A 115,343-nucleotide genomic window follows, 5' to 3' on the forward strand; every position below is an offset into this window, starting at 1 on the left:
TATCTTTAGCTGCTTGAGATAAGGCCTTTTCTTCATCATATCCAGTCCAGATCGAGATAGAGTAATCCGTTGTGTATCCATTGAACCATGAATCCGGGGCAAAGTCTCCTCGGTTTGTTGTCCCGGTTTTTCCTGCATCCGGGACACCAGGCACATTGGCAGCTGTTCCTGTTCCTTCACTCATCGTCGTTTGAAGCATATCGGAAATCATGAAAGCTGTATAGCTGTTCATTGCAGAAGAAGATTCAGGAGTAAGATCAATTGTTCCTTCTCCGGGTACTTCGACCTTTGTGACAGTGTAAGGTTCCGTATAGACACCTTCATTACCGAAAGCGGCGTATGAGCCGGCCAGTTGGACGGGATTGACACCTGTGCCACCACCGATGGCGTCCATTTGATGAATTTTATCGTCATTGAATTTAATGCCTAAACCTTCAGCAAACTCTTTCGCACGATCAAGCCCCACTTCTTCGATGGTCTTCAATGCCGGTATATTCAAAGATCGACTTAGAGCATACCTAGCGGAAACCCATCCACGGAATCGATTATCAAAATTATTTACTTCTTTTCCATTCACTTCTAATGGTTCATCTTTGATTTGGTGATAAGTAGATATTTTGTCGTACTGAATAGCAGGTCCATAAGCCGTTATCGGTTTGAAAGTGGAGCCTGGCTGCCGCTTGATGTCAGTAGCAAAGTTGAGATTTCCCTTTTCATAGTCACGGCCGCCACCGATTGCTTTGATAGCACCTGTCTTCGTATTTGTTACAGCAACACCTGTACGCAATTCTTCATCCGGCCAAGAAATAGGGCCGTCACTGCTCAACAATTGTTCGACCTGATCTTGTGCTTTCGGATCTAAAGTAGTGTAAATTTTCAAGCCATCCTTATAGATATCTGCACCATCCATCTTTTTCTCTACTTCTTTTGCTACTCGATCGATGAAGGCTTGATAAGGATTTGTTTTCTGTTGTTGTTCTTCTACGAGAATATCCTTCAGATTGACTTGACGAGCTTCTTCAGCTTCAGCTTCTGTAATCTTACCGTGTTGTACCATCAAACTTAAAACGGTACTCATGCGGTCTTTAGCTAAATCCGGGTTATCAAAAGGCATATAACCACTTGGACGTTGAGGCAGGCCAGCTAATAAAGCTGCTTCTGGCAACGTCAACTTACTGATATCATTTTTTCCGAAGTACGTTTCAGCGGCTTCTGCTACGCCATAGGCACCAGCACCGTAATAGTTCTTATTCAAGTACATCTCTAAGATTTTTTCTTTGGAATAATCCTGATCTAATTTTATGGCTAAGTACTGTTCTTGAACTTTTCGTTTCAACGTTTTGTCCGAGGTCAAGAAAGATTGTTTAACAACTTGTTGGGTGATTGTACTTGCACCCTCAGCCCCGAAACCTTCAGTGATGTTTGCCAGCACGGCACCGCCAATCCGGCGGAAGTCTATACCGAAATGGCTATAAAACCGAGCATCCTCGGTAGCGATGACAGCATCCTTCAGGACAGTCGGAATCTCATCATAGGTTACTTTCGTTCTCCGTTCATCACCAGCCAGGTCAGCCACGAGTTCTCCATTTTCGTCATAGACTTTAGATGAGAAAGGAACAGATAATTTCGATTCGTCTAACTCTGGTGCAGCTGCTACATAATATGCGAATAATCCACCGACACCGAGCATTAAAACAATTCCTATAGTAAGAAGTATCATAAAGATTTTTTTGAACTTAGGAGACTTTTTACTTTTTTTAGATGTTTTCATTTGTTTTCTTCTTGCTGTTCGAGACTGGCTATCATTTGCCATTTATCTTTCCTCCATTTCAGAAATAAAGCTTATCGAGAGCAGTAGCATAATCCACCCTTGCTTGGAAATGGAATGGTATTTGAATTCCTTCCTTTTCTACAAAAGCATATGGAATCGATTTTCTGCCACCATTCCATTGATCATCCCAATACAGGAAAAGTCCTGAAGAAGGGAGGAGGTAAACCTCTTCAAGCGGAGAGAAACAGAGAATCAGGAAGCTGATGCCTCCATGCTTTTCAATCGCCTTCATATGATCAATCTGGTGTTGGTGCACATTACTGAGGGGAAAAGAAGTTTTATTTTTTGTTTCTTTCGCCTCGAAATCAATGTACTTACCGCGATAAACTCCATTGAAGTCAGTCGTAGATGCTTGTTTGAAATAAGCTTCTTTAATGACGGCAGCACTCCGTTTAGGGTAATCGACATTCACAATTTGTACAGGCGTCGGTTTTTTATGAACGACAGCAATTCCTGCTTCCAAATAATATTGATTAGTTACATTGATATCCTCTTCTAATGACATCCCACGATTACTAAAATCAGGTTTTATCTTTCCTTTTGGGGCGTGACTTTGTTTAGTACTCCGCTTCCCATTGGGATAATTCAAACTTCATCCCTCCCTATAGCCATGAGAGTATCATATCAAAAATTCACGTCCAAGGATATATACAAAAGGTTCAATTACTTTAGACGTCTGTACAAGTAAAAGGTTTCATATTTCTATAAATTCGACAAAAAATAAATAGTACGCGTGAATAGTTCCCTGATTGGATCGTCGTTAAACCCCAATTAATTCATTCGAATACCCAATACATTTTGAGGGGGAGATTACGAACAAATGTGCAAGCGACTTGTTCACCCCCGCCAAGCATAAGCAAACCTTTGAAGTGGCGGTTTTTGCCACAGCAAAGGGCTTGCTTATGACCTCGAGGGGGTAGGCGCTGGAACTGGATGAAACAAATGTGCAAGCGACTTGTTCACCCCCGCCAAGCATAAGCAAACCTTTGAAGTGGCGGTTTATCCCACATGAGATATAAATAATATAAGATGAAAAAAGCTGTTGCTAAAACGTTAGCAACAGCTGGAATGATACTTAAGTGGAAGGACGGTTTTCACCAGCTAATTTCGGGTTATCTGTCTTTGCTGGTGTCGGTTTTTTCTTTTTCTTTTCTGGCTTTTTAGCCATATGAAATCCTCCTTTTCTGTCGAAGGGTCAGGTCATATTTGACTTGTTTTGTTGCTTTAGTTCTAGTCTTGTCATTCACAAAGGAGTTATGCACCCTTTAGAGAATTTATTAAAGACCATAATAGAGGAGGAGATATGGATGATGAAAAGCAGGGTTGTCACACCGGAAGAATTTGAAGAACAATTGTCTCAACTGCGCGAAAAATTCTCCTTGCTTGAACGACGTTTATCCTTGAAAGCAGATGAAATTGTATTCACGATGACGGTATCCCACCGGAAAGAAGTGGACGATTTGAAAGATGAAGTGTTTTCTCTGAGGGATGAATTGAAGAAAATGAAAAAAGAACGGCAACATGCCTATTTAGGAAAGGTTGCGCAACAAGCTAAACGTAGATCTGTAGGTTAAAATATTGCTGACTCTCTCACCCTCATGATACAGTGAAGAAAAAAGGTGAGGGAAACATGTCTCTTAAAACAAATACAGAAAAAATCAAACAACTCATTGACCGCCTCCATGGGCGATTTCTCAATACAGAAGGTCCAGTGGACAAAAAAAGTCATGAATTTTTCAATAAAGTAAAAGAAGATACAGCTCCTATGTTCGAATTGACACAGACTTGGATGGAAGAAGCAGAGGAATTCGTCAAAAGCAGGAAAGCGAATGTCCATCCCAATCAAGTGAAATCGACACATGAAAATCTTGAAATGATTATCCTCCATAGTTATTATCTGGACATTCCCATGAAAAGGTACAAAGAATTATACCAATCCTCTCATTATGTCCTGGATATGATTTTAGACGATTTGGAGAACGCCTGAATAAACACCTGTTTAACGAATAAGAGGAATGGTGTAGACAGCACAAAATATCCCCTTACTGATATTTTATAAAACCCAGACGAAAAAACTCCTTATAGTTGGAGTCCACTGCAATTTTTTGAATTATGCATCAAATGAAGAAGCCGAGTTTTGACGATTTTATCGTTCAACTCGGCTTCTTTTATAATTTTGATGAAGCTCTTTTCAGATAGGCCTCGTTGATGCCACGATGAGCGTGCCCGCGCAAGTATCCACCGGCAAGCAATTCGTGCGAAGAAACAATAAACTTTAACAGCTCCTCTAGATTGAAAAGGTTTTTTCAGTTGCCTTCTATTGATGGGGAGCTTTTTTTCTTCATATTAAGACCTGGTTGCTTTCCTATTTGTGATTTTAGCAATGATCAGGTAGAAAGCAGGGACCAGTATTAAGGTGAGTACGGTAGAGAAGAGAAGGCCTGAGACGATGGATACGGCCAACGGCTTAAACAGGACATCACCAGAATAAATGATCGGTGTCAATGCAGCGATCGATGTGAGTGAAGTCAAAACGATCGGTCTGATTCTTGCTCTTCCTGCTTCAATGACAGCTTCGACAATGCTGCTATAATCCTGTCTATTTTGTTCGATGAATTCAACCAATATGACAGAGTTTCTGACTACGATTCCTGATAAGGACACAATCCCGAGGGTTGCCAAGAAACTCAATGGCTGTCCTGATACGAATAAACCGATTATAGCTCCTGTAATAGCGAGGAAGACAGTACCTGTAATCAGCATAGGCATCAACAAAGAATTGAATTGAATCGCGATCGTCAAATAAATAAGGAATAGGACGATTACGAATAACTTCGAGACTTCGATAAAGAATTCAGTTGTTGCATCAGATTCCCCACTTTCAACAAGTGAGTACCCTTCCGGTAGATTTTCTTTTATTTGCTCGACTGTCTCCGAAGCCTTCGCTGAGAAACTTTCTTCCATTCCTTCTTCTGGATATGCTTCTATAGTTATCGTTCGTTTACCATTCAAGTGAGGAAGCACACCAATGCGTTGAGTTTGATCCACAGAAATGATCTCATCCAAAGACAATGTCTGTGGTGGTTGAGAACTTGGGGAATCACTTCCACCCCCAGCAATCTTCAAATCACTTAGAGCTACCCCCTCACTGTTGCCGTCATCTAGAATCACTTCCATCTGGAGACGGTTTCCGCTGTTGTCATACGTACCGAGAGGAATTCCGGTATTTGCTAATTGAAGTTGTGAAGTGAGTTGATCGATGGATATATTGTTCTCAGTCAGTAACTCCCGATCCGGGTTATATTCTATAAAAGGCTGTTTTTCTCCCGCATTGATCGTAGCAATTTCAGCCCCTTCTACATCTGCAAGTTGATCTCGTGCTTTTTTCGCTTCTTCAATCAAGGGTCCAGTTTCGTTCCCTTGTATTTGCACCTGGATCGGCGGTGATGGAGGAGGGCCGGAAACGATGGTTTCTAAAAATATTTCAGCGTCAGGATAGGCCTCTCTCAATGGTTTTTCCCATTCCTCAATGAAATTGGAAGCACTAGTTTGCTCCCGGTCAACCCTTATGAGCAATTGCCCTGTGTTTTCACCGCTCCTTTGTAAACCAGAGCTGAACAAATTAGGAAGACCGGATCCAGTATAAATGGCGGTTTCTGTAATATTTTCTTCACGGTCTTCTAAAAATTGAACCATATCCTGCAATTGTGTCTGTGTTTCATCTATAGGTGTCCCTTGTGGATTTTCAATGGAAACAGTAACTTCAGGTCTATCTGCCGCTGGAAAGAATTCGAATGGTATCCGAATGACTAAAAGAGCAAGGGCTGCACATAATGCTAAGCCAGTCACCGCTGTCACCCATGGCTTTTTGGTCGTCTTAGGCAAAATTTTATCTGCGTAGATATTTTCCATCCCATCGAATGCTCTTCCTAACACCCCTTTCTTTGTTTCTGTATTTTGTTTTTGTCTGCGTTCCCTTACGTATTGTACGGTGGGGATAAAGGTTAAAGCAATGATCGTAGAAGCCACGACTGTGAAAATCAGTACAGAAGGTAAAGCACGGATGAAGTCCCCGTTCGTACCTGATAAGAACATAAGTGGAAGGAAGCTGAAAATTATCATTAGTGTAGAAGTAATGATTGATTTTCCTACTTCCTTCACTCCACGAATGGTACCTTCCAGAGGGCCATCTCCAAGTTGAAACCTTCGTTGGATATTGTCGTTAACCACAATTGCATCATCCACAAGGATCCCGATGGCGATGATCATGCCTATGATAGAGATTTGGTTCAAGTCCACACCCAAATAAGGAAGAGGAATCAGTCCGATTAAAATAGATATAGGAATAGCTAAACCAACAAGGATTGCAGATGATATCGGAAGACCAAGAGCCATAATGATGAAGACGGCAATTAAAGAAATAGAAAATGATGTGACAAGGTTTGTGAAAACTTCATTAATGATAGTACTTTGTGTATAAAAACGGTCGACTTGGATAGAGGGAGGGAGTTCGTTAGATAACGAATCGACTCTATTTGTAATTTGTTCTTGCAGCGCAGATATGTTGACCCCATCTTCAGCCAGAATAGTTACAGATAGAGCGGATTTGCCTTCATGAATTATCAAATCTTCAGCGTCTTTATTTGTAATTTCGATGGAGCCGATGTCAGAAAGTGAGAGTACTTCTCCGTCATTATTCTTACCTATAGAAAGGCTTGAAAGCTCCTCAATATCTGAATACTTATTGACTATCAATTGTTTGACCTCATTACCATCTTCTTCAGTCCCAATTGCGGCCGGCCCGATTTCTTCCCTTAGCAAATTGATGATAGAGAAGGGCGAAAGTCGGTTTTCATTAAGCAGTTCATTATCGAGTGAAATAGAAACTTGCTGCTCCGGCAGACCTTTAATCGAAATGGATTCGACACCTGAAATCTCAGTTAATTGATCTTCCCATTCATCCAGCTTGCTCCGGAGTTCATAAAGGGCGTTGGTGTCCTCCGCTAATAAGTGATAAGAGGCAACAGCTGAAGTGGATAAGTCAGTGTTAATATCAGGGTCCTGTACTTCATCTGGAAAACTCCTGGCTGCATCGGAAACAGTCTGTCTGATTTTTGAGTTGACTGTATTACGGTCAGCTTCTCCACTAAGAGTAGCAGTGATGGATCCAAATCCTGTTGTAGAGGCAGAAGTTACTTCCTCAATCCCCTGGATATTTAATAGTTCATCCTCTATCGGATTCGTAATGGTTCTTTCGACTTCTATAGGAGTCGCACCTGGATACACGGTTGAGATAGACGCTGCATTAACGTCAATTTCCGGTATTTCTCTTTTGGGCAATTGTAAATAGGTGAATACCCCGGTGAAGATTAGTAATGCGATAAAAACCCAGACAATCTTATTGTATTTAAGTATCGACTTCATGAAGTCATTCCCTCCCCTTAAATTATGGTGGCGCTGCTTCTTAGTATAAACGTTTATTTGACACTTGTGTCAAATAAACACTTTTTCAATGTGCTCTGTTCATAGTTGTGAAACCGCTTTACATTTTTGAGTTATTCATATATAATTGCTTTCCCATCATGAGGGAGGGATAACAATGGAATTAGGACAATTGATCGAAAAAGCTAAATATGTACGAGAGAAAGCTTACACACCCTACTCAAAGTTTCAAGTAGGCGCTGCCTTGCTAACTGTGGACGGTTCATTATACACCGGGTGCAACATTGAAAATGCTGCCTATCCTGTTACATGTTGTGCAGAAAGGGTAGCTATTTTTAAAGCTATTTCTGAAGGCCGATTTCACTTCAAAGAAATAGCAGTAGTAGCGGACACGAAAAGACCAGTACCGCCTTGTGGTTCTTGTCGCCAGGTGATGAGCGAATTCTTTTCGTCCGATGTAAAGATCCACACCACTAATCTTCAGGGAGAAACGAAAACTTTTACAATGGAAGAGATTCTTCCCTTTTCATTTGCGTCATCTGATCTTCCCGAAGATCAGTCTTAATATTCATTTATACTTAAGATATAGGAAGGGATGAGAACTCATCCCTTTTTTTTATTTGGAGTTCAAAGATACCATTCAAACACTTGAACATCTTAATTATTCCGTAGATATGAGAATATCGCCCAGTACATTCGATGGTTTTGTGACATACGCTGATAAGGAATAACAGAACAAGGAGTGAAAGCATAATGCATAATCATTCAATGCAAGGTTCTTGTGGCTGTGGACCGTCTGGACCTGCAAGCAATCGTCGCCCGATCGTTTGTCCAATGCAACATTGCGTGCTGGATAATTACTTTTTAGAAAATCAAGACTATATCCACCCGACACACATCCTCGTGCAGAACCACCACATGCTGAATAACAACCATTACTTCCCTTATATGGTGTCTGAACAGAATAGCTTCCAAACACAGGATTTCGCTTTTCCTCAAGGGTCTTCCCCAGATTACAATTGGATGGATTATATGAACCCTCAGGAGATGGGTCAAATGCCAATGGGTCAAGGCCAAGGCCAAGGCCAAGGGCAAATGCCTATGATGGACCAGGAAGACATGGGAGAAATGGGTCAAATGCCTATGATGAATCAAGAGGGTATGGACGGTATGGGCCAAATGCCTATGATGCCCGGACAAATGATGGGACAGGGACAAATGCCGATGGGTCAAGGGCAAATACCTATGATGGGTCAAGGTCAAGGTCAAGGGCAAATACCTATGATGGGTCAAGGTCAAGGTCAAGGGCAAATGCCAATGGGTCAAGGCCAAGGCCAAGGTCAAGGACAAATGCCTATGATGGGCCAGGGCCAAATGCCTATGATGGGCGGATCCGGATCGAACAGTTAACTCTAAATAAGCCACGTTTTAGTGGCTTATTTTCTTTTTTTTGATAGAAGTATTAGAATAGTAAGTGAGCGGATCACTTAACGTTGTTGTTGTTTAAGGAGGAATACACCATGAAAACCATAGTTGTAACCGGGTATAAACCGATGGAAATGGGAATCTTCAAGCCGAACGATCCGAAAATTGCTTTTATTAAAGAATCGATCAGGAAAAGATTGAGCGCCTTCATTGAAGAAGGTCTTGAATGGGTGCTTGTATCCGGGCAAATGGGTGTTGAATTATGGACATCAGAGGTGGTGTTAGATTTGAAAGAAGAATACGAGATCAAACTTGGTATCCTTCCTCCATTTGAGAATCAACAAGAGCGGTGGCCGGAAGATCTACAAATGATTTATGAAGAAGTGACGATGACTGCTGATTTTTTTAAGCCAATCTACAAAAAAGGATACGACGGGCCTTATCAATTTAAAGCGAAAGATCAATTTTTAGTGGCGCATTCAGATGGGTGCCTCGTATTGTTTGATGAGGATACGAAAGGGAGCCCCGAATTCTTCTTAAGGGCAGCTGAAAAAGCAGCTGAAAAAGAGGATTATCCAATTTTATACATAACACCTTTAGACCTGGAAGAAACCGTCGAGGAGCTGCGAATGGCGAATCCTGACTATTGGAGTCAATAAAATTTTTACACTTAAAATTGACATTTGCTCCACCTTTTGAAAAAATAAGTGTAATGTGTTAAACAGAGGTGAGGTTAATATGAATTTAGAAGAGTATCAATTGAGCGGTAAGGATATACTTGAGAAAGATTTCAAAACATCCATGCGTGGGTACAATCAGGAAGAAGTCGATGAGTATCTAGATTTGATTATTCAGGATTACGATCGTTTTCAACAGGAAATTGAACGTTTGCAGCAGGAAAATGATAGACTGAAAAAGATGTCTTCACGTGAAACGACCCAAAGGCAGAGACAGCCGCAACCGTCTACGAATAATCATCAAGTCAATTATGATATTCTCAAACGTGTATCCAATTTAGAAAAAGCTGTTTTCGGTAACAAGTACGCAGATTGATCCCTGGTATTTCCATATGACAAAGCAATACGAATTTGTTATAATGGTTGAGCGTGTCTGTGATGGCACCTTGAATGCACAATCAAAACAGATTTTGAATACTCGGGTAATCGCTGTATGGTTCACCATGCAGAGGAAAGTCCATGCTCGCACAAGCTGAGATGCTTGTAGTGTTCGTGCTTGACGAAACCATAAGTCAAGGGAGTTCTTAGAACTAACGGCAAGGAAAATTCCTACGTCTTTAGATATGGAATGACTACTTTGAAAGTGCCACAGTGACGGAGCCGTAGTAGAAATACTGCGGGTGGAACGAGGTAAACCCCACGAGCGAGCAACCCAAATATAGGTAGGGGCACTCTCTGAAAGGAAATGAACAGAAGGAGAGGTCGTTTTACGGCAGATAGATGATTGCCACCGGAGTACGAGGTTGACCACCGTTTGTAGTACAATGGAACAGAACATGGCTTACAGAGTATTCAAAAGGTCTTCATTTAAGTACAATACACCCTTCTGGAAAGCCACAAGCTTTTTGGAGGGTTTTTTTATTGCTATACATATTTAAGGAGGTAAGAGTGAATGTCACAAAAAGTAACATTAATCGCTACTGCAGCCATGGGGTTAGAAGCGATTGTCGGAAAAGAAGTAAAAGCACTAGGGTACGAGAATCTTCAAGTGGAAAACGGACGTGTTTCTTTTGAAGCAGATGTCTCCGCCATCCCACGTGCTAACTTGTGGCTGCGTACAGCGGACCGAGTCAAATTACAAGTCGGAAGGTTCAAGGCGACGTCTTTTGATCAGCTCTTTGAACAAACGAAGGCTCTACCATGGGAAGATTTCATTGCAGAAGAAGGCGAGTTTCCTGTAATCGGAAAGTCAGTGAAGTCGAAACTTTACAGTGTTCCTGATTGTCAGTCAATCGTGAAAAAAGCCATTGTTGAACGCTTGAAAGTCAAACATGGAGTCACATCCTGGTTGAAAGAAACAGGAGCCTTGCACCGGGTCGAGGTTGCTATCCATAAAGACGAAGCCTTGCTGACATTAGATACTTCCGGGAGCGGCCTGCATAAGCGCGGATACCGTGTCGGCCAAGGGGAAGCACCATTAAAAGAAACACTTGCCGCAGCACTGGTCCAAATTACGAATTGGCACCCGGATCATCCTTTCGTCGACCCCTTTTGTGGGTCTGGCACAATTGCTATCGAAGCGGCTCTGATCGGCCAAAATATCGCTCCAGGTTTCAATAGGGAGTTTGCTTCAGAAGACTGGCACTTCATTCCACAACAAGCATGGGAGGATGCCTTTCAGGAGGCTGAAGAAGCAGCAAACTATGACCAGCCATTGAACATTGTTGGATCTGATATCGACCCGGAATTAATTGATATCGCTAAGAAGAATGCGATGGAAGCAGGTCTTGGGGATTTGATTTCGTGGAAGCAAATGCAGATCAGTGATTTCAATCCGAAGCAGGATAATGGCTATGTTGTGTCTAATCCACCTTATGGAGAGCGGATGGGTGACCGTGAAGAAGTCGAGCAGATGTATCGTGATCTTGGGACAATCATGCGCGATCATCCTTCCTGGAGTGTTTACGTGTTGACTTCCCATGAAGGTTTCGAAAAGCTTTACGGGAAACCTGCTACGAAACGCAGAAAGCTCTTCAACGGATTCATCAAAACCGATTATTATCAGTATTTTGGAAAACACGTTCGATAAAGGGGAGATGAGATTTTGAGTCAGTCGACAGAACGAAAATTCATGGATTTATTGAAAGAACAATCCTCCTATGGAGAAGCAATCGGTTTAATGGCATGGGATATGCGGACAAAAGCTCCGAAAAAGGGGATAGAAAACCGTTCAGAAGTACTGGGCGTCTTATCGCAAAAAGTTCATGAAATTCAAACTTCTGCGGAAATTCGTAGTTATATTGACGAGCTAAAAGGAAAAGTGGCTGATCCCATTGTGCAGAAGTCATTAGAAGAAGCGGAAGAAACCTATGATAAAACAGCAAAAATTCCTACCAAGGAGTACCGTGAATACGTCACTTTACAATCTAAAGCTGAATCCATGTGGGCAGAGGCTAAAGAAAATGATGATTTCGAAAGTTTCCGCCCTTACTTAGAAAAGCTTGTTGAATACAATAGGAAGTTCGCTGAATACTGGGGCTATGAAAACCATCGCTATGATGCTCTTTTACACAATTATGAACCAGGGGTTACAGTGGAAGTTCTGGATGAGGTGTTTCCTAAAGTGAGGAAAGCGTTGACGGATTTATTGCAACAGATCCAGTCAGCTCCTGAGCAGCCTGATCCCTCGGTATTAGAAGGACAGTTTCCGAAGATGGAGCAAGCTCAGTTCAGTGAAGAAATATTAAAAAAGATGGGATATGATTTTGACGCAGGCCGATTGGATGAGACCGTGCATCCCTTTGCGATCGGTTTGAATTCCAATGATGTCCGGGTCACGACGAAATATGATGAAAGTGACTTCCGCACTGCGATATTCGGCACGATTCATGAAGGCGGCCACGCCCTTTATGAACAGAACATTGATGACAAATTGGCATTTACGCCGCTGGCAACAGGTACATCCATGGGGATACATGAATCCCAATCACTTTTCTGGGAGAATTTCATTGCCCGTAGTGAAGGGTTTTGGAAGAACCATTATGAGCTATTTCAAGAATATGCTCCTGTACAATTCAAAACACTTCCATTAAGTGAATTCTATCCAGCCGTCAATGAAGTAAAACCTTCTTTGATTAGAATAGAGGCCGACGAATTGACGTATTGTTTGCATATTATGGTGCGGTATGAGCTTGAAAAAGCTTTGATCGCAGGTGAAATTGAAGTGAAGGACCTACCAGAAATGTGGAATCAGAAAATGGAGGACTATGTGGGCATCAGACCTGAAAGCGACGCAGAAGGCGTCCTTCAGGATATCCACTGGTCTGGCGGAGATTTCGGTTATTTTCCTTCTTATGCGTTAGGCTATATGTACGCTGCTCAATTGGAAGCGCAAATGAGAAAAGAATTGGACATCGATCCCTGTATAGAAAAAGGTGATTTCCAACGAATCAAAGCTTGGTTGACAAAGAATGTCCACCAATACGGTAAAATGAAAAAACCGTTGGAAATCCTTCATGATGTAACTGGCGAAGGCCTTAATCCGGAATATCTAGTTGAATACTTGACGAATAAATACAAAAATATTTACAAGTTTTAATGCATAAAAGATGGTAGCAGTTCACGAGGCCACTGAAAAACCCTTCTTAATCTCGAGGAGCTGTTAAAGTTTGTTGTTGCTTCTCACAAATCGCTTGTAGGTGGATGCTTGACGCGGGTACGGACTAGCTAACTTGGTCAAGAAGATCACTTGACCAAGTGGATCTTCGGCTCGCGCTTTTCCCGCAGGCGTCACCATCGAACGCTCATTGTGGAATCAACGAGATCCACCTAATAAGAGTGATTTTCTTTGATTTAAAAACAAAGAAAATCACTCTTTTTTCCTTGTACATTGAAAGAAGCTGATTTGAAGGATAAAATCGGCTTCTTTATGCATAACTCAAAAAGTTATCGTTCTTCATTTGCCACCCAGCTCACTCCTGTCTTTTTCACTTTACTCAAATTAATCAGATGGAGTATGAAAGTTGTGATTTTCGATTTTGAATGATTATATCGGATAACTTGGAGTTCTTCAGAAATAATAGTAAATGCATAATCCTGAATAGAAATAATTAATGCTTTATAACGGATGAAAGTTGTTGGGGAGTCTCAAATTCATGAGGTGTAAAACGATTGACAACTTAGCGGTTCTGCTTTAACATCATAAAAGCGATAATACGCATAAACTTACTTGGTTTTAGGAGGAGTAGTAATGAAGAAATCTGTATTAATCTTAACTTTTATAGCTATGGCATTGGTATTAATCGCCTGTGGTGGAAATCAAGAAGAACAATCGTCATCAGGTGATTCGAATGATAAAGAGTCCGGGGACCAAACTCTCCTTGAGCAAGTTAAGGATAGTGGAGAACTTGTCATAGGAACAGAAGGCACCTATCGTCCGTATACTTACCATAATGAAGAAGATAAATTGACTGGCTTTGATGTTGAAATTGCAAGAGAAGTTGCTGATCGACTTGGAGTCAAAGCTGTTTTTAATGAAACGAAGTGGGATTCGATGTTTGCAGGGTTGAATGCTGAGCGTTTTGATATGGTAGCTAACCAGGTTGGGATTACTGAAGAGCGCCAGGAAAAATATGCTTTCTCCGATCCTTATATTCAATCATCTGCTGTCATTGTCACTCACGAAGAAAATGACTCCATTACAAGCTTTGAAGATTTGGAAGGTGTAAATACAGCTCAATCGATGACAAGTAATTTTGCTGATATTGCTAGAGAGAATGGAGCTAAGATCACAAGTGTGGAAGGGTTCAATGAATCCATGCAAATGCTTGCCACAAAACGGATTGAAGCTACTGTGAATGACCGGTTGTCTGTATTGGATTATAAGAAGCAGCGACCAGACACCCCTGTTAAAATTGCAGCTCGACAAGATGAAGCTTCTAAAAGCGGGCTTTTATTCAGGCAGGGCAATGATGAGCTTGTGCAAGCTGTAAACAAAGCTTTACAGGAAATGAAAGATGATGGGACGTATTTGGAAATATCTAAGAAATGGTTTGGCGAAGATGTATCTAAGTAATATATTCACGAACCCAGCAATGCAAGAAAGGTATATGGATATTTTAGTCAGCTCTTTTCTCCCTTTGGTGAAAGGGGCTTTCTATTATACGATTCCATTGACCTTGATAACGTTTGCCATTGGACTTATTTTGGCAGTAATTACAGCTTTAATGAGGCTTTCCAGTGTGAAAGTTCTCCAAGTTATTGCACGGATTTATGTTTCCATCATCCGTGGAACTCCGTTATTGGTACAATTGTTCATCATATTTTTCGGTTTGCCCTCCGTGGGAGTAACCATCAATCCACTTTTTTCTGCAATTATCGGATTTTCTCTGAATATGGGCGCTTATAATTCTGAAATCATCCGAGCTGCCATTCTGTCTATACCGAAAGGGCAATGGGAAGCAGCTCACTCCATAGGTATGACGAATTTACAAGCTTTAAGAAAGGTGATTTTACCTCAAGCGACAAGAGTTTCTATACCACCTTTATCCAATTCATTTATCGGCTTGATCAAGGATACCTCTTTAGCTTCTACGATCACCTATACAGAAATGTTCAGGAAAGCACAGGAAATCGCTGCGCAAAATTATGAATTTTTACTCGTTTATACCGAAGCTGCTATGATCTACTGGGTTATTTGCGTAGGACTATCCTTTGTCCAGGACAGCGTGGAAACTAGATTAGAAAGATATGTTGCAAAATAGGAGGATTCGATGATTACAGTCAAAAGCTTAAACAAATATTTCGGGGACTTGCATGTGTTAAAAGACATCAATATGGAAGTAGACCGGGGAGAAGTGGTTGTCGTCATCGGGCCATCGGGGTCCGGCAAAACGACGCTGCTTAGGACATTGAATATTTTAGAAACACCTGAAGAAGGGGAAATTACGATAGGTTCTCGATTCATGAATTTCGCCCGACCTATACAGAAAAAACAAATAGTTGAATTCAGAAAGCAAACCGGGATGGTCTTTCAAAACCATAATCTTTTTCCACACCTGACTGCACTGGAAAACGTGATGGAAGGGCCGGTAACTGTGCAGAAAGTAGCCAAAAGTAAAGCAAAAAAAAGAGCTTCTGATATTCTGACGAAAGTCGGTTTGGGGGAAAAACTGAATGTTTATCCGCATCAATTATCTGGCGGGCAGCAACAGCGTGTAGGAATTGCCCGCGCCCTTGCTACGGGTGTTGAAGTGATTCTATTTGATGAGCCGACTTCTGCTCTGGATCCTGAACTTGTCGGCGATGTTCTTGATGTAATGAAGGAATTAGCAGAAGAAGGGATGACTATGGTAGTCGTCACCCACGAAATGTCATTTGCTGAGGAAGTCGCTGATCGTGTGCTGTTTATGGATCAAGGAGAAATTGTTGAAGAGGGTTCTCCTGAACAAATCTTCCATAATACTCAGCGCCAAAGAACCCAGCAGTTCCTGAAGAGAATTCGTAAGTGATTCGGAAATCTACCTCTGTAAAAAATCATGAAAATTTGGTAATATAAACAGCAAAGCAAAAACCCCGACGGTAGTAGCCGTTGGGGTTTTTGCTTGAGCAATCGTATTTTATTAAGATAACTCTTTCATCATGTCAGGTGCCAGCAGCCCTGCATCTTCATAGAGTTGTCCGAGTTGATCATTGAATTTTTTGAACTTTTCTTCTGCTTTTGAAAGGTCAGCTTCTTCAGCATTTTCCTCCAAGGCACTTGCAACTTCTTCGTAATACGATTGAAGGGAAGTCAAGGAATCTTCGAACTGTGTTTTCATTTCCTCAGGCAGTTCCGTTTCAACTGTATAACCCTTAGCAGTTTCTGCAGCTTCTTTTGCTGCTGATTGAGCCTCTTCACCTGCAGATTTGATTGCTTCAGCATCTGGTTCCTCAGCAGAAACTTCTGCTTGATAGCCAGCTATTTTCGATTGATATTCTTTGAAAGTGTTTTTTAGTTCCATTTGAGCATTAAGTAGGTCTTTTTTAACGTTTTGCTCGTTGTTGTCTTTACTTTCATCAGTCTCTTCTGTGTTATTGTCTGTGTCCCCGTTTGTGTTCTCTTCAGAAGAGTCCCCATTACATCCTGCTACTACAAGCACACTAGTAAGACCTAGCGCTAGCAACCATTTTTTCATATAAATGCCCCCTTTGAATACTTGACGTCCTAATTTTATTGTAATCTTGTTGTAATGTAAAGAATTAGCAAAAATGTTATAATATACAGAAAATTCCTTCGTTTGTGAAAATGGAAGGATCGTTCATCATTAATAGTTAAAGAAAACTCCATCAAATAAAATAGGGGGCTCTTATGTACTTACCAAGTTTTAGGTTAGATGAGAAATTATCAGTGATCACCGGAGGGACGAAAGGGATCGGAAAGGCAATTACTTTAGCTTTTGCAGAGGCTGGTTCCGACGTCATCATATTAGCCAGGAATGAGAAGGACCTTTCCAAGGTTAAGGAAGAAGTGGAAGGGCTGGGACAAGAAGCCTACACGATTTGTAAAAATATTAATCAGTATGAAGAGATCAAGGAGGAAGTCGAGTCGATCAGAAGAGGTAGATCCCTCGACATTTGGGTGAATAATGCCGGCATGAATATCCGTAGTGAAGCTGAGAATGTAACAGAAGAAGAGTGGGATACTATTGTGTCCACGAATATGAAAAGTTCTTTCTTTTTATCCCAATATGCAGGCTCGGTTATGAAAGATGAAAAACAAGGAAAAATCATCAACATTTCATCTGTTGGGGGCCACACAGCGCTTAGAACGGGCGTGGTTTACGCCATGACCAAAAGCGCTCTCATTCAAATGACAAAAAATTTGGCGGTTGAATGGGGCAAGTATAATATAAATGTAAATGCCATCGGACCGTGGTATTTCCCGACGTCATTAACAGAACAGTTGTTGCAAGATAAAGACTATGTTCAGTTGATCCTCGATCGGACACCGCTCAATCGGATTGGAAAATTGGAGGAATTGAGTGGTGCTGCTGTTTTCCTGGCATCAGAGGCGGGGAATTATATGACGGGACAGACGTTGTTCGTAGACGGTGGGATGACGATTTATGGATTTTGATTGAAGTAAGCGAGTTATTCATGCTCTTTTGTATCACAGATCTAGACCATATGAAAGAAGGCCATTCAATACTGGATGGCCTTCTTTCATATGGCTTTGTTAAAGGTGGCTGTTGCTTCTCACGAATCGCTTGTCGGTGGATGCTTGCCGCGGGCACGGCCTCAGCTAACTTGGTCAAGAAGAGCACTTGACCAAGTGGATCTTCGGCTCGAGCTGTTCCCGCAGGCGTCACCACCGACCGCTCATCGTGGAATCAACAATGGCCCATCTAAAAAGAGTGATTTTCTTTAATTTATAAAAGAAAATCGCTATCATCCGTCTTTTCCAGAAGGAGTGCTGCGCAAGCATCCCCCGCGCCCCTTGCTATTCGTTTTCTCTAAATTCGTCCGAAAAATGCTGGCATATTTGAGTGAGAATCAAACATCTTAAGCTTAATTACAGGGTTTCCTCCATGAATGCTCTCCTTGAAATGTAGTTTTGAGAGTCTTCCTAAACGTATGGTTGGCTGGGAAACAGCGCATAGCCGTCAAGCTAAGCTCAACGATTTTCTCTTCCCTCCTATAAACGTTATAAGACCCCACAGAGCTTGAGGAGGCTTGCCGTCATCCCCGCTAGGAAAGCGAGCCGTTTCCCAGCCAACCATAACCTCATACAAGACCTCGAAACTGGTTTTACACAATAGGGAGATCATATCAAAAAATCAACACTGAAATTTAATAGAACCTTTCTTTTAAGCTTTCATTTGTTTTTCTTCAATCATGAGTACGAGATGAAGAGTATGATTTTCCTGGAGATTCACAGGAACTTGAAAACCTCGTTTGAACCCGTGAATTTCAGCATTCCCTTCAATGACCGTCGGGGGAGTAATATCAAGTGAAAGACTTTGTTCAGATACACTCGTGGCTAAGTGGCCGGCGATCATGTTAGCGAGCTCTCCCGTAAATGAAAAAAGCATTTCGCCTTCAAGTGGCATGCCATACATTTTCTCACCAACATAACCGAAGCTTGAGTTTGATCCTTCAATCATCAGTTTGCCTGTCACATCACCTGTCATCCCTATTAAAACAGCGAGTTCGCTATTATTTTGAGGTTCGTGAAGAATAGAAGGTTTTTCTATTGTTAATTCAAAGGGCATGATGCTATGTACAGAATCTACACTTCCATTCAATACAGCTGTTATTGATTCACATAATGACACACGGATCCCCTCCATAAAAAGACATCAATAGACTTAGGACAATCATACCACATTATCCTACGATAACAGTCATATTTCCTCCGGTTTCTGCGCATATTAACAAAAAGGAGGAAAACAATGCCATACATACTATCGACTGGAATTAAAGTTGCAGATTTCAACTACCCCAAGCAGCAATCCAGCAATTCGTTTATGACCTTTTTCCATTGAAACGAAATGAAAAAAAACGGCTGCTACCGATTTTTGAACATGCTGAAATCGATAAGAGACAGTTTGCTGCTCCTCTAAAGTGGTTTCATAAACCACACGGATTAAAGGAGAGAAATGATCTGTACCATGAAAAAGCATTACAATATAGTATTGGTGCGATCCGTTCCTGTCTATCTAATGAGGAGTTGTTGGAGCAGCACATTTCTCCTGCATCGATTGATCATATACTCTTCGTTTCATCCACCGGCATCTCCACACCTACTTTAGATGCATACATCATGAATGAACTGGGTTTTCGTGAATCTACCACCCGTACACCACTTTTCGGACTCGGGTGTGCTGGGGGGACGAGTGGTGTGGCACGCGCTTATGAGTGGCTGTTGGGAAACCCAGAAAAAAACGTCTTGGTAGTTTGTGTTGAATTATGCAGCCTCACCTTCCAACCGGATGACTCCAGTGTAAGTAATTTTGTGGGAACAGCTTTGTTCGGTGATGGCGCTTCAGCTGTTCTTATTACAGGAGATAATTCGCAATTATTAAAACAGCGTACGGGTGCCGTGCCTGCCATTCTGAACTCGAATTCACGAACAAAGCGTCATAGCGTTGATGTAATGGGATGGAAGGTAGTGGACTCGGGATTTGAAGTAATCTTTAATAAAAGCATTCCAAGACTTGTCAAAGAGTTCTGGAGTCTCCATGCAGAAGAAGTGGTTCATCAAAACGGATGGACGATAGACGAATTTCCTCTGCTCATCGCGCACCCTGGAGGTAGGAAAGTATTAGAGGGATATGAAGAAGTTTTCAAACTAAAAGAAGGGGTGTTAGAGATTCCTAAGCAGATATTGGCGAATCATGGAAATATGTCTTCACCTACCGTCCATTTTGTATTACATGAGGCTATGAATAAACATTTGGAAAAAGGAACAAGAACAATTATGACTTCTCTTGGTCCTGGGTTCAGTTCAGAAATTGTAAGCTTGGAGTGGATGTGAATTGGATATCTTGTTATGGATGATTTTCGCCTTTCTCATTTTCCAAAGGTTAGGGGAGCTGGCATTAGCCGATCGGAACAGGAAATGGATGCTTGAACGAGGGGCTATCGAATCAGGGCAGGGCCACTATTTTCTTTTCGTTCTTCTCCATACACTTTTTTTCCTATGTCTCATGGGTGAATTTTTATGGACAACATATGTCTTTACGGCTTTTTTTTACTTAGCGTTTAGTGCATTTATTATCCTGCAAGCACTTAGGGTCTGGTGTATTCAGTCTTTAGGAAAAAGGTGGAATACAAGAATTTTAGTATTGCCAGATGAAGCCCCGATAAGGAAAGGCATATACCGCTATATAAAACACCCCAATTATGTGATTGTGTTTTTTGAACTGCTTATCATCCCTCTCTTGTTCCATGCTTATATGACTGCGGTGGTTTTTCCATTTTTTCATTTACTCATTCTGGCTGTAAGAATCCCAGCCGAAGAGCAGGCGCTCGAAAAGAGAGTATGAATATTCTAATAATTGTTGCGTGGACTCCATGGCTTTGCTATAATCTAATCAGTAATGAAAATCATTTTCAATTAGAAAGGTGAGAACGACATGCTATTGATCATTTTAATGGTAGTCGCTGTGTATAGTGGTTTGATGGTTTACCTTTTGGCTAAAATAGGGTGTACACCTGCGAAGTCTGTTATTGATGTCATCAAAGAAAGTGCTGGACGTTCTCAAGTGGAAAAGAAAAAAGCATATGAACGGACTTTTTCAGCCAGGTGAATCCACCTGGCTTTTATTTTTTGATATGATGAGATAAATGATGAGAAATGTCGAAAAAATAGAAGGACAGCTTATATGCCATTGTTGTAAAAGCGACGAACGTGATAGGATATTAGGAGTTGAAAGGGGAAAACGCAGTTACTCATGAATTCGGTAAGGAGCGACTTATGGATAAGAAGCATGCATTAGCCTATTTTCTTGAAGATTTGTGGACGAAAGGGTTTAAGTTAAGTGATGAAGATGTCCGGTTCATCTATTTTGGTAAAAATTCAACGAATGCTACAGAATGGAAAACGATCATCGCTGTCCGTACAACGTTGAAAGTCCAACAAAAATTCGACCCCAGCTTTTTCATCAGTGTCTTGGAACATATCGCAAAGCCACATATCAACAGTAAACGCCAAGCTTATCAATCCATAGAAAAGCGTTTATACTCCGCATCAAGTGGATAACAAAACCCAGCTCATCTTTGGTCTGGGTTTTGTGTTTTTTGCAGACACTTCCTTGCAAGGCGGTCAGCATTTTTATTTTGCTTATCAGGAATCCATTTATAGAATACATACGGAAAAGCTTGTTGTAATAATTGAATACGTTCAAATAAAGGAGAGAATTTCACATTCTTCGTAAAGTTATTTTCCATTGTATCCACCGCTACTTTAGAATCGGAACGGATGGAGAGGATTTCACCGGGGAACTGTTCTTGACAGATTTCCAACGCCCGGATAATCGCCAAAAATTCTGCCTCGTGATTTGTCCAGGTTCCTAAGAAGTATTGATATTCATGGATGGTTTGCTGGTGCTTGATGACGATTCCGGCTGCACTTAATCCCGGTTCTCCGCTGCACGCTGCATCTGTATAGACTTCAATCACGACAATGCCCCCTTATTCTGAATGCTGTATTTTTTTGGCTGCATAAAAGAACGGTGTGTCCAATGCAGCAACGATAAACTTAATGATATAAGTGGTAACAAAAATTTCAATCCACACGTTCATTGGGTAAAGGCCGTAAAAAGCAATTAAACAAAAAATACTTGTATCCAGCAGTTGACTTATCATTGTACTTCCATTATTTCTGATCCATAAGGAACCATCACCCGGGAAGAGTTGCTTCAATCGGGAATAAAGCCATACATCAAAATATTGACTGATGATGTAAGCGATCATACTTCCAAGCGCAATACGGGGTACAATTCCGAATAAAGTTTCTAAGGCAGGCTGGGCGATATCGCTCTCTCCAGGCGTAAACTGCAATGCCATTTGCATGATGACAGTCAGGATAATCAATGTGGTAAAACCCATCCAAACAGCTTTTCGAGCATCCTTCTTGCCATATTTCTCATTCAATATATCTGTAGCTAAAAATGCTGTACCATAAACAATATTGCCAAGTGTAGCATTCAGACCGAATATTTCCACAGTTTTTACGACTTGAATGTTCGCAATAACCGTAGACATCCCAATCCAGACGAACAGACCCTGTTTACCGAATATTTTGTAAACACCTAATAATAATCCGAAATTGATAATAGCGAATAATATCCATAACCATTCATTGGCCATTTTTAAATTTCCTCCTTAGTTTTGATGTCGCGGGAGGTTTCGAACCGCGGGTAATTCAAACCAACAGCCCTAAATTATACGATGGAATGAAGCAGTTTGCAAGGTAGACCTGATTTTCAAAGAAAAAAGCAACCTCCTTCGAGGTTGCTTCAGGATTTTATTTATTCTTTCACAACGTTGGCAGCTTGAGGGCCGCGGTCGCCTTCTATAATTTCGAAAGTTACGGTTTGACCTTCTTCCAGTGATTTAAAACCTTCTTCTTCGATGGCAGAGAAGTGAACGAATACGTCGTTTCCACCTTCGACCTGGATGAAACCGTATCCTTTTTCTGCGTTAAACCATTTTACTGTACCATTTTGCATAATAAGATCCTCCTAAAGCTTTCACGTAAAACGTGGAAAATTACAAATAACTGATGGAATTAAAAATTCCCATAGCCATGCGGCGGAAAAATAAATTCCGGAGCACTTCTATGGGAAAAACACCTGTCATTTATGATTCCGATCACGTTATTTGCTTAGTAATAATATACCGTAATCAAAAAAGAGCGTCAACATTCTGACTATATTTTTTAGTAAGGCTCTGGTAAATTTCAGTGTTGATTTTTTGTTATAAGCTCATTATTGTGTATGACTCAGTTTCGAGACTTCAGTGAGAGTTTAGGGGCTGCGGGAAAAGGTTCGCGTTCCATGGGGCGGGCGCGCTGAGCCTCCTCGCACTTTACTTCGTCGAGGCCACTGAAAAACCCTCCTCAATCCAGAGGGAGTTTTTAAAGCTTGTTGTTGCTTCTCACGAATCGCTTGTCGGTGGATGCTTGCCGCGGGCACGGCCTCAGCTAACTTGGTCAAGAAGATCACTTGACCAAGTGGATCTTCGGCTCGCGCTGTTCCCGCAGGCGTCACCCCCGAACGCTCCTCGTGGAAGCAACGAGGCCTATCTGAAAAGAGTGATTTACTTTGATGCATAACTCAGAAAGTTGCAGTTCTTCAGTGGTCTTACATCGCCCTGTGGGGTCTCAGCTGACCCGCACATCCCACTCCATTTGAAAGTCCAGTCCATACGCCGCTGATCAAGGCACTTCCGCTTTCAAGTTAGGAGTCTCACCGTTTCCCTCCGCCCCTTTACCATATGAGGTACTCGAAACGACTTCCGGAATAAGCATCTATGAGCTTAAGGGAAGTAGAGGAAGATATTCTGATCATGAGATCTTGATATGAAGCATTTCACGACTATAACACAAGGATGGGGAAGACAATCCTCCTGAGTAAGGGGATTCGTTTCTCACATATATCAGAATGGGTTGCTTCCCTACCAAACCCTGATGGTCCACATGGCAACGAGCCCTGATTATCTCGAAATTGATTCTTCAAGAATCCTGCCATATAACTGAATAACTCTCATAAAAAATCAACAACAGCCTTTAACAAAGCCTTTAGTAAAGTTTATGGACGGAAATTTTGTTACAGGCGTGGCTATTTCTCTTCTCTCGAGTGGGGTACAATATAAGTAGTTGATTAGGAAAGGGTGCATTGAAATGAAATCCGATATTGAAATTGCAAGCCAGGCTCAAATGAAACCTATCCGATACATAGCAGAAAAACTCTCATTGACCGAAGATGACTGGGAACCATACGGCCATTATAAAGCAAAGCTTTCTGTTGACTTATTGGAAAAACTCTCCGATAGACCTTCGGGGAAAGTAATTTTGACGACCTCCATCAACCCGACACCTGCAGGGGAAGGGAAATCAACGGTGACAGTCGGTTTAGGGCAAGCATTGAACCACTTGAATAAAAAAGCGATTATAGCATTAAGGGAGCCCTCCCTCGGGCCAACGATGGGGATCAAAGGTGGAGCTGCTGGAGGAGGGTATGCGCAGGTCATACCTATGGATGAAATCAATCTTCATTTCACTGGAGACATCCATGCAATCACATCTGCAAACAATGCTCTTGCGGCTTTTATTGATAATCATATCCAACATGGCAATGAAATGCACATTGATCCCCGTCGAATAGGGTGGAAACGCGTCATGGACATAAACGATCGTGCATTGAGAGAAGTCGTCGTCGGTCTAGGCGGTCCAGGCAAAGGAATTCCGAGGCAGGATGGCTTCAATATTACGGTCGCCTCGGAACTGATGGCTATCCTTTGCCTTGCTGCAAATTTACAAGACATGAAAAGGCGTATCGGTAAAATCGTCATTGGTTATACATATGAAAAACAACCAGTTAATGTTGAGCAGTTAGGTTTTGAAGGAGCCTTGACTCTTTTGTTAAAAGACGCCATCAAGCCGAATTTAGTTCAAACCTTAGAGAACACCCCGGCGCTTATCCATGGAGGTCCTTTTGCTAATATCGCTCATGGCTGTAATAGTGTTATGGCTACTAAACTTGCTTCGAAATTAGGAGATTACGTTGTTACTGAAGCAGGGTTCGGTGCAGATTTAGGTGCAGAAAAATTTTTAAATATCAAAACAAGAGCAGCAGGCCTGGAACCGGATGCCGTGGTGATCGTTGCTACCATCCGCGCATTGAAAATGCATGGAGGATTAAAGAAAGACCAACTTAACTCACAAGACCTTGAGGCACTGAATAAAGGAATGGAAAACTTAAAGAAACATATCGAAACAATAGAGCAATTCCAGCTGCCATTTATTGTAGCAGTCAATAAGTTCCCTGCAGATACCCAGGAAGAAATAGACTTCCTGACAAAGTGGTGTGAAAAACATAGCGTGGAGGTATCGGTAGTCGATGTTTTTGCTGAAGGAGGCCAGGGGGGACTTGATTTAGCGGGGAAAGTCGTTCGTCTCTGTGAAGCAAAAACTACATCCCTTCACTATTCTTATGAATTGGATGATCCAATCGAATTGAAAATCAACAAAATCGCAAAGAAAATATACGGTGCTGGGGGTGTCGAATTCTCCAGTAAAGCAAGTAAGCAAATGGTTCAAATGGAACAATTGGGTTATGGAAACTTGCCTGTTTGTATGGCGAAAACACAATACTCACTTTCTGATAGACCTGAAAAACTGGGGCGCCCAAAAGACTTCACGATTACAGTCAAGGAGTTCCACCCTTCAGTAGGAGCAGGATTTATCGTCGCTCTCACAGGTGATGTGATGACAATGCCCGGTTTACCAAAGTACCCAGCAGCTCTCAACATGGATATCACAGAAGAAGGGGTCATCAAAGGGCTTTTCTAATATTCTTGTTGGTCATGGGTGGATGGCTTTTGCTACAATGTTTATGGTATGGATACATATGAAGAAGGAGGAAATAGTGTGACTGTTCAGATTGGTTTGACTGGATGGGGGGACCATCCTTCCCTATATGCGGATAAAGTAAAACAGCAGAATAAGCTTTCAGAATATGCTTCACACTTTCCTGTTGTAGAAGTGGATACTGCTTTTTATGCAATTCAGCCTGTGACTCACTATCAGAATTGGTTGAAGCAGACACCCGCGTCTTTCTCCTTTGTCATCAAAGCGTTTCAGCAGCTGACTGGCCATGACCGCGAATCACGATCCGTCCAGGAAGCCCGTGATTTAATAAAACGATACGAAGAATCGATTCAACCCGTCTGGGAAGCTGGGCAAGTGAATGCACTGCTTTTCCAGTTTCCTCCATGGTTTGATGTTAAAAAGGAAAACATCCGGAAACTCCGCTATATTCGTGAATGGATGGAAGATTACCCGATCGCTTTAGAGTTCCGGAATCGAACATGGTTTCAGCCTTCCTATAGGGAACAGACAATAACATTCATGAAAGATCAAAAATGGATTCATAGTATTTGCGATGAACCTCAGGCTGGTGAGGGATCCGTCCCTCGAGTACTTATCCCTACTCATCCTGAGAAAACCTTAGTGCGTTTTCATGGCAGGAATATTCACGGATGGAATAAGAATGGACGAAAAGACTGGCGTGAGGTGAGGTTTTTGTATCGTTATAATGAAGAAGAGCTTACAGAATGGGCTGGTAAAATCAAAGAATTGAAAAAAGATACGCCGGAAATCACCATGCTTTTCAATAATAATTCCGGAGGTGACGCAGCGGATAATGCCAAACAAATGCAAGAAATACTGAATGTTCATTATGAAGATTTAAACCCCAGACAAATGGATTTGTTTAATTTTCAGGAGGGAACATGAACAAAAATATTATAAGAGATGAAATCCGCAAATTCGTAAAAGCTAAGTTCGGGAAAGATTCCACAGGGCATGACTTTGAACATATGGCACGTGTAGCCCGCTGGGCAGATAAAATAGCTGAAGATGAAGGGGCTGATCGTTTCTTGTGTGAAGTCGCCGGCTGGCTTCATGACGTCGGTGATCCAAAGCTGTTTGTAAACCCTGAAACGGCCCTGGCAGAAAGAACCCAACTATTACAAGGGCTGCTTTTCACTGATGAAAACATCGACCACATTAACGGGGCTATTGAGACGGTGTCATTTAGTAAAGGTAAAAAGCCGATGACGCTGATGGGGGAAATCGTCCAGGATGCAGATCGTTTGGATGCGATCGGGGCTGTCGGAATCGCCAGAACGTTTGCCTATGGTGGCGCCCGAAATCAGCCTGTTTATAATCCAGATGATAAAAAAGGACATTCGATTGGCCACTTCGAAGAAAAACTACTAAAGCTTTGTGAGTTGATGAATACAGATAGTGGAAAACTGGAGGCAGAGCATCGACATGCTTTCATGGTTGAATTTTTAAAGGAGTTTAATCGCGAACAGAATAAAAAATACAGCATAGAGGAGAATGGCTATGACTAAAAATGAACAAGCCTATTTGGACTTGTGCAAGCATGTCATGCAAACAGGGGCTGAAAAACATGACCGGACCGGGACAGGGACCTATTCAGTATTCGGTCACCAAATGCGATTCAATTTAGAAGAGGGGTTTCCTTTGATGACAACAAAGCGCGTGCCCTTCAAACTGATCGCAAGCGAGCTGCTTTGGTTTCTCAAAGGAGATACGAATATCCGCTATCTCCTTCAGCACAACAACAACATTTGGAACGAATGGGCATTCCAGAGATGGGTGGAAAGTGAGGAATACGTGGGGCCGGATATGACAGATTTTGGCCGGCGCAGTCAGCAGGATCAGGAATTTAAAGCCGTTTATGATGAACAGATGATGATTTTCAAACAGAAGATTTTGGAGGATGACCGCTTTGCTGATGAATTTGGTGATTTGGGAGCGGTTTATGGAAAACAATGGCGCCATTGGCAGACAAGCCGGGGAGATACGATCGATCAATTGAAAAATGTGATTGAAAGTATTAAACATAATCCTGATTCAAGAAGGCATATCGTGACGGCTTGGAACCCTGAAGATGTACCATCAAATATGGCTCTGCCTCCGTGTCACGCTCTTTTTCAATTTTACGTGGCTGATGGGAAGCTCTCTTGTCAACTGTATCAGAGAAGTGGAGACATCTTCCTTGGAGTACCCTTTAATATAGCGAGTTATGCCTTACTTACCCACTTGATTGCCCATGAGTGTGGCCTTGGTGTGGGAGAATTCATTCATACACTTGGTGATGCTCACATTTACAGCAACCATACGAAGCAAATTAAAGAACAACTCTCACGTGAACCCGGTTCACTCCCGGAATTATTATTGAATCAAGAAAAAAAGAGTGTTTTTGATTTCGATTTAGAGGATATTAAAGTGGAAGGCTACGATCCTCATCCGAGCATCAAAGCGCCTGTTGCTGTATAAAAAGTGAAGGGGAAGGAGATGAAAAGATGATTTCTTTTATTTTTGCAATGGACCGAAACCGTTTGATCGGGAAGGATAACGATCTCCCATGGCATATCCCGAATGATTTTAAGTTCTTCAAGGATATGACTTGGGGCAAGACAATCATCATGGGAAGAAAAACATTTGAATCTTTCGGAAAGCCGCTGCCAGAGCGTGAACATATTGTCATTACTCATAATGATGATTATGACCGTGAAGGCTGCACAGTGATTCATTCTATTGATGAAATTGTGCAGTTGGAAAGGGACGAGCCGGAAAGAGAATGGTTCGTCATCGGAGGCAGCGTACTTTTTGAGAAAATGCTTCCTTATGCCGACCGGATGTATTTAACTTTGATCGATGATGAGTTTGAAGGGGATACGTACTTCCCGGGGTACAATGAAGCAGAGTGGGAACTCATCTCAGAAACAAAAGGGAAGAAAGACGAGAAGAACCCATACGATTACTATTTCAGAACCTATGACAGGAAGACTTCTTGATGCCTGCCAAAATTTGCGGGGTTGTCCTAAACGGAGGCGGCTCGACACGGATGGGAAGAGATAAAGCGGATTTACTTTTAGGTGAACAACGAGTTCTTGATCGGATTGCATCAATACTTTCGAGCCTGACTCCTCGAATTGTCATCAATCAGAATGAGCAGGAGTCCCGTTTGTCATATCCTATTGTTGAAGATCGCTTCAAAGACGCAGGGCCTCTTGGGGGGATTCATGCTGTCATGAAGGACCGGGAGGAAGAGTGGTTCCTTGTGACTGCTTCAGATACCCCTTTTATCAGTGCTGAGGTTTATCATTCTCTTCTAAGTCTGGAAAGGTCAGATAGAGATGCAATTATTCCGGTTTTTGAAGGACGGATACATCCACTATCAGGACTCTATAACCGCCGTATTTTACCAGAATTGACGAAATACCTCGAACGCGGTGACCGTAAAGTTGCAGGGTTCCTGGACCAGATCAACACCTATTTTCTGGAGGAGATACAAGATATACCTGAATGTACCCTTTCCTCCCATTTCTTTAATATGAATACGCCCGAAGAATATAAGCGTGCTGAAGAATTATTGGAAAATGGGGGCAAATAGAGACATGGCTTGGGCGGACGTGGTATGATAGGAAAGAAACAGGCATTTCCAGAACAACAGGGGCCATGTTTTAATTTGCATGCTACTCTTGTATAATAGTCAATAGAACCATTAAAAGGCGGTGAATTCACATGCTGTCAAGTATCGGAATACCAGGACTGATTTTGATTTTGACCATTGCTCTAGTCATTTTCGGACCGAAAAAATTACCGGAAATCGGTAAAGCAGCGGGAGATACGTTGAAAGAGTTTAAAAACTCAACACGCGATCTTACAGATGAAAGCAAGGAAGAAAAGACGGAGAAATAACATAGTGAAGTTTTTGAACACATAACAGATGGAGTGATCAACCATGTTATCAAGCATCGGTGTCCCAGGTCTTATTTTAATTCTGATCATCGCACTTGTCGTCTTCGGCCCTTCAAAACTGCCTGAAATCGGAAAAGCTTTCGGCAGCTCTTTGAAAGAATTCAAAAAAGCCACAGGAGACATAATGTCTGATGATGAAAGCAATAAGACTGAGAAGAAAAACAAAGAATAAATGAATAAAGAAGGTGTAAGGGACGCCCCTTACATCTTCTTTTTGTCAGGCTCATCAAGGCCTGGAGGTGAATGCATGTCGGAAGAAAGAATAACAGAAGATATTGAGATGAACGTAACGGACCATTTAAGTGAATTAAGGAAAAGGGTCATTTGGACACTTGCATTCTTCATTCTATTTTTCATTGCAGGTTTCCTTTATGTCGAACAAATCCAAACCTTCTTCATTAAAGATCTTCCTTTTGAATTGAATATGACAAGTCCTGGGGAAATCATTTGGATCATCTTTACGATTGCAAGTATTGTGGCCATCATAGGTACATTACCAATTCTAGCCCTGCAGTTATGGTTATTTATCAAACCAGCTTTGACACCTAAGGAGAGGCGGGTTTCCCTATCCTATATTCCTGCCATTTTCCTGTTGTTTTTAGGTGGATTAACATTCGGATATGTCATATTCGTCCAGTTGATCCTGCCGTTTCTTTTGTCCTTGAACGATGGAATGTTCAATGAAATTTACACGGTCGAACGTTATTTCCGTTTCCTGTTCAGAGTGACGATTCCTTTTGCAGTACTTTTTGAGATTCCTATTTTAACGATGTTTTTGACCAGTCTTGGTATCGTTAATCCTGTCTTTTTAGTGAAAGTCAGAAAATATGCCTATTTCGTACTAATTATCATTGGTACCATCATCTCCCCGCCAGATTTCATTCTTCAGCTGGTGGTTGCTGGACCATTGATCATTTTATATGAAATCAGTATCGTTTTATCGAGGATCGTTTACCGGAAAAAAATTAAAAATCACCGTGAATTCATGGAATCAGATTAATAGAAGAATCCTCTTATATAGAGGGTTCTTTTTCTTTAGAAATGGATTCTTACCTTTTGATGATACGAGTTTATCGTGATAAAACTAAGATAGATATAACCGAGGGGGAAAATTACGATGAGATCTTTTTATCATTATATGATGCGTTACCGTGGAAATCGCACAGATGATGAAGAAAAGCAATTAGCCGAGTGGATGTTCGGAGATCACAGCTTTCCGAAACAAGCCAAAACTTACGATGAGATCAGTCGCTATTTAGAGTGGAATGCTCCCTTTCCAAGTGCGCTTTCTGCTTTCGACCGGCTCTATGAAATGTATAAAATGGAAGAGGACTGAATGAGGAGAGGTGTAAAAATGAAACTATTGCATACAGCAGATTGGCATTTGGGGAAAATTGTCAATTATGTACATATGACAGAAGATCAAAGGTCTATTCTGCAACAGTTTATCCAAATCGTAAAAGAAGAAAAGCCTGATGCTATTCTTATTGCAGGGGATTTATATGACCGATCCATTCCACCGAAACAAGCGGTAGAATTACTGAATGATACATTGATCACATTGATCAATGATTTTCAAATTCCGGTCCTGGCTATTTCCGGTAATCATGATAGCCCGGATCGACTCCAATTCGGCAGTGAGCTCTTTCGTAAGCAAGGTTTATTCTTAGATACAAAATTAAAGAAAGAACGTCAACCAGTAACTCTTTACGATGAACACGGGCCGGTACATTTCCACCTGATTCCTTACATAGAACCTGCTGAAGTGGCCTATGTTTTTGAGGACAATGAAATTAAATCCCATCACCAGGCAGCGAATAAGCTGGTACAGGACATCCAAAACCGCTTTGATATGAAAGAGAGGCATGTATGGATCGGCCATGCTTTTCTGGCTGGGGGCATGGAATCAGAGTCAGAAGAGCGTCTTTCTATGATCGGGGGGAGTCCATATGTAGATGCGAATTTATATAAAGACTTCCACTACGTCGCTCTTGGACACCTTCATCAACCCCAGCGTGTCACTCGCGAGTGGGTGCGGTACAGCGGTTCTATTTTAAAATATTCTTTTTCTGAAGTGAACCATCAAAAATCAGTGACCATTGTAGAAATGGATGAGGCAGGAAATAATGAGATTCAACAAATACCTCTGACTCCACAACGCGACTTCGAAGTGATTGAAGGTTATTTCGAGGAATTATTAGCAGGGGGCGCAGCTGAAAACCCTGAAAATTACCTTCATATCCGTCTATTGGACGATGGACAATTGGTCGATCCAATGGGCAAACTCCGTCAAATATATCCAAACATCCTTCACTTGGAGAGACGTAAATCAATGACGAATCCTCATTTGGATGAATTGAATCAAATGAAAGAAAGACAAAAATTATCTCATGATCAATTATTTGCTTCTTTTTATGAAGATATCAAAGGGTCTCAACTGCCCGATGCACGTAGAGAGCTGATTGAAAAAGCTGTACATCACATAAAAGAAAAAGAAAGGGGGCAATAAGGTGAAAGCTCTATCTATAACCATGGGCGCATTCGGCCCATACCGGGATAAACAGACCGTAGATTTCACCTTATTAGGCGAGGAAACGATTTTTCTGATTACAGGTCCGACTGGAGCAGGTAAAACTACGATCTTCGACGCGATGTGTTTCGCGTTATATGGTCGTGCAAGCGGAAGTGATCGTGATCAGGATACTATGCGAAGTCATTTTGCCCATCCAGACGAACCTACATATGTAGATTTTCAATTCGAATTACGCGGCAAAATGTATCGTGTAGTCCGTATGCCTAAACAACAGAAGAAGAAAGAACGGGGAGAGGGCTGGAAAGAAGAACCGGCACGTGCAGAATTATATATGGCACATGAGAATTCAGAAAAGCTGATTGCTTCTAAAATAAAAGAAGTGAATGAGCATATTGAAGAGATCATGGGACTTGATTACGAACAGTTTAGAAAAATGATCATGATCCCACAAGGGGAATTCCGGAAACTCATCTCTGAAAATAGTAAAGAGCGGGAAGAAATACTACAAAGAATATTTAAAACGGAGTTTTTCTCTCAACTCACGGACTATTTCAAAAAACATTCTAAAGAATTGGAAAAAGAAATTCAGCAATTCGAATGGAAAATTGAGCAGGAGATCAACAAAATTCAGTGGGGAATGGACAGTGACCATGCAGTAGAAAATGAAGACCTCTCTAAAATAAGGGAACGCCTTAAACAACGGATTGACTCTCAAGAAAAGCTGGTTTCAGAAGAAAAGGAACACTTAGATCATATAAGACGAAAATCAGACAAGTTACAAAAACAGCTTTATGAAATGAAGCAAACCGCTGAACTTTTTGAGGAAAGGGATGCATTACTTAAAGAGAAATCTGAGCTCGATGAAAACAGGAAGCATATCGATCGATTAAAGCATGATGTTTCCTTAGCGAACAACGCTGCAGAAGTTTTCCCTTATGAAAAACAATACGAAGAGCGTAAACAGGAGTTCAATCAGTGGAAAAAGAAACAGAAAGAAAAAGAGGAAAGATTAGTTCAAGTAAAAGCTGATTTCGAAGAGCTTGAAAACAAATATAGAGCAGAAATGGAAAAAGAGGAAGAGCGGCAGCAGTTAAAAGTAGAATGGGATAAAAAAGTTGAAGAAAAAAACAAGCTGGATGAATTTCTTCAATTGGCAAATAAGCTTAACCATGCTGAAAAAGTTACGGAAGAGAAGAAAAAGCATTCAGAATCACTTCAGGCGGAGCAGGCACAGCTCGTAAAGAGGAAAAAAGAACTGAGATCAAAGACTGCGGAAGAGCGAACGGTTGCTCAAGCTCAATTTGAGAAAAAAGAAGAACGTCAAAGACTTCAAACCAGAATGCAGAGCCTTGGTCAATTAGATGAAGAGTGGGGAAAGTTGAAAAAATTGCGCGTGAATTATCAAACATTCATGAAGCACTTCCAACAGATTAAAAAGAAACAGGAAGATTCAAAAAAAGCTTACGAAGTTGCCTTAGAAGAAATCAGAAAACATCACGCATACACATTATCCTTGCAGTTGGAGCCAGGTGATCACTGCCCTGTCTGTGGATCAAAAGAACACCCTTTTCATGCGGAAAGGCCTTCTAATATCATTGATGAGGAGGCGCTGGAGAACTTAAAGCATACGTTCGAAAAGGCGGATCGTGAGTATCAAAAGGCTCAGGACAATGCGGTGAAAGTGAAGTCTGATGGAGAGAGCCAAAGGCAAATTACCGAGAAAGTGTATAGAGATTTGGCAGAGCATGTTGAAGACTTGAATGATGAAGCAATCTCAACAGCCATGAAGCAATGTCAAAAAGAGTTGAATGAGTTGGAAAAAGTCAGTCAGGAGCTTGAGAAAAAAGCGAATGATATTTCCTCTGCAGTTAAGCAATTGGATGATCTGGAGGAGAAGGAACAACAACTCCAAGTTAACATTGAAAAGGTCCGTAACGAATTTCATGAGAAACAGCAGGAATTGACTACATTGGAATCCGATCATAAAACGATGAAGGAAAAATATCCATTCTCCTCCACGGATGTACAGGTCCTCACTGACGAAGTGAAAAATAAAGAGAAGGCATATCGAAAGGCATTGAAAGATTGGGAAGAAATACAAAAATCATATACAAACAAACGCGATGAATTTCATCAAATGCAGACAATGGTGAATGAGGGAGACAAGTATTTGCAAGAAGCTGAAACGGCACTGGCTCAAAGAGAAGAGGAATTTGATCAAACGCTTGTTCAATTTTCCTTTACGTCCGTAGAATCATATCGTAAAGCACTTAAATCCACAGAAGAAGTAGAGGATTTAACTAGTAAAATAGAAGTTTACCAAAAGCGGATTGACCTTGTTGCTGCACGATTGAGCGAACTTGACAGGAAACTGGAGCATCAATCAAAACCTGATATTAAAGAGATTGAACAAGAATGGAAGGACATTTATGAGACCTTGACCACCCAACAGGAAAAATTGAATGAAATGAATATTTCCTTGCGACAAAACCACACCATCCAAGATAACGTAGCTACTCTTGTGGAAGACCAGGGTGAATTGGCAGCACAGTATTATGATATTGCAGAATTATCACAGCTCGCCAGTGGGGATAATCATCTTCGTCTATCATTGGAACGCTATGTCCTAGCTTCATTTCTGGATGAAATATTGGTACAGGCTAATCTGCGTTTAGATCAAATGACTGACCACCGCTACCAGCTTATACGGAGTGATGCTGTTGCAAAAAGAGGAGCACAAAGCGGACTCGATCTGGAAGTGATTGATCACCATACAGGTCAACAGCGCTCGGTAAGAACACTCTCAGGCGGGGAGGGATTCAAAGCTTCTCTAAGTCTTGCTTTAGGTATGGCTGATGTTGTTCAATCCCATGCTGGCGGGGTCCAGCTTGATACATTATTCATCGATGAAGGATTTGGAACGTTGGATGAACTATCGCTGGAGCAAGCCATCGGTTGCCTCCGCAGTTTGCAGGATGGAAACAGGATGCTGGGCATCATTTCTCATGTGCCTCAATTGAAAGAAGAAATACCGGCGAAATTGCAGATTGATTCCGGCCCGAAAGGTTCAACGGTCGCATTTGTATTTCAGTGAATTTCCGGTTAAAAGTCAGGGGGTTTTGAAGCAATATTCCCCAGTTATATTCGGAAATCAATATTAAGCGCCTATCATCCGCAAAAAGCTAAGCGATTTTTCACAACTATCGAGGACTCTCGCTATTATCTGTCATTTACTGACGTCGCTTTGGATGGAGGCCTGTCATATCTTGCGCTTGCCCGGGAAATATCAACACGAATAAATAGGAAATATAATCAGTCTTTTCAGAAGGAAGGTGTGCATGATTAAGATATTAAATAATGACTGGGATTTCCACGTGAAAGAAGAATTTGAAAAGCCTTATTACCTTCGGTTACGAGAAAAACTTAAAGAAGAATATCAGAATGAAACCGTCTATCCGAATATGTATGAAATTTTCTCTGCGCTTCAGGCTACCTCTTTCAGTGAGACGAAGGTGGTCATTATCGGGCAGGACCCGTACCATGGAAAGGGACAGGCGCACGGCTTCAGTTTCTCGGTACAGCCCGGGGTGAAGATACCACCTTCTCTTAGGAATATTTATAAAGAACTGGAAGATGATCTGGACCTTCCGACTCCTGAGCATGGCCATCTGCTTCATTGGGCCAAAGAGGGAGTATTGTTACTTAATAATGTGTTGACGGTAAGAGCACACCAGGCGCATTCTCATAAAGGACTCGGGTGGGAGAAATTCACGGATGCTGTCATAGAAACTTTGAACCGAAGGGAGCGACCGCTTGTTTTCCTCCTATGGGGAAAACAAGCGCAAAAAAAAGGGGCTTCGATAGACACAAGTAAACATTTGGTCCTTACTTCCTCACATCCGAGTCCTTTTGCTGCTCATAAAGGGTTCTTCGGGAGCCGTCCTTTTTCAAAAGCCAATCAATTTTTAATGGACATCGGTGAAAAGCCAGTGGATTGGCGGTTGCCCACAAAACCTGATGAGGGAAGCGCCCATACCAGTTGAAAAATCAGGCATATGCTACAGTATTCTAATGTTTCGGAGGGGTTTTTATGTTTCCGACAGGTCAACCACCATTCCCTCCCATGGGTCAATTTCCTGGTTTTCAACAAGCAGCAGCTCCTCAAAATATGATGAGGTCCATCGCTCCATTCATGAATGCAGGAGGAGGGGGACTCAGCGGTTTTGGGGCTCCAGGGATGTGGGGGAACGCTGGTCTTGGAACTCCGGGTTTCTTCGGAGGGGGTTCAGGTTTAGGCACGAATGTTTTGGGCGCAGCAGGTAATGCAGCTAAAGCTGGAGGTGCCGGATGGCTTGGTCATATGCAAACTGCATTGAAAGCAATGCAGTCAGCTGCACCAATGATGCAGCAATATGGTCCAATGCTTAAGAATATTCCAGCAATGATCAATATGATGAAAATCATGAATGAACCGGATGAAGAGGAGACTTCAGCCGATGAAGAGCTAGAGTCTATTTCTGGGGATAGGGAATCAAGCAGTATAGCCAGTTCCCGACAATCGAAAAATAGAAGTCAAGGTGCATCACAGCCCAGGTTATACATTTAGGCTGTGCATGTAGCTTGATTTTTTTTTGCGAATTAGCAAGAATAGGAACATGAACTATAATAAAAGGAAGAACCTACGTTTGAGGAGGTTTTAATATGAATCAACAACAATTAGAAACGGCAACATTCGCAGGCGGGTGTTTTTGGTGTATGGTCGAGCCCTTCGATGAAAGGCCCGGCATTGAGTCGATTGTATCTGGTTATACCGGTGGACATACAGAGAACCCGACTTATAGACAAGTCATTACTGAAACCACTGGACACCGGGAAGCGGTTCAGATCACATACGCCCCTTCAATCTTTCCATATGAACGACTTGTGGACCTCTTTTGGAAGCAAATCGATCCTACGGATGCCGGTGGACAGTTTGCTGATCGAGGGAAGTCCTATACAACAGCAATCTATTACCATAGCGAACAACAGAGAGAGATAGCTGAAGAAAGCAAAAAACAAGTAGAGAATTCCGGAATCTTTAAAAAACCGATTGTCACTGAAGTCTTACCAGCAGAAACTTTTTACCCAGCAGAGGACAAACATCAAGACTATTATAAAAAGAACGCTTTTCATTATAAGCGGTATAAGAAAGGATCCGGACGAGCAGATTTCATCAAAGATCGCTGGAGCTATCCAAAAAACCAGGAAGAGCTTAAAAAACGTCTGACTGATGTACAATATAAAGTGACTCAGGAGAATGCGACAGAACGTCCTTTTCAAAACGACTATCATGACTATGAGGAAGAAGGTATTTACGTAGATATTGTTTCCAAAGAGCCGCTATTCAGTTCTAAAGACAAATATGATGCGGGATGTGGCTGGCCGAGCTTCACAAAACCGATTGAAAAACAACAGGTGAAAGAAGAAGTTGATACCTCTCATGGTATGTTCCGGACAGAGGTAAGGAGTGACAGTGCGGATTCTCATTTAGGTCATTTATTCGATGATGGGCCTAGGGAGCAAGGTGGTCTTCGATACTGTATCAACTCGGCCGCTCTCGAATTTATTCCAAAAGGTGAAATGGAGCAGAAAGGGTATGGTTATCTGACCTATATGTTTGAATGAAACACAGATTTAGAAAATAGATAGGCAGCTCCTCTCATGCTATAATAGAAGAGGGATGAGGAGGAACAGCTTTGGGTAGAAAACGGATATTGTCGAAAGAAGAAATCATGACGGTCACAGGTGAAGTTTTACGTGAGGAAGGGATCAAAGGCGTTCACTTCAAGAAGCTGGCCGTGATGTTAGAAGTAAGTCGAAGTACTCTCTATGAATATTATGACAATAAAGATGAGCTCATCCTTGCATATATGAAGGCTATGATGGACGAAATGGGTCGAAAAATAAAGGACATCCCTTTGGATGATCCACCGAATGACAAGTTATATCAACTCCTCCTTGTTTTATTGGAACATGCACAAATTCATCATATCGATCAAATGATACGTGAACTGCAATCCAGTGATAAAAATTTAGCGATGTTTTACAAAAAAGAACTGCATGAGGATCTGATGATTACTTATGAAGAGATGATGGTATGGATCCGGGAAGCGAAAGAGCAGAAGATATGGGAAACAGAAGCGGATGAAGGACTGATTGGTGACTTGATTTTCCATTCGATTCTATTTCCAAATCGTCAAAAAATGGGTGTCCAGGTTATGGCCACTCAATTGTTTAATATGATTGAACATGGAATTTTGAATAGGAAAGATTAAGCCGCTATCCTTATAAAAGGAAGCGGCTTTTCTCCAATTGCAAGGGGTTGTGCAATTCGGTCAGTAATCCATAAGGGAAAGGATTCTTCATCTTCCAGATAGATTGGTCTGAGTGGAGATCTTCCCGATTTTAGTCGTTCCGCTTGCGATCATCACCGCACCTGTATATGAATATATTTCTTCTATATCGCGTCGTCTCCCTAAAACCACTAGTCCATAATGACATTTCATTATAGTAATAGGCACTGATTTTTTGAAAGGAGGGAAGTTGTTGAAGAGTCGCTCCATGTATCTCACCTATTCGATTGCTTGGTTGGGCGGTTGGCTTTTTTCCTTATTACACGTGCCTATTCCCTGGATTTTAGGGCCTGTCACTACCATTATTTTTATGAAATTTTTTGGAAAAGCTGAATCGAAGGTGCTGCCAGGGGCCAGGGACCTTGCATTTACACTGCTTGGTATCCAAATCGGGCTTACTTTTTCTTCTCACACCTTTACATACATTGTTCCCTATCTGGTACCTTATACGATACTCTCGCTTTTTATGATTTTTGTAAGTTTGATGATCGGGTTGTACATATCAAAAATGACGTCAATAGACAAAACAACGAGTCTTGTGGGCAGTTCCCCAGGGGGTCTATCTGCAATGATCGCCGTAAGTGAATCATTAAATGGAAATAGTGCGCTTGTCACGATTTTTCATACATTGAGACTTTTGAGCGTGCTATTCATTTTACCTTTCTTTGTCACGCATATGTTAAGTGAATCTTCTAGTGCAGCTGTTGAACCGCATACCCTGACGGTGAATGACGGTTCCATGTGGACGATTCTCATCTATTTATTCGCTTTTGCCCTGGGCTGGAAATGGCAGCATCGTATTCCTGCTTCTTTAGTCATCGTCCCAATGCTGCTGATCGGTTTCTTACAGACGGTGGGCCTGACTTTTTTTCAGTTACCAGATTTCCTATTCGTTTTGGCTCAGTTACTGATTGGAACTTTTCTAGGGCACACGATATCTTTAGGTGACATAATAAAAGCAGGGAAAACATGTCTTTATTTTTTAACTTTGGCGATCTTTATGATTGTCCTCGGCATCGGTTTATCTTTTTTACTGGCAGCCTGGACCGGGATGGACATCATTACAGCGGTGTTGTCGTTAGCCCCGGGGGGTTTAGTAGAGATGGCAATCACAGCAGAACAAACAGGAGGCCAGCCAGCGATTGTCAGTTCATTACAAACGATACGGTTACTGACCATCATTCTTGTTCTGCCAATAATATTTCAAAAATACAAGACTTATCTAAATGGCTGACCTTTGACACTATCTCGAATTAAAGATAAAATAAGGCTGAACAATCCAGTAAAGTTACTTGAATATTATTATGTAAACAAGTCTGTAGGAGGTTCATTTATTATGCTTATGAAACACATTTTTCAAAAGGGCAGTGGAAATAGTGAGAAGGTGCTTCTTCTTCTCCATGGAACAGGAGGGACAGAACAAGATCTGTTACCCATTGCGGAAATGATCGACCCTGAAGCATCAGTTTTATCCGTCCGTGGGAATGTATCTGAAAATGGTATGCCTCGATTCTTCAAACGTCTACGTGAAGGGGTCTTTGATGAAGAAGATTTGATAGAACGCACTAAAGAATTAAACACATTCATATCGGAAGCTGCAGAAGAATACAAGTTTGATCGCTCAAACGTGATTGCTGTCGGATATTCAAATGGAGCGAATATCGCAGGCAGTTTACTGTTCCATTATGAAAACAGTTTGCGGGGAGCTGTCCTATTCCATCCGATGGTGCCACGCAGAGGCATAGACATCCCTGGATTAAATGGGCTTCCCGTATTCATCGGAGCTGGAGAAAACGACCCGATCTGTTCAGCTCAAGAAACAGTCGATTTGAAAAAACTGCTTTCTGAAGCTGGAGCAGAAGTCACCGAACAGTGGGAGCAAATGGGACACCGCCTTACAGAAAATGAAGTGAAGGCAGCTGCAGGATGGTACAAGGATAATTTTTAACGATCCTCTCATATTGAGTCCAGCTTTCTTTCGTTGTATGATAAGAACACACGCAGGAAACTAGGAGGGGTTTTGGATGATCCATAAAACTTGGGAAGAGAATGAAACAATAAAACAGATTGAATGTGTCCACAATGATGCAGAGAAGTTCGTTGTCAACAATGTTTTGACACCTGGTAAAGTATACGATGTTAAAAATGAAAGTGAAGAGTTTTACTTTGTCATTGACAACACCGGACGTATGGGTGGTTTTTATAAAAATTACTTCAAAGAAATACACGCAGAGAGCTGATAGGGAATTTCCCCCCGTCAGCTCTTTTTGATTCTCTAGTGCTGGAATAGGACAAGTTCAATGGGGGCATGTTTACCATTGGTAAAAGGCGGTTAATGAAATATGAATGTATTACCGAAAGGACGGAACTGTCATGATATTGGAAAATGTAAGGATATTTCAGCCTTATCGGTCATTTAATCAAAATCAGAAGTATGCCGTAGAGATCGAAGGTGAGCAAATAAAGAAGATCCATTCCTCACCTTATGAAGGGAAAGAGGAAACCATCAACGGGGATGGTAAAGTGCTATGTTCATCATTTAATGATAGTCATATGCATTTTTTGCGGTATGGCCTGTTGAAAAAAGAACTTGATTTTACAGAAGTTACCAGTTGGGAAGAAATGAAAGTCCTGATAGAAAATCATTATAGTGAATTAGAGCAATATGATTGGGTTTATGGAAAAGGGTTCAATGACGACCAGTTTGAAGATATCGACCACCTTCTGACCGCTGATGACTTGAATGAAATCCAAGTAAATGCCTATATGTATTTCATGCACCAAGATGGTCATGAATGTGTGATAAGTGAAAAAGCGATAGAGTTATTGAAAAAAGAAGAAGATTTCAAGAAAGAGCCGGAGGAATTCAAAGAAAAAAACGCGGACGGCCAGTGGAACGGACGTTTCAAAGATACAGCTGTCCATTACATCAAACGCCATTTCTGGGGGCGCTCCACCGAAGATGCGAAAGAAGCATTAAGAAAAGCAGCCCCTAAATTAAGTGAGCATGGAGTCACTTCGTTCCATACGGATGACATCAATTTCATCGGTTCCTATGACAGGCTGTGGAATGCCTATACAGAATTGGAAGAGGAAGGGGACCTGCCTTTTGATGTGCATCTTCACCATTATATCTTTAACATAAACGATTTAAGAGAATACTTGAACAATAACCAGAAGAGGTCAGGTGAAGGAACAAAACAAGTGAAGGTTGGAGCAGTGAAAATATTCTTAGACGGTACCCAGCGCTTATATACGGCTGCGATGAGGAATCCTTATCCAGTGGAACCATCAAAAGCAGGTTTGTTGGTCTATACGCAAGCCCAATTAAATGACATAGTCCGTACAGCAGGTGAGAACGGAATGCAAGTAGCCATGCATGCGATCGGAGATAAAGCTGTAGAGCAAGCTGTGACAGCGTTGGAGCAGCCGTCGGCAACTACCGGTGCGCTGCGTCACAGAATCATCCATGCCCAAACCCTTGCACCAGATTTAATTGACCGCTTAAGAAGATTGAAACCTTATATTGAAACACAGCCTTCATTTTTATTAGAAGAATGGGATAAGAAACAAAACTGGTCACCAGATGAACTTCTCCCTTACTGTGATCCTTTTCGCAGTTTACAAAAAGACCATATTCCCCTGACTCTGAGTTCAGACTTGCCGATCGGTGCATTAAACCCGTGGGTAACGATATTTGCTGCGGTTAACCGCACAGATCTTAATGGGAAACCTGAAGGGGGATGGATTCCCCAGGAAAAACTAACGGTAGAAGAAGCTTTTATAGGATTTACAAAAACCCCTGCAGCACTGGAATACAGGGAGGGGAACAAGGGAATGATAGAATCTGGTTATCAGGCAGATTTCATTTTATTGGACAGGCACCCTCAGGAAGTCGATCCAGCTGACTTGGCTCAAATCGAGGTGCTTGAAACATGGCATAGAGGAAAACGAGTGTATAAAAATGATGATATTTCTTAGCTTTCCTTGTCAACACTCCTTCCATCAGCCATAATGGATATAAGGTGATGGAAAGGGGAGGATGGGTCCGTATGGACAAACTAATTTTAGTACGCCACAGTGAAACTGAAGGACAGCATGAAGATTCACCCTTGACGAAACTAGGAATCAGGCAAGCTCAAACGCTGGCTAATTTCTTGGATCAAGCTAGCTATGAAGTCAACCGGATTATCTCAAGTCCTTATTTAAGGGCCGTAGAAACGATCAAACCTTTCGCCAGAAATAAAGGGATCGACATTGAGAAAGACGAACGGCTGGAAGAACGGGTGCTGAGTCATGAACCCATTGATGATTGGGAAGAAGTCCTCCATGACACCTTTCAAGATCCTGATCTGAAATTGACTGGTGGAGAATCTTCACAGGAAGCGAAGAAAAGAGTTGTGACTCTCATAGATGAACTAGAGAGTCAGGACTGTGGGAATGTCCTCCTCGTCACGCATGGAAATTTACTTGCCTTACTTTTGCAAAAGTATAATCGGGAAATCGGTTTTTACGATTGGAAACGCCTCTCTCGCCCGGATGTTTATTTAATCCAAAAACAGGGCGGAGAATATATAGTTGAAAGAATTTGGGAAGACTGAAGTGGGAAATCTTCAGTCTCCCCTTTTCTTTCAACTTACGCGCAAAAATAGTCGAACCATTGAAGGAATTGCGATTTTTCTATAAAATCGTTATTATATATTGTGGTGTTTATCTTTGCCGATAAAAGTGAATGGTAGTTGTATAAGCACTCGAATCCAACATGAAGGAGGAGAAAATCGATGGCATTTGTTATTACATCCCCATGTAAAGAGGAGAAATCCGGGGAATGTGTCGATGTGTGTCCAGTAGATTGTATCGAAGAAGGGAAAGATATGTTTTATATCGATCCTGCGATTTGCATAGATTGTGGTGCATGTGAAGCTGTTTGTCCGGTTGAAGCGATTTATATCGAAGATGAGGTACCAGAAAAAGAAACGCCATACATCGAAATGAACCGGAAGTTCTTTGAAGAACAGTAATGAACATATTAGAAAACCGTCCTACACATGGGGCGGTTTTTTCGTATATGTACTTATGGAACTTATGATAGACAACGACTGAATGTATAGGAATCCTCTATTCAGGGTAGATACAAAGAGGACTATATTAAGGGAGGAGTATCTATGACAAGCTTAAATAATCAATCAGCCATTATTACAGGGGCTAGCAGCGGAATTGGAAAAGCCATTGCCCATCAGCTGGCGAATGAAGGCACGAATGTTGTTTTAGCAGCTAGAAGAGCGGACAAGTTGAAAGATCTTGCTGAGGAGATCGCAGAACAACATGGAGTAGAAGCTAAAGTCGTGGAAACAGATGTCACCAAAAGGGAAGATGTAGAAAATCTTATAGAAGAAACGAAGTCCGCTTATGGGCGAGTAGACATTTTAGTGAACAATGCAGGTGTTATGCTCTTATCCTTTTTGAAAAATGATCATGTTGATGAATGGGAACAAATGGTTGATGTTAATATCAAAGGGGTCTTATTCGGTATACATGCATGTCTGCCTGCGATGCTCGAACAGGAAGCGGGCCACATCGTCAACGTTTCATCTGTTGCCGGCCATGAAGTTTTCCCTTCCAGCACCGTATATAGTGCGACCAAATATGCAGTGAAAGCATTATCGATGGGAATGGAAAAAGAATTATCCAGGTCTGGAGTCCGTGTGACTAACATTTCTCCAGGAGCGGTCGATACAGAACTTACTGAACATATTACAGATGGTGATGTCATTGACATGTTCAAAGACAGAAGTATGGATCCGCTTGAAGCTGATGATATCGCGAGAGCCGTCGCTTATGCTGTCACCCAGCCATCTTATGTTAATGTGAATGAAGTGATTGTGCGGCCGATGCACCAAAAATAAAAAATGGATGACCGCAGTAAACTGCGGTCATCTTTATTGGACAACTTTGAATTTTTTATGGTTATCCAGTTGATCTTTTTCTTGAACATCCATGTTTTTTACTTTACTGAAGGGTGTCGGTCCATCTTCAATTTCCTTTATGAACCTGCTGAGCTGATCAGTCGGCCCTTCTGCTTCTATCAATACGGTACCATCGGGCTGGTTTTTCACAAGCCCATAAATCCCGATTTGATCTGCTACTTGCTTTGTCGCTGCCCGGAAGCCGACGCCTTGAACGCGGCCATGGACTGTTATTTGTTTTCTTTCCATCGTCAAGTACCTCCTCTCTCATACAATTTCATGATTCCCCTGTAAGCAGATCTTACAAACATAAAAAAAGGAGTTTCTGTTCATGAAATCGATACATATAAACGATATAAATGGGTTTTCCATTGGTCAAAAAGAAGATCCGGAGGGCCATACAGGATGTACGGTCATTCTTTGTGAAAATGGGGCCGTTGCAGGAGTGGATGTCCGTGGTGGAGCACCGGGAACGAGAGAAACGGACCTGCTGCAGTCTGAAAACCTCGTCCAGGAAGTTCATGGGATCTTTTTAGCAGGTGGCAGTGCTTTCGGTTTGGATGTTGGCTCTGGTGTGATGAAGTTCCTGGAAGAAAACGACGTCGGTTTTGATGTCCGAGTCACAAGAGTACCGATTGTTCCAGGGGCCATCCTTTTTGATTTAATTGAAGGACGCGCGAACATACGCCCCGACAAGGAAATGGGGTATCGCGCTTCTGAAATTGCCTGGAAGATTCCTGGTTTCAAAGCTGGGAATTACGGTGCAGGTGCGGGGGCGGCGGTAGGTAAAGCTCTTGGCCGGAAACACAGTATGAAGGGCGGAATAGGAAGTTGTGCATATTCTGTAGGGGATCTCAAAGTGGGAGCTGTAGTGGCTGTCAATTGTTTCGGTGATGTCGTAGATCCGAATACCGGTGAAGTCATAGCCGGTCTGCAAAATGCTGGACGCTTCTTAAATACAGAAGAGCAAATCATAAATCGAATCGATCAATCACAGACTAATCGATTCCGTGAGAACACCACTATTGGAGCAGTATTGACGAACGCAAAGCTACATAAATCTGAAGCGAATAAACTTTCCTCCATTGCTCATGATGGGCTGGCGAGGACGATCAGGCCTTCTCATACTTTTATTGATGGGGACACACTTTTCACTTTAGCAACAGGTGGGGTGGAGTGTGATTTGAATGCCTTGAGTGCTCTGGCGAATAAAGTCGTTGAAAAAGCGGTCATAAATGCTGTGAAGTCCGCTGCATCACAGAATGATTTAGTTTCTGCTTCAGATATTCTTAAAAAGAGGTGAAAAAATTGTACGTTTTTGTTTATGGGTCCTTATGCAAACATCAGAAAAACCATGATTTATTAAATGAGGCAGTTTTATATGCCGAACAAGCCTGGACAGCGGGAAGTCTTTATACCGGATCCAGCTACTACCCGCTACTCATAAAAGATGATACGTCTATCACTTATGGTGAATTGTATGAATTAAACGAGAACACGCTGGAACACTTGGATTTTTTAGAAGGGCATACTTCAAAAGAACCTCTATTTAAAAGAGAGTCCGCCCTGGTGGGGACAGAAAAGGGTGATGTTGAAGCATTTGTCTATTATTGGCCGCATGCCACCGAAGGAACGCATGTGCCTTTCAATGATTGGAAAGTTCATCAAATGACAGCCGATCCTTTTATTTATTACTTCGCTTACGGATCATGTATGGATCACGTCCGTTTCACTGAACATAAAGTAGACCATCTTTTTACTGAGTTGAAGGGTAAGGGAGAATTGGAGCATTACCGTTTAGGATTTTCCCACCACCTCTCAGACGGGGGACGTGCAGATATCATTGAAGACACAGGTCATTCAGTCGAGGGGGTAGTGTATGAAATATCTGAAAATGCCTTAGAATACTTGTATCAGCGTGAAGGAGTCAACACGGGTGGGTACCGTCCTACAGTCGTCGACTTGATATTAAATGATGATACATTGGTTCAAGCATTGTCATTTACTGTATTAGACAAAAAAGATGATCTTACCCCACCTTTACACTATGCTTCAGAGATCCATCGGGGAGGTTCCAAATACTTATCTCCTCACTATATGACAGGAATTGAACAGCGTTTTTTAAACGATCTCCCTGTCAGGGACTTTTATGACTATCTACAAAAAAGGAGTAGAAAAAAAATGATACAGACGATGTGGTCGAAATTCACAGCCAGAGACTTCTCCACACAACAGTATGTAAATTTTACCCACCGAAGCTCTGCCGATGAAGCGATCATTATCGTTCACGGAATTACTGCAGAATTAGACCATCAAAGGGAGTTCGCATCTTCATGCACGCGGAATGCTGATGTATTCTTGCCGATTTTGCGAGGTTATGTTCAAAACCGAGGAGATATCGGCTACATCGGCCAATTTGATGATGACTTGTTCGATTTCATACATTTTATCGAAGCAAAAGGATATGAAAAAATCACTTTAATCGGTCATTCCATGGGTTGTGCCAACATCTTACGCCTCATCAGGAAGAATCCACTCCTTGCAGATGAGTACATATTTGTTGCGCCTTTCTTCCATCCCCGTTTGCCTGTGTACCACGAAGATGCGACAGAACAGCCTGAACCTAGAACCGATGTGGACTATACAGTCTATGATAAAAAAGTATTTTTTCTGATGATTCTGCACAAGATGAACATTCATCGATTCAACCAGCATACAGTCGCAGAGATACCGGACGAATTCCACCATAGCGGCCGGTTACATTTGAGCTTCCGTCTGCTAGTATCAAGGTTTTTGGAACACATCCCTTCTACTATATTCGAGGGGATAGAAAACCGCATCTCTATCTATGTGGGGGAGAAAGACGAAATCATCCAGCATGAACAATTGAGGGACTGGGTGAAGGAAAAATGGGGCCATGAAGTACAGTTTATTAAGGGGACGGATCATAACCATATTCTGCATCATCCAGACCTGCATGAAGCGATTTCTTAAAATAATTCAGGAGTGGTTGAACGGCCCCACCAAAGATATAGCAACCAGTAAATGATGTTCGATCGATCAGCTCTGGCTATTTATGAATGTCATACTTGAGTCAAAAGGCAGCTTCAGAGTAAAATGATAGGGACTAACGATGAAAAAGGAGATTACTGATGCCTTCGATGACACAAACCAATTTGGATAAATTTCAGAACTTATATGTTGCTTTAAAAGAGAAAAATGATGAGGTCAATCAAAATAAAATATTGGATTTAATAGATAAAGTGGCGAATCAAGATATGAGGATAGGTTTTGCCGGCCATTTTTCTGCAGGTAAATCAACGGTGATCAATACCTTGCTAGCAGATGACCTGCTTCCATCCAGCCCTATACCTACCAGTGCGAATATCGTCCGTTTAAAAACAGGCTCACCCTATACGGTAGCGAACTTCCAAAAAGGACTACCTGTCAAGTACGAAGGCGAGACAGACATCGAAACCATTAAATCTTTATGCAAAGACGGTGAAGTCGTTACAGGATTAGAAATCAGCCGTCCCCAGGGAAACCTTCCCCCCCATGTATCAGTCATAGATACCCCGGGTGTTGACTCGACAAATGACGCGGACCGATTGATTACGGAATCTTCGCTGCATCTCATGGATTATATCTTTTATGTCATGGACTATAACCATGTTCAATCTGAAGTGAATTTGATGTTTCTATCAGAAATGCAAAAGCGGAGAATACCTTTTTCAATCATCATTAATCAGGTTGATAAACATGTTGAAGATGAGCTCTCATTCGATCAATATAAAGAAAGTGTCGAAATGGCTTTGGAGCAGTGGAGAATTGTTCCAAGCACGATTTATTTCACGTCAATGAGAGATTTCTCCCATGAAAAGAATGAATACTTCCGTCTGAAAGATGACTTCGAGGACTTGTTTAAGCGCGCTCCCGAAACGATAGCAGCACAGGCGGAAATGGAAGCGGAAGTGATCATTGACGAAAGTGTCCGTCAGTTCGAAGAAGAGTTTCAAAGTCAACAGGAAGCCTTGATAGACAGAAAAGAATCCATTTCACAACAATTAGCTGAAAGTCCTATAGATGAGTATAAACTTCGCAGGAACCAGCAACTTGATCAGGAAGCAGAGGAGGCATTTGAAGCGCAAGTATACTCTTTCATCTCAAATGCCTATCTTATGCCAAGTGGGTTGAGAGAATATGCAGAAAGGTATTTGGAGTCTCTCCGACCTAATTTTAAAATCGGGGTCATTTTTTCCCGAAAAAAAACAGAAGAGGAACGAAAAGCTAGGGAAGATGCATTCTATGAAGCGCTGCAAGGTTCTATCGAGCAGAATTTGAAGTGGCCATTAAGAGATCGGATGCTCAAAACGATGGATCAATATTCCGTTGCCGATACAGAGTTACTCGCAAAGGTACATGCTGTTGATTTCAACTATCCGAAAGAGCGCCTGCATAAGCTTGTCGAATCGGGAGCGGAAGTGACAGGACCTTACATCCTCCGGTACACCGATCAAGTAGCTAAAGATATCCAACAGGCCATGCGGCAATTTATCCGTTCATGGCAAGCGGATTTCTTAACCGAAATTAAACAGCAGCAACAGAAGCTGCAAGCTGATCACCATCTCCATCTTCAAATGCTGGAAGAAAAAGAAGGCATTGAAGAAGAACTTGTGAAAATAGAAAAAGAACTTCGGACCTACAAGAAAGAGTTACAGGATCGATTTTATTCCGAGGGTGCTCCTTCAGCCTCTGAGCAAGCGATGGAAGATTTAAGACAGAGAAATGAGCAAGTCGTAACCAAGTCCATTGAAGATGTCCCAAACATACAAAGCGAAGAGAAAAAGAGAGAGGAATCCGTTGTAAAAGAACGAATGAATGCTGCCCATTCTGTACAAACAACACTAGACAAAGTCCGAGCAACTTTAACATCAATCCGTTCCATTGAAGGTCTGGAGGGTCTGTACCATCAATTGGTGCAGAAACAACAACGGTTAGAGAACAGGCATTATACGATTGCTTTGTTCGGAGCATTCAGTGCAGGGAAATCTTCGTTTGCAAATGCACTCCTGGGAGATCAGGTATTGCCTGTATCACCGAATCCGACCACTGCGACGATTAATAAAATTTCACCACCAACAGAGAAACAACCTGACAAAACCATTGAAGCTCAAATTAAAAGCGAACATCAACTTCTTGAAGACCTGGAGCCGATTTTAAGTAATCTCCAGATTGGATGCGACAGCTTACATGAGGTTTTCGAAGAGGCCGGGCAGCTTCCAGAGAATGACTGGAATCACCTGGATCAGAAGCAGCATACCTTTCTGCGAGCCTTTATAAAGGGGTATGAATCGATGCGGTCTTCCTTGGGAAAAAGTGTTGCAGTACCCTGGAAAGACTTTGCCTCTTATGTAGCTGAAGAACACAAATCCTGCTTCATCGAAGAGATGGAATTGTATTATGATTGCACCTGGACACAAGCCGGAATCACCCTTGTCGATACACCGGGAGCGGATTCTGTTAATGCCAGACACACCGATGTCAGTTTTGAATATATCAAAGATTCCGATGCAGTTTTATTTGTGACTTATTACAATCATCCTTTTTCCCATGCTGATCAAAAGTTCTTAAAGCAATTAGGAAGAGTAAAAGACAGTTTCGCAATGGATAAGATGTTTTTCATCGTAAATGCAGCAGATTTGGCTTCATCAGAAGATGAGCTTCACCAGGTCGAAAATTATATCAAGGATGAACTGAGCGAATTTCAGATTCGCCAGCCACGCTTGTTCTCGGTTTCAAGTTTACATGCATTACAAGAAAAGCGATCTAACATCGAGCTTAATTCAGGAATCACCTCCTTTGAAGACACATTCCATGAATTTTTGGAAGAGGAACTGGCTCAGATGCTTATTCAGTCGATCGAAACCGATTTATCACAAGTAAAAGAAATGATTGCCCATTTCATTCATACAAGCAGGCTTGATGAAAAAGAACGGCAGCATCAGAAAGAAGAGTTGATGGAAGAAAAAGAATCAGCTCTGAACCTTTTTGAGAATCGGTATGACGCCGGGGCGATCGATACGATTCAGAATAAAGCGGAAAAACAGATGTATTATGTGCATGAACGAATGATGTTGAACTTCACCGACTTTTTCAAACGACATTTCAATCCGGCTACAATCAATGGGAAAGAGCAGGATGTCAAAGATCAATTCAAAGGAGCTCTTGAGCAATTACTTGTTGAAATAAACTTTGAAATGGTCCAGGAAACAAAAGCTGTTTGTGTAAGATTGGAACGGACCATCGAGGAGGTCCTTGATCAATCGCGGAGGAGATTGGAAGAAGATCTTCGAACAATCCGACCAGCATTGAAGCTGAATCAAGAAGAAAAACCTTCTCTGCCACTGCCTACTATTGAAGGTGAAGTCACCATCGACAAGAAACAAAAAGACCTTGCGTTGAAGGGATTCAGAAATACAAAGTCATTCTTTGAAAAGAATGAAAAGGAAATGGTAAAGGACCACTTGAGTGCGTCTGCTTCACCAGTACTTTCCCAGGAGCTGCAACAGTTATCCGGAATATTGAGCTCTCATTATATTAATCAGTGGGAACAAACTTATCAATATTCTGCTGCAGAATGGGAGAAACAAGTCGGCGTTGTTTTCAATAATTTGCTGCACAATATGGAACATCCAATTGATCCTTCGTCATTGGAAAAAATTTATCAGCAACTGTTCTAAACGATTCTTTTCTTCATAAAATGAGTTAAGCGAAAAAACCCCATTCTAAGGATTTCTTCCTCCTCCTTAGACTGGGGACTTTTTTTGTGCTGAAGAATTAGAGTGAACATAGTGGTGGATTTTCTTTTGAGAGCAAAAGATCTCACAGGCAGTCATATGAAAAATAAAAAGAACCCTTTATCAGGGCTCTATTTGGTGAATCTTATATTTTGACTTCGACATCGGCTTCTTCGCGTAGTTTTTCAACAAGCTTTGTGACTTGTTCTTGTTCTTTTTGCGTTTTCAATTGCTGCTCAAGTGTAGGTTTCACTTCTTCAAATGATCCTACATCCTCTTGCTGTTCTTTTAAGGTATCGTATTGGGTCTGCAGTTCTTCTTCTGTCACTTCAGTTTCTTCTGTTTCCCCAGCGATATATTCATCAACTTTCATCTGAAGTTTGACCTGCTCTTTCAGTTCTTCTTCTGTAGTGTTATTTTCATCCAGGGCGGCTTGCAACTGTTCTTCATTCTCGAATTGACCGGTCATTTCTTCATATCTTTGATCGACTTCTTCACTGGAAATCTCAATATCTGCTTCTTCAGCTTTTTGACTGAGAAGTTCTGCTCCAATCATTTGATCGACGACCGATTGTTTGATTTGGTCCTCTTGACCCTCAATATCCATGCCATACTGTTCGTACTGTTGCTTCATGATGTCCAACTGCTGGTTGAACTCCTCTCGGGATAGCTCTTCACCGTTTACAACAGCTACTGGCCCAGTTGCTTCCTCTTCATTTGCTGTTTCATCCGATTGTCCGCTATTTTCTTGTTCGGTTTCTTCATTATTACCTTCAGCGGATTCATCATCAGAATTCGAGCATGCAGCTAAACCGATGGTCACGAGAAAACCGATCAGCACAATCAAAAACGTTTTTTTCATAGCTGTTTTCTCCTTTTGTATTAAGTTTTAAACGGAGTGTAGCACATCGGTCATAAGTTGTAAACAAATTCTGGAATGAAGGTCAAGCCTTACACATAGACATAAACGGAAAGGGGGAGGGTTAATGTGAATCCATATGCTCAGCAAGGGCCCTATCGGCAAACCTATGCATCTGAAACAGCTCAAGTCAGCTTTTTGAGCAGTCCTCTTGCACCTGAATTGAAGGGTGCGATGCAATTTTATCAGATGCCTTATGGAGTGGAAGTGTTTGTTCAGGTCGAGGGGTTACCAGCATTTCAAAAAGCGAAAAACGGCAAACAAGTAGGGCCTCACGGTTTTCATATCCATGAAAAGGGAGTTTGCGAAATCGGTGATGGGAAAGATCCTTTCAGTTCAGCAGGAGGGCACTGGAATCCGGATGGACAGCCACACGGAAATCATGCAGGGGACTTTCCTGTACTTTTCTCAAATCACGGAAGGGCGAGGATGATATTTTTCACGGATCGCTTTCAAGTGAAAGACATAATCGGTAAAACAGTGATTATCCATGACGGACCAGATGATTACCAGTCACAGCCGAGTGGAGATTCAGGTAAAAGGATTGCTTGCGGTCTCATTGAAAAATCGTGAAAAAATGGAATAAATGACTACTTCTTCGTATATACTTATAGTGTAGAATCATTCGTACGCTGTACTTGACTTCACCGGTGAGTCATAGTATAGTTATAATTAGATAACAATTACCAATATAAAGAAGTTACAGCTTCAAATCACCTATTATAAAGAGTGATCAATCATTATTGGTACTTTTTATAATATGTGATTTTTTCATTAAAGCAAAACGCATATTAATTTTAGAAATATTGGAGGATCCATTCCTATGAAAACAGGTACAGTGAAGTGGTTTAACGCGGAAAAAGGTTTCGGTTTTATCGAGGTTGAAGGGGAAGACGATGTATTCGTACACTTCAGCGCAATCAACGAAGAAGGCTTCAAATCTCTTGAAGAAGGTCAAGCAGTAGAGTTTGAAGTTACTGAAGGAAATCGCGGACCACAAGCTGCAAACGTAACTAAAATATAATTAAAAATAAAAAGAGGCTGGCTTTAGAAGGTCAGTCTCTTTTATATCATTTCAAGTCTAAGGGAGGCTACACCAATGGCTTTCGGTAAAAAGAATCAGGCTGAAATCAAAGAAGAAGATACAAAGATCTGGGTGTGTTCATCCGAAGATTGTAATTGTTGGATGAGAGATAACTTCAGAACGAATAACGAGAAAAAATGTCCGATGTGCGGCAATCCGATGGAGGAAGAGAACAAAGTCCTTCAGGTAGTAGAAAACAACAGTCTATACTATAAATCTCAATCATGAGAAAAAGCGATTGCTCCCACTGCAATCGCTTTTTCTTTTGGTAAGAGGAATGCACCTTGATAAATCGAAAACCTGCAAAGAATCCGGACAGATGATGAGGTCGTATATTCTCATCCAAACACCTGTTAATCAAACCGTGAAGATGATATCATTTCATATGCAGAAGGCCGTCCTTGTTAAAGGATGGATGGCAGAGTATATACTGTTACTTGCAAGAAGGTTCCTTCAAAACCTAAGGTGCGACTGTCATCTAGAGCGAAGGAATGATATAATCTTACTGTTATACAAACGTACGAACTGGAGGACTAGCTAATGTTAACTGTAAATAATGTAAGTCTTCGTTTTGGAGATCAAAAGCTTTTCGAAGATGTCAATATAAAATTCACACCAGGGAATTGCTATGGATTGATTGGAGCGAATGGTGCCGGTAAATCTACATTTCTTAAGGTGTTAAGCGGAGAAATCGAAGCTCAGACCGGCGACGTTTCCCTGAAGAATGACCAGCGCCTTGCCGTGCTTAAGCAGAACCACTTTGAATATGATGAATACCAAGTGTTGGAAACCGTAATCATGGGGCACACCCGTCTCTATGATGTCATGAAAGAGAAAGACGCTATTTATATGAAAGGTGAATTCTCTGAAGAAGACGGTATGCGTGCTGCTGAATTAGAAGGGGAATTTGCGGAGATGAATGGCTGGGAAGCTGAATCTGATGCAGCCCGTCTCTTGAAAGGATTGGGAATCGGCGAAAACCTGCATGATAAACAGATGAGCGAGCTGGCAGGTTCAGATAAAGTTAAAGTGTTACTAGCTCAAGCTTTATTCGGTAACCCTGATGTTCTGCTTCTCGATGAGCCGACCAACCACCTGGATATTAAAGCGATCCAATGGCTGGAAGATTTCCTCATCGATTTTGAAAACACAGTCATAGTCGTCTCCCATGACCGTCACTTCCTGAATAATGTCTGTACTCATATTGCAGACTTGGATTTCGGTAAAATCCAGATCTATGTCGGTAACTATGACTTCTGGTATGAATCCAGTCAGTTAGCTATGAAGATGGCGCAAGAGCAAAATAAGAAAAAAGAAGAGAAAATCAATGACTTGAAAGAATTCATTGCGCGTTTCAGTGCGAATGCCTCTAAATCCAAACAAGCGACATCACGTAAAAAATTGCTTGATAAGATTACGCTCGATGATATTCAACCTTCATCAAGGAAATATCCGTATATTTCATTCAATGCAGATCGTGAAATCGGAAATGACCTGTTGACGGTTGAAAACTTGTCTAAAACGATTGGTGGAGTAAAAGTGCTTGATAACATCAGTTTCACTCTGAACAAGGATGATAAAGTAGCTCTTGTCGGGGCAAATGAGACGGCTAAGACTGCACTGTTCCAAATCTTGATGGGTGAAATCGAACCTGATGAAGGCACGTATAAGTGGGGAGTGACTACTTCTCAAAGTTATTTCCCTAAAGATAACTCAGCATTCTTTGAAGGATCCAACCTCAGCCTTGTAGAATGGCTTCGTCAATATTCACCGGAAGACCAGACAGAGACGTTCCTTCGCAGCTTCTTAGGCCGTATGCTGTTCTCTGGTGAGGAAGCATTGAAGAAAGCGAATGTTCTCTCCGGGGGAGAGAAAGTCCGTTGTATGCTTTCTAAAATGATGCTTTCAGGAGCGAATGTGCTTCTTTTAGATGAGCCGACCAACCACCTGGATTTAGAGTCCATCACTTCCTTGAACAAAGGATTGATCAATTTCAAAGGATCTGTCATTTTTGCTTCCCATGACCATGAATTCATCCAAACCATCGCTAACAGGATTATTGAAATCACTCCGAATGGTATTGTTGATAAAGAAATGAGTTATGATGAATTTTTGAACGATCCAGAAGTCCAAAAGCAGTTAACTGCAAAATATGCATAAATGATTAAAGCGTCTGTCACCGTCGACAGGCGCTTTTTTTCGATTATTTATGTTTTTATTCTTACGCAGGTGGTAAGAATATATAAGAAAAGACATTATTTTGTATGTAAGATTTTGGCGAATGAAGATAGATTCAGAGCATTTTTGACTGATTATCAGCCCAGATGCTCTTTTTGTAATGTCTGTGACATATGGATGTTAATTTTGAAATCAAACTGTTGCTTGTTTGTTCTTAATTTCTACTGAAATTCTGGTAATCTTGTAATTGTGACATGATCACCTTATTGAAAATAGTGATCAACCAATCAAGAGGAGGCAGAATTTTATGAAAAAAACTGTATTTTCTGTTGCAGCGACCGTGGCATTAACAGGAGTATTAGCAACAACTGTGAGTGCTGAAGAATATAAGATCAATAAAGGTGATACACTTTGGAGCATTTCCCAAAAGTATGATGTATCTGTAAGTGATTTGAAGTCCTGGAACGATTTAAATTCCAACTTGATTTACCCGAGTCAATCATTAACTGTAAACAATGAAACAGCAACTACTACTACTAAATCTTCGAACAATTCCACTTATACAGTGAAATCCGGAGATACGTTGTACGCCATTTCACAAAAATTCAATATTACAGTGGATCAATTGATGGCGTGGAATAACCTATCTTCTACCCTCATCCACCCTGGCGATCAGTTCAAAGTAGATGGACAAGCAGCAAAAACTTCTGCACCATCAAATAACAGCAGCAGTTCAAACAGCAGTTCCAATACGTCCACAGCTACACAAACAAGCACTACACAAGATACAGGCAATGATGTTGTGAAAGAGTTCACCGCAGAAGCTACAGCTTACACAGCTAACTGCACAGGGTGCAGTGGAGTAACAGCAACAGGAATTGATTTGAATGCAAACCCTGATCAAAAAGTGATAGCGGTAGATCCGAACGTCATTCCATTAGGATCTAAAGTTCACGTAGAAGGATATGGTGTTGCGATTGCAGGAGATACAGGCGGAGCTATTAACGGAAACCGTATTGATGTATTCATGCCTAATCGTGAGGACGCATTGAACTTTGGTAGGAAATCTGTAAAAGTACAAGTGTTAGCTGACTGATAGCATATCTTTATAAGAGAATGCTTTTATATTTTACTTATCAAACCCCTTACTGAATGAATTTTCAGAAGGGGTTTTTAATTTGGATGTTTATTGCTTTGACATGGAGATACTTATTGATAGACTATACTCACATTGACTAACGAAAGGGGAGCTATACATGAAAGCGATTGTACATGAAGGGAAAACTGGATTAGAGGGTTTACATCTTAAGGATATGGATTCACCATCGTTGAAATCCAGAGAAGTGAAAATCAAAGTACATACAGCGGGGATGAACAGAAGAGATTTAGCGGTTGTGACTAAAAGACACAAAGCATCAGATCCAGCTTTGATACCTGGATCTGATGCCGCAGGTGTTGTGGAAGCTGTCGGAAGTGAAGTCACTAAGTTCCGTGTGGGGGATAAGGTAGTCGCAAATCCAGGATTAGGGTGGCAGCAAAAGTCGGATGCTCCTCCAGAAGGATTTGAAATCGTCGGTCTTCCCGATCATGGTACGTTTGCCGAATACTATACCTGTACAGAAGACCATGTAGAAACAATGCCAGAGCATTTAACTTTCGAGGAAGCGGGAGTTCTGCCATTGGCTGCTCTCACTGCTTATCGAGCATTGATGACAAGAGGGAATTTGCAGCCCGATCAAACAGTCCTGTTACCTGGAATTGGAAGCGGTGTTTTAACATATGCTTTGAAATTCGCCAAAGCGATTGGGGCACGTGTAATCGTTACTTCCAGATCAAAAGAAAAACAGGAAGAAGCCTTGCAGTTAGGAGCGGATCTGGCTATTTCCACAGAGAGTGATTGGACAGACGAATTGGCTGAAGAAAAGGTGGATATCGTAGTCGAAAGCATCGGGCGGGCTACATTCAATAAATCATTAGGTATTGTCAGAAAAGGCGGGACCGTTGTCACATTTGGTTCAACGACTGAAGATGAGGTGAGCATCAATATCCGTAAGTTCTTCTACGGTCAATACAATCTGCTAGGATCGACGATGGGGAGTGCCGATGAATTCCGCGAGATGCTGACATTTGTGACCGAAAAGCAGATTCACCCTCAGTTGGACAAGGTTTTCCCGATGGAAGATTATCAGCAGGCATTCGAATATTTAAGAGACACTAAAAATTTCGGGAAAATAGGTCTTCAACTGTAAGCGTCTCCCTCTTAAAACTTAGTAGCAACTCCGAACTAAAAATTAAACAAATCCATAAACCGAACGAATGTGCGTATGATTAGACAAATCAACCACCTTTTATTGTAAAATAGGAGTATCAACTATTTTCATAGGAGGTGGATTTTTTGTCTCACAAGAATAACCCGAAGCGTTTTGCCTTGAATATGAGTGCCGCCCAATTTACAAAGTTTTATATAATGCATTTGTTACAAGTACATCAGCCGATGATCAGCGAACACTTCAAATCAGAGTTCAAAAAGTTGACTAACAACTGGGTTCCAGCACCTTCCACACTATTAGACACTTTGCATGAAATGTCAGAACAAGGGTTATTATATCGAAAAGAAGATTATAAGTCACATGATAAAAAGAGACAAAAAGTATACTGGTACTCCCTTACTGACGAGGGTAAAGAAGAATTTGATGTTTTGAAAAAGCGTTACAAATTGCTTTTCGAAGAACAGATGCAAATACTGAAACAAATCATGAATGATGTGTACCGGTAATGCCATAGAGAGGATGTACTTAGTTGAAACTCAGCGTATTAGACCAGAGCCCAATTTCCAAAGGACAAACAGCAACAGAAGCGCTTCAACAAACGATCAGCCTGGCTCAATCCACTGAAAAATCTGGCTATCATCGTTATTGGGTAGCAGAACATCATAGCACGAACGGACTTGCGAGTACATCACCTGAAATATTAATCGGTCAGATTGCTGCTGCAACAAATCGGATACGTGTAGGATCAGGCGGAGTTTTATTACCTCAATACAGCCCGTTGAAAGTTGCCGAAAACTTTCGTATGTTGGAAGCCTTCTATCCTGGACGCATCGACCTTGGCCTTGGCCGGTCTCCCGGAGGGGGTAAGAAAACACGTCTCGCCCTCACCGACGGTCAGGAAAAGTCATTGAGTGCTTTTTCTAGACAAGTGAAAGAGCTTCAACAGTTTTTGAATGGATCAGTTCCAAAAGGAGACAGCTATTTTGGTGTAAGCGCAAGACCCTATACACCTAACCAGCCTGATATGTGGGTTTTGGGGTTGACAGCACGTGGAGCAAAGCATGCGGCAGTGAATGGGGCGGGCTTTACTTTTGGACATTTCATTAATCCGGATCAAGGAAGAGAAGCGATCCATGTTTATCGGGAGAAATTCAAGCCATTAAAGGAAGCAGACAATCCGAGAGTAAATGTGTGCATTTTTGTAATTTGCGCAGACACAGAAGAAGAGGCAGAAGAACTGGCTTTGAGTCAAGATCTATGGTTGCTTCAAGTTGAAAAAGGCATAGAGACTAGGGTCCCGTCGATAGAAGAAGCGAAAGAATATCCATATACGGAAGAAGAAATTAATAAAATTCACCAGAATCGAAGGCGCTGCATCATAGGGGGCCCAACCAAGGTGAAGAATGAATTGACTCGCCTGGCCGATTTATACGGTACAGATGAGTTCCTTATCATAACTAATATTTTCAACTTCACCGAGAAATTGAAAAGCTACGAAAGGGTTGCAAAGTTATTCACCTAGTTACAAGTGCCTAATCATTGATGAATCTCCTCCTTTCACCCATACAGTCCTCCATGGTTCAACATATATAAAAGTAAAGGGGGGAATTGGAATGAGTAAAGGATATGGTGGAGGCTTTGCGCTAATCGTTGTTTTGTTTATTCTCCTGATTATTGTAGGAGCTTCTTGGTGGTATTAATAGTTAAAAGTGTGGCAACTGCCACGCTTTTTCTATTTACATAAACCAGACCATTTTAAAATGACGATGGGTAAGCTATAATAAGTAACATTACGTTTCAAAAAAGGATGGAATATATATGTCAGATGTAAATATGCTAGGTACAGTACAAAAGTGTACCGTTTTGAAAAAAATCACTGAAGGCTTCGTCGTTTCAGCGAACAATCAAGAAATCCATTTACCGGATGAAGAAGTTGCAGAAATCGACAGAGAGCTAGAATTAAATGACACCTTAGACCTTTTCATTTATTCCGATAAAAAAGGACGAGTCTCCGCTACCTTGAGCATCCCTGAAATCACCAGGGATTCATATGGTTGGGCAAAAGTAGTTGAAGTGGTTCCGAATATGGGAGCATTCGTCGACATCGGTTTACGTGATAAAGACATTCTCGTATCAAACGACCACCTGCCTTTGTGGAAATCCGTCTGGCCAAAAGAGGGAGACCATTTATTTGTAAGTCTAGAAATTGATAAAAAAGGACGTTTACTGGCAGAGCCTATCTCAGAACAAGAAGTCATGGATGATTTAGAACAAGCTCCGGAAAATCTGCTTCACCAGGAAGTGACTGCCCGAGTATATCGTGCCATCAAAGCAGGGACAACTGTCCTGACAGGCGAAGGATATAGAGGATTTATCCATCCAAGCGAAAGAAAAGAGGAACCGCGTTTGGGAGAAACCGTGACTGCCAGGGTCATAAATGTCAAAGAGGATGGAACCATCAACCTTTCTCTCCGTCCTTTGAAGCAAGAAGGAATGAGAGAAGATGCTGAAGTTATTTACGATTATTTAGTAGAAAATGACGGCGTGATGCCTTTTCACGATAAAAGTGATCCAGAAGCTATCAGAAATACGTTCAATATCAGTAAATCCGCCTTTAAAAGGGCCTTAGGTCAGCTGATGAAAGAAGATAAAGTCGAACAAACTGAAGGACAAACTTCTATTAAACACTAATTACTTCAAACTAAGTAGCAACTCCGAACAAAAAATAAAAAAACAAGCTTCTAAGTGACAGCCGTTTCTCAGCCAGGAAGCTTGTTTTTTATGCTAACTTTCATATTCTTTATTAACACCATTGCTGAAAACCACTTCTAATTTAAATTCTTTGAATGTTTGATCTAACCCTAATATGTTTAAAACTTCTTCAATGACCTCATCTTCTGGGGTGTCTTCATCAAAACTCATTTCCTGAAAGTGGGGGGTAAGCTGGTCCAAAGCTTCTTCACCGCTTATTCTTTCTTCTCCGATTTCATGAATAACTGCCTTCGTCTGCTGATTTTCATGCTCATAGTCAATTCCATAGGAAAGGGTGTCTACATAATCCACTTCCATATCAAACTTTGTAAACCTAAAAGCGTTCGGTGCAGTCTGTTGAGTATCAAAAGCAATGTTTTCAATATTCGTCAGCTTTTTGGTATCCATAGCTTCATCCTTATTATTCGTGCCTCCACACCCAGCTGCGATCAATATACTAAAGAAAACAAAAGTAAGTATGCCAGATCTGATCATATTCATCCCTCCATTCGATGTCTCTAGGATAGCCAAAAAAATACCATTTCATAACATTGGCTAATTAGAAACATTAGAATATTTTATTGTTAATCAAGATGATAATATTAAGATATGAGGGTATTCCCTTCAAGGAGGTAGTTAAGTGAAAAAAATTGTAATATGGACCCTAAGTATCATCATTATTTTTGGATTAAGCGCCGGTTTTGCTTATTATAACGGCTTGGGAGCAGCTTCCAAGGAAAATAAAATGAAGGTTGTTCAAATGTATAACGGAGAAGAGAAAGCATATTCTGAGCAAGAATTAAAGGATTTATTGACGAAAACACAATATGATGTGACACAGAATGACGGCACAGAGCCAGCGTTTAACAATGAATATTGGGATAATAAAGAAAAAGGAATATATGTAGATCTTGTATCTGGTGAGCCTTTGTTCAGCTCCGCTGATCAATATAAATCAGGAACGGGGTGGCCGAGCTTCTCACAGCCACTTGTAGAAGAAAATATCGTTACTAAAGATGATCCAGGTATTTTTGGTGTAAGGACTGAAGTGCGAAGCAAGGGAGCTGACAGCCACATTGGGCATGTTTTTAATGATGGTCCCGATCCCACTGGACTCCGTTATTGTATGAACAGTGCAGCTATGGAATTCATACCAAAGGATGAAATGGAAGCGCGTGGATACGGTCCTTTTTTAGAAGATATTAAATAATTAGTCAAAGGATAGAGTATAAAATCTCTATCCTTTTTAATTGATATTGATTATCATTGACAATCATCAAATGCATCTATATACTCATTAATGATAATGATAATCCTTATCAATCATACATATTTTCCAAAGTGAAAGAGAGGAAATAGAAAGGAAGCGTATTTATGAAGGGCTGGAAAAGCATCTGTTTACTATTTGTTTTAGTTTTATTAGTAGCATGCAGCGATGAACGAACAGAAGGTGAAAGTTCTTCTGAAGACGAAGAAACTAACCAGCAAGCTATGAAATTCGAAGATAGTATGGGTGAGGTAACTATCGAGGGGGTTCCTAAGCGAGTTGTCGTTCTCGAATGGACATACGTTGAGCATATACTGCCTCTAGGTATTCAACCAGTTGGGGTTGCAGACAAAGAAGGATATGACAAATGGGTCAACGTTGGCGAACCGCTCAGTGATGAAGTTGAAGATGTGGGAACTCGCTCTGAGCCGAATTTTGAAGCGATTTCCCGGTTGGATCCAGATTTAATCATTGGCGCAAAATACCGTCATGAAGGATTTGCAGATCAGCTGAATGATATCGCACCTACATTTATGTTTTCTCCATATTCTGAAGAGGGATCAACCGATCAATACCAACACCTTATCAATGAATTCACAACGATGAGTGAAATTTTTAATAAAGAAGAGCAGGCTGAAGAAGTAATTGAACAGATGGAGACGAAGATGGAGAAGTTAGGCGAAGAAGTATCTGGGGAAGAAAAAATGAACGCTGTGGTTACTCAAGCATTCACTTCACAAAATACTCCGACGATGAGATTATTCACAGATAACTCTGTAGTGGCGGGTGTCCTTGATCAAATGGGAATCCAAAACGCTGTAATTACTGAACAGCCTGAGATTTATGGGTTTATATCAACAGATGTCGAAGCCTTACAGAACTATCAGGACTCCCATTTCTTTTACCTGGTTCAAGAAGACGATCCAATCTTTGATACCCTGGCAGATAATCCTGCATGGACAAACTTGGATTTTGTAGAGGAAGGGAAAACTTATAAACTCCCTGGAGACATGGGTACATTTGCTGGACCACTTTCAGCAGAAAAATTAGCAGAAGAAATCGCTGAAAATCTCAAATAGAAGAAAAAAGGGCTATTCGTTACGCTGGTTAATGTGACGGATAGCTCTTTGTTATATAATGAATAGAGAATAAATATGAATCTTATGAATACTTAGTAAAGAAAGACACTTGGAAAGGGGCTTACATAATGGTGATGCTTGAAAAAATGCAAAATGATGAATTCAAGAAAGAGGTAGTCGACTTAAAGAAAGGATATGCAGAGGAAAAAGTAAAGGCGGGAACTTGGACAGAAGAAGAGGCGATGCAAAAATCAGAAGAAACATTCCGCTATTTGTTACCTGATGGACTCTCTACTAATAACCACTATTTTTTATCTATTTTCGATCAAGCCGCAAAAATAAATATAGGTTATTTTTGGTACCATTTTGACCCAGAGCAATCCCAAAAGGAAGCGTTCATTTATAATTTTGTCATTTATGAAACCGAGAGGGGGAAGGGTTTTGGAAAAAAAGCGATAACTGCTCTTGAAAGACATCTTAAAGGAACAGGGGTTAAGAAGCTTTCTCTACATGTATTCGGGCATAATGAACGTGCTATTCATTTATACAGACGAATGAAATTCTCGACAACGGATCTTCATATGTCCAAACACCTTTAAATCCACTTGACACATCAATTGATAACGATTATCATTACCATTGTAATCACAATAACGTAATGTAGGTGAGAGGTATGGAAAAGACAAAAACAAATCTAGCTAATATCATTCGTGAACGCCGCTCAGTAAAGAGTGGTTACTTAGATAAGGAAGTACCTACAGAATTAATAACAGGACTGTTAGAGGATGCCCGTTGGGCTCCTACACATGGTTTGAGGGAACCTTGGCGTTTCATTTTCATTCCTACAGAAGAGAAGGAGCAGTTTGTAGAGTCTCTCGTTAAAACTTTTCCGAGAGACATGCAGGAAAACCGCCGAAATTATTTCAGTCAGCCAGCTGCATTCTTGATTGCAGTCATGAATGAGGATCCAAGACAAAAACAATGGGAAGAAAACTTCGGAGCTATCAGCTGCCTGCTTCAGAATTTTCAACTCCTCGCATGGGAGCAGGAGTTAGGAGTTGTGTGGAAAACTAATCCACAAATTCATGAACCACGAGTACGTGAACTATTAGGTGTCCAACCAGGAGAGAAGATTGTTGGCTTCATTCACATGGGTTTCTTTGACCAACAACCTAAACCGAAGCAACGGTCACCAATTGAAGATAAACTGACGATTTTTAAAAATTGAACAAAAAGAGCACATCTCAAAAGGGTGTGCTCTTTTTGTTCAATTGGGACTTCCTAACTCATCAAAATGTACATCAATCAGTTGATCGCTTTTTTGATTGACCAAAACATAAACAAGGACTTCCTTCTTTTGTCCATTTGCCGTGTTCAGGGTGAATTTGAAATTATATTGAGAGCGATCTTCGGAAATAATTACTTTTCCATTGTAATCGTAATTCACCAGTTCTGAATCCGGGTACTTCTTCACAGTTTCTTCAACCGCTGTTTTACCCCATTTTGCATATTCAGGCGGCTGGGCAAACACGTGGTTGAAAGATAATGAAAGAAAAACGAGCACTAGTATGAATACTAGCCCTTTAATAGGCTTTGACTTCATCACCTTACCTCCTTCCTTTACTACTATCCTTTGAATGATTATCGAAAATATTCTCTTAGAGGATAAAAGGTTGGACAGCAAGGGAATTGGCCCATAAAATAAAAGGATATACTTACGTGAAGAAATTTGGTGGTTTTATGAAGCGAATTTATATATTATTGATGCTTGTTATGTTGGTTTGGGGCTTTAATGTCTCTGCTATTAAGGTCCTGGTAGCGCATATTGATCCGATTCTGCTCACATCTGTACGAATATTTACTGCAGGCATCGGAGTTCTGGTGATAATGGCAATAATGGGACTATTCAGATTACCTTCTAAAAAAGAAATCCTTACCATACTATCCATTTCGTTATTTAATGTGGTCGCCCACCACGCGTTGATGGGAGTCGGGTTGCTTTATACATCAGGGGTTAATGCAGGAATAATCATCGGATTAGGACCATTGCTGACAATGGTGTTGTCTACTATCTTGTTAAGTAAAAAGGTGACAGTTTTCAAGACGTTTGGCTTTCTATTGGGCTTTACCGGGGTGCTTATTACGACATTGACAGGTGAGGATGGTTTTGCAGGTATCTCAAGCGGGGATTTTATGATTTTCCTGTCTATTACAGCACAGGCTTTCAGTTTCATCATGATCAGTAAATTGAATCCGAACTTAGACCCGCGATTATTGACAGGGTATATGCTTCTTGGAGGATCTTTTTTCATTTTCTTTACAAGTTTGTTTTTAGAAGGGGAACCAGGTCAAATCTTATCGTTGTTGGATACTCATTTATTCCTGGTGTTTTTGTTCAGTGCATTAATTTGTACAGCTTTCGGGCATATGGTGTATAATTTTGCAATTAAACAGGTGGGAGCATCAGAATCAGCTGTTTTCATTAACTTTAATTCTTTTTTTGCAGTGGTCGGTTCGGTTCTTTTCTTAGAGGAGACTCTTTTCTTCGCACATATCATAGGACTTGTATTGATTATAGCAGGAGTCCTTATAGGTACAGGAGCACTGCAGCATTTATGGGAAAATCAAAAACGATATCGAAAAAAAAGCGCCTGATCAGCCTTCCGTGTTCTTAAGCTTGTCGAGGCTGTTCAAGGCGCTTGCGCTTTTGTACCTTACTGTTGATATTTGGAATCGAATGCAATCAATACTATGTTCAATTGCCTTTCTAATTCTTCGATTTTTTCCAGCTTTTCATCAGATAGTTGAGCATAATCGAAAGACATCATGTTCGCCCCCTTTTACGTTATAATTTCCAAGAAAGTTGGACTTATCCTGTCAAAATTTTTTCAGCGTGAGAGTGAGACTTTCTTATGGACGAAACGCTTGAAGGGATTTATGATTATAATATAAATGTACGAAAAGGAGTTTCTCATGAATTTTGTAGCCCTTGATTTTGAAACCGCAAACTCAGCTAGATCTTCGGTCTGTTCGATTGGTTTAGTTGAATATGAAAACGGAGCTTTGAAGAGAGAGTACTATCGATTAGTCAAACCACATAATAATTATTTCGCTCCAATGAATGTTCTTGTCCATGGTATTACTAAAGTAGATGTTTCTGATGCTGAAGAGTTTGATGTTCTATGGAATCAAGAAATCAAACAGCTGGTTGAAGGTAAATTAGTTGTGGCTCACAATGCTCAGTTCGATATGGGGGTATTACGTGCCGTCCTTGATCAATACAATCTTTCCTATCCGATGCTTGCTTATAATTGTACGGTGAATATCTCCAAGAAAACGTGGAGTCTCCCCAAATACAATTTAAATATCGTTTCTAAACACCTGGGATTTATATTTGATCACCACCATGCACTTGAAGATGCGAAAGCAGCTGCTCACATATTGTTAAGTGCAAAAGAAGAATTGGCAGCTACAGATATTAAGGATTTAGTCAAAAAGACGGGTACGACAAATGGCATGATGTATGAAGGTGGATATGAACCTGCACGCTTAAATAAAAGGAAAAAACCGAAAATAGACACTTCAAAGTCCTTTGTTGCTGCTACAACAGAGTTTGATCTTTCACATCCTTACTATGCTGCTTCAATTGTTTTTGCAGGGCAGTTAAGTCAGTTGAAAAGGGAAGAAGCTATCCAGGAGATTGTAAACGTAGGTGCAGTGTGGCATCCGACGGTAGAACACAACACGAACTTTATCGTCGTAAGTGAATCGACTTATGAAAACTATAAACAAGGTAAGAAAACAAGTGAACTTGAACGAGCAGAAATTTTATTAAGCCAAGGATATCCTATAGAAATAATCATGGAAGACGTTTTTCTGGAGCAATTAAAAAGCTCATCTATGTAATGTAGATGAGCTTTTTGATTATTTCTTTTTTCTGAGGTGGCGACGATCTTTTAGCCGCTCTGGGTGTACAGCTTTAGATCTTTGAGAAAGTTTCCCTAAGTTGATACCTGCTCCATGATAATAGGCTTGCCATATGATTTTCGTACAATATTGTTCGTTATTCCTGCTGCCAATAGGTGTCATAATACGGTAGGTTGCATGCTTGTTAGTGTGATATAAGTATTCCAAGTGCTCACAGGCTTTCTCACCTGCAGAGGGGTCAAAAGGAGAGTATATTGAAACTCTTTTAAATTTATGGAAATACAATTCCACAGAATCCCTAGCTAAACCAGCTGGAATAGAATGAACAACCTCATTATTCTCCGTAACAATACCCACATGACCGACGTAACGTGATTCTTTTCTTCCTATAGGCGAAAATAATACATCTCCAGGAAGGATGGATATATCCGAGCCAGGGTAACATGTCGTGTCATGTTGCATAATCATAGGCGCTTGGACTTTTTTTGGTCGTAAATAGAAAGGGAGTAATCCTAGAACAAATACAAATAAAAACTTTTTCATTTACATCGATCCTTTTTAATATGATAAACCTCTTCAATCGTAAGGCAATTAATTTAAAAACTCAATTGTAAAGGGAGGGAAGGTTAGAAATTCGAGTAGTGCTTATGAAAAGCAGATGATAAAGTGAAAGCTTATCTGAGGAAAGTTCGTAATAATTCATTAGGAAAAGTGCTTAAATCCCGACCCCCGGAACGTTTGTTCGTTTAAATTCATAAAAAGAAGTTACTATAGAAAAGATTCAAATGAGATGCCAGAGATGAAAAGCGTTCGTTAGCTGAAGAAAAACAATTAAGTGCAGTTTATATGTTCTAATTATGGCATGTTACAAGGAAGGTTCCGTAGTTAAGATAGATACAAAGGATTTATTAGCAACCATTAGTAAATCAAGATCTAATTACCATTAGAATTAGATGACAGTATTAACAATCCTGATCATGTAATAATTTAAGCTAGATACGAGGGGAGATCAGTTACCATAAAGGCTTGTAAGGAGTTATATTTTAATTTAAATCTTAGTTTACATAATATATATTATACTGAGTCACAAAATAAAGTTAAATCAGGTCTCAATCTACAAGTATACTCTAGATAGTGAGACAGAATGAAAATAACGTATTTAGAATGTTCATTGTTATTTCTTATTATTTCAGTGTTTGTAAATTAACGATAATAATTTCTTCGTCTCCCGGAGTTAAATCTTCTTTATACATCCTTAAGCTGATTCATGTAAACAAGTATTCGTTTACATCTCGTTATTCTTTATGCTTCTATTTGATTATTACAATCCAGATGCTAACTAAACCTCATGGTATATTTGTTTCCAAAACTTTGTTTACATAACTATCGAGTTGTCTTTCACTAATTCAACCGTTTAGCTTCAATTCATTCGACTAACCCATGAGTGTTTCATTTGATCAGGAAGTAAACAAATTCCTGCCTGTGTTATTCATATTAAACTCTTCCTCAAGCACACCTGGGATTCTGTCTCCCCCCTTCGTGTTTTTTGGTGTCCCAATAAGGGATGAAAATATGAATTAATAAGCGGAAAATTGCTGACAGCTCCCCTACTATGCTTTGGATAGTTCTTAAGACATTTTAAAGATGGTTTTTTATTTTGTATTTCGGAGTTGCTACTAAGTTTCAAGTGAGAATATATAAAGTGACTGGTTTTCTTATATAAAGTGCCAAAATTACCGCTCGCGAACATTTGTTCCTGACATGATTTGTTTTGGATGTTTCGAGTTGCTACTAAGTATTAGCTAAAGACGTTTCAAGCTGGCTTTTGCTTATGGTTTCAAAATTGGGGTCCAAAATGAAAAGTCACAGAGGTTTACTCTGTGACTTTAACCTTTGATTTTTTTGTACTCTTTGTTTGTGACTCTTCAAAAACCTTTAATGTTTCATAGTAGTAATCAAGAATCTGCTCAGAAGGTTTTTGCCAGCTGTGCTTTTCTGCTTCTTCCCTGGCATTTTTGCATAATTTACTGTATAACTCTTCATCTTCTAAGCGATTGATCGCCTCAATCATACTATTCACGTTTTCATTCTCGAATAACAGACCATTTGTTCCGTCTTCTACCTGTTCCATCGTAGGTCCGCTTTTAGCTGCGATAACCGGTAAACCTGAAGCCATCGCTTCAAGGATAACAAGGCCTAGCGTTTCTGTGACAGAAGGGAAAATCAGTGCATCAGATGAAGAAAAGGCTTGGGCTAGTTCCTCTCCATGGAGGAGCCCTGTAAATACGGTGTTCGTACCTGCAAATGTCTTTTCTAAGTCATCTTTGACTGGTCCATCGCCGACCATGGCTAACGATAAATCATCCCTAGCCTCTAATAAAGGTTTAATTTTCTCAATCTCTTTTTCTGGAGCCATCCGCCCGACAAATACTAACAGTTTATTTTCCGGTTTACCTCCAGAGAGACGCATTCTCATCTCCGCATTCTTATGATGGGGATGGTAATGATCGACGGCTACACCCCTATCCCAGACACTTACGTTGTAAAAATTCTTTTCATCCAGTTCCTTTTTGATGGCTTTGGATGTACAGAGATTCATGTCTGCATAATTGTGCAATTTGCGGAAATACCACCAAACAAGAGGTTTGAAGGGATAAAGCCGATAATAATCCAGATACTTTGGCACATGAGTATGATAAGAAGCGATTAAAGGATAATTCAACTTATCTGCATAATAGACACCTGAGACTCCTACAAGTGCAGGATTGACTACATGAACGAGATCCGGATCGTGCTTTTCCAACAAATCCTTCACTTTTTTTTGCGGCATGGAAAATTCTTTGGATTTGTAAAATGGCATTATCGTTGTTTTGACCCCTTCTACAACCGCCCCTTCGTACTCCTTCACACCAAGATCTGGAGCAATGACAACAACTTCATGCTCTTGTTTACGCAGATATGTGATGGCTTCTTTTAATCGTGTGACTACTCCATCTGTGGATGGGAGGAATGTTTCTGTAATGATGGCGATTTTCAAAGCGGAAAACTCCTTACTTCCAAGTGATTGACGGCAATACGTTCTCTTGAATAATTCGGTCTTTATTTTCAACTGCTGTACGAAGGATATCACGGATAACATCATCCGTAAGTAAATGAGGTTCTAATCCCAAATCGCGCAGCTTCGTGTTAACAGCATTGTAATAGTGATCCTCATTTTCGATACGAGGGTTTTCAATTTTCTTGACTTCTGTTTCAAAACCTTCCTCTTTTGCGATCTTTTGTACGCGTTCAGCAAGATCTTGAACAGAGAACCATTCAGTGAATTGGTTGAAGACACGGAACTCACCTTTATCAGCTGGGTTTTCTGCTGCTATTTCTACACAGCGGACAGTATCTTCGATGTTCAGGAATGCCCGGGTCTGCCCACCTGAACCATAAACAGTAATATCATGCCCAATGGCTGCCTGGTTGATAAAACGGTTAAGAGCTGTACCGAAAACTCCATCATAATCGACACGGTTCACTAGTAGTGGATCAAGCTTTGTCTCGTCTGTATGTAAACCATACACAATGCCTTGATTCAAATCTGTCGCACGGATTCCCCAGATCTTACAAGCGAACATGATATTGTGACTGTCATGCACTTTAGAGAGGTGATAGAATGAACCTGGCTGCTTCGGATACGGGAGCGTATCTTTGCGGCCTTTATGTTCAACTTCAATATACCCTTCTTCAATATCAATATTCGGAGTACCATATTCACCCATTGTTCCTAGTTTTATCAAGTGGCATTCTGGTGCAAATTCTTTAATGGCGTATAGAACGTTCAAGTTCCCCATTACATTGTTTGTTTGTGTATAAACAGCGTGCTCACGATCGATCATGGAATATGGAGCTGAGCGCTGTTCAGCAAAGTGTACAAATGCTTCAGGCTCTACTTGGCGAAATACTTCGCGTAAGAAATCGTAATGATTCAGATCACCGATATAGGTTTTAATTTCATTGCCTGAAACTTCTTTCCATTTCGCTACACGATCTTCCAATGAAGCGATTGGTGTAACGGAATTGGAATGGAGTTCTTCGTCATATTCTCTCCGTACTAAATTATCTACAATTGTTACATCATGTCCTTGTTTGGATAGGTACAATGCAGTCGGCCAACCGCAAAAACCATCTCCCCCTGCTACAATAATCCTCATAATCTACCTCCTAGTTACGTCTAGCTTTCTTATTCCCTTTATAGAATAACACTTTTGACTATAGGTATGGTACTCATATTATGTTCATCTCTATTTGAGCCCTAGCCTGGAGTCATTGTCTCTACGTTTTTGACTTTACCATTAATTCAATTTTGAAACAATAAATTCATTGTTAAACTGCTTTTATGTATAAGAATCAAGCATTCACCTTCCTATACCTGAGACTTATATTACCCCTGGCAACTATGTTTCTAAACATTTTCACAAAAAAACATGCAAAACCCGGAGGCTTTACATGCTTCATTGGACCTGAGTCATGGATAAGTTCACGAATCTTCCTTCGTTTGTGTATCTACATGATTTTCTTCTGTCTGTGCTTCTGCTCGATCTTCTTTCTGTCCAACTGCTTGATCCTCTTTTGGCTCTTCCTCGGATGCGGCAGTTTCTTGATAGTTTTCCATTTCATTAGAACTGAAATTATTGACAGTTCCGCGGGATACATAGCTCTCGAGCATTGCTTTCAGATCCATTCCCGTGGTTTCTTTTAAGGATTCTTGGATGCCGAGCATCGTAGAGGTGACACTGTTTGCTACTTTAGAGGAACCACCGCGTGAATCGGCCCCACCCATATCAATCACTTTCATATCTTTGATTTGACTGATCGGTGCGGAGACTTTCTCTGCGTATTCAGGCAATACTTTAATTAACATTTCCATGATGGCTGCTTCGCCATAATGTTCCATAGCCTTGGCCATCCGTTCTTTGGATTCTGCTTCTGCTATTCCTCGTTGTCGGATGACTTCCGCTTCTGATTCACCTTTGATTCTTTCGTTATCCGCTTCCGCCTGGGCACGTTTCGTTACCTCATAAGCTTCAGCATCTGCAATTGAACGGCGGCGTTTATTCTCTTCTTCTTCAAGTTCTACGCCTCGTTGTTTCTCGATATACTCGACTTTCAACTCTTCTTCTTTGATTTGCTGGGCTAGTTTTTGGCGCTCAAGTTCTCCGGCTTGATCTGCGTTTGCTCTAGCACGGTTCGTATCTTTCTGGAACTCCGCTTCTTTGATATCTTTTTCTTTCGTCGATTCTGCAACAGCAGTCAAACGCCGGTTTTCTTCATCTTGTGCTTCCTGATCATTTTTCGCCTGGTAGATTTTAGTTTCTTTCGTTGCATCTGATTCTGCCATATTCGCTTTCTTTTGTACTTCAGCGATGTGGGGGCGTCCTAATGCATCGATATAACCGTTCTCCTCATCAACATCTTCCACATCATTCAAAGCGAATGATGTGATTTCAAATCCCATTCCTTTAAGATCTGATTCAGCGATTTTTTTCACCTGTGTATTGACTTCTTTGAAATCGTTATAGATCTTTTCAATGGGAAGAGAAGCGATTATGGAACGTAAATGTCCATTTAACACATCTTTCAGTTCTGATTCTCTTTCCTTCTGCTTTTTACCTAAGAACTTCTCTGCGAAATTCGCCATGATTTCAAGTTCACTGCCGATACTGATGACAGCTGTACTAACCACGCTTACAGGAATTCCTTCTTTCGTATAAGCTTTTTCCGAATTGACTTGCAGTTGAAATGAAGTCAAATCAATCGGTGTAACGGTTTGGAACATACGAAGCCGATATCCGCCACCTCTGATGATTTTCACAGACCTGCCATTGTCATCTTCAAATACGTTCTTCTCACGTTCCGGGTCACCTAATTTCGGACCGGTTACGATGAGAGCTTCATTTGAGCTTGCCGTTTTGTAGCGCAAGCGGAAAATAATGAAGGTGATGATACCACCGACCAGAGCAACAACTCCAATCACTCCCAGGATCAATAAAAACAAGGCTCCTTCAAACATATCCTTCACTCCTTTTCTTTTCCCCTATTTTTGTAATAAAAGGTGTTATATACCATAACGATTTCCACCCTATAGAAGTTTCACTTGATTTGCAATATCCGACAGATAATTTCTTTGTGAAAAATGTACAACCATTCATCCCAATGTTTCTTTCAGGTATAATAAAAGTAGGATTTTTCTGAAAAAAGGAGGAGATATAATGAGTACATATGAAAACGCCTGGATACCTACAGCAGAACAAAAAGAAAGAACTCGGCTTTATCAATGGATGAAGAAACATGGTTATACTGATTACGAAGACTTTCAGAAAAAATCCGTGAACGATATTGATTGGCTCTGGGATGAAGCAGTCCAGGAGTTGGGAATTGAATGGTACACTCCATACAAAGAAACGTTAGATACGTCTAATGGAATCGCTTATCCAAATTGGTTCGTCGATGGCGAACTGAACGTAGCTCACAACGCTTTGGATAAATGGGCAGAAGATCCTTCTAAAAAAGATGATGTCGCTCTTTACTGGGAAGGAGACAATGGAGATAAGCGTGAATATACCTATGAAGAACTCCAACAGGAAGTAAATGCGATTGCGAACGGTTTTGAAAATAACGGCATTACACACGGAGACGTCGTCACACTCTATATGCCGATGCTACCTGAAACGCTGATCGCCATGCTTGCTGTCTCCAAAGTCGGGGCTGTCTTTTCCCCTGCTTTCTCAGGATACAAAGCAGATGCGATTGCTACCAGAATTCAAGCATCGAAAGCGAAAGCACTCATAACTGCTGACGGTTTTTACAGGCGAGGCAAAACGATTCCAATGAAAGATGAAGCTGACCTCGCTGCTGATCAGTGTCCATCTTTAGAGCATGTCTTCGTAGTAGAACGTGCAGGCAATGAAATAGCTTGGAATGAATATCGTGATCTGCCATGGTCTCATCTGCAAAAAAATGAAACCGTTTACAATACTGCGGTGAAAAAGACTGATGACCCTTTCATGCTGATCTATACTTCCGGTACGACAGGGAAACCTAAAGGCGCGGTACATACACACGCAGGTTTTCCGATCAAATCGGCTTTTGATGCCGGGATTTGCATGGATCTCTCAAAAGATGACACATTGTTCTGGTATACAGATATGGGATGGATGATGGGCCCATTCCTCGTGTACGGAGGTCTGATGAACGGTGCATCCATCGTCATGTTTGAAGGGACTCCGGACTACCCAGAACCTGATCGTTTATGGGACTTAGTCGAAAATTATCAAGTGACCCATCTGGGGATTTCTCCCACACTGATAAGATCGATGATGAAACACGGGGAACAATGGATTGAAAAACATGATTTGAGTTCATTGAAACTGATCGGATCTACAGGCGAGCCATGGAATACAGAACCATGGAACTGGTTATTCAAGCATGCCGGAAATCAAAAAGTACCGATTTTCAATTATTCAGGCGGCACTGAAATATCCGGTGGGATTTTAGGTAATGTCCTCGTCAAGCCGATTCAGCCTGTGACCTTCAATGCTGCCCTCCCTGGGATGGATGTAAATGTATTTGATGAAAGCGGGCAGCCGCTACTTAATGAAGTCGGTGAACTTGTACTGCTTAAGCCATGGGTCGGGATGACAAACAGCTTTTTCGAAGATGACGAACGCTATGAGCAAACATATTGGAGCCGCTTCAAAGATACGTGGGTCCATGGGGATTGGGTCATCAAAGACGAAGAAGGTTATTACACAATTACAGGAAGATCAGATGACGTTTTGAATGTAGCTGGTAAACGGTTAGGACCTGCCGAGGTCGAATCGGTCCTTGTAGAGCATAAGGCAGTCATTGAAGCAGGTGTTGTCGGTGTTCCACATGATATAAAAGGCGAAGAACCGATTGCTTTCGTCGTTACTAAACCGGATACAGAACCATCAGAAGACTTATTAACACAATTGAAAAATCATCTCGAACAAAAGCTCGGAAAAGCGTTAGCTCCGAAAAAACTGTTCATAGTCGATGATCTCCCGAAAACCCGGAATGCAAAAGTGATGAGACGTGCTATTAAAACGGCTTATCTGAATGAACCAGCTGGTGACTTGAGTGCTTTAGAAAATCCGGACAGCGTTGAACAAATCCGTCGTATCGGACAAGGCACATCAACTAGTTCTTAACCACATAAAAAGCCCTGGATCAGATTTTGATCCAGGGCTTTTTGATGGTCCAGGCGTTTTAAACTGGATATACACCATGTTTCCTTTCGGTGAATGATATACCCTTCGTCTCGTAAGAATCATAACGGATAGACAATTCTTCTCGGAGTCGATCCGGCTGGACGATATCATCGATGACCATCTCAGAAGCGAGTCGGTATATATCAATGTTTTCTTTATACTCCTCGTGCTTTTCTTTAATGAACGCAGGGCGATCTTCTTCTGGTAACTGAGCGATCTTATTTGCATAAACAGCATTCACGGCAGCTTCAGGACCCATCACTGCGATTTGTGCAGTAGGTAAAGCCAGGCAAGCATCCGGTTCAAATGCTGGACCTGCCATTGCATACAATCCTGCACCATATGCTTTTCTTACAACGACTGAAATTTTAGGAACGGTCGCTTCACTCATGGCAGAAAGCATTTTCGCACCATGCCGGATGATCCCAGCACGTTCCACTTTCGTACCGATCATGAAGCCCGGTATATCTGCAAGGAATAATAACGGAATGTTGAAGGCGTCACATAACTGGATGAATTTCGCTGCCTTGTCCGCTGAGTCTGGAAACAATACGCCACCTTTAGCCCTAGGCTGGTTCGCGATGATACCGACAGGCCGACCTTCTATTCTTGATAATCCTGTAATAAGCTCTGGAGCAAATTTTTTCTTGATTTCACAAAAACTATCTTCATCGATCAGGCGCTCGATCAGTTGATACATATCGAATGGAGCATTTTGATTTTCAGGGATCAACTCTTTAATGGATTTGTCGAAAGCTGCCGGCTGCAATGATTCTTGTTTCGCAGGCAATTCACGATAACTTTGCGGGAAGTAACCCATATATTTTCTAGCAAAAGCTATCGCATCACTTTCGTCTTTAGCAAGAACGTCTCCACAACCGGAGACAGAACAATGCATGTTCGCCCCGCCCATTTCTTCAAGGGATACTTTTTCTCCGATCACTTTTTCAGCCATTCGCGGCGAGCCTAAATACATAGAGGCATTGCCATCGACCATGACTACGATGTCACAGAAGGCAGGTATGTAGGCACCACCAGCTGCAGAGGGTCCGAATAGCAGACACACTTGAGGCACACGGCCAGAGAGCTTGATCTGGTTATGAAAGATCCGTCCAGCTCCCCGGCGATTCGGGAACATTTCCACTTGGTCTGTGATTCTGGCTCCCGCAGAGTCTACCAAGTAAAGCATCGGAAGATTCAATTTCAAAGCAGTTTCCTGAATGCGGATGATTTTTTCAACTGTCCGTGCTCCCCATGATCCCGCTTTGACTGTTGAATCATTCGCCATCACACATACTTTTTCTCCATTGATTCTTCCAATCCCGGTAACGACTCCATCTGCTGGCAGGGACTCATCTTGACAATTCGCGAAGAAAGCATCTTCCACATCCATATCCTCATCGAATAATAGATTCAGTCTTTCCCGCACGAACATTTTTCCTTTTTCCGTATTCTTTTCATGGTATTTATCAGCACCGCCAGAAGCGATTTTTTTGGTTTTCTCTTCTAAGGTTTGGTTTATAGACATCGTTTTCTCCACCTTTACTCTCCTTTATATTCAGGCTTCCTTTTTTCTTTAAAAGCTTGAAGGCCTTCGATCCGGTCGGAAGTAGGGATCGTCTTTTCATAGCAGGCACGCTCAATCTTCAATCCATCTTCCAATTTTGCGTCAAAACCTTCATTAATCGCTTTCTTCGCCTGTCTGATCGCTACTGGCCCATTGCGAGCGATGGTTGAAGCGAAATCTTTCGCTTCCTGCATGAGGAATTGCGGCTCATGGATGTATTCAACAAGACCGAGCTTATGAGCGCGATCCGCTTCCACAGCTTTAGCCGAATAGATCATCGCTTTTGCTTTCCCGAGGCCAATCAATTTTGTCAGTCTTTGGGTCCCGCCGGCACCTGGAATGATAGCAAGAGAAGTTTCTGTCAATCCGACTTTTGCTGATGTGCTCATGATGCGGAGATCACAGGCGAGAGCAAGCTCCAGCCCGCCGCCAAATGCTACACCATTGAGAAGTCCGATGGTCGGAACTGGAATTTCTTCTACCAGCCGGATCGTGTCGCCGATTTTCCGAACCGTTTGAATGACTTCATCATCAGACATTGTTGAGCGCTCTTTCAAATCTGCTCCTGCACAAAAGGCTTTGTTCCCTTCACCTGTGATTAAGACGACACGAATTTCAGGGCGCCGTTTAATTTCTTCTGCTTTTTCAGCTAAATCATCCAAGAGGCGAATTGACAGAGCATTCGCAGCTTCTGGACGCTTCAACATTAATAAATAGACATGTGGTTCAACCTCTTCTAAAGATACAAGTGATGGCATCTGTCACACCCTTTCTTTATTCAAGACTTGCATTTGATGACTGGGAAGAGATTGTTTCAACACCTTTTGAATATAATCTCCTGCTTCTTTCAACTTTTGCTCATCGATCCCTGTTTCAATTCCCATCTTATGGAGCATATGCACAAGGTCATCTGTCGCTAAGTTACCTGAAGCTCCTTTGGCATACGGACAACCTCCGAGACCGCCTAAGGAAGCATCGAATGTAGTGATGCCATGTTGAAGAGAGACCAGTACGTTCGCTAAAGCCATCCCTCTCGTATTATGAAAATGCATCGCAATCCGATCGAAAGAAAGTCTTTCCTGCAGCCTTGGTAAGACGTCGTCAACTTGCTTCGGATTCGCAACACCGATTGTATCTCCAAGAGAAAGCTCGTCAATTCCCATACTCAGTAATTTCTCACTCACCTCAGCTACTTGTTCAACAGGAACATCACCTTCATAAGGACAGCCGAAAACAGTAGACACATACCCGCGCACTGTTTTGCTTTCCTGTTTCGCCATTTTGACGACTTCTTCTAAAACTGGATAGGTTTCCTCTATCGATTTATTAATATTTTTTTTGTTATGAGTTTCGCTTGCTGACATGAAAACAGAAACTTCGTCCACTCCTGTTTCTAATGCAGCCTCCAGACCTTTCATATTGGGCACAAGGGCAGCATAGGTGGTTTCAGGGTTACGTCTGATCGATGTCGCCACACTTCTTGCATCCTTCAATTGAGGGATCCACTTGGGGTGGACGAAGGAACTGAACTCGATATAGGAATAACCCGCTTCTGATAATAAGTCAATCCAGGCCACCTTATCTTTGAAAGGTACTTCCTCCGATTCATTTTGCAGCCCATCCCTTGGACCGACCTCTTTGATGGTTACTTTATCTGGCAATTCCAGCATGTGATCCGCTCCTATTTATTCAATGATCGCAATGACGTCGCCTTCATTGACGAAATCACCTTCTCCAACTTTCAATTCTTTCACGACCCCTGATGTTTCTGCCGCAATAGGGATTTCCATTTTCATAGACTCTAAAATGACGATATCCTGACCGTCACTCACTTCTTCTCCTTCTTTTGCAACTAGTTTCCATACACTTCCTGCCATTGATGCTTTAATTTCGCTCATTTTTCTTCCTCCTCATTGGTTTGTCAAAGTCGGTAAATAGTAATCTTGGATAAAAGTCGTTTTTGTTTCACCCTGTTTGAATTTTTCATGAGTGATGACTCGCTTCAGCATAGTGAGATTCGATTTGATTCCTTCAATTTCATATTCGTGGACCGCTTTGATGAGTCGATCGATCGCATCCTGACGATCTTCGCCGTGAACAACCAATTTTGCTATCATCGGATCATAAAAAGGTGTGACCTGTGAGTTCCCTTCTACAGCGAGCTCATGACGGACCCCCGGCCCCTCGGGCAATGTCAATTTAGTCAACTGACCTGGTGATGGGTAAAAAGTATTCGAGTCTTCGGCGTAAATCCGTACTTCGATCGCATGTCCATCGATGACCAAATCATTTTGTTCAATAGATAATTTCTCTCCTGCGGCTACTTTGAGCTGCTGTTCTACTAGATCGATGCCTGTAATTTGCTCTGTGACAGGGTGTTCGACCTGCAGCCTTGTGTTCATTTCCAGGAAGTAAAAGTTTTCATCATCGTCCACAAGGAACTCGATTGTCCCTGCATTGGTATAGCCTAATGTTTTCACAGCCTGTAACGCGCTTTCCCCCATCTTCTGACGTGTCTCATCAGTAAGTTCCGGGGAAGGAGCTTCTTCTACGACTTTTTGATGACGTCGCTGGATGGAGCATTCCCTTTCGAATAAATGGACAGCATGGCCATGAGAATCTGCTAAAACCTGGATCTCGATATGTCTTGGATCCTCAATCAATTTTTCGATGAACATCTTTCCATCACCGAAAAACGCCTGGGCTCGTTTCGAGTTCCCTTCAAAAGCCTTTTCAAGTTCCTCATCGTTGTAAACAGCCTGCATACCAATACCACCGCCACCAGCTGCTGCTTTCAGCATGACCGGATACCCGAAGTCTACGGCCAGTTGTTTAGCATCTTCTGCAGTAGCTACGGCATCTTCTGTTCCGGGTATGATAGGCACTCCCGCCTTTTTCATTTCTGCACGGGCAGCGATTTTATCACCCATTTTAGAAATCACATCCGCATCCGGCCCAATGAAAGTAAGTCCGGCCGCTTCTGTTTGACGCGCGAACTCTGCATTCTCACTAAGCAGTCCATACCCGGGATGAATGGCTTCCGCTCCGGATTCTTTTGCTACTCTCAATATTTTTTCTATGTTCAGATAGGACTCGTTGACGCGGGGTTTCCCTATTAAATAACTTTCGTCAGCAAGCTGTACATAAGGTGCTGTTTGATCTGCCTCTGAATAGACGGCAACAGCTTTGATGTTCAAACGTTTGCAGGTTCTAATAATGCGGGAAGCGATTTCCCCACGATTCGCGATCAATATTTTTGTAAACATAACGATCCCCCCTCTTTTAAGATTTCAGATTCATCATTTCTAATGCATCTTCTCTAAGTCTGAATTTCTGGATTTTCCCACTCGCTGTCATCGGATATTCTTCCGTGAATGTAATGTACCGTGGAATTTTATGTTTAGAGATTTTACCAGAACAAAATTCTCTGATATCGCTTTCATCAATGGATACATTTTGTTTAGGAATAATCCACGCCATGATCTCTTCCCCATATTTTTCATCTGGAATACCGACGACTTGAACGTCCAGGACATCAGGATGCTGATATAAGAATTCTTCGATCTCTCTCGGGTATACGTTCTCACCACCGCGAATGATCATATCTTTGATCCGTCCGGTGATTTCAACATAACCGCTTTCATCCATAACAGCAATATCTCCGGTATGGAGCCAGCCATCAGGGTCTATCGCAGCACTCGTCGCTTCTTCATTTTTGTAATACCCTTCCATCACCAAATATCCTCGAGTACATAGTTCGCCGGGAATACCGGGTTCAACTTCTTCTCCTGTAGCAGGTTCGATGACTTTCACTTCTACATTTGGATGTACACGGCCAACGCTGCTTACGCGAAGATCGATCGGGTCGTCGGCTTTTGTTTGCGTGATGACTGGTGAAGACTCTGTTTGCCCGTAAGCAATCGTAATTTCTTCTGCTCCCATATCATCAATCACACTTTTCATCACTTCCATTGGACAAGTGGATCCAGCCATGATGCCTGTTCTCAACGTCGTCGGTTTCAACTCTTCATAGTCTGGATGGTTCAACTCAGCGATGAACATCGTCGGGACACCATGCAAGGCGGTGCATTTTTCTTCCTTGACCGCACGCAACACTTTCTCTGGATCGAACTGTTCTAAAATGACCATCGTAGTTCCTTTAGATACAGCAGCCATTGTGCCTAACACACAACCGAAACAGTGGAAAAATGGGACAGGGATGCACAAACGGTCTTCTTCTGTCAGACGCATGCAATCGGCCACCTGGTTTCCATTATTGACAATGTTGTAATGACTCAGCATGACCCCTTTAGGAAAACCTGTAGTCCCAGAAGTGTACTGCATGTTAATGACATCTCTGTAGGAAAGCGACCGTTTCCGTTCATTCAATTCTTCGTCACTGATGGTCAGGCCCATGTCGAGCAGATCCTGCCAGGTATAGCATCCACGATGGGATTTTTCGCTTAAAACAACGACATTCTTCAAAAAGGGTAGGCGGGCGCTTTGTAAATCTCCTTTTTCTGAAGTTTCAAGTTCAGGACAGATTTCTTTCAGGATATTGATGTAGGACGTCCCCTTGAAATCTTCGGCTAAAATCAATGTCGATGCATCCGACTGTTTCAGAAGATACTCCAGTTCCTGTGCCCGATAGTTAGTGTTTACGGTTACTAAGACACCACCCATTTTCCCTGAAGCGAATTGAGATAGAAGCCATTCAGGTTTGTTATCTGACCAAACGGCCATATGTTCCCCTTTGTCAATTCCCAGGGCCATCAGTCCTTTAGCAACTTCATTCGTCATCTCATTGAATTCTGAATACGTTTTTCTCAAATTTTTTTCGGGATATACAAGTGCTTCGTGATCGGGATATGACTCCGCTTGCCTTTCTAACAATTCACCAACTGTCTCTTCTAAAAGTGGCATGTGGCTTCCTCCTTCGTTTTTTTAACAACCAAGTTGACGGGCAATGACCATACGTTGGATTTCAGATGTCCCTTCACCGATTTCAAGCAGCTTCGCATCGCGCAAAAATCTCTCAACTTCATATTCCCTCATATAGCCATACCCACCGTGAATCTGAATCGCCTGATTTGCCGATCGGAAAGCAGTTTCAGAGGCGAACAGTTTGGCATAAGCGGATTCTTTCGTGAAGTTTTTCCCCTGATCTTTCAACCAGGCCGCTTTTAACACCATGTTCCGCGCAAGTTCGACTTCCATCGCCATGTCGGCTAGCTTGAACTGGATCGCCTGAAATTTAGAAATCGGCTGCCCGAACTGTTTTCTCTCTTTCGCATACGCCAATGCACGATCCAGGGAGGCTTGAGCGATTCCCACCGCTAACGCTGCTATGGAAATACGTCCGCCATCAAGGGTGTGCAAAAACTGTTTAAAGCCTTTTTGTGGGTCGCCAAGGATATTTTCTTTCGGTACTTTGACATCTTCTAAGACAATTTCAGATGTGTTGGAGCCCCGGACACCCATTTTTTCGTAAGGACTTGTAATCGTCATGCCCGGTGAATCTTTTGGAACAATGAATGCGGAAATGATGTTCTTTCCGTCATCCCTTTTACCAGAAACGGCTGTAACAGTGATGGACCTCGCATATTCAGCATTCGTAATCCAACACTTTTCCCCATTAATGACATAATGGTCCCCTTTTAATTCGGCACGTGTTTTCGTTCCTCCTGCGTCAGAACCCGCATTCGGTTCAGTCAATCCAAAGGAAGCAAGGGCCTCCCCTTTTGCAAGCGGGATCAGAAATTCATGTTTTTGATCTTCTGTACCGAAATAGTAAATCGGGCTGGCACCGAGCGAGACAGCAGCAGCATAGCTGAGACCTGTCGAACCACACACTCTGCCTATTTCTTCTACAGCCAGAGCATAGCTGGTCGTATCGCCTCCCGATCCTCCATATTCTTCAGGAAAAGGAATGCCCAGCAAACCAAGTTTTCCCATCTCTTCAAAAATGTCCTGCGGAAATTCTGCATTTCTATCAATATCCACCGCCCTCGGACCAATGACGTTCTCAGCAAAATCGCGAACCATTTTTCTAGTCATCTCTTGTTCTTTCGTCAATTCAAAATTCATGTGATTCCTCCTCAAGGAATAAAGACCGACTGGTTGGTCTGTTTTACTTCTAAAAATAATGAAAGCGTTTACTCGCTTTCGTAAAAAAAAGGAACTTTAAGCATGTGATTCAAATAATCTTCATCTACTCTACCCGGCAGCAAAAAATGCAGAACCAAATCGGTAAAAACTTCTGCGATTTGATTGATCGTATAACTGCCTTCACGCTTATACCATTTGTAAATCCAGTTGACCATACCCAAAATCGCCATGCCTGTAATTTCAACAGGTAATTCTTTACGGAAGTATCCTTCCTCCTGACCCTCCTTGATGACGTGAAAGATCATCCGTTTGAATTCATCTCTTTTACCTTTGATTTTTTCCTCATAGGCGGGCTTTAAGTAAAGGCTTTCCTGATAAAAAACCGAGATATGCGGTTTATATAAATCAAATACCTGGACAAACGCCTGGATAATCGCCTGGACTTTAGGTATTGGGGAGGTGTGGATGACGTTGGCGGCATGAGCTTCTTTCAAGACATATGTAATGAACGTATCATGGATGACAAATAGTAGTTCGTCTTTTGATTGAAAGTGGTGATAAAAACCGCCTTTAGATGTATTGGACGCCTGCACGATTTGATTGACCGTAACCCCGTGGAAACCTTGCTGGTCGAATAATTCTAAGGATGTCTGTATGATCTTCTCCTTCAAATCACTCATACATCAACTCCCTTCTGCTGAATATACATTCATTTTATCACATTTTTCTGAAAATACAACGTAAAAAAAGCAGCCCTTGTGAAGGGCCGCTTCTTGATTTCAGTCTGATTCATTCGCTTCTGTATCAAAAGGAATTTCATAACCAGGTTTGATCCAGGCTTCAACCAGTTTGCCTTTTTGTTCTGTATCCAACACGTAAGATCCGTTACTGTAACGATCATTCACTTTGAAATCCATCGTATTGACTTCAACGGTTTCTTCCTTATCTGTCATGAGAAGTACTTGATCATTACGTTGAACGAGATGCACATCAATCAGTCTGTGAGGATCTTTTTTCAATTCCCTCAGCATGATTACTCCCCGTTTTCCGCGTGTCGTCCGTTCGAACTCTTTCAAGCGCATCCGTTTAACTGCTGCTCTGTGTGTGGAAATCAGAATTGAAGGATCTTCAGAAGCGTTAAACACTTGGCCTGATACGACTTCTTCGCCTTCTTTCAAAGTAATCGCTTTTACACCTGCAGCTCGTTGGCCGACTGTGTTGACTTCTTCTTCATGATACCAAAGACCATAAGCCTTATTCGAAGCAATGAACAGTTCTGAATTGCCTCCTGTGAGGTGGACATCGACGACTTCATCATCTTTTTTCAAATTAACCGCAACAAGGGCTTTCGAATGACGCTGAGCTTGATACAGCTTCAAGTCACTCTTCTTGACCATTCCGTTTTTCGTGAAGAATATAAGGTATTGATCATCCTTGAATTCCCTTACCGGTATGGCTTCCACTATATACTCATCTTTTTCAACCTGGACTATATTTGAAATATACTGTCCTAAGTCCTTCCACCGTATATCAGGAAGTTTATGAACGGGTAAAAACAGATACTTGCCGAGGTTCGTAAATAAAAGAATGGTATCAGTTGTGTTGATTTCATATAAACGAAGGAGATGATCACCATCTTTCAAGGCAAAGTCTTCTCCATTCGAAGCTGCATACGAACGCAGGCTTGTCCGTTTAATGTACCCATGCTTCGTAACTGAAACTAAGACCTCTTCACTTGCGACGGTCACTTCAAGATCGACCTTCAGCTCTTGGACTTCATCTTCGATGTTTGTCATCCGTTCATCATTGTATTGTTTTTTCATCGAACGGAGATCAGCTTTTATGACTTTCATCATTTCACGTTCACTAGCTAATAACTTCTCTAAGTAATCGATTTGTTTCTGCAATTCGTCCGCTTCTGATTGCAGTGCTGTAATATCTGTATTCGTCAAGCGATAAAGCTGCAATGTCACAATCGCTTCTGATTGTTCCTCGGTGAAGTCATACTTGGCGATTAGCTGCTGTTTAGCATCCGCTTTGTCTTTGGAACCACGGATCGTTGTAATGACATCATCCAAAATGGAGATGGCTTTCATCAAACCTTCGACGATATGGGCACGTTTCTTCGCTTTATTCAAATCAAAAATCGACTGTCTTGTTACAACCTCTTTCTGGTGTTGAATATAAGAGTCCAGCATCATCGGTAAACTTAAAAGTTTCGGAGTGCGGTCATGGATCGCTACCATATTGAAATTGTAAGAAATCTGAAGATCTGTGTGCTTGTAAAGGTAATTGAGCACACCTTCACTGTTCGCATCTTTCTTCAACTCAATGACCACACGCATGCCTGTACGGTCTGTCTCATCTCTGACTTCAGTGATTCCTTCCACTTTCTTGTCGATACGAAGTTCGTCCATGCGTTTGACCATACTTGCTTTGTTGACTTCAAATGGAATCTCCTCAATCACAATGTGTTCACGTCCACCGCGCTGTTGCTGGATTTCCGCACGCCCACGCACGACAATTTTCCCTTTACCGGTTTCATAAGCCTTCTTGATCCCATCGACACCTTGGATAATGCCACCCGTCGGAAAGTCCGGTCCTTTCAGTTTCGTCATTAATTCAGAGACTTCTGCTGCAGGTTTATCGATTTTCATGATTACGGCGTCGATGACTTCCCCGATATTATGAGGAGGAATCTCTGTTGCGTAACCAGCGGAGATCCCTGTTGAACCATTTACGAGTAAATTAGGAAATTTCGCTGGTAACACGGTAGGTTCTTCTTGAGTATCATCAAAGTTAGGGATGAATTCGACGGTCTGTTTCTCGATATCTCTAAGCAGTTCGGAAGATATGGCTGAAAGCCTTGCTTCCGTATAACGCATAGCAGCAGGTGGATCACCATCCACACTGCCGTTGTTCCCGTGCATTTCAACTAACGATTTACGGACTTTCCACGTCTGACTCAAACGCACCATCGCATCATAGACAGATGTATCACCATGCGGGTGATAATTACCTATAACTGTACCGACGGTCTTCGCAGACTTACGATAAGCCTTATCGTGGGTATTCTTTTCATGGTGCATCGCATACAAAATACGGCGCTGCACGGGTTTCAGCCCGTCCCGGACATCCGGAAGAGCACGTTCTTGAATAATATATTTACTGTATCTCCCGAAGCGGTCTCCGAGAACTTCCTCTAATGGTAAATCTAAAAACTTTTCTGCCTCAGCCAACAGGAGGTCCCCCTTTTACGATTGAATTTTGTCGTTTTCTAAAATATTCGCTTCGTCTTCAAGACCGAAAGCGACGTGGGATTCAATCCATTTACGGCGAGGTTCAACTTTATCCCCCATCAATGTCGTAACACGACGTTCTACACGTGCAAGATCATCGATAGTAACACGAATCAATGTACGCGACTCTGGATTCATCGTTGTCTCCCAGAGTTGATCTGCATTCATTTCACCTAAACCTTTATAACGTTGGATCGAATAACCATTTTTAAACTCTTTAAGAATTTTCTGCATGCCTTCTTCGTCCCAGGCATATTCTGCTTTTTCTTTCTTTCCTTTACCTTTGGATACTTTGTATAGTGGTGGAAGAGCGATGAATACTTTACCTGCCTCCACTAACGGCCGCATATACCGGAAAAAGAAAGTCAAGAGCAGGACTTGAATATGAGCGCCGTCTGTATCGGCATCTGTCATAATCACGATTTTATCGTAATTGCAGTCTTCAAGGGTGAAGTCTCCTCCCACACCTGCACCGATCGTATGGATAATGGTAGAGATTTCCTCGTTCTTGAATATATCCGCAATTTTCGCTTTTTCTGTGTTGATGACTTTTCCTCTCAGCGGGAGAACAGCCTGAAACTTGCGATCCCGCCCCTGTTTCGCTGACCCGCCAGCTGAGTCACCCTCGACTAAATACAGCTCATTTTTTTGCGCATTCTTAGATTGAGCAGGTGTCAGCTTACCGCTCAACAATGAATCTTTACGTTTCTTTTTCTTTCCCGAGCGGGCATCCTCACGGGCTTTACGAGCCGCTTCCCGGGCTTCTTTCGCTTTGATGGCCTTCTTAATCAACATAGAGGCTGTGTCAGGGTTTTCTTCCAGGAAATAAGAGAGTTGTTCAGCTACGACACCATCGACTCCTGAACGCGCTTCGGATGTCCCCAGTTTACTTTTCGTTTGACCTTCGAACTGCAAGAGATTTTCAGGTATTCTTGCTGATATTATGGCTGTAAAACCTTCTCTGATATCGTTTCCTTCAAGATTTTTATCCTTTTCTTTTAGCAACTGCGCCCGTTTGGCATAATCATTAAAAATCCGAGTGATAGCCGTTTTTGCTCCGGATTCATGGGTTCCGCCATCTTTTGTACGGACATTATTCACAAAGGAAAGAATATTTTCGGCAAAACCATCGTTGAATTGAAATGCGAAATCGACCTCAATATCCCCGTGATTTCCTTCAAAAGAAACAACTGGGTGCAGCGTATCTTTTTCTTCGTTCAAGTAACTGACGAAGGACTCGAGGCCATCGTTGTATTGATATTCTTCTCTCACGGTTTCTTTCCGTTCATCTATCAGAATGATCCGAAAGCCTTTTAAAAGGAATGCGGCTTCCCTTAATCGCTCAGAAAGGGTTTCGAAATCGAACTTGGTCACTGAAAATATGGAAGGATCGGGCTTGAACCGGATCGTTGTCCCCGTTTTCCTAGTAGCCCCTTTATTTTCAAGAGATGTTACAGCTACACCCCCGTTCTCGAATCTCTGGTAAAACTTTTCTCCATCTCTACATATATGGACTTCCAACCATTCGGATAAAGCATTGACGACCGATGCTCCAACCCCATGAAGTCCACCTGAGGATTTGTATCCTCCCTGACCGAATTTACCTCCAGCGTGAAGAACGGTCAAGATGACTTCAGGTGTCGGCTTACCGGTTTTATGCATCCCCGTCGGCATTCCACGGGCTTCGTCCTGAACCGATACACTTCCATCTTTGTGGAGCTTGACAGTCATTTGCTGGCCGAATCCAGACAATGCTTCATCGATCGCATTGTCAACAATTTCATGGACCAAATGATGGAGTCCGCGATGGTCCGTCGACCCGATGTACATTCCGGGCCGCTTCCGCACTGCCTCCAATCCCTCTAGTACTTGTATGGAATCATCTGAATAGGTTTGATTTTGATTCGACAATTTACCATCGGCTCCTTTCTCTTTCTACATCAACTACTTCAATGATAGAACAAACGTTCGATTGTGTAAACGTTCAAAAAAACATCGCTTGTTATATTGTAGCGATTTTATAGGGTTTCGCAAACATAAATCTTCCAAAAAACATAAAAAAACCCCTGAATGAACAGGGATTTTTTTAAGAAAAATGCAGTTTTTCAACGATAAATCGAGTGTGCAACTTTGATGCAAACGTCCATGATGACAAGTTTAGAACTATCCTTCAACGTTTCATAAGCTTGGTTATGAAAGACGCCCAGCTGTGCCCAAAATGCTTTCGCATCAATCTCTTTCGCTTCCTCGGCTACTTCCGGTAAATGTTCAGACTTCCGGAAGACATTGATGATATCAACCGGCTCGTCGATGTCACTTAATCGGCTGACTGCCTTTTCGCCCAAAGCTTCAGAAATTGTCGGATTGACAGGAATGATTTTATAACCTGCAGCCTGCATTGCTTCGCTTACTTGATATGAAGTGCGGTGAGGTTTGTCTGATAAACCGACTACCGCTATCGTTTTCGATTCCGCTAAAACTTTTTTTATTTCCTCGTTGGATGGGTTTTGAAAAGCCATCATATCCCTCCTATTCTTCAATCAAACCTTCCTCGATGAGAAACTCACGAGCTACTTCTTCAGGAGACCTGTCTTCAAAATCAACGGCATAGTTCATTTCCCTCATTTGGTCTCCAGTAATCTTACCGCCCAGCTGATTCAGAACATCTTCAATCTCTGGATAACGATCTAACGTTTCCTGTCTCATGAGCGGTGCCCCTTGATAAGGTGGAAAGAGATTTTCTGGATCTTCTAAGACTTTCAAATTCAAATCGACCATATATCCAGCCGTAGCATAGGCATCAATGACATCTACATCTCCACTTGAAATGGCACCTTGGCGCAAGCCGGGATCCATCGTACGGACTTCTCCCAAATTAAGGTCATACACTTCTTTCATGCCTTGATATCCATCTTGACGATCATTGAATTCTAAAGTGAAACCAGCTGTTATTTGGTCTTCCACCCGCTTCAGATCACCGATCGTTTCTAGCTCGTATTGTTCAGCAAGCTCTTGAGTCGTCGCTACAGCATAAGTGTTATTGAACTGCATCGGTTCAAGGAAAGCCATATCATAAGTTTCGGACATGCCACTTTTCGCTTGCTGATACACTTCATCAGGTTTATTGCTTTCTGCCTGCTCGTCCAATAATGAAACGATAGCTGTACCAGTAAATTCCGGATAGATATCAATACTTCCTTCTTCCAAAGCACTGAAGACCAAATCCGTTTTGCCTAAGTTCGGTTTTAAACCGACACTTAAATCTGTATCTTCTTCAATCAGTAATTTATACATATTGATGAGAATCGCTGGTTCTGATCCTAACTTAGCCCCTAGTGTCAAATCGTTTTTCACTTTTCCGCCAAACGCTAACGGCCCGACAGCGATCAAAGCTGCAATTACCAGTAGACTGACTAACGACCTGAATCCTGATTTGGCCGAAGTACGTTCAAAAAGACGCAGAATGAGATCAAGTATAATGGCTAATAATGCCGCTGGAATAGCCCCTAGTAAAATGAGGTTCACATCTCCTCCACGATCCAGCCCTAACAGAATCAGATCCCCCAGTCCTCCTGCCCCTATAAGAGCAGCAATGGTGGTCGTTCCAACAATCAGTACCATAGAAGTCCGGATACCTGCCATGATAACAGGCATAGCTAAGGGGAGTTCAACTCTTGAAAGACGCCTGAATGAATTCATTCCCATCCCCGTAGCTGCCTCCTGCAAAGCTGGATTGACTTCCTTGATTCCAGTGTATGTGTTTCGTAAAATAGGTAAAAGACCATAAGCTGCCAGTGCGATAATGGCAGGTGTTTGACCGATTCCGAAAAACGGAATCAGGAAAGCTAAAACTGCTAAGCTGGGTATGGTCTGCAATATAGCTGTTACACCGATGATCGGCTCTGCAACCTTTTGTTTTCTCGTCAACAAAAGACCGAGCGGAACTGAAATAAGAGTGGCGATCACTAAAGCAATGATCGAAATCTGTAAGTGTTCCCATATCTTTTCCCAAAGGACGTTTTGTCTTTGCATGAAAACATTGATGAAACCAATCATTTTTGCACCACCTCATCTTCCTGTCTGGAATGTTCCTTGAGGTATAGCACAATATCCCTGTAAGAGAGCGTCCCGATCAGACGTTCACCTTTCATGACAGGCAGCACCCGATGCCCTGTCTCTTCAAATATATTGACCGCCTCTTTAAGGATCATTCCATTTTGAAGAGGAGGTAACTCCACTCTCTTGCCATCTTCCACTGCTCCGGCATATGTCTCATCGTTACCATTCAGAACATAGGTCCCTTTTTCTGGAATTAGCCCACTCTCATAATCTTCTATAGTGGAAATTTTATTCCTCGTTTGATCAACCATCACATCGACAGCAGTTTGCCAAGGTGTTTTCCTGCTTCCTATGAAGTCTTTTACGAACGAATTAGCAGGTTTCAGAATTAGATTTTGCGGGGTGTCTAACTGAATGACCTCCCCTTCTTTCATTAGGCACACCCGGTCCCCGAGAGCCATCGCTTCATCCATGTCATGTGTCACAAAAACGATGGTCTTTTGTATTTCCTGTTGAAGCTGCCGGATGTCTTTTTGCAATTGTTCACGGCTGATAGGATCAAGAGCACTGAATGGTTCATCCATGAGGATGATATCAGGATCTGCGGCCAAAGCTCTGATGACCCCCACCCGCTGTTGTTGACCACCAGAAAGCTCACTAGGCATTCTTTTTCGATGCTTCTCCGGTTCAAGACCTACCATTTCCATCAACTCGCCGATCCGCTTCGTCAAGTCTTTTTTCTTCCATTTTTTCATTTCAGGGACAATCGAAATATTTTCTTCAATCGTCATATGCGGAAAAAGTGCAATTTCCTGCAATACATAACCAATATTCCAGCGTAATTCGTGAATGTTATATTCTCTAATATCTTTATTATGTATAGTAATGGTCCCTGCGCTTGGATGGATGAGGCGGTTTACCATCTTCATCATTGTCGTTTTTCCGCATCCACTTGGTCCTATTAAAGTAAGCAGCTCTCCTTTTTGCACCTCCAAATCGATGTTTTTCAAAGCTGTCGTCCCGTCTGGATATGTTTTTGTCACATCAGTGAACGTAATCATCTTCTTCCCCCTAAGCGATAAAATAACAGATCATTTTTATATAACCCCATTCCGACATTTCGAAACCTCCCTTTATAAACATGCCACTTCTCGTGAAATAATGCAGGAGGCGAATCCCGAACAAATTCTTCTATCAAAACCTTTATACAGATGACAAGAAATCCCTTGTCACTATCCTTTATATTGATATAATTAAGAGATGTTGCGGAGGTGCGATATGAGATGTTTTATTATACTGATATCACTTCCAAATGGACATGGATGAAGGAGTGTTTCTCTTTCCTGCATTCTTATATTGTTCAAAAATAGAAAATTTACCAATTCAAATTGCTTAATTTCAGATAGATGCTCATCATTTATGTAAGTCACCCCCTATTTTAATCTAGTAAAGAGAAATAAATTATCAGTTCTTTATCAAATAAGCTCATGATAGACTAGAATAAAGACATGAAGGAGATGAACCCATTGGAATACGTACTTTATATCATTATCGCCTACCTCCTCGGCTCCATCCCGTCTGGGTTGATCGTAGGAAAAGCAGGCTACGGCAAGGACATCCGCGAACACGGGAGCGGTAATTTGGGAGGCACGAATACCTTCCGTGTTTTAGGCATCAAGGCCGGCTTGATTGTAACAACTGCAGATATATTGAAAGGCACAGCCGCTGCTGCTCTTCCCTATTTTGCAGGAGCAGATGTCATCCCACTTGTAGTCGGAATCTTTGCTGTCGTCGGTCATATGTACCCGATCTTCGCAAATTTCAAAGGCGGGAAAGCTGTAGCAACATCGGGTGGCGTCATACTCGGTGTCAATCCAGTCATTTTCATAATATTAATTCTATCATTTTTCATTATCTTATATTTCAGCAAATACGTATCCCTGTCATCCATGGTCAGTGGGATTATTGGTATTATTGCGACACTGATTGTTGAGGATTACGGGTTGACTCTTATCATTACACTTTTCACTATTTTTGTCATTTATAGACATCGTTCCAACATCAAACGGATCATCAACAAAACAGAACCGAAAATCACATGGATGTAGGCCGAAGAGCTTACCATCATAATGTGAAACAAGTCTATCCTTAACCGGGATAGGCTTGCTTTTATGGAGCATTCTATAAAAGTACACCACACAAGCATTCCATTGTATAAAAAGAAATACATATTGTATAATTTGACTTAGAGAAGGCCTGAAAGGAGTTCTTGCTATGAATAAAACAGAACTGAATCAAATCAAACAACTACCTTCTAAAGAAGAACGCCATAAATTATTCGGCTCGGTGGATCCTGGTCCACGTACAAAGCCGGTAGAAAAAGATAGAATGGCCGACCTTCAGAATTCAAAAAAAGATTTCCTTTTTGATATCGATATGGTCGGTATTTCAAACGTCAAACACCCGATCCGTATACCAAGCGGTTTGACACCCCAGATTCAAACGACAATCGGGACATTTTCCTTTGGCTCTTCGATTGCGAAAGGAAGTAAAGGCACGAATATGAGCCGTTTCACTGAACAACTGGATAAATATCACAACGAAGGTTTTGCCATCGATATAGAAACATTGAAAGGCTTTACGGAAGAACTAGCTGCACGCCTGAAACAGACAGATGCAGAAGTTGAAGTGACATTCCCATGGTTCTTTGAAAGGAAAGGCCCCTATTCTGACCTTGCCGGGATGAACCATGCCGATGCAACTATCAGAGTGGAATACGATCAAGAGACCGGCCATGATGTAACGGTGACATTGACTGGAAAGATCACGACTCTTTGTCCTTGTTCCAAAGAAATCAGTGAGTACAGTGCTCACAACCAACGGGGAAATGTCACCATGTGTGTTAAACTTACAGACGATTTCGACGAACAGGAGCAAGACTGGAAATCAGCTTTATTAGAAGCAGCAGAAAGCAATGCCAGCGCTCGCATCCACCCTGTGTTAAAACGGCCGGATGAAAAAATGGTGACAGAGCAAGCCTTTGAAAATCCTCGTTTTGTGGAAGATATCGTCCGGCTCGTCGCAGCTGATTTGTATGAATATGAATTTGTCGAGTCATTCACTGTCACTTGTCGCAACGAAGAATCCATCCACTTACATGATGCAGTGGCAACGCTTAGTTATGATAAAAAACAGGAAATTCTCTAAGGGAAGAGTATGAAACATGTAATGATCGCCTTAATCACTTTTTATAGAAAAGGCATCAGCCCTTTTTTTCCGCCATCTTGCCGCTTCCAGCCGACTTGTTCCGCGTATGGCTTGGAAGCATTCCAACGATTCGGTTTTTTCAAAGGTTTTCACCTTACATTAATACGAATAATGAAATGCCACCCTTTCCACAAGGGAGGGTTCGACCCTGTCCCTCCTAAAAAAGGTCATAAAGAAACATCCTGATTAATGATTCAGGATGTTTCTTTATTCACGACTATATTTAGCTGATGTGATAAAAGTGCTGAGTACTGTCTAATGTGTGAAGGTCGGGATTTCAGGCTTTATTCCTGAGAGAGTTTGTTTGATGTATTCATAGTTATAGCATTTTACGTGAGAAATCCTGCAGTAAAGTATAGTACACATTATTAAAATCAGGTTTACTGGAGGCAGATTTAGGATACAACATAAAGTGCGACCATTTGTACAGACAGGAGTTGAGGTTATGAATTTATCTGTAACAGAAGAAGCAGCACAATGGTATGAAGAAGAATTGGATATCGATGAAAATAAAGACCTTAGATTCTACGTCCGTTACGGTGGCGTCGGTGGTTTGCAGCCTGGATTTTCGCTGGCGATCAAACTGGAAGATCCTGCCGAGCCGATTGCTGAAACTGAAGTAGGGAACATCCGTTACTTTATTGAAGCAGATGATGAATGGTATTTTGATGGCCATTCACTAGAAGTCCATTTTGACCAGAAGTGGAAAGAACCTGCCTTTGACTATAAAGAATAAGACGCCGCTCAGGCGTCTTATTTTTTATCCAGACGAAACCGCTCAATATGATTCCAACAGTTTTCTTTCACTAATATTTCGTATTGTCTATCACCGAATAAATCGAAGTGAGGATAGTAAGGGTCGTGATGTATCCATGCTGCCTCCAAATTGTGCTTATTCCCCCACTTTTCCAACTTATCCAAATCTGCACAACCGACCTTCGTCACCGTATCACACCCCGGGAAGCGTTCATCTAACCAGAAATGTGTCAAAATAGCGATTTCCCCTGCTTTGACTAGTTCTTTCCAAGTATTCAGCTCTGCTCTCTTCACTCCAAAAGCCATTATGAATCAGACTCCATCGCTGATAAATAGGCTTCATGCCAATCCAGGAAATTTCTTCTGATCGACACAGGCCTGAAGTTTTCTTTCTTTACGATGACATGCTTGGTTTCACCACTTACAGCAATATCCCCATTAGCTAAGACGACCTCGTAACCATACGATACACGCAAGCCATCATAGGTCTCCACCCAGGTTCTGACGGTAGCCTCATCCCCGTAACGCACGGGTTTCTTATAACTCACTGCCACATCAACGACCGGAGAAAACACCCCTTTTTTTTCAATTTCCGAATAATTGAACCCCAAGCCCTCAATGAACGCAGTACGCCCTATTTCAAACCAAACGAGATAGTTCGCATGATAAACTACACCCATCATATCTGTTTCCTGGTACCTTACTTGAATTGGTGTTTCTACGACTTTCATGTATTAAGACTCCTTTCGGACCATATTCCATGCTTTTTCTAAATCTACGAGCTCCAGTTCATTCATATCAGCTTCTTCATTTTCCAAAATTCTGATCGCCTGGAACTGTATCGCCTCATTGACTAAATTATTGATGAATCGGCCATTTCCACGAACACGGTGTGCGGTATATTTTTCTAACAGGAAGGATTCAGCCCATTCATTAAAATGATACCCATATTGTTTCGCTTGATAATGAGTCATTTCAAGCAACTCTTCTTCATTGTAATCAGGAAAATGGAAATACTTTTTGAATCTGGAAGATAACCCTGGGTTGCTTTCGACTAACTGTTCCATTTCATGCTGATACCCGGCTAGGATGACAACAAGATTCTCATTATGTTTTGTCATCTCATCCACAATGGTTTCAATGGCTTCTTTTCCAAAATCATCACGGCCGCCATTGTATAACACATAAGCTTCGTCAATGAAAAGAACGCCGCCTAAAGCCTCTCTGATTTTTCTTTTGGTCTTAATCGCGGTTTGACCGACATATCCTGCAACCAGATCACTCCTGGAAACGACTACGGTATGGCCCCGCTTCAATAAACCACACTCTTTTAAAACATCTGCATAAATTTCGGCCACGGTCGTTTTTCCTGTACCAGGATTTCCAGAGAATACTGAATGAAGCTGAATCGGAACCACCGGGTATCCATTTTCTTTCCTTTTTTGCTGGGCCTGTACGAAAGAAGATAGCTTACGGACTTCTGCTTTCACATTGTGAAGGCCGATCAATTCATCTAACCGCTCCATTGGTGAATACCCTTCCTGGTCAACTTTCTTCTCCCATTCCAGGTCGCCTATATCAATACGCATATGATCAAGCCAATGATGCTTATCCCTTTCCGCTTCCTGTGCCCCTTTTTGAAATACAGTCTTCATCACTAAGTTCTTCACAGTCCTTGCATTACCGAATGAATCATCTACCCGCTCCCGGTCGATTAGAGAGGCGAATTCTATTAATGCCTGATCAGTAAAAAAGAAATCATTGTCGATGGCTGTCTGCTCAGCAATCGACATCAATTCACTCATTTGATAATCAGGGAGCTCGATATGATTCTGTTCAGGGAAACGACTACGAAGGCCTGGGTTGGACCAGAGAAATTGCCTCATTTCCTCTGGATAGCCTGCCAAAATCACAGCGAATTTCCCACCATATTCCTTACTTGTCATCGCAGAAACAAGGGTGTCAATAACAGCTTGACCATAGTCATTTCCTGTTTGTCCTTCCCTTTTCAAGCTATAGGCTTCATCAATGAAGAGAACTCCTCCGATCGCTTGTTTGACATAATTCATCGTATTTTCCTCACTTTGCCCTACATAAGAACCTACGAGATGTGACCGATTTACTTCGATGACTTCTTTAGTTTCCAAAATTCCCAGCTCATGATATATGTTGGCAAGTAACCGAGCGATTGTAGTTTTACCCGTGCCAGGATTACCCGTAATGATCATATGTAAACCAGGCTCATCCACCATCGAAAAACCGAAATTCTTCCGTTGCTGCTGATATCTTAAAAAGTGATAATAGCGTCTGATATAGGTTTTGACGTCGTGAAGCCCGACCATTTGATCGAAAGCTTCTAATGGATTGCTGTAAGATTGATCGGTTAAAAATCCAGGCAGCCGTTTATATATTTCATCCTGGTTATCGGATAATCTCCTTGTACGATCATTTATTTCTTTGACAGGGATGCGGATTCGACGGTTTTCAATCGAAGCGATCGCTTCTTCCAATATTGAATCCAGTTCAGATAATTCATCATAAACATCTTGATATAGTTTCAATCGACTGGATGCATCGATAATGGTTTTGTTAGCAAGTTCTTCATCCCATTGATTCTTAAGGTAGCTTACATCCTCATGAATGGATTTTGCTTTCTTTCCTTTTGCCGAATCATGATCTGTTTCGTGAAGAATCCACTGCTCAAGCGGGGTGTTTTTCAGCATAGTATAAGCCTGCATCAGCTGTTTGGATTCGTATAATTCTGTCACAAGCGAATGCGTCGTGTCCAATACTCTTGCTTCGTCAATGAACTGGTCTGCAAGAAGGTCCTGTCCAGGATGTCTGCGTATTCGGTGATACGCCAGTGTTACATAGAGGAGTGCTTGCAGTTCTTTCTCCTCCACTGTATGTTTATTTATATATCGAAGAGCCTCGACTTCTGAAATCGGAGGCTGCTGTTCTAAACTATTCCATTGTCTAAGTTTGTCTAACATCCTCATCACATCCTTTTCTATCAACGTTATTCATTTTATCATAGACAAGGTCTTATGTAGATGAACATGCTGTCGGCAGGAAAAACTTCCTTTTTAAAAAACCGCTCCCCATTATTTAAAGAGAAGCGGTTCATAAATTGATTAATATTGTTGGTGACGAGCTTCGTCTTTAATCTCCTGCCTCATCGACTCAAGCGACTGATTTCTCCGCTTGTTTTTGCGTTCAATATCCTGCTTTTCTTCCTCTGTGGCAAACTGCATTGCATTGTGGGAAGCTTCAATATTCTCAATCGTATTTGTTACATTCTCCTGAAGTCGATCGACATTATCTGCCCGCTTATCAGGGTTCGGCTTTTCGTTCGCCATGTGCTGTTGTTTGTGGGACATATCGTCACCCTCCTGTACTTTCGTAATGTGAGTCATGGTTTACTTTTCCCAGGAAGCCAATGATTTATGATGGACATTCACTGTCATTAATCCCCAATATAAAGACAAAAGCGCAAGTGCCTTGGTCGACCTCGAAAAGCGTAAGAACATCAGTACCGTGAACTGATCTTTCATGGCGGTACTGATGTAGTTAAGGTCTCGAGAGGCTAAGCCCTTATCCAGCACAAGACCCATAGGGTGGTACTTTATTATTTTCCTACGCAAAAAAACAAACCCCGGTTCACGACGGGATTTGTTTCATTCGTTCATTGTGGCGTTTTTCAATTCGTTCGTCGATTTGTTCCATCAGCTTGTGATCGGCTTGGATCGAGCGGATATTTTCTTTTACTCGTTCCTCAAAAGAAATCGGTTTATGTCTTCTCATGGAAATCTCTCCTTTAATAGGTATGATTTCCATGATTTGAAAGAAATATTCTTAATTTAATGCATTTTTCATCTCTTTCATATACTCATATGTCATCGGGCCAACGATCCTTGGTTGTTGTATGACTCCATCTGTTCCGATGAAATATGTTGTAGGTATCGAGATAATCTCATATGTCTGATTTATAGCTAAATCTTTATCCAATAGAATTGGAAAGGTGTATTCACCTTCTTGTACGTATTCCTTAACTTGCTTGACACTTTTTTCCGAACCTGTGCCGTTAACTGCAAGAATGACGACTTCGTCTCCGAATTCTTCATGGAAGCGCTGCATTTCCGGCATCTCTTCTCTACAAGGCGGACACCAGGTAGCCCAATAATTCAAAAACACTTTTTTTCCTTTGAAATCGGAAAGTTTGACCGTTTCACCTTCAAGTGTCTGTAGAGTGAAGTCTGGGGCCTGTTCCCCCTCCTCTAAGCCATCAGGAGCGTTAGGAGCAGTCATCCCCGCTCCTTCTTGGTCACGATCACTATATTCTTGAAGGCCACTATCCGCCTCTTTCTCATCATTCTCATTTAACGCAGAAATGATGACAAATGCGAAAAGTAGTACCAGGAATGCTGTGGCTCCCCATTGCTTCATTTCATTTCCTCCGTCCGTCTAAGAAAAATTCTTCGTCTCTCTTCTATATATAAGAATATAGAAAAACATTTATACCTGTAAAGAAGGATACGCCTTTTCATACAAATTTCACAATTATCTCTTCTAAAGTGTTCAAGGATAGAAAGCATATGACTTGGTCTGTGTTAACAAAGTTAAACATCCGTATCTTGAAAAGAACATACACGGAACGGAGAACTTATGTAGGACAGGGAGAAACATCATCATCACAGACATAGAAAAAAGGATCGCCCGGCCGGGCGATCCTTTTTGCCATTAACTAAGTTTATTACGCAGTACCATTTGCAAGATACCACCGTGACGATAATAATCAACTTCAACTTCACTGTCAAAACGAGCAATGACGTCGAATTCTTTTTTATTACCTTCTTCATCTGTGGATGTAACTTTGACAAGATCGTGTGGTTTCACATCTTCTCCGACTTCCACATCAAAAGTTTCACGTCCAGTCAAACCAAGGGATTCAACGGAATCTTCCGGTTTGAACTGAAGTGGCAGCACACCCATCATGACCAGGTTGGAGCGGTGAATACGCTCAAAGCTTTCGGCAATGACTGTCTTGATTCCAAGAAGGTCAGTACCTTTAGCCGCCCAGTCACGAGAGCTTCCCATACCATAGTCATTTCCTGCGATGACCATCAACGGAGTATCGTCCTGCTGATACTTCATGGCAGCTGTATAAATCGGCATGACTTCTTCTGTCGGCCAATAAGTTGTGAAGCCACCTTCTGTACCAGGAGCAAGCTCATTACGGATACGAATATTTGCAAACGTACCACGCATCATAACTTCATGGTTACCACGACGGGATCCGTAAGAGTTGAAGTTACGCGGACTCACACCATTCTCCTGCAAGTACTCTCCTGCCGGCATATCCTTAGGAATCGCACCAGCTGGTGAGATATGGTCTGTAGTTACAGAGTCACCGAATTTACCTACCACACGCATTCCTTTTAGTGGTTTGACTGCTTCAGGATCGCTGGAGAGTCCTTCAAAGAACGGCGGGTTCTGTATATACGTGGAATTATCGTTCCAGTCATACAACGGCTCATCAGTCGTATTGATTTCATTCCATTTTTCATTGGAGTTGAATACACTTTCATATTCTTTACGGAAGATTTCCGGTGTAACAACACGGGAAATTTCTGATTTGATCTCCTCCTGAGATGGCCAGATGTCATCAAAGAAGACGTCATTCCCCTGTTGGTCTTTACCGATCGCTTCATTTTTAAGGTCGATATCAACCGTCCCTGCAAGTGCATAGGCGACAACAAGTGGCGGTGAAGCCAAGTAGTTCGCTTTTACAAGTGGGTGGATACGTCCTTCGAAGTTCCGGTTACCTGAAAGCACAGAAGAAACCGTCAAATCACTGTCTGCGATAGCTTTTTCGATTTCAGGCAGTAATGGACCGGAGTTCCCGATACATGTCGTACAGCCGTAACCCACAAGGTTGAAACCGAGTTTATTCAAGGGCTGCATTAATCCAGAGTCTTCAAGGTAGCGGGTTACTACTTTGGAGCCGGGTGCGAGTGAAGTTTTCACATAATCCGGCACTTCAAGACCTTTTTCAACGGCTTTCTTAGCTACTAAGCCTGCCCCAAGCATAACGTGTGGGTTAGAAGTGTTCGTACATGAAGTAATCGCAGCGATAGCAAGAGCGCCAGTATTCATAACTGTTTTATTTCCGTTATCGAACTTCACTTCAACTTCTTTATCGAATTCGGCTTTACCCAAACCGAAACCATGGTTCCCAGCAGGGCCAGTGATCGCTTTTTCGAATGAATCCTTCATTTGGGAAAGTGGAATCAAGTCTTGAGGACGTTTAGGTCCTGATAGATTCGGCTCCAATTCTCCGAGATCGATTTCAACCAGTGAAGTGAACTCTGGATCTTCGAAGGATGGATCGTACCAAAGACTGTTTTTCTTGCAGTACTCTTCGACCATATTGATCTGCTCTTCACTACGTCCAGTCAGACGCATATATTCAAGTGACTCTCCATCAACTGGGAAGAAACCACATGTAGCTCCATATTCAGGTGCCATGTTGGAAATGGTAGCGCGATCTGCAAGCGGCATTTCTTGCAGACCAGGTCCGAAGAATTCAACGAATTTACCAACAACATTCTGTTCACGAAGTTTTTGTGTAACTTTCAAAGCCAAGTCTGTTGCGGTGGTTCCTTGTGGGAAGCTTCCGTTCAACTTAACACCGATAACTTCTGGAGCAGGGAAATAAGAAGGTTGTCCGAGCATTCCAGCTTCCGCTTCTATTCCTCCAACACCCCATCCAAGAACTCCAAGGCCATTGATCATCGTCGTATGTGAGTCGGTACCGACAAGTGTATCTGGATAAGTATCATAAGAGCCGCTCTCATTCTCTTTCGCATGAACGACATTCGCGATGTATTCAAGGTTCACCTGGTGCACGATTCCTGTTGCTGGCGGGACAGCGCGATAGTTATCGAACGCCTTTTGTGCCCAGTGAAGGAACTCATAACGTTCCTCGTTCCTTTCGAATTCAAGTTCCATATTGATATTAAGTGCATCAGCTGTCCCGTACTTATCTACTTGTACGGAGTGGTCAATGACAAGATCCACAGGTACTTCCGGGTTGATCTTATCAGGACTTCCACCCATGTCAACCATCGCTTTTCTCAATGATGCAAGATCGACGACAGCCGGTACTCCTGTAAAGTCTTGCAAAATGACACGGGAAGGTTTGAATGGAACATCTTCCCCTTTAGATTTTTCAGTTCCCCAGTTTGCTAGGCTCTCTACGTGCTCATCTTTAATGACACGTCCGTCATGTTGACGTAACAGAGATTCTAGTAGGATACGGATGGAGAAAGGCAGACGGGAGATCTTACCATGTCCCGCATCTTCTAAGGCTTTCAGGTCGTAATAGTTGTACGTTTGGCCATTCAGGTCAAATTGTTTGCGAGCATTAAAAGCATTGCTAGCCATATTCCTTTTACCCCCTCATCAAAATTCAATGGTGATGCCGTTTATCCGGCTTCTCCATTCCCCAATTTTTGTACATTTGATCCCTTCATACATAACAAGTTCACAAATCTGCAACCCTTATTGTAAATGAAAACGATTTATAAGTAAAATATATGGACGTAAATTTTTCATAATTCGACAATTTATATATTTGAGCCCGACATAACAGGAACACTTGTATTTAAATGGAGGAACTTTTATAATTAAATAAAGAACTGATTACAAGAAAAATGAAACAGGTGATAGGTATGTCAGGTGGATTTGCCCTATTCATAGTCGGGTGGATTGTCATCATGGTCGGTTTGATGAGCATCGGTGGTTTTTTCATGTTCCGGAAATTTTTGAAACGATTGCCGAAAGAAGATGGGAAATCAATCATTGATTGGGAAGAATATTATGTGGATAAGACCCGTCATATGTGGGCCTCTGAGCAGAAAGAGCTTTTGGAAGAACTCGTCTCTCCTGTTCCTGAAATCTTCAGAGATGTAGCCAGACAAAAAATTGCTGGCCGCATCGGGGAAATCGCACTGCAAAAAAAGAAGAAAAGAATTACGCAGGATATCTTGATCGAAGGTTACATTCGTGCCACTCCGAAACGGGACCATAAATTCCTAATCAAAAAGCTCGAAGAAAAAGAAATTGATATGACACCATATCATCCATTACTTGAACGTTAAAAGGACCAGGCTTACGCCAGGTCCTTTTTTGCGTCTAAATTCTTTTCTAATTGTAAATATTGCCTCAGCATAGCCAGACGCCATGTCAAAATCATTCCCAGAGCCAGCAGAAAGAACATCCCGCTCGTTTCTCCAAAGGAAACATGCTGCCCGATAATCAGCTTGAAGATGACCCGCAGGATCAATAAGCCGAACAAAATGAAGACGAAAGCTTTGGAAGGCTTTAAAAAGATGTCTCCACCCCTCACCTCTAATTTTGAGGTCCGGATAAGAAAAAACGAGAAGATTACGCCAACTAAAAGCGCTTCAATCACCTGACTCCACTGGACCCTGAATTCAGGAAAAATGAACATCAAGGCACCAGTACTCATGAAAAATGGAGGCAAAATGATTTTTTTTACACTTGCAGGCTGCCTGGATGCGCGAAGTCGGATGAAAATCATCCCCGTCGCCATACATGCAGCTACAATAGTACTTGCAATCAACCAAAACATACCATTTCACTCTTTCTTCTCTGCCTGAATAAAGTTTAGTTTAACACACGGTCAATCGCATCAAGGACGCGGGACTCATCAAAGGGTTTGACGATGAAATCTTTCGCACCCTTCTCAATTGCTTCAACTACCATCTTCTGTTGTCCCATAGCTGAACACATAATGACTTTTGCTTGTTCAGACTGAGCTTTGATTTCCTTAAGAGCTTCAATACCATTCTTTTCAGGCATTGTGATGTCCATCGTAACTAAATCCGGTGAAAGTGCTTCATATTTTTCTACAGCTTCCTGCCCGTTTTCAGCTTCTCCGACTATTTCATGGTTCCCATTCTTCAAAATGTTCGTCAGCGTCATACGCATGAATTTAGCATCATCCACTATCAGAATTTTCGCCATTCATCCTTCCCCCCTTCATTCACGGTCGTTTGCAATCGTCAAGATAATCGTCATTGTGACTCCGACGACCGCTAAATAGACCCCAAGGTCGAACAATAAAGCCGTAGCCAGTTCGGTCTTACCTAAAATGGGCAATTGAAAGTAAGCGAAGGTCTGCGTCAGGAACGGCTGGCCGAATATAAAGGACCCGACTCCTGTACCAGTTGCGATGACCAAACCTACAGGAATCACATAACGAAAGTTGATTGGCAGAATTTTTTCCATCGCCTTGATGCCATAAGCCATATACATGAGGATGATTGCAGCAGCAGTCATGAGACCTCCGATGAAACCACCACCGGGCGCATTGTGCCCAGCAAAAAACAAGTAAATGGAAAACCCTAATAGTATGAAAGCAATTAAAGTAGTTGTTGTTCTTAATATGATGTCGTTGGTCCGGGTCATACAAATACTCCTTTATTTTTAATCAATACTTTTATCTTAATATAAAAACCGCATAAAATCTATATTTTAGAAACCTTGGAATCCAAATAATCCAGCAAGATATGATGTAAGCTTAGCCATCCAGTCGAAATATAAAGCTATTCCCACAAGAATCATGATGTATCCACCTACTTTTACGATCTTTGCGCTGTGACGTTTGATCCAATTCAATTTGCCGATAAAGAAAGAAAGCAGCAAGAAAGGAATTGAGAAACCCATGGAATATGAGAGCATCATAACTACAAACAATTCAGGTGAATCGGCTGCCAGAGAAAGTACACCTGCAAGTATCGGTCCCGTACAAGGCGTCCATCCAAGTGAAAAAGTCAGGCCGATTAAAAAGGACCCCAAATATCCAGAAGGCCGGTTTTTAAAACTGATTTTCCTATCTTTCATCAAAAATTGAAAATTGAACACTCCAATGATGGTGAATCCAAAAAAGATAATTAAAATCGCACCCAAACGACGGATGATCGACTCATTTTGGATTAGAAACTGAGAGAAAAATGATCCCGAAAACCCTATAATCATAAAAATCGTCGTAAAACCTGCTAAAAATAGAACGGTATGAATTAAGCTTGTACGTTTCAACATTCCATTGTCTTCTTTTAATTCATTGACACTCATCCCTGTTATGTAAGAGAGGAATGCAGGATATAAAGGAAAAACACATGGAGAAATGAACGATAAAAACCCTGCTCCGAAAGCTAGGAATAGATTCACATCCATCATAATATTATCCTCCAAACTCTTAGTCGCCCTCTATTGTATCAGAGGTTTTTTCAAAAAACGATGAAACTACTGTGAACATCTTATGTTTTCCATAGAGAAAGCCTTCTCCCCGTACAGGAAGAAGGCTTTATGAATTATTTCATTTGGTTGTTCATTGAACGCATCATCTGATTGATCTTCTTCTGTGATGGTTTCTGACCCATCTGCATCATCAATGTGCGTAGCATTTGTTCGTTGATTGGCGGGTTTTTTTTCAAATAATTCATCATATATTTTCTTGCGATAAAGAAGCCAAGGGCTGCCCCACCGACAAGCGCTAGTAAAGCTATGATGATGACCCAAACGATCCCCAATGTCATGTCTTCGTCTTCCTCCTTCGTATTGTCTCCCATAACAGTATAGTAAAACGGTCTTTAGAATACAATAGTCGTTTTACGATAATAGACGTTGCCGTGCCTCAGATGTGATCCAGCCATAATGTTCCCCTGTAGTTTCAATGATATAAAACGTATGGGTCGACATTCTCAACGGGCTGAATGCAACACTTTCAGCTTGCCACAGACTATCACACTGAAAAAGACAACAATAATTCTTATCGACTATTATATCATACGGAAGGGCGAAATCGAAAAAGCGACGACAAAAAGAACCATTTTTTTCACTCGATTCCTCTATTAACTCTTTGTCTAAGTAACTTTCGAAAGGGAAAGGCTCTGTTATGTAGGAGAGTTGCCTGTGATGATGACGACTTGCAGGATTCCTCAGCCATTCTAAGAAAAACCGCTTCATAAGATCTGCTTTATAGTAATATTGTTCTGTAATTTCACGTTTGATTGAAAATATGATGAAATACATTCCACTCACTCCTCCCTATCATTATAAAAACAAATAGATAGATTTCGTGTCATATTGTGGCAGTAAGCAGTTTCTTTTTTTGTCTATTTCTCTCTGTTTATCAGCCCTCCTACCTCTTCAGATGGATCCCTTCAAGTGAAAATGTCTTTACTCAATATGTATAAAAAAACTGCCCCCGTAACCAGGGGGCAGTTTTTATTGTTTATTTCATTAGGTTTTCCGCATGTTTCACTACATTTTCAACTGTAAAGCCATAGTTTTCAATGACTGTATTTCCAGGTGCGGAGGCACCGAATGTATCGATTCCAATGACAGACCCATCAAGACCGACATAACGTTCCCATCCGAAGGAAGCAGCCATTTCAACTGCAAGACGTTTACGAACGTTCGGAGGCAATACTTTCTCTTTGTATTCCTGAGGTTGTACATTGAAACGATCGAAAGAAGGAATACTCACGACGCGGACATCGTACCCTTTCTTCTTCAATTCGTCTTGGGCTTTGACAATTAATTGAACTTCAGAACCAGAGGCGAGAAGGATAGCATCAGGCTCTTCTTTATCTGAATCACTAAGGATGTAAGCACCTCGCTTCAGACCTTCGTAAGCATTCTCTTCTGTACCTTCAAGTGTAGGAAGTCCTTGACGAGTCAACACAAGCGCAGTAGGAGTGGTATTAGACTCCAGGGCGATTCTCCACGCAGCATTGGTTTCGTTTCCATCTGCAGGACGGACGACTGAAAGGTTCGGCATTGCTCTAAGTGAAGGCAGCTGCTCCACTGGTTCGTGTGTCGGACCATCTTCACCGACTGCTACTGAATCGTGAGTAAACACATAGTTCACAGGAAGATTCATAAGTGCAGACAGACGGATTGCCGGACGCATGTAATCACTGAAGACGAAGAATGTACCGGCATAAACTTTCAGACCTCCGTGGAGACACATACCATTCAGGGCAGAAGCCATCGCAAATTCACGTACCCCAAACCAAATGTTACGCCCCGCATAGTTTTCACGGGAGAAGTCTTCGTGATCTTTCACGGCTGTTTTGTTTGAACCGGCAAGATCGGCACTACCACCGAAGAAATAAGGGATGGCATCAGATAAAGCATTAATCGCACCCCCGGAAGCTGCACGGGTTGCAGGACTGTCCTCACCAACTGTATAAGAAGGCAGTTCTTTGTCCCATCCTTCTGGCAGCTCACCACGGATGGCTGCTTCCAGCTCTTTCCCAAGCTCAGGATATGATTCTTTATATTGAGTCATCAGATCATTCCAGGACTGCTCTTTATCTTGACCATTTTCCTGTACTTTCTCTTTGAAATCTTGATAAACTTCATCAGGTACATGGAAAGGTTCATGACCCCATTCATAAAATTCTTTAGCTGCAGTCACTTCATCTTCACCTAAAGGTGCACCATGAGAATCAGATTTACCGGATTTGTTTGGAGAACCGTAGCCGATCACTGTTTTAACTTCGATCATAGTCGGCTGATCCGTATTCGCTCTCGCCTTTTCCAGCGCTTTCGTAATTTCTTCTGTATCTGTGCCGTTTTCAACACGGATAACCTGCCATCCATAAGCTTCATAGCGTTTTTCAACACTCTCACTGAAAGAGCGATCCAGATCACCATCAAGCGAAATATCATTCGAATCATAAAGAACGATTAATTTACCAAGACCAAGGTGGCCAGCTAAAGAGGCGGATTCTTGGGATACACCTTCCATCAAATCTCCATCGCCGCAAATCGTATAAGTGTAATGATCTACTACATTGTAGCTCTCGCGGTTGTATTTAGCTGCCAGATGGGCTTCAGCCATCGCCATACCAGTTGCCATAGCGATTCCTTGTCCAAGAGGGCCTGTCGTAGCCTCGACTCCATCCGTGTGACCAAACTCAGGGTGACCGGGAGTTTTGGAATCCCACTGACGGAAAGACTTCAAATCGTCCATCTTCACATTATATCCTGAGAGGTGTAATAGACTGTAAAGCAGCATAGATCCATGCCCTGCTGATAATACAAAACGGTCACGGTTGAACCATTCAGAATTATTCGGGTTGTGATCCATGAATTTCGTCCATAGTGTGTAAGCCATCGGTGCAGCCCCCATAGGCATCCCCGGGTGACCAGAGTTTGCTTTTTCTACTGCATCGATCGTAAGTGTTCTGATCGTATTGATTGATGTTTGTTCAAGGCTGTTAGCCATGTCCAACATTCCCCTTTCTGTTCAGGTATATGTACCATGTATTATCCTATAATGAAAATCCATTTGAAACAAGCATAGGATGAACTTTCATAAAGATCTTCCCTATACTTTCCCCTTAAATGATGGAATTAAACAGACGTTCATTCGCTACTGAAACGTTCCTTAAGAGTGATCCAAAAACAAGAAGATGAGGTTTTCAGCTCTGACTAAGAGCGTCTCATTCAAGGTTGTCATTGATCTTTTAAAATATTCTTTACCAGTATCTTTTCTTCTATTTTATTATAGCCGTTTTTATTTTCCGGGAGAAACAAAAAAGAAAGCACTCTACTGCAATAGAGTGCTCATGGAAACAGCTAGTTCTTTTTCTCATTTTCCTGCATTTGTTTCAGTTTTTTCGGTGTAACATCTGTACCTTCAGGATCGATGACAGTGACACCTTTCAATTGATTCTTAAAGGATTTACGAGCATTTTTCAGATATTCTTGTCTTAATTTCTGTTGTTCATTCTTTTCCTCTTTCGTCAATTCTTCTTGTTTTGATTTATTGGCTAACTCGTTGATTCGATTGATTTTCTCTTTGGATAACATAAGATCCTACTCCTTTATATATAGTCTGGACCGTAAAAACATGAAAAAGACAAGCAGCCTTTAAGACTCTTGTCGTTTAAGTATATATTAACTTGCTTATTCTTCTTTTTCAAGCGATAGATATTCCTTATATCTACGGTGGACCGTCGCTTTGGAAACATCGTAACCCAAGCCTCTCAGAGTGGCAGCGATATCTTTGAATGTCAGGTTATTCCTTCGCAAACGAACTACTTCTTCAATGGGAAATTCTATACGTTCACGTCCCGGGGCTAAATGTTGATTCGAAAGGTTGGAAGCAGGGTCATAGCCCTGATCTACTGCTTTTCTCATCCCTCTGCGTATTTTCATATTATGGATTTTTCTTTGATATTCTTCAACAATGCCTACGATTTGCAGGACCATCGAGTCAGATTCTGAAAGCTCCAGCTCCCCTTCATGGGAAAGGGAAAATATTTTCACTTCCAAACGATTCAATTGATGGAAAAGTGCTATTTTCGTATTTCCGCGCCCGAGTCTGGTTTCATCTTGGATCAGCAGACCATCTGCTTCCCCTTCTGAAAAATAGGACAACAGGCGGAAAATCCCCTCGCGCTCGATGTCATACCCACTCGCTTGTTCTTGGATGCATTCGACCACTTCCATTCCATGGACTTGTGCCATGTTCGCAAGCTCTGTCTTTTGTCTGTTCAATGAGGTTACCTGTGCCTCTTTTTCCGTGCTGACACGACAATATAATAGTACTTTCATGATGCCTGACCCTTCCTCCTATAAGTTCTACGACTGATTACTTACCCGCTCGTAACCATAGAATAATAGAGAAAGGCAAAACTCACAACGAACAATAATAAATAAGTGTAATCCAGTTTGGATAATTTGTTGAACATGATTAATCCCTCCGTTTTAAGAACGAACGTTCCCTTAGAACTTGTGTTCGCATTTGTTGATTACCATTATATACGAATGTGTGTTCTTGTCAACTTGTATTTTTCGAACGCTTGTTTGTGTTTTTGAAATGACCGTGGTACAATGTGGTTACTATAATCCTATGTACGAGGTGCTAATCTATGAGTAAACTTTCAAAGCGGCAGCAAGAGATATTAGATTTTATTAAAGAACAAGTATTAATGAAAGGTTATCCACCATCTGTAAGGGAAATCGGAGAATCTGTCGGGCTGGCTTCCAGCTCTACCGTACATGGACATCTATCCAGACTGGAGAAGAAAGGGTATATCCGCCGGGATCCTACTAAGCCAAGAGCAATAGAAGTCATCGAATTAGAAGAAGATCATAGCATACCGAGAAGTGAAGCCTCATATGCCCCAGTGATAGGTAAAGTTACGGCAGGGTCTCCTATCACTGCAGTTGAAAATATCGAAGAATATGTGCCGCTCCCAGACACATTAGCAGGATCAGACGACAATACATTCGTCCTTATCGTGCAAGGGGAAAGTATGATCGAAGCAGGAATACTGAATGGAGATATGGTGATAGTCAGACAACAACAGACAGCTCAAAATGGAGATATAGTCGTTGCAATGACAGAAGATGAAGAAGCCACTGTCAAACGCTTCTTTAAAGAGAAGAACCATATCCGCCTTCAGCCTGAAAATGCCACGATGGAACCGATCATCTTGAACGATGTATCGATTCTAGGAAAAGTCGTCGGTTTATATCGCACAGTTCATTAAAAAAGACGAGGGAGCCCCTCGTCTTTTTTTTGTTCCCATACATATCAGGAATGGAATAGTACGTTCACTTCTCATTCTGCTAGTCCTTGATTTTACTATATATTAAAACGATACAGTTTCATTAGAGACTCTAATAAGTTGCTGAACCTCTACTAGACTCTTTCATTATGTACAAGCGCACATTTCTCCTTCATCGTGACACTCTCCCATCCTCTTGTCTATTTCTCTCATACTCTATTAGTAAATAGTGTAAAGGAGTGAAATAAATGAGTTGTAAATGTAAAAAAAGCAACTGTGTCTGTGAAAAGGTAAGAAAAATTGCCGCAGCACAGGACGAAGTTGCCAATAATGATTGCTGTCGTGCTGGTTCATGTGAGAAATCACTAAGAGATTTGCTTTCTCCTGCAGCAAATGGGAACGGAAATGACACGATTCCGTTCATGCTTCTATGTGGATGCGAAAGCGCACTTTCCGGTTTGCTTCCGTACTTTGCCTGGGGAGTAAGAAATGTCAACACATCCTGCTTCGGTCCCATTCCGTCTCCATTTTTCCGTGTAAAGAAAATCAAAGAGGATGACAAATGTTGCGCGGTCTTGGAACTTCTATATCCGAGCCTGTGTGACTCCACACCAGATTCACTGCTAGACTTCATTGAATATGATGGATGGTATGCAACAGGGGCTTGTGTAGAAGTGGATCTTAGTAACTTCACTGGTATCACGTGTTTCCCACCAACTACAACGATGACACCTACTGCTAGTAATATGCAAGCAGGTATCAATGCTGTTAATGCTCTACGCAATCAGCAAGCTAAATAATCAGGGGATACCTGATATGATTTAAATGTTAAAGCGACCTTACACTATGATAAGGTCGTTTTATTTATGTGTGACGGATACTTATATTCCTGCTACTTTCTCTCTACTATACAGAGTAATCCAACTAAGGAGCTTTTCTATTCATCTTTTCAGGGCTGTGTATCCATTCATCCCGCAGCGTACAAAAAAGCCTCAACGCAAGGAGCATTGAGGCTTTTTTAAATATTAATAAGTTTGCAAATATTGTTCTCTTTCCCAAGGGTGCACTTGTGTTCTGAACATGTCCCATTCGATTTCTTTCGCTTCAATGAAGTGTTCGAAAAGGTGCTCCCCAAGTGCTTCAACCATGATCGGGTCTTGTTGCAACTCTTCAAGCGCATCATAAAGGGTAGCAGGAAGGTCTTTCACACCGTGAGCTTCACGTTCCTTTTTATCCATAACATAGATATTACGATCGACAGGTGCTGGGGCTTCCAATTTATTTTCCACTCCGTCGAGTCCGGCCGCAAGCAATACCGCCATGGCCATATAAGGGTTGGCCGCTGGATCGACACTACGTACTTCGATACGTGTGCTTAACCCACGTGAAGTCGGTACACGTACGAGCGGGCTGCGGTTTTGTCCAGACCAGGCGACATAACATGGCGCTTCATATCCTGGAACTAGACGCTTATACGAGTTGACTGTAGGATTCGTCACGGCTGTGAAGTTTGTTGCGTGTTTAATGATTCCTGCTGTGAACTGGTAAGCTACTTCAGAGAGCTGCTCTTTTCCTTTTTCTTCAAAGAAGGCGTTACCATCTTTATTGAATAGGGACATGTTTGCGTGCATCCCGGATCCATTTACACCGAATAATGGTTTAGGCATGAATGTAGCATGTAAACCATGTTGACGTGCAATCGTTTTGACAACCAGTTTAAATGTCTGAATGTCATCACAATGTTTAACAGCATCGGAGTATTTAAAGTCAATCTCGTGCTGTCCCGGAGCTACTTCGTGGTGGGAAGCTTCAATTTCAAAACCTATTTCTTCAAGTTCAAGGACGATATCCCGACGACAGTTCTCGCCCAAATCGGTCGGTGCTAAATCAAAATATCCACCTTTATCATTGAGCTCCATCGTAGGATTTCCTTTTTCATCCAATTTAAACAGGAAGAATTCTGGTTCCGTTCCAATATTGAACGCAGAGAATCCAAGTTTCTCCATTTTCTTAATGTTCCGCTTCAGATTATAGCGCGGGCAACCTTCAAAAGGTGTTTTATCCGGGTTGTAAATGTCACAAATGAATCGTGCCACTTTCCCCTTTTCGGAAGTCCATGGGAAAACGACGAATGAGTCCAGGTCCGGTACTAAATACATATCGGACTCTTCAATACGAACGAAACCTTCAATAGAAGATCCGTCGAACATCATCATTCCATCTAATGCTTTATCTAATTGGCTTAGTGGAATTTCCACGTTTTTGATTGTGCCCAGCATATCAGTGAACTGCAACCGAATGAACCGGACATTTTCCTCATCGATTTTTTTGTAAATTTCTTCTTTTGTCAAACCCATTACATCTTCCCCTCTCAACACTAATTAATGGAAGAATCTAGACATTTCTCCCTGTCTGATTCCCAATTTACCTTGCCTTCCCGCTGTGAATAGTTCTTGTTGGAGCATACGACGAAGTTCTTTTTCAGTCAGTTCATTATGGACTTCCTGAATTTGTTCTTCATCGTAAGCCTGGTTCTCTGGCTGTTTATCAAGCTTAAGAACTTTTTTAATCCCCGCCATGTTCACTCCTTGATCAATAAGGTCTTTGATTTCTAACAATCGATCGACGTCATTGAATGAGAACATACGACGGTTCCCTTCTGATCGGGCCGGATGAATCAGCTGATGCTGTTCATAATACCGGATTTGCCGAGCAGTAAGGTCTGTTAAAGATTGAACAATCCCCATCGGGAACAAGGGCATTGAACGACGAATTTCATCACTCATCGATGTGCCTCCTCCCCATAAGAATGATACTTTAATTATACTTCAAGCAAGGTATATGTCAACATATGTGAGGAATGTTCACATAAGAAAATTTAACAAGTGAAACAGGTCGTTAACCTGCTTTTAATCAAGCTTAACCATTCCTTCTTCTATCAATTGTCCAGCAGCATTCACGACAGCTATTTTGACATGAGCGTAGGTCAGCCCGCCTTGTATAAAGGCAGTATATGGCGGGCGGATCGGTCCATCTGCTGTCAACTCCAAACTTGCTCCTTGAATGAAAGTTCCTGCTGCCATGATAACTTCATCTTCATACCCCGGCATTGCGCTCGGTTGAGGTTTGACATGGGAATTTATCGGTGACGCCTGCTGGATGGTTTGACAGAATCGGATCATCTGTTCGGCAGTTTCGAAGTTGACGGATTGGATTAAATCGGTGCGCTCCGCATCAAATGGAGGGCTTGTATGGAATCCCAGCAGATCAAGGAACCTGGCAGAAAATATCGCACCCTTCAATGCCTCTCCGACAATATGGGGGGCTAGGAATATTCCCTGGTACATTTCTTGAAGACTATTCAGACTTGCACCGGTTTCTTTCCCTAACCCCGGGGCAGTCAAGCGGTAACTGCACTGTTCGATCAAACTTTCTCTCCCGGCTATGTATCCCCCGATGCGGGTAATTCCTCCTCCCGGGTTTTTAATTAAAGATCCCGCAATCAAATCTGCTCCTACCTCCAAAGGTTCCTTCGTTTCTACAAATTCGCCATAACAGTTGTCGACAAATACGATGACATCCTTCTTCAGACTACGGACATACTTAATGATGGACGCTATTCGTTCTATATTGAATGATGGTCTGTCATCATAGCCTTTTGAACGCTGGATCGCCACTACCTTTGTCTCACTCTTTACCGATTCACTTATCTTTGCTTCATCGAAGGACCCTTCCGCGGTTAATGGGACAGATTGATAAGTCACTCCAAAATCCTTCAACGAACCTTTGTCCTTAGTCCCGGATGTCCCTATAACTTCTTCAAGTGTGTCATACGGTTCCCCGGAGATGTACAAGAGCTCATCCCCTGGCCGCAGCACTCCGAATAACGCCGTAGTTATTGCGTGTGTCCCTGAAATCAATTGAGGGCGTACCAGAGCATCCTCCGCATCAAAAATCTCCGCATAGAGAGCCTCTAATGTGTCTCGTCCGAAATCATCATAGCCGTACCCTGTGGTCGGATTGAAATGGGAGTCACTGACTCGTAATTTTTGAAAGGCATGTAAGACTTTTTCTTGATTGGATTCGACGATTTTATTCACTTTGGCATGTTGCGCCACTATTTGTTGTTCAGTATTCAACTTAATTTCTTTCAAGTCCATGTTGTTCTCTTCCTAACATTATAATATCTGATGTTTCAGAGGGTGGGCTGGATGGATGAAACCATGTAGCGCATATCCTTCTTTCTCTTCATAAAAATGCATGGAGGTAACCATACTGTATGATTTGAATTGCTGCAGTCTTTTCCCTTCTGAAGCATGTACAAACACATCGTATTCATGCCATTCTTCTTTGAGGACTTCTTCGATTTTATTCAATACCCGCTTTAAATCAATCGGGTCATGCACACTGACGGTCAAAGAAGGGTAGGCATCAGGAATGAAATCCTCCGTGAGTAAATCTTTCTTATTATACACAGTCAGAACGGGTAAATGATCGGCACCCAAATCCTCCAGCAGCTTCAATACCGTTTTCTCCTGTTGAAGGTGGTCCGAGTGGGCAGCATCCACCATATGCAGGACGAAATCAGCTTCTGTCACCTCTTCCAAAGTCGAACGAAAGGCAGCGACCAATGTTGTCGGTAGATCTTGAATGAAGCCAACTGTATCTGAAACTAACGCTTGGAACCCTGATGGGAGACTCACTTGTCTAGTTAAAGGATCGAGAGTGGCGAACAGCAGATCTTCCTCAAAAGACTGGCTTTCAGTTACGCGATTGAAAAATGTTGATTTTCCGGCATTCGTATAGCCGACAATCGCTATTTGAAAAGCGCGGTTGTCTTTGCGGCGCTTACGGTATTGCTGCCGTTGTTTAACGACAGTATCCAGCCGCTTCTTAATGTCATCAATCCGGCGGCGGATGTGACGGCGGTCACTTTCCAGCTTTGTTTCACCAGGACCCCGCGTCCCTATTCCTCCACCAAGGCGTGACATCTCTGTCCCTTGACCAGCCAGGCGTGGGAGCAAATATTGTAACTGAGCAAGTTCGACCTGCAATTTTCCCTCTTTTGTCCGGGCTCGAGAAGCAAAAATATCCAAAATCAACTGGCTGCGGTCAATGACTCTGCGTCCAACCTTTTCAGAAATATTCCGAAGTTGGCCTGGTGAAAGCTCGTCATTGAAAATAACGAGCTCCGCGCCCGAGTCATCCGCTTCCTGTTTGATTTCTTCTAATTTCCCTTCGCCCAGATATGTAGCCGGGTGAACCCGCTCTCGCTTTTGTGTGATGATCTTAGCGACTTCACCATCAGCTGTTTCAGTCAAAGATTGAAGTTCTTTCAAGGAGGACTGAAAGCGGTCCTCCAATTCTTCAGGATCTTTTCTTGCAACTAACACGACTAATTCTTTTTCACTCATCCTTACACCTACTTTTCTACATCTTCACCCCACCCATCATAACAAAAAAGCAACAGAAAAGAATCATATCGCTCACTAGTGGATGTAGGTATGTTTAGTCTGCACATTGAAATCTTCTGACTGCAGTGTCATCAAGGTTGTTTTCTTGGGATTTGGACTACCGATCACACGCCATGCATGCTTTCGTATAGCTTCTTCAATAAGGTTTCTTACATACCTCGCATTGGAAAAATTCTCACGTTTCTCCCAGCATACAGACTGTAAATGCTGATGTAATTTTCTTTTTGCTTCTTTTGTTAAACAATATTCCCTTTCCTCGATCATCCCAAAAGCGATAGCCGAAAGTTCTTCGGGATTGTAATTGGAAAAAG

119 protein-coding genes and 1 other RNA gene (2 of these 120 running past the window's edge) are annotated in these 115,343 nt (G+C 41.7%); 68 read left to right on the forward strand and 52 right to left on the reverse strand.

Annotated elements, in window-relative coordinates:
* Positions 1-1,813, reverse strand: partial view of a penicillin-binding protein 1A gene (locus tag HLI_RS00635; protein WP_128522576.1) — the 5' portion only. The gene continues 863 nt to the left of window position 1, outside the view; the window shows 1,813 of its 2,676 coding nt (coding positions 1-1,813); the start codon lies at positions 1,811-1,813; its stop codon lies off the left edge, out of view.
* Between the two features lie 16 nt (positions 1,814-1,829).
* Positions 1,830-2,420: a Holliday junction resolvase RecU gene (gene recU / locus HLI_RS00640; protein ID WP_128522577.1), complete on the reverse strand. Its 591-nt coding sequence runs from the start codon at positions 2,418-2,420 to the stop codon at positions 1,830-1,832.
* A 718-nt stretch (positions 2,421-3,138) separates the two neighbouring features.
* Here recU and HLI_RS00645 point away from each other — a divergent pair.
* Together HLI_RS00645 and HLI_RS00650 are read left to right on the forward strand one after the other, a co-directional pair.
* Positions 3,139-3,405 (forward strand): hypothetical protein, encoded by a 267-nt coding sequence (locus HLI_RS00645; protein WP_128522578.1) that lies wholly within the window; start codon positions 3,139-3,141, stop codon positions 3,403-3,405.
* A gap of 56 nt (positions 3,406-3,461) precedes the next feature.
* On the forward strand, positions 3,462-3,818 hold the full coding sequence (locus HLI_RS00650; protein ID WP_128522579.1) for a YppE family protein: 357 nt from the start codon (positions 3,462-3,464) through the stop codon (positions 3,816-3,818).
* Between the two features lie 359 nt (positions 3,819-4,177).
* Here HLI_RS00650 and HLI_RS00655 read toward each other — a convergent pair whose 3' ends face one another.
* On the reverse strand, positions 4,178-7,255 hold the full coding sequence (locus HLI_RS00655; protein WP_128522580.1) for an efflux RND transporter permease subunit: 3,078 nt from the start codon (positions 7,253-7,255) through the stop codon (positions 4,178-4,180).
* Positions 7,256-7,430: 175 nt separating this feature from the next.
* Between HLI_RS00655 and cdd the strand changes: the two genes are divergently transcribed.
* The 7 genes from cdd (at position 7,431) to HLI_RS00690 (ending at position 12,973) form a co-directional block, all read left to right on the forward strand.
* On the forward strand, positions 7,431-7,838 hold the full coding sequence (gene cdd, locus HLI_RS00660; RefSeq protein ID WP_128522581.1) for a cytidine deaminase: 408 nt from the start codon (positions 7,431-7,433) through the stop codon (positions 7,836-7,838).
* A 188-nt stretch (positions 7,839-8,026) separates the two neighbouring features.
* Positions 8,027-8,683, forward strand: a complete 657-nt coding sequence (locus HLI_RS00665) for a CotD family spore coat protein (RefSeq protein ID WP_128522582.1) — start codon at positions 8,027-8,029, stop codon at positions 8,681-8,683.
* 110 nt (positions 8,684-8,793) lie between these two features.
* Positions 8,794-9,357: an SLOG family protein gene (locus HLI_RS00670; protein ID WP_128522583.1), complete on the forward strand. Its 564-nt coding sequence runs from the start codon at positions 8,794-8,796 to the stop codon at positions 9,355-9,357.
* Between the two features lie 79 nt (positions 9,358-9,436).
* A complete protein-coding gene (gene gpsB / locus HLI_RS00675) occupies positions 9,437-9,751 on the forward strand; it encodes a cell division regulator GpsB (protein ID WP_128522584.1) in 315 nt (104 codons plus the stop codon).
* 98 nt (positions 9,752-9,849) lie between these two features.
* Positions 9,850-10,224, forward strand: an RNA gene (gene rnpB / locus HLI_RS00680) — RNase P RNA component class B.
* Positions 10,225-10,327: 103 nt separating this feature from the next.
* Positions 10,328-11,464 carry a THUMP domain-containing class I SAM-dependent RNA methyltransferase gene (locus HLI_RS00685; RefSeq protein WP_128522585.1) on the forward strand — a complete coding sequence of 379 codons (1,137 nt, stop codon included), beginning with the start codon at positions 10,328-10,330 and terminating at the stop codon, positions 11,462-11,464.
* Positions 11,465-11,506: 42 nt separating this feature from the next.
* A complete protein-coding gene (locus tag HLI_RS00690; protein ID WP_128526775.1) occupies positions 11,507-12,973 on the forward strand; it encodes a carboxypeptidase M32 in 1,467 nt (488 codons plus the stop codon).
* Between the two features lie 63 nt (positions 12,974-13,036).
* Here HLI_RS00690 and HLI_RS22080 read toward each other — a convergent pair whose 3' ends face one another.
* Positions 13,037-13,171, reverse strand: coding sequence for a hypothetical protein (locus HLI_RS22080; RefSeq protein ID WP_277750299.1), 135 nt, complete (start codon positions 13,169-13,171; stop codon positions 13,037-13,039).
* Between the two features lie 453 nt (positions 13,172-13,624).
* Here HLI_RS22080 and HLI_RS00695 point away from each other — a divergent pair, with 453 nt between their 5' ends.
* The 3 genes from HLI_RS00695 to HLI_RS00705 are packed head-to-tail and all read left to right on the forward strand — an operon-like array spanning position 13,625 to position 15,884.
* Entirely contained in the window at positions 13,625-14,449 is an 825-nt protein-coding gene (locus tag HLI_RS00695) for an amino acid ABC transporter substrate-binding protein (RefSeq protein ID WP_128522586.1), read from the forward strand.
* Positions 14,436-15,137 (forward strand): amino acid ABC transporter permease, encoded by a 702-nt coding sequence (locus tag HLI_RS00700; protein WP_128526776.1) that lies wholly within the window; start codon positions 14,436-14,438, stop codon positions 15,135-15,137. The genes HLI_RS00695 and HLI_RS00700 overlap by 14 nt, the downstream gene beginning before the upstream one ends.
* A gap of 9 nt (positions 15,138-15,146) precedes the next feature.
* Entirely contained in the window at positions 15,147-15,884 is a 738-nt protein-coding gene (locus tag HLI_RS00705) for an amino acid ABC transporter ATP-binding protein (RefSeq protein WP_128522587.1), read from the forward strand.
* 111 nt (positions 15,885-15,995) lie between these two features.
* On the opposite strand, the gene HLI_RS00710 is transcribed toward HLI_RS00705, so the two are convergent.
* Complete coding sequence (locus HLI_RS00710) at positions 15,996-16,550, reverse strand: hypothetical protein (RefSeq protein WP_128522588.1); 555 nt, start codon at positions 16,548-16,550, stop codon at positions 15,996-15,998.
* 173 nt (positions 16,551-16,723) lie between these two features.
* On the opposite strand from HLI_RS00710, the gene HLI_RS00715 reads away from it, so the two are divergent.
* Positions 16,724-17,491 (forward strand): SDR family NAD(P)-dependent oxidoreductase, encoded by a 768-nt coding sequence (locus tag HLI_RS00715; RefSeq protein ID WP_128522589.1) that lies wholly within the window; start codon positions 16,724-16,726, stop codon positions 17,489-17,491.
* A 90-nt stretch (positions 17,492-17,581) separates the two neighbouring features.
* On the forward strand, positions 17,582-17,782 hold the full coding sequence (locus tag HLI_RS00720; RefSeq protein WP_128522590.1) for a hypothetical protein: 201 nt from the start codon (positions 17,582-17,584) through the stop codon (positions 17,780-17,782).
* Positions 17,783-18,221: 439 nt separating this feature from the next.
* Here the strand turns inward: HLI_RS00720 and HLI_RS00725 are convergent, their stop codons facing one another.
* Positions 18,222-18,689 carry a chemotaxis protein CheX gene (locus HLI_RS00725; protein ID WP_128522591.1) on the reverse strand — a complete coding sequence of 156 codons (468 nt, stop codon included), beginning with the start codon at positions 18,687-18,689 and terminating at the stop codon, positions 18,222-18,224.
* Between the two features lie 206 nt (positions 18,690-18,895).
* Here HLI_RS00725 and HLI_RS00730 point away from each other — a divergent pair, with 206 nt between their 5' ends.
* The 4 genes from HLI_RS00730 to HLI_RS00740 all read left to right on the forward strand — a co-directional run bounded on the left by HLI_RS00730 (position 18,896) and on the right by HLI_RS00740 (position 21,118).
* Positions 18,896-19,891, forward strand: coding sequence for a type III polyketide synthase (locus tag HLI_RS00730; protein WP_241655910.1), 996 nt, complete (start codon positions 18,896-18,898; stop codon positions 19,889-19,891).
* Between the two features lies 1 nt (position 19,892).
* Positions 19,893-20,402, forward strand: coding sequence for an isoprenylcysteine carboxyl methyltransferase family protein (locus HLI_RS00735; RefSeq protein ID WP_128522592.1), 510 nt, complete (start codon positions 19,893-19,895; stop codon positions 20,400-20,402).
* A gap of 90 nt (positions 20,403-20,492) precedes the next feature.
* Entirely contained in the window at positions 20,493-20,666 is a 174-nt protein-coding gene (locus HLI_RS21350; RefSeq protein WP_164908435.1) for a hypothetical protein, read from the forward strand.
* Positions 20,667-20,833: 167 nt separating this feature from the next.
* Entirely contained in the window at positions 20,834-21,118 is a 285-nt protein-coding gene (locus HLI_RS00740) for a DUF6123 family protein (protein WP_128522593.1), read from the forward strand.
* An 11-nt stretch (positions 21,119-21,129) separates the two neighbouring features.
* Here the strand turns inward: HLI_RS00740 and HLI_RS00745 are convergent, their stop codons facing one another.
* From HLI_RS00745 to HLI_RS00760, 4 genes are all read right to left on the reverse strand, one after another.
* The gene (locus tag HLI_RS00745) at positions 21,130-21,537 is read right to left on the reverse strand and encodes a ribonuclease HI family protein (RefSeq protein ID WP_128522594.1); all 408 of its coding nucleotides are present in this window, start codon (positions 21,535-21,537) and stop codon (positions 21,130-21,132) included.
* 12 nt (positions 21,538-21,549) lie between these two features.
* Positions 21,550-22,227, reverse strand: coding sequence for a queuosine precursor transporter (locus HLI_RS00750; RefSeq protein ID WP_128522595.1), 678 nt, complete (start codon positions 22,225-22,227; stop codon positions 21,550-21,552).
* Between the two features lie 161 nt (positions 22,228-22,388).
* Complete coding sequence (locus HLI_RS00755) at positions 22,389-22,589, reverse strand: cold-shock protein (RefSeq protein ID WP_128522596.1); 201 nt, start codon at positions 22,587-22,589, stop codon at positions 22,389-22,391.
* 297 nt (positions 22,590-22,886) lie between these two features.
* On the reverse strand, positions 22,887-23,129 hold the full coding sequence (locus tag HLI_RS00760) for a hypothetical protein (RefSeq protein ID WP_128522597.1): 243 nt from the start codon (positions 23,127-23,129) through the stop codon (positions 22,887-22,889).
* A gap of 632 nt (positions 23,130-23,761) precedes the next feature.
* Between HLI_RS00760 and HLI_RS00765 the strand changes: the two genes are divergently transcribed.
* The 23 genes from HLI_RS00765 to HLI_RS00875 all read left to right on the forward strand — a co-directional run bounded on the left by HLI_RS00765 (position 23,762) and on the right by HLI_RS00875 (position 44,271).
* Positions 23,762-25,432 (forward strand): formate--tetrahydrofolate ligase, encoded by a 1,671-nt coding sequence (locus HLI_RS00765; RefSeq protein ID WP_128522598.1) that lies wholly within the window; start codon positions 23,762-23,764, stop codon positions 25,430-25,432.
* A gap of 78 nt (positions 25,433-25,510) precedes the next feature.
* A complete protein-coding gene (locus tag HLI_RS00770; protein ID WP_206659631.1) occupies positions 25,511-26,377 on the forward strand; it encodes a DUF72 domain-containing protein in 867 nt (288 codons plus the stop codon).
* On the forward strand, positions 26,374-27,000 hold the full coding sequence (locus HLI_RS00775; protein ID WP_128522599.1) for an HD domain-containing protein: 627 nt from the start codon (positions 26,374-26,376) through the stop codon (positions 26,998-27,000). Before HLI_RS00770 ends, HLI_RS00775 begins: the two co-directional genes overlap by 4 nt.
* Complete coding sequence (locus HLI_RS00780; RefSeq protein ID WP_128522600.1) at positions 26,993-27,952, forward strand: thymidylate synthase; 960 nt, start codon at positions 26,993-26,995, stop codon at positions 27,950-27,952. Before HLI_RS00775 ends, HLI_RS00780 begins: the two co-directional genes overlap by 8 nt.
* 26 nt (positions 27,953-27,978) lie before the next feature.
* Positions 27,979-28,473: a dihydrofolate reductase gene (locus HLI_RS00785; protein ID WP_128522601.1), complete on the forward strand. Its 495-nt coding sequence runs from the start codon at positions 27,979-27,981 to the stop codon at positions 28,471-28,473.
* A complete protein-coding gene (gene mobA / locus HLI_RS00790; protein ID WP_128522602.1) occupies positions 28,473-29,072 on the forward strand; it encodes a molybdenum cofactor guanylyltransferase in 600 nt (199 codons plus the stop codon). The genes HLI_RS00785 and mobA overlap by 1 nt, the downstream gene beginning before the upstream one ends.
* A 131-nt stretch (positions 29,073-29,203) precedes the next feature.
* Positions 29,204-29,380, forward strand: a complete 177-nt coding sequence (locus tag HLI_RS00795) for a twin-arginine translocase TatA/TatE family subunit (RefSeq protein WP_128522603.1) — start codon at positions 29,204-29,206, stop codon at positions 29,378-29,380.
* A gap of 43 nt (positions 29,381-29,423) precedes the next feature.
* Positions 29,424-29,612 (forward strand): twin-arginine translocase TatA/TatE family subunit, encoded by a 189-nt coding sequence (locus HLI_RS00800; RefSeq protein ID WP_128522604.1) that lies wholly within the window; start codon positions 29,424-29,426, stop codon positions 29,610-29,612.
* Between the two features lie 75 nt (positions 29,613-29,687).
* Positions 29,688-30,440, forward strand: a complete 753-nt coding sequence (tatC, locus tag HLI_RS00805) for a twin-arginine translocase subunit TatC (protein WP_128522605.1) — start codon at positions 29,688-29,690, stop codon at positions 30,438-30,440.
* A 117-nt stretch (positions 30,441-30,557) separates the two neighbouring features.
* On the forward strand, positions 30,558-30,776 hold the full coding sequence (locus tag HLI_RS00810) for a YozE family protein (RefSeq protein WP_128522606.1): 219 nt from the start codon (positions 30,558-30,560) through the stop codon (positions 30,774-30,776).
* 18 nt (positions 30,777-30,794) lie between these two features.
* Positions 30,795-31,949, forward strand: coding sequence for an exonuclease SbcCD subunit D (locus tag HLI_RS00815; protein WP_128522607.1), 1,155 nt, complete (start codon positions 30,795-30,797; stop codon positions 31,947-31,949).
* Between the two features lies 1 nt (position 31,950).
* Entirely contained in the window at positions 31,951-35,067 is a 3,117-nt protein-coding gene (locus tag HLI_RS00820; protein ID WP_128522608.1) for an AAA family ATPase, read from the forward strand.
* A 244-nt stretch (positions 35,068-35,311) separates the two neighbouring features.
* Complete coding sequence (locus tag HLI_RS00825) at positions 35,312-36,016, forward strand: uracil-DNA glycosylase (RefSeq protein WP_128522609.1); 705 nt, start codon at positions 35,312-35,314, stop codon at positions 36,014-36,016.
* Positions 36,017-36,063: 47 nt separating this feature from the next.
* Complete coding sequence (gene vrrA / locus HLI_RS00830) at positions 36,064-36,579, forward strand: VrrA/YqfQ family protein (protein ID WP_128522610.1); 516 nt, start codon at positions 36,064-36,066, stop codon at positions 36,577-36,579.
* 95 nt (positions 36,580-36,674) lie between these two features.
* Complete coding sequence (gene msrB, locus HLI_RS00835; protein ID WP_128522611.1) at positions 36,675-37,637, forward strand: peptide-methionine (R)-S-oxide reductase MsrB; 963 nt, start codon at positions 36,675-36,677, stop codon at positions 37,635-37,637.
* 71 nt (positions 37,638-37,708) lie between these two features.
* Positions 37,709-38,287: a TetR/AcrR family transcriptional regulator gene (locus HLI_RS00840; protein WP_128522612.1), complete on the forward strand. Its 579-nt coding sequence runs from the start codon at positions 37,709-37,711 to the stop codon at positions 38,285-38,287.
* Between the two features lie 271 nt (positions 38,288-38,558).
* A complete protein-coding gene (locus HLI_RS00845; protein ID WP_128522613.1) occupies positions 38,559-39,599 on the forward strand; it encodes an AbrB family transcriptional regulator in 1,041 nt (346 codons plus the stop codon).
* A 108-nt stretch (positions 39,600-39,707) separates the two neighbouring features.
* Complete coding sequence (locus HLI_RS00850) at positions 39,708-40,313, forward strand: alpha/beta hydrolase (protein WP_128526778.1); 606 nt, start codon at positions 39,708-39,710, stop codon at positions 40,311-40,313.
* A gap of 76 nt (positions 40,314-40,389) precedes the next feature.
* The gene (locus HLI_RS00855; protein WP_128522614.1) at positions 40,390-40,605 is read left to right on the forward strand and encodes a DUF6501 family protein; all 216 of its coding nucleotides are present in this window, start codon (positions 40,390-40,392) and stop codon (positions 40,603-40,605) included.
* A gap of 133 nt (positions 40,606-40,738) precedes the next feature.
* A complete protein-coding gene (locus HLI_RS00860) occupies positions 40,739-42,346 on the forward strand; it encodes an amidohydrolase (protein ID WP_128522615.1) in 1,608 nt (535 codons plus the stop codon).
* A 71-nt stretch (positions 42,347-42,417) separates the two neighbouring features.
* Positions 42,418-42,966 carry a histidine phosphatase family protein gene (locus HLI_RS00865; protein WP_128522616.1) on the forward strand — a complete coding sequence of 183 codons (549 nt, stop codon included), beginning with the start codon at positions 42,418-42,420 and terminating at the stop codon, positions 42,964-42,966.
* A 180-nt stretch (positions 42,967-43,146) separates the two neighbouring features.
* Positions 43,147-43,386, forward strand: coding sequence for a ferredoxin family protein (locus tag HLI_RS00870; RefSeq protein ID WP_128522617.1), 240 nt, complete (start codon positions 43,147-43,149; stop codon positions 43,384-43,386).
* A gap of 144 nt (positions 43,387-43,530) precedes the next feature.
* Positions 43,531-44,271, forward strand: coding sequence for an SDR family oxidoreductase (locus HLI_RS00875; RefSeq protein ID WP_128522618.1), 741 nt, complete (start codon positions 43,531-43,533; stop codon positions 44,269-44,271).
* A 33-nt stretch (positions 44,272-44,304) separates the two neighbouring features.
* On the opposite strand, the gene HLI_RS00880 is transcribed toward HLI_RS00875, so the two are convergent.
* On the reverse strand, positions 44,305-44,580 hold the full coding sequence (locus HLI_RS00880; RefSeq protein WP_128522619.1) for an acylphosphatase: 276 nt from the start codon (positions 44,578-44,580) through the stop codon (positions 44,305-44,307).
* Positions 44,581-44,662: 82 nt separating this feature from the next.
* Here HLI_RS00880 and HLI_RS00885 point away from each other — a divergent pair, with 82 nt between their 5' ends.
* The 3 genes from HLI_RS00885 to HLI_RS00895 all read left to right on the forward strand — a co-directional run bounded on the left by HLI_RS00885 (position 44,663) and on the right by HLI_RS00895 (position 51,071).
* Positions 44,663-45,634, forward strand: a complete 972-nt coding sequence (locus HLI_RS00885) for a P1 family peptidase (protein ID WP_128522620.1) — start codon at positions 44,663-44,665, stop codon at positions 45,632-45,634.
* A gap of 5 nt (positions 45,635-45,639) precedes the next feature.
* Positions 45,640-47,325, forward strand: coding sequence for an alpha/beta fold hydrolase (locus HLI_RS00890; RefSeq protein ID WP_164908436.1), 1,686 nt, complete (start codon positions 45,640-45,642; stop codon positions 47,323-47,325).
* A 158-nt stretch (positions 47,326-47,483) separates the two neighbouring features.
* A complete protein-coding gene (locus tag HLI_RS00895) occupies positions 47,484-51,071 on the forward strand; it encodes a dynamin family protein (RefSeq protein WP_128522622.1) in 3,588 nt (1,195 codons plus the stop codon).
* A 202-nt stretch (positions 51,072-51,273) separates the two neighbouring features.
* Here the strand turns inward: HLI_RS00895 and HLI_RS00900 are convergent, their stop codons facing one another.
* Complete coding sequence (locus HLI_RS00900) at positions 51,274-51,990, reverse strand: SurA N-terminal domain-containing protein (RefSeq protein ID WP_128522623.1); 717 nt, start codon at positions 51,988-51,990, stop codon at positions 51,274-51,276.
* A 126-nt stretch (positions 51,991-52,116) separates the two neighbouring features.
* On the opposite strand from HLI_RS00900, the gene HLI_RS00905 reads away from it, so the two are divergent.
* From HLI_RS00905 to HLI_RS00950, 10 genes are all read left to right on the forward strand, one after another.
* Complete coding sequence (locus HLI_RS00905) at positions 52,117-52,620, forward strand: superoxide dismutase family protein (RefSeq protein WP_241655911.1); 504 nt, start codon at positions 52,117-52,119, stop codon at positions 52,618-52,620.
* Positions 52,621-52,870: 250 nt separating this feature from the next.
* Complete coding sequence (locus HLI_RS00910) at positions 52,871-53,071, forward strand: cold-shock protein (protein WP_008640023.1); 201 nt, start codon at positions 52,871-52,873, stop codon at positions 53,069-53,071.
* Positions 53,072-53,146: 75 nt separating this feature from the next.
* On the forward strand, positions 53,147-53,359 hold the full coding sequence (locus HLI_RS00915) for a cold-shock protein (protein WP_128522624.1): 213 nt from the start codon (positions 53,147-53,149) through the stop codon (positions 53,357-53,359).
* A gap of 312 nt (positions 53,360-53,671) precedes the next feature.
* Positions 53,672-55,291, forward strand: coding sequence for an ABC-F family ATP-binding cassette domain-containing protein (locus HLI_RS00920; protein WP_128522625.1), 1,620 nt, complete (start codon positions 53,672-53,674; stop codon positions 55,289-55,291).
* Between the two features lie 325 nt (positions 55,292-55,616).
* A complete protein-coding gene (locus HLI_RS00925) occupies positions 55,617-56,405 on the forward strand; it encodes a 3D domain-containing protein (protein WP_128522626.1) in 789 nt (262 codons plus the stop codon).
* A 160-nt stretch (positions 56,406-56,565) separates the two neighbouring features.
* Positions 56,566-57,558: a zinc-binding dehydrogenase gene (locus HLI_RS00930; protein WP_128522627.1), complete on the forward strand. Its 993-nt coding sequence runs from the start codon at positions 56,566-56,568 to the stop codon at positions 57,556-57,558.
* A 137-nt stretch (positions 57,559-57,695) separates the two neighbouring features.
* Positions 57,696-58,085: a PadR family transcriptional regulator gene (locus tag HLI_RS00935; RefSeq protein ID WP_241655912.1), complete on the forward strand. Its 390-nt coding sequence runs from the start codon at positions 57,696-57,698 to the stop codon at positions 58,083-58,085.
* 23 nt (positions 58,086-58,108) lie between these two features.
* Positions 58,109-59,101 carry an LLM class flavin-dependent oxidoreductase gene (locus HLI_RS00940; protein ID WP_128522629.1) on the forward strand — a complete coding sequence of 331 codons (993 nt, stop codon included), beginning with the start codon at positions 58,109-58,111 and terminating at the stop codon, positions 59,099-59,101.
* A 91-nt stretch (positions 59,102-59,192) separates the two neighbouring features.
* Positions 59,193-59,279: a YjcZ family sporulation protein gene (locus HLI_RS00945; protein WP_008640034.1), complete on the forward strand. Its 87-nt coding sequence runs from the start codon at positions 59,193-59,195 to the stop codon at positions 59,277-59,279.
* A gap of 118 nt (positions 59,280-59,397) precedes the next feature.
* Entirely contained in the window at positions 59,398-60,270 is an 873-nt protein-coding gene (locus HLI_RS00950; RefSeq protein ID WP_128522630.1) for a CvfB family protein, read from the forward strand.
* 93 nt (positions 60,271-60,363) lie between these two features.
* On the opposite strand, the gene HLI_RS00955 is transcribed toward HLI_RS00950, so the two are convergent.
* Positions 60,364-60,825 carry a YusW family protein gene (locus tag HLI_RS00955; protein WP_164908437.1) on the reverse strand — a complete coding sequence of 154 codons (462 nt, stop codon included), beginning with the start codon at positions 60,823-60,825 and terminating at the stop codon, positions 60,364-60,366.
* A 145-nt stretch (positions 60,826-60,970) separates the two neighbouring features.
* Here HLI_RS00955 and msrB (HLI_RS00960) point away from each other — a divergent pair, with 145 nt between their 5' ends.
* The 4 genes from msrB (HLI_RS00960) to HLI_RS00975 all read left to right on the forward strand — a co-directional run bounded on the left by msrB (HLI_RS00960) (position 60,971) and on the right by HLI_RS00975 (position 63,904).
* A complete protein-coding gene (gene msrB, locus HLI_RS00960) occupies positions 60,971-61,540 on the forward strand; it encodes a peptide-methionine (R)-S-oxide reductase MsrB (protein ID WP_241655913.1) in 570 nt (189 codons plus the stop codon).
* 164 nt (positions 61,541-61,704) lie between these two features.
* Positions 61,705-62,676 (forward strand): ABC transporter substrate-binding protein, encoded by a 972-nt coding sequence (locus HLI_RS00965; RefSeq protein ID WP_128522632.1) that lies wholly within the window; start codon positions 61,705-61,707, stop codon positions 62,674-62,676.
* Between the two features lie 128 nt (positions 62,677-62,804).
* On the forward strand, positions 62,805-63,275 hold the full coding sequence (locus HLI_RS00970) for a GNAT family N-acetyltransferase (protein WP_128522633.1): 471 nt from the start codon (positions 62,805-62,807) through the stop codon (positions 63,273-63,275).
* A 74-nt stretch (positions 63,276-63,349) separates the two neighbouring features.
* Complete coding sequence (locus tag HLI_RS00975) at positions 63,350-63,904, forward strand: nitroreductase family protein (RefSeq protein WP_128522634.1); 555 nt, start codon at positions 63,350-63,352, stop codon at positions 63,902-63,904.
* Positions 63,905-63,943: 39 nt separating this feature from the next.
* On the opposite strand, the gene HLI_RS00980 is transcribed toward HLI_RS00975, so the two are convergent.
* Positions 63,944-64,279, reverse strand: coding sequence for a DUF3889 domain-containing protein (locus HLI_RS00980; RefSeq protein WP_128522635.1), 336 nt, complete (start codon positions 64,277-64,279; stop codon positions 63,944-63,946).
* A 116-nt stretch (positions 64,280-64,395) separates the two neighbouring features.
* Here HLI_RS00980 and HLI_RS00985 point away from each other — a divergent pair, with 116 nt between their 5' ends.
* Positions 64,396-65,331: a DMT family transporter gene (locus tag HLI_RS00985; protein ID WP_241655914.1), complete on the forward strand. Its 936-nt coding sequence runs from the start codon at positions 64,396-64,398 to the stop codon at positions 65,329-65,331.
* 318 nt (positions 65,332-65,649) lie between these two features.
* On the forward strand, positions 65,650-66,582 hold the full coding sequence (locus tag HLI_RS00990; protein WP_128522636.1) for an exonuclease domain-containing protein: 933 nt from the start codon (positions 65,650-65,652) through the stop codon (positions 66,580-66,582).
* Between the two features lie 18 nt (positions 66,583-66,600).
* Here HLI_RS00990 and HLI_RS00995 read toward each other — a convergent pair whose 3' ends face one another.
* From HLI_RS00995 to HLI_RS01010, 4 genes are all read right to left on the reverse strand, one after another.
* Complete coding sequence (locus tag HLI_RS00995) at positions 66,601-67,146, reverse strand: C40 family peptidase (protein WP_128522637.1); 546 nt, start codon at positions 67,144-67,146, stop codon at positions 66,601-66,603.
* 1,330 nt (positions 67,147-68,476) lie between these two features.
* Positions 68,477-69,640: a glycosyltransferase family 4 protein gene (locus HLI_RS01000; RefSeq protein ID WP_128522638.1), complete on the reverse strand. Its 1,164-nt coding sequence runs from the start codon at positions 69,638-69,640 to the stop codon at positions 68,477-68,479.
* Between the two features lie 13 nt (positions 69,641-69,653).
* Positions 69,654-70,802: an NAD-dependent epimerase/dehydratase family protein gene (locus HLI_RS01005; protein WP_128522639.1), complete on the reverse strand. Its 1,149-nt coding sequence runs from the start codon at positions 70,800-70,802 to the stop codon at positions 69,654-69,656.
* A 326-nt stretch (positions 70,803-71,128) separates the two neighbouring features.
* Positions 71,129-72,661 (reverse strand): flotillin family protein, encoded by a 1,533-nt coding sequence (locus tag HLI_RS01010; protein ID WP_128522640.1) that lies wholly within the window; start codon positions 72,659-72,661, stop codon positions 71,129-71,131.
* A gap of 199 nt (positions 72,662-72,860) precedes the next feature.
* On the opposite strand from HLI_RS01010, the gene HLI_RS01015 reads away from it, so the two are divergent.
* Positions 72,861-74,822: an AMP-binding protein gene (locus HLI_RS01015; protein WP_128522641.1), complete on the forward strand. Its 1,962-nt coding sequence runs from the start codon at positions 72,861-72,863 to the stop codon at positions 74,820-74,822.
* Positions 74,823-74,880: 58 nt separating this feature from the next.
* Here the strand turns inward: HLI_RS01015 and HLI_RS01020 are convergent, their stop codons facing one another.
* From HLI_RS01020 to HLI_RS01080, 13 genes are all read right to left on the reverse strand, one after another.
* On the reverse strand, positions 74,881-76,410 hold the full coding sequence (locus tag HLI_RS01020; RefSeq protein ID WP_128522642.1) for an acyl-CoA carboxylase subunit beta: 1,530 nt from the start codon (positions 76,408-76,410) through the stop codon (positions 74,881-74,883).
* 14 nt (positions 76,411-76,424) lie between these two features.
* A complete protein-coding gene (locus tag HLI_RS01025) occupies positions 76,425-77,207 on the reverse strand; it encodes an enoyl-CoA hydratase-related protein (protein ID WP_128522643.1) in 783 nt (260 codons plus the stop codon).
* A 3-nt stretch (positions 77,208-77,210) separates the two neighbouring features.
* Positions 77,211-78,119: a hydroxymethylglutaryl-CoA lyase gene (locus tag HLI_RS01030; RefSeq protein ID WP_128522644.1), complete on the reverse strand. Its 909-nt coding sequence runs from the start codon at positions 78,117-78,119 to the stop codon at positions 77,211-77,213.
* Positions 78,120-78,134: 15 nt separating this feature from the next.
* The gene (locus tag HLI_RS01035) at positions 78,135-78,347 is read right to left on the reverse strand and encodes an acetyl-CoA carboxylase biotin carboxyl carrier protein subunit (protein WP_128522645.1); all 213 of its coding nucleotides are present in this window, start codon (positions 78,345-78,347) and stop codon (positions 78,135-78,137) included.
* Positions 78,348-78,359: 12 nt separating this feature from the next.
* The gene (locus HLI_RS01040; protein WP_128522646.1) at positions 78,360-79,715 is read right to left on the reverse strand and encodes an acetyl-CoA carboxylase biotin carboxylase subunit; all 1,356 of its coding nucleotides are present in this window, start codon (positions 79,713-79,715) and stop codon (positions 78,360-78,362) included.
* A 16-nt stretch (positions 79,716-79,731) separates the two neighbouring features.
* Positions 79,732-81,372, reverse strand: coding sequence for an AMP-binding protein (locus HLI_RS01045; protein WP_128522647.1), 1,641 nt, complete (start codon positions 81,370-81,372; stop codon positions 79,732-79,734).
* Positions 81,373-81,393: 21 nt separating this feature from the next.
* Positions 81,394-82,536 carry an acyl-CoA dehydrogenase gene (locus HLI_RS01050; RefSeq protein ID WP_128522648.1) on the reverse strand — a complete coding sequence of 381 codons (1,143 nt, stop codon included), beginning with the start codon at positions 82,534-82,536 and terminating at the stop codon, positions 81,394-81,396.
* A 68-nt stretch (positions 82,537-82,604) separates the two neighbouring features.
* Positions 82,605-83,237 carry a TetR/AcrR family transcriptional regulator gene (locus tag HLI_RS01055; protein ID WP_128522649.1) on the reverse strand — a complete coding sequence of 211 codons (633 nt, stop codon included), beginning with the start codon at positions 83,235-83,237 and terminating at the stop codon, positions 82,605-82,607.
* Between the two features lie 99 nt (positions 83,238-83,336).
* Positions 83,337-85,796, reverse strand: coding sequence for a DNA topoisomerase IV subunit A (gene parC / locus HLI_RS01060; protein WP_128522650.1), 2,460 nt, complete (start codon positions 85,794-85,796; stop codon positions 83,337-83,339).
* Positions 85,797-85,811: 15 nt separating this feature from the next.
* A complete protein-coding gene (gene parE / locus HLI_RS01065; protein WP_128522651.1) occupies positions 85,812-87,767 on the reverse strand; it encodes a DNA topoisomerase IV subunit B in 1,956 nt (651 codons plus the stop codon).
* 194 nt (positions 87,768-87,961) lie between these two features.
* Complete coding sequence (locus HLI_RS01070) at positions 87,962-88,375, reverse strand: CoA-binding protein (RefSeq protein WP_128522652.1); 414 nt, start codon at positions 88,373-88,375, stop codon at positions 87,962-87,964.
* Between the two features lie 10 nt (positions 88,376-88,385).
* A complete protein-coding gene (locus HLI_RS01075) occupies positions 88,386-89,912 on the reverse strand; it encodes an ABC transporter permease/substrate-binding protein (RefSeq protein ID WP_128522653.1) in 1,527 nt (508 codons plus the stop codon).
* Positions 89,909-90,976: an ABC transporter ATP-binding protein gene (locus tag HLI_RS01080; RefSeq protein ID WP_128522654.1), complete on the reverse strand. Its 1,068-nt coding sequence runs from the start codon at positions 90,974-90,976 to the stop codon at positions 89,909-89,911. Before HLI_RS01080 ends, HLI_RS01075 begins: the two co-directional genes overlap by 4 nt.
* Before the next feature lie 465 nt (positions 90,977-91,441).
* Here HLI_RS01080 and plsY point away from each other — a divergent pair, with 465 nt between their 5' ends.
* From plsY to HLI_RS01100, 4 genes are all read left to right on the forward strand, one after another.
* Positions 91,442-92,023: a glycerol-3-phosphate 1-O-acyltransferase PlsY gene (gene plsY / locus HLI_RS01085; RefSeq protein ID WP_128522655.1), complete on the forward strand. Its 582-nt coding sequence runs from the start codon at positions 91,442-91,444 to the stop codon at positions 92,021-92,023.
* Between the two features lie 166 nt (positions 92,024-92,189).
* Complete coding sequence (gene folE2, locus HLI_RS01090; protein ID WP_128522656.1) at positions 92,190-93,122, forward strand: GTP cyclohydrolase FolE2; 933 nt, start codon at positions 92,190-92,192, stop codon at positions 93,120-93,122.
* 9 nt (positions 93,123-93,131) lie between these two features.
* Positions 93,132-93,368, forward strand: coding sequence for a membrane protein insertion efficiency factor YidD (yidD, locus tag HLI_RS01095; RefSeq protein ID WP_128522657.1), 237 nt, complete (start codon positions 93,132-93,134; stop codon positions 93,366-93,368).
* A 259-nt stretch (positions 93,369-93,627) separates the two neighbouring features.
* Positions 93,628-93,918 carry a HesB/YadR/YfhF family protein gene (locus tag HLI_RS01100; protein WP_128522658.1) on the forward strand — a complete coding sequence of 97 codons (291 nt, stop codon included), beginning with the start codon at positions 93,628-93,630 and terminating at the stop codon, positions 93,916-93,918.
* 17 nt (positions 93,919-93,935) lie between these two features.
* On the opposite strand, the gene HLI_RS01105 is transcribed toward HLI_RS01100, so the two are convergent.
* From HLI_RS01105 to acnA, 7 genes are all read right to left on the reverse strand, one after another.
* On the reverse strand, positions 93,936-94,244 hold the full coding sequence (locus HLI_RS01105) for a hypothetical protein (protein ID WP_128522659.1): 309 nt from the start codon (positions 94,242-94,244) through the stop codon (positions 93,936-93,938).
* The gene (locus HLI_RS01110) at positions 94,244-94,669 is read right to left on the reverse strand and encodes an acyl-CoA thioesterase (RefSeq protein ID WP_128522660.1); all 426 of its coding nucleotides are present in this window, start codon (positions 94,667-94,669) and stop codon (positions 94,244-94,246) included. The genes HLI_RS01105 and HLI_RS01110 overlap by 1 nt, the downstream gene beginning before the upstream one ends.
* Positions 94,670-94,672: 3 nt before the next feature.
* Positions 94,673-96,931 (reverse strand): AAA family ATPase, encoded by a 2,259-nt coding sequence (locus HLI_RS01115; RefSeq protein ID WP_128522661.1) that lies wholly within the window; start codon positions 96,929-96,931, stop codon positions 94,673-94,675.
* A 141-nt stretch (positions 96,932-97,072) separates the two neighbouring features.
* Positions 97,073-97,318 (reverse strand): small acid-soluble spore protein Tlp, encoded by a 246-nt coding sequence (gene tlp, locus HLI_RS01120; protein WP_431357382.1) that lies wholly within the window; start codon positions 97,316-97,318, stop codon positions 97,073-97,075.
* 280 nt (positions 97,319-97,598) lie between these two features.
* Positions 97,599-97,742 (reverse strand): FbpB family small basic protein, encoded by a 144-nt coding sequence (locus HLI_RS01125; RefSeq protein WP_164908438.1) that lies wholly within the window; start codon positions 97,740-97,742, stop codon positions 97,599-97,601.
* 51 nt (positions 97,743-97,793) lie between these two features.
* Positions 97,794-98,384 (reverse strand): peroxiredoxin family protein, encoded by a 591-nt coding sequence (locus HLI_RS01130; RefSeq protein ID WP_128522663.1) that lies wholly within the window; start codon positions 98,382-98,384, stop codon positions 97,794-97,796.
* 294 nt (positions 98,385-98,678) lie between these two features.
* The gene (gene acnA / locus HLI_RS01135) at positions 98,679-101,384 is read right to left on the reverse strand and encodes an aconitate hydratase AcnA (protein WP_128522664.1); all 2,706 of its coding nucleotides are present in this window, start codon (positions 101,382-101,384) and stop codon (positions 98,679-98,681) included.
* 287 nt (positions 101,385-101,671) lie between these two features.
* Here acnA and HLI_RS01140 point away from each other — a divergent pair, with 287 nt between their 5' ends.
* Complete coding sequence (locus HLI_RS01140) at positions 101,672-102,100, forward strand: DUF2621 domain-containing protein (protein WP_128522665.1); 429 nt, start codon at positions 101,672-101,674, stop codon at positions 102,098-102,100.
* A gap of 11 nt (positions 102,101-102,111) precedes the next feature.
* Here HLI_RS01140 and HLI_RS01145 read toward each other — a convergent pair whose 3' ends face one another.
* The 9 genes from HLI_RS01145 to HLI_RS01185 all read right to left on the reverse strand — a co-directional run bounded on the left by HLI_RS01145 (position 102,112) and on the right by HLI_RS01185 (position 108,599).
* Positions 102,112-102,594 (reverse strand): CcdC family protein, encoded by a 483-nt coding sequence (locus tag HLI_RS01145; protein ID WP_128522666.1) that lies wholly within the window; start codon positions 102,592-102,594, stop codon positions 102,112-102,114.
* Positions 102,595-102,629: 35 nt separating this feature from the next.
* Positions 102,630-102,989, reverse strand: a complete 360-nt coding sequence (locus HLI_RS01150; protein ID WP_128522667.1) for a response regulator — start codon at positions 102,987-102,989, stop codon at positions 102,630-102,632.
* Between the two features lie 15 nt (positions 102,990-103,004).
* Positions 103,005-103,433: a Na(+)/H(+) antiporter subunit B gene (locus tag HLI_RS01155; RefSeq protein ID WP_128522668.1), complete on the reverse strand. Its 429-nt coding sequence runs from the start codon at positions 103,431-103,433 to the stop codon at positions 103,005-103,007.
* A 66-nt stretch (positions 103,434-103,499) separates the two neighbouring features.
* Entirely contained in the window at positions 103,500-104,204 is a 705-nt protein-coding gene (locus tag HLI_RS01160; protein ID WP_128522669.1) for a cytochrome c biogenesis CcdA family protein, read from the reverse strand.
* 134 nt (positions 104,205-104,338) lie between these two features.
* A complete protein-coding gene (locus tag HLI_RS01165; RefSeq protein WP_128522670.1) occupies positions 104,339-104,563 on the reverse strand; it encodes a YneF family protein in 225 nt (74 codons plus the stop codon).
* A 73-nt stretch (positions 104,564-104,636) separates the two neighbouring features.
* Positions 104,637-105,059: a sporulation inhibitor of replication protein SirA gene (sirA, locus tag HLI_RS01170; protein WP_128522671.1), complete on the reverse strand. Its 423-nt coding sequence runs from the start codon at positions 105,057-105,059 to the stop codon at positions 104,637-104,639.
* A gap of 202 nt (positions 105,060-105,261) precedes the next feature.
* Positions 105,262-107,265 carry a transketolase gene (gene tkt, locus HLI_RS01175; RefSeq protein WP_128522672.1) on the reverse strand — a complete coding sequence of 668 codons (2,004 nt, stop codon included), beginning with the start codon at positions 107,263-107,265 and terminating at the stop codon, positions 105,262-105,264.
* Positions 107,266-107,618: 353 nt separating this feature from the next.
* Complete coding sequence (locus tag HLI_RS01180; protein WP_128522673.1) at positions 107,619-107,852, reverse strand: DUF896 domain-containing protein; 234 nt, start codon at positions 107,850-107,852, stop codon at positions 107,619-107,621.
* A 96-nt stretch (positions 107,853-107,948) separates the two neighbouring features.
* Positions 107,949-108,599 carry a YneB family resolvase-like protein gene (locus HLI_RS01185; protein ID WP_128522674.1) on the reverse strand — a complete coding sequence of 217 codons (651 nt, stop codon included), beginning with the start codon at positions 108,597-108,599 and terminating at the stop codon, positions 107,949-107,951.
* Positions 108,600-108,916: 317 nt separating this feature from the next.
* On the opposite strand from HLI_RS01185, the gene lexA reads away from it, so the two are divergent.
* Both lexA and HLI_RS01195 read left to right on the forward strand, forming a co-directional pair.
* Positions 108,917-109,540: a transcriptional repressor LexA gene (gene lexA / locus HLI_RS01190; RefSeq protein ID WP_128522675.1), complete on the forward strand. Its 624-nt coding sequence runs from the start codon at positions 108,917-108,919 to the stop codon at positions 109,538-109,540.
* 266 nt (positions 109,541-109,806) lie between these two features.
* Positions 109,807-110,358, forward strand: a complete 552-nt coding sequence (locus HLI_RS01195) for a CotY/CotZ family spore coat protein (RefSeq protein ID WP_128522676.1) — start codon at positions 109,807-109,809, stop codon at positions 110,356-110,358.
* Positions 110,359-110,583: 225 nt separating this feature from the next.
* Here the strand turns inward: HLI_RS01195 and glnA are convergent, their stop codons facing one another.
* The 5 genes from glnA to HLI_RS01220 form a co-directional block, all read right to left on the reverse strand.
* Positions 110,584-111,915, reverse strand: a complete 1,332-nt coding sequence (glnA, locus tag HLI_RS01200) for a type I glutamate--ammonia ligase (protein WP_128522677.1) — start codon at positions 111,913-111,915, stop codon at positions 110,584-110,586.
* A gap of 24 nt (positions 111,916-111,939) precedes the next feature.
* Positions 111,940-112,344, reverse strand: coding sequence for a MerR family transcriptional regulator (locus tag HLI_RS01205; protein ID WP_128522678.1), 405 nt, complete (start codon positions 112,342-112,344; stop codon positions 111,940-111,942).
* Positions 112,345-112,467: 123 nt separating this feature from the next.
* Entirely contained in the window at positions 112,468-113,718 is a 1,251-nt protein-coding gene (locus tag HLI_RS01210) for a methionine gamma-lyase family protein (protein WP_128522679.1), read from the reverse strand.
* Positions 113,719-113,736: 18 nt separating this feature from the next.
* Positions 113,737-114,972 carry a GTPase HflX gene (hflX, locus tag HLI_RS01215; protein WP_128522680.1) on the reverse strand — a complete coding sequence of 412 codons (1,236 nt, stop codon included), beginning with the start codon at positions 114,970-114,972 and terminating at the stop codon, positions 113,737-113,739.
* 75 nt (positions 114,973-115,047) lie between these two features.
* On the reverse strand, positions 115,048-115,343 hold the 3' portion of the coding sequence (locus HLI_RS01220) for an AAA family ATPase (RefSeq protein ID WP_241655915.1). The gene runs 646 nt beyond the window's last position; 296 of the gene's 942 nt are visible here — the last part of the coding sequence; its start codon lies off the right edge, out of view; the stop codon is at positions 115,048-115,050.

Origin of the sequence: Halobacillus litoralis (assembly GCF_004101865.1) — a bacterium.
GTDB lineage: Bacteria > Bacillota > Bacilli > Bacillales > Halobacillaceae > Halobacillus > Halobacillus litoralis_A.

Excerpts from the sequence above, each read along its gene's own strand:
- HLI_RS00645 (WP_128522578.1), top strand. The coding sequence starts at position 3,139 with ATGATGAAAAGCAGGGTTGTCACACCGGAAGAATTTGAAGAACAATTG.
- HLI_RS00650 (WP_128522579.1), top strand. The coding sequence starts at position 3,462 with ATGTCTCTTAAAACAAATACAGAAAAAATCAAACAACTCATTGACCGC.
- HLI_RS00655 (WP_128522580.1), bottom strand. The coding sequence starts at position 7,255 with ATGAAGTCGATACTTAAATACAATAAGATTGTCTGGGTTTTTATCGCA.
- cdd (WP_128522581.1), top strand. The coding sequence starts at position 7,431 with ATGGAATTAGGACAATTGATCGAAAAAGCTAAATATGTACGAGAGAAA.
- HLI_RS00665 (WP_128522582.1), top strand. The coding sequence starts at position 8,027 with ATGCATAATCATTCAATGCAAGGTTCTTGTGGCTGTGGACCGTCTGGA.
- HLI_RS00670 (WP_128522583.1), top strand. The coding sequence starts at position 8,794 with ATGAAAACCATAGTTGTAACCGGGTATAAACCGATGGAAATGGGAATC.
- gpsB (WP_128522584.1), top strand. The coding sequence starts at position 9,437 with ATGAATTTAGAAGAGTATCAATTGAGCGGTAAGGATATACTTGAGAAA.
- HLI_RS00685 (WP_128522585.1), top strand. The coding sequence starts at position 10,328 with ATGTCACAAAAAGTAACATTAATCGCTACTGCAGCCATGGGGTTAGAA.
- HLI_RS00690 (WP_128526775.1), top strand. The coding sequence starts at position 11,507 with ATGGATTTATTGAAAGAACAATCCTCCTATGGAGAAGCAATCGGTTTA.
- HLI_RS22080 (WP_277750299.1), bottom strand. The coding sequence starts at position 13,171 with ATGGTGACGCCTGCGGGAAAAGCGCGAGCCGAAGATCCACTTGGTCAA.
- HLI_RS00695 (WP_128522586.1), top strand. The coding sequence starts at position 13,625 with ATGAAGAAATCTGTATTAATCTTAACTTTTATAGCTATGGCATTGGTA.
- HLI_RS00700 (WP_128526776.1), top strand. The coding sequence starts at position 14,436 with ATGTATCTAAGTAATATATTCACGAACCCAGCAATGCAAGAAAGGTAT.
- HLI_RS00705 (WP_128522587.1), top strand. The coding sequence starts at position 15,147 with ATGATTACAGTCAAAAGCTTAAACAAATATTTCGGGGACTTGCATGTG.
- HLI_RS00710 (WP_128522588.1), bottom strand. The coding sequence starts at position 16,550 with ATGAAAAAATGGTTGCTAGCGCTAGGTCTTACTAGTGTGCTTGTAGTA.
- HLI_RS00715 (WP_128522589.1), top strand. The coding sequence starts at position 16,724 with ATGTACTTACCAAGTTTTAGGTTAGATGAGAAATTATCAGTGATCACC.
- HLI_RS00720 (WP_128522590.1), top strand. The coding sequence starts at position 17,582 with ATGGCTTTGTTAAAGGTGGCTGTTGCTTCTCACGAATCGCTTGTCGGT.
- HLI_RS21350 (WP_164908435.1), top strand. The coding sequence starts at position 20,493 with ATGCTATTGATCATTTTAATGGTAGTCGCTGTGTATAGTGGTTTGATG.
- HLI_RS00740 (WP_128522593.1), top strand. The coding sequence starts at position 20,834 with ATGGATAAGAAGCATGCATTAGCCTATTTTCTTGAAGATTTGTGGACG.
- HLI_RS00750 (WP_128522595.1), bottom strand. The coding sequence starts at position 22,227 with ATGGCCAATGAATGGTTATGGATATTATTCGCTATTATCAATTTCGGA.
- HLI_RS00755 (WP_128522596.1), bottom strand. The coding sequence starts at position 22,589 with ATGCAAAATGGTACAGTAAAATGGTTTAACGCAGAAAAAGGATACGGT.
- HLI_RS00765 (WP_128522598.1), top strand. The coding sequence starts at position 23,762 with ATGAAATCCGATATTGAAATTGCAAGCCAGGCTCAAATGAAACCTATC.
- HLI_RS00775 (WP_128522599.1), top strand. The coding sequence starts at position 26,374 with ATGAACAAAAATATTATAAGAGATGAAATCCGCAAATTCGTAAAAGCT.
- HLI_RS00780 (WP_128522600.1), top strand. The coding sequence starts at position 26,993 with ATGACTAAAAATGAACAAGCCTATTTGGACTTGTGCAAGCATGTCATG.
- HLI_RS00785 (WP_128522601.1), top strand. The coding sequence starts at position 27,979 with ATGATTTCTTTTATTTTTGCAATGGACCGAAACCGTTTGATCGGGAAG.
- mobA (WP_128522602.1), top strand. The coding sequence starts at position 28,473 with ATGCCTGCCAAAATTTGCGGGGTTGTCCTAAACGGAGGCGGCTCGACA.
- HLI_RS00795 (WP_128522603.1), top strand. The coding sequence starts at position 29,204 with ATGCTGTCAAGTATCGGAATACCAGGACTGATTTTGATTTTGACCATT.
- HLI_RS00800 (WP_128522604.1), top strand. The coding sequence starts at position 29,424 with ATGTTATCAAGCATCGGTGTCCCAGGTCTTATTTTAATTCTGATCATC.
- tatC (WP_128522605.1), top strand. The coding sequence starts at position 29,688 with ATGTCGGAAGAAAGAATAACAGAAGATATTGAGATGAACGTAACGGAC.
- HLI_RS00810 (WP_128522606.1), top strand. The coding sequence starts at position 30,558 with ATGAGATCTTTTTATCATTATATGATGCGTTACCGTGGAAATCGCACA.
- HLI_RS00815 (WP_128522607.1), top strand. The coding sequence starts at position 30,795 with ATGAAACTATTGCATACAGCAGATTGGCATTTGGGGAAAATTGTCAAT.
- HLI_RS00825 (WP_128522609.1), top strand. The coding sequence starts at position 35,312 with ATGATTAAGATATTAAATAATGACTGGGATTTCCACGTGAAAGAAGAA.
- vrrA (WP_128522610.1), top strand. The coding sequence starts at position 36,064 with ATGTTTCCGACAGGTCAACCACCATTCCCTCCCATGGGTCAATTTCCT.
- msrB (WP_128522611.1), top strand. The coding sequence starts at position 36,675 with ATGAATCAACAACAATTAGAAACGGCAACATTCGCAGGCGGGTGTTTT.
- HLI_RS00850 (WP_128526778.1), top strand. The coding sequence starts at position 39,708 with ATGAAACACATTTTTCAAAAGGGCAGTGGAAATAGTGAGAAGGTGCTT.
- HLI_RS00855 (WP_128522614.1), top strand. The coding sequence starts at position 40,390 with ATGATCCATAAAACTTGGGAAGAGAATGAAACAATAAAACAGATTGAA.
- HLI_RS00860 (WP_128522615.1), top strand. The coding sequence starts at position 40,739 with ATGATATTGGAAAATGTAAGGATATTTCAGCCTTATCGGTCATTTAAT.
- HLI_RS00865 (WP_128522616.1), top strand. The coding sequence starts at position 42,418 with ATGGACAAACTAATTTTAGTACGCCACAGTGAAACTGAAGGACAGCAT.
- HLI_RS00870 (WP_128522617.1), top strand. The coding sequence starts at position 43,147 with ATGGCATTTGTTATTACATCCCCATGTAAAGAGGAGAAATCCGGGGAA.
- HLI_RS00875 (WP_128522618.1), top strand. The coding sequence starts at position 43,531 with ATGACAAGCTTAAATAATCAATCAGCCATTATTACAGGGGCTAGCAGC.
- HLI_RS00880 (WP_128522619.1), bottom strand. The coding sequence starts at position 44,580 with ATGGAAAGAAAACAAATAACAGTCCATGGCCGCGTTCAAGGCGTCGGC.
- HLI_RS00885 (WP_128522620.1), top strand. The coding sequence starts at position 44,663 with ATGAAATCGATACATATAAACGATATAAATGGGTTTTCCATTGGTCAA.
- HLI_RS00895 (WP_128522622.1), top strand. The coding sequence starts at position 47,484 with ATGCCTTCGATGACACAAACCAATTTGGATAAATTTCAGAACTTATAT.
- HLI_RS00900 (WP_128522623.1), bottom strand. The coding sequence starts at position 51,990 with ATGAAAAAAACGTTTTTGATTGTGCTGATCGGTTTTCTCGTGACCATC.
- HLI_RS00910 (WP_008640023.1), top strand. The coding sequence starts at position 52,871 with ATGAAAACAGGTACAGTGAAGTGGTTTAACGCGGAAAAAGGTTTCGGT.
- HLI_RS00915 (WP_128522624.1), top strand. The coding sequence starts at position 53,147 with ATGGCTTTCGGTAAAAAGAATCAGGCTGAAATCAAAGAAGAAGATACA.
- HLI_RS00920 (WP_128522625.1), top strand. The coding sequence starts at position 53,672 with ATGTTAACTGTAAATAATGTAAGTCTTCGTTTTGGAGATCAAAAGCTT.
- HLI_RS00925 (WP_128522626.1), top strand. The coding sequence starts at position 55,617 with ATGAAAAAAACTGTATTTTCTGTTGCAGCGACCGTGGCATTAACAGGA.
- HLI_RS00930 (WP_128522627.1), top strand. The coding sequence starts at position 56,566 with ATGAAAGCGATTGTACATGAAGGGAAAACTGGATTAGAGGGTTTACAT.
- HLI_RS00945 (WP_008640034.1), top strand. The coding sequence starts at position 59,193 with ATGAGTAAAGGATATGGTGGAGGCTTTGCGCTAATCGTTGTTTTGTTT.
- HLI_RS00950 (WP_128522630.1), top strand. The coding sequence starts at position 59,398 with ATGTCAGATGTAAATATGCTAGGTACAGTACAAAAGTGTACCGTTTTG.
- HLI_RS00955 (WP_164908437.1), bottom strand. The coding sequence starts at position 60,825 with ATGATCAGATCTGGCATACTTACTTTTGTTTTCTTTAGTATATTGATC.
- HLI_RS00965 (WP_128522632.1), top strand. The coding sequence starts at position 61,705 with ATGAAGGGCTGGAAAAGCATCTGTTTACTATTTGTTTTAGTTTTATTA.
- HLI_RS00970 (WP_128522633.1), top strand. The coding sequence starts at position 62,805 with ATGGTGATGCTTGAAAAAATGCAAAATGATGAATTCAAGAAAGAGGTA.
- HLI_RS00975 (WP_128522634.1), top strand. The coding sequence starts at position 63,350 with ATGGAAAAGACAAAAACAAATCTAGCTAATATCATTCGTGAACGCCGC.
- HLI_RS00980 (WP_128522635.1), bottom strand. The coding sequence starts at position 64,279 with ATGAAGTCAAAGCCTATTAAAGGGCTAGTATTCATACTAGTGCTCGTT.
- HLI_RS00990 (WP_128522636.1), top strand. The coding sequence starts at position 65,650 with ATGAATTTTGTAGCCCTTGATTTTGAAACCGCAAACTCAGCTAGATCT.
- HLI_RS00995 (WP_128522637.1), bottom strand. The coding sequence starts at position 67,146 with ATGAAAAAGTTTTTATTTGTATTTGTTCTAGGATTACTCCCTTTCTAT.
- HLI_RS01005 (WP_128522639.1), bottom strand. The coding sequence starts at position 70,802 with ATGAGGATTATTGTAGCAGGGGGAGATGGTTTTTGCGGTTGGCCGACT.
- HLI_RS01010 (WP_128522640.1), bottom strand. The coding sequence starts at position 72,661 with ATGTTTGAAGGAGCCTTGTTTTTATTGATCCTGGGAGTGATTGGAGTT.
- HLI_RS01015 (WP_128522641.1), top strand. The coding sequence starts at position 72,861 with ATGAGTACATATGAAAACGCCTGGATACCTACAGCAGAACAAAAAGAA.
- HLI_RS01020 (WP_128522642.1), bottom strand. The coding sequence starts at position 76,410 with ATGTCTATAAACCAAACCTTAGAAGAGAAAACCAAAAAAATCGCTTCT.
- HLI_RS01025 (WP_128522643.1), bottom strand. The coding sequence starts at position 77,207 with ATGCCATCACTTGTATCTTTAGAAGAGGTTGAACCACATGTCTATTTA.
- HLI_RS01030 (WP_128522644.1), bottom strand. The coding sequence starts at position 78,119 with ATGCTGGAATTGCCAGATAAAGTAACCATCAAAGAGGTCGGTCCAAGG.
- HLI_RS01035 (WP_128522645.1), bottom strand. The coding sequence starts at position 78,347 with ATGAGCGAAATTAAAGCATCAATGGCAGGAAGTGTATGGAAACTAGTT.
- HLI_RS01040 (WP_128522646.1), bottom strand. The coding sequence starts at position 79,715 with ATGTTTACAAAAATATTGATCGCGAATCGTGGGGAAATCGCTTCCCGC.
- HLI_RS01045 (WP_128522647.1), bottom strand. The coding sequence starts at position 81,372 with ATGCCACTTTTAGAAGAGACAGTTGGTGAATTGTTAGAAAGGCAAGCG.
- HLI_RS01050 (WP_128522648.1), bottom strand. The coding sequence starts at position 82,536 with ATGAATTTTGAATTGACGAAAGAACAAGAGATGACTAGAAAAATGGTT.
- HLI_RS01055 (WP_128522649.1), bottom strand. The coding sequence starts at position 83,237 with ATGAGTGATTTGAAGGAGAAGATCATACAGACATCCTTAGAATTATTC.
- HLI_RS01070 (WP_128522652.1), bottom strand. The coding sequence starts at position 88,375 with ATGGCTTTTCAAAACCCATCCAACGAGGAAATAAAAAAAGTTTTAGCG.
- HLI_RS01075 (WP_128522653.1), bottom strand. The coding sequence starts at position 89,912 with ATGATTGGTTTCATCAATGTTTTCATGCAAAGACAAAACGTCCTTTGG.
- HLI_RS01080 (WP_128522654.1), bottom strand. The coding sequence starts at position 90,976 with ATGATTACGTTCACTGATGTGACAAAAACATATCCAGACGGGACGACA.
- folE2 (WP_128522656.1), top strand. The coding sequence starts at position 92,190 with ATGAATAAAACAGAACTGAATCAAATCAAACAACTACCTTCTAAAGAA.
- yidD (WP_128522657.1), top strand. The coding sequence starts at position 93,132 with ATGAAACATGTAATGATCGCCTTAATCACTTTTTATAGAAAAGGCATC.
- HLI_RS01100 (WP_128522658.1), top strand. The coding sequence starts at position 93,628 with ATGAATTTATCTGTAACAGAAGAAGCAGCACAATGGTATGAAGAAGAA.
- HLI_RS01105 (WP_128522659.1), bottom strand. The coding sequence starts at position 94,244 with ATGGCTTTTGGAGTGAAGAGAGCAGAGCTGAATACTTGGAAAGAACTA.
- HLI_RS01110 (WP_128522660.1), bottom strand. The coding sequence starts at position 94,669 with ATGAAAGTCGTAGAAACACCAATTCAAGTAAGGTACCAGGAAACAGAT.
- HLI_RS01115 (WP_128522661.1), bottom strand. The coding sequence starts at position 96,931 with ATGTTAGACAAACTTAGACAATGGAATAGTTTAGAACAGCAGCCTCCG.
- tlp (WP_431357382.1), bottom strand. The coding sequence starts at position 97,318 with ATGTCCCACAAACAACAGCACATGGCGAACGAAAAGCCGAACCCTGAT.
- HLI_RS01125 (WP_164908438.1), bottom strand. The coding sequence starts at position 97,742 with ATGAGAAGACATAAACCGATTTCTTTTGAGGAACGAGTAAAAGAAAAT.
- HLI_RS01130 (WP_128522663.1), bottom strand. The coding sequence starts at position 98,384 with ATGAAGCAATGGGGAGCCACAGCATTCCTGGTACTACTTTTCGCATTT.
- acnA (WP_128522664.1), bottom strand. The coding sequence starts at position 101,384 with ATGGCTAGCAATGCTTTTAATGCTCGCAAACAATTTGACCTGAATGGC.
- HLI_RS01140 (WP_128522665.1), top strand. The coding sequence starts at position 101,672 with ATGTCAGGTGGATTTGCCCTATTCATAGTCGGGTGGATTGTCATCATG.
- HLI_RS01145 (WP_128522666.1), bottom strand. The coding sequence starts at position 102,594 with ATGTTTTGGTTGATTGCAAGTACTATTGTAGCTGCATGTATGGCGACG.
- HLI_RS01150 (WP_128522667.1), bottom strand. The coding sequence starts at position 102,989 with ATGGCGAAAATTCTGATAGTGGATGATGCTAAATTCATGCGTATGACG.
- HLI_RS01155 (WP_128522668.1), bottom strand. The coding sequence starts at position 103,433 with ATGACCCGGACCAACGACATCATATTAAGAACAACAACTACTTTAATT.
- HLI_RS01160 (WP_128522669.1), bottom strand. The coding sequence starts at position 104,204 with ATGATGGATGTGAATCTATTCCTAGCTTTCGGAGCAGGGTTTTTATCG.
- HLI_RS01165 (WP_128522670.1), bottom strand. The coding sequence starts at position 104,563 with ATGACATTGGGGATCGTTTGGGTCATCATCATAGCTTTACTAGCGCTT.
- sirA (WP_128522671.1), bottom strand. The coding sequence starts at position 105,059 with ATGTATTTCATCATATTTTCAATCAAACGTGAAATTACAGAACAATAT.
- tkt (WP_128522672.1), bottom strand. The coding sequence starts at position 107,265 with ATGGCTAACAGCCTTGAACAAACATCAATCAATACGATCAGAACACTT.
- HLI_RS01180 (WP_128522673.1), bottom strand. The coding sequence starts at position 107,852 with ATGTTATCCAAAGAGAAAATCAATCGAATCAACGAGTTAGCCAATAAA.
- HLI_RS01185 (WP_128522674.1), bottom strand. The coding sequence starts at position 108,599 with ATGAAAGTACTATTATATTGTCGTGTCAGCACGGAAAAAGAGGCACAG.
- lexA (WP_128522675.1), top strand. The coding sequence starts at position 108,917 with ATGAGTAAACTTTCAAAGCGGCAGCAAGAGATATTAGATTTTATTAAA.
- HLI_RS01195 (WP_128522676.1), top strand. The coding sequence starts at position 109,807 with ATGAGTTGTAAATGTAAAAAAAGCAACTGTGTCTGTGAAAAGGTAAGA.
- glnA (WP_128522677.1), bottom strand. The coding sequence starts at position 111,915 with ATGGGTTTGACAAAAGAAGAAATTTACAAAAAAATCGATGAGGAAAAT.
- HLI_RS01205 (WP_128522678.1), bottom strand. The coding sequence starts at position 112,344 with ATGAGTGATGAAATTCGTCGTTCAATGCCCTTGTTCCCGATGGGGATT.
- HLI_RS01210 (WP_128522679.1), bottom strand. The coding sequence starts at position 113,718 with ATGGACTTGAAAGAAATTAAGTTGAATACTGAACAACAAATAGTGGCG.
- hflX (WP_128522680.1), bottom strand. The coding sequence starts at position 114,972 with ATGAGTGAAAAAGAATTAGTCGTGTTAGTTGCAAGAAAAGATCCTGAA.